The 115,343-nt window shown below is 58.9% G+C and carries 94 protein-coding genes and 1 pseudogene (2 of these 95 only partly in view); 44 read left to right on the forward strand and 51 right to left on the reverse strand.

Annotated features, from left to right (window positions below; translation table 11 throughout):
• Positions 1-877: the 3' portion of a pyridoxal-dependent aspartate 1-decarboxylase PanP gene (gene panP / locus J122_RS01570; RefSeq protein WP_061330837.1), read on the forward strand. It extends 800 nt beyond the left edge of the window; the window shows 877 of its 1,677 coding nt (coding positions 801-1,677); the start codon falls outside the window, past its left edge; it ends in the stop codon at positions 875-877.
• 253 nt (positions 878-1,130) lie between these two features.
• Here the strand turns inward: panP and J122_RS01575 are convergent, their stop codons facing one another.
• Positions 1,131-1,397 carry a hypothetical protein gene (locus tag J122_RS01575; RefSeq protein WP_058091522.1) on the reverse strand — a complete coding sequence of 89 codons (267 nt, stop codon included), beginning with the start codon at positions 1,395-1,397 and terminating at the stop codon, positions 1,131-1,133.
• Between the two features lie 107 nt (positions 1,398-1,504).
• Positions 1,505-3,070, reverse strand: a complete 1,566-nt coding sequence (locus tag J122_RS01580) for an inorganic phosphate transporter (RefSeq protein ID WP_061330838.1) — start codon at positions 3,068-3,070, stop codon at positions 1,505-1,507.
• Positions 3,071-3,269: 199 nt separating this feature from the next.
• Here J122_RS01580 and J122_RS01585 point away from each other — a divergent pair, with 199 nt between their 5' ends.
• From J122_RS01585 to J122_RS01595, 3 genes are all read left to right on the forward strand, one after another.
• Positions 3,270-4,373, forward strand: a complete 1,104-nt coding sequence (locus J122_RS01585) for a GGDEF domain-containing protein (protein ID WP_061330947.1) — start codon at positions 3,270-3,272, stop codon at positions 4,371-4,373.
• Between the two features lie 76 nt (positions 4,374-4,449).
• Entirely contained in the window at positions 4,450-4,896 is a 447-nt protein-coding gene (locus J122_RS01590; RefSeq protein ID WP_061330839.1) for a flavodoxin, read from the forward strand.
• A gap of 108 nt (positions 4,897-5,004) precedes the next feature.
• Positions 5,005-7,551: an EAL domain-containing protein gene (locus J122_RS01595; RefSeq protein WP_061330840.1), complete on the forward strand. Its 2,547-nt coding sequence runs from the start codon at positions 5,005-5,007 to the stop codon at positions 7,549-7,551.
• On the opposite strand, the gene tesB is transcribed toward J122_RS01595, so the two are convergent.
• From tesB to J122_RS01610, 3 genes are all read right to left on the reverse strand, one after another.
• On the reverse strand, positions 7,518-8,378 hold the full coding sequence (gene tesB, locus J122_RS01600) for an acyl-CoA thioesterase II (RefSeq protein ID WP_061330841.1): 861 nt from the start codon (positions 8,376-8,378) through the stop codon (positions 7,518-7,520). The two genes, J122_RS01595 and tesB, sit on opposite strands and share 34 nt — an antisense overlap.
• A gap of 121 nt (positions 8,379-8,499) precedes the next feature.
• The gene (locus J122_RS01605; RefSeq protein ID WP_061330842.1) at positions 8,500-9,657 is read right to left on the reverse strand and encodes an NAD(P)/FAD-dependent oxidoreductase; all 1,158 of its coding nucleotides are present in this window, start codon (positions 9,655-9,657) and stop codon (positions 8,500-8,502) included.
• 16 nt (positions 9,658-9,673) lie between these two features.
• Positions 9,674-9,841 carry a rubredoxin gene (locus J122_RS01610; RefSeq protein ID WP_008173532.1) on the reverse strand — a complete coding sequence of 56 codons (168 nt, stop codon included), beginning with the start codon at positions 9,839-9,841 and terminating at the stop codon, positions 9,674-9,676.
• Between the two features lie 267 nt (positions 9,842-10,108).
• On the opposite strand from J122_RS01610, the gene J122_RS01615 reads away from it, so the two are divergent.
• The 5 genes from J122_RS01615 (at position 10,109) to phoR (ending at position 14,334) form a co-directional block, all read left to right on the forward strand.
• Entirely contained in the window at positions 10,109-10,666 is a 558-nt protein-coding gene (locus J122_RS01615; RefSeq protein WP_061330843.1) for a hypoxanthine-guanine phosphoribosyltransferase, read from the forward strand.
• The gene (locus J122_RS01620) at positions 10,647-11,201 is read left to right on the forward strand and encodes a chorismate--pyruvate lyase family protein (protein WP_061330844.1); all 555 of its coding nucleotides are present in this window, start codon (positions 10,647-10,649) and stop codon (positions 11,199-11,201) included. Before J122_RS01615 ends, J122_RS01620 begins: the two co-directional genes overlap by 20 nt.
• A 78-nt stretch (positions 11,202-11,279) precedes the next feature.
• Positions 11,280-12,164, forward strand: coding sequence for a 4-hydroxybenzoate octaprenyltransferase (gene ubiA, locus J122_RS01625; protein WP_061330845.1), 885 nt, complete (start codon positions 11,280-11,282; stop codon positions 12,162-12,164).
• A 105-nt stretch (positions 12,165-12,269) separates the two neighbouring features.
• A complete protein-coding gene (gene phoB / locus J122_RS01630) occupies positions 12,270-12,962 on the forward strand; it encodes a phosphate regulon transcriptional regulator PhoB (protein WP_058091532.1) in 693 nt (230 codons plus the stop codon).
• A 52-nt stretch (positions 12,963-13,014) separates the two neighbouring features.
• Entirely contained in the window at positions 13,015-14,334 is a 1,320-nt protein-coding gene (gene phoR, locus J122_RS01635; RefSeq protein ID WP_061330846.1) for a phosphate regulon sensor histidine kinase PhoR, read from the forward strand.
• A 28-nt stretch (positions 14,335-14,362) separates the two neighbouring features.
• Here phoR and J122_RS01640 read toward each other — a convergent pair whose 3' ends face one another.
• A complete protein-coding gene (locus tag J122_RS01640; RefSeq protein ID WP_061330847.1) occupies positions 14,363-15,253 on the reverse strand; it encodes a response regulator in 891 nt (296 codons plus the stop codon).
• 313 nt (positions 15,254-15,566) lie between these two features.
• On the opposite strand from J122_RS01640, the gene J122_RS01645 reads away from it, so the two are divergent.
• The 4 genes from J122_RS01645 (at position 15,567) to J122_RS01660 (ending at position 19,442) form a co-directional block, all read left to right on the forward strand.
• A complete protein-coding gene (locus J122_RS01645; protein WP_413772201.1) occupies positions 15,567-16,703 on the forward strand; it encodes a lytic murein transglycosylase in 1,137 nt (378 codons plus the stop codon).
• Between the two features lie 158 nt (positions 16,704-16,861).
• Positions 16,862-17,599, forward strand: coding sequence for a THxN family PEP-CTERM protein (locus tag J122_RS01650; protein WP_061330849.1), 738 nt, complete (start codon positions 16,862-16,864; stop codon positions 17,597-17,599).
• Between the two features lie 113 nt (positions 17,600-17,712).
• The gene (locus J122_RS01655; RefSeq protein WP_061330850.1) at positions 17,713-18,741 is read left to right on the forward strand and encodes a metal-dependent hydrolase; all 1,029 of its coding nucleotides are present in this window, start codon (positions 17,713-17,715) and stop codon (positions 18,739-18,741) included.
• The gene (locus J122_RS01660; RefSeq protein ID WP_061330851.1) at positions 18,741-19,442 is read left to right on the forward strand and encodes a pseudouridine synthase; all 702 of its coding nucleotides are present in this window, start codon (positions 18,741-18,743) and stop codon (positions 19,440-19,442) included. Before J122_RS01655 ends, J122_RS01660 begins: the two co-directional genes overlap by 1 nt.
• Here the strand turns inward: J122_RS01660 and J122_RS01665 are convergent.
• The gene (locus J122_RS01665; protein WP_061330852.1) at positions 19,439-19,927 is read right to left on the reverse strand and encodes an asparaginase domain-containing protein; all 489 of its coding nucleotides are present in this window, start codon (positions 19,925-19,927) and stop codon (positions 19,439-19,441) included. The genes J122_RS01660 and J122_RS01665 overlap by 4 nt on opposite strands.
• A 16-nt stretch (positions 19,928-19,943) precedes the next feature.
• Positions 19,944-20,873 carry a D-alanyl-D-alanine endopeptidase gene (gene pbpG, locus J122_RS01670; RefSeq protein WP_227510039.1) on the reverse strand — a complete coding sequence of 310 codons (930 nt, stop codon included), beginning with the start codon at positions 20,871-20,873 and terminating at the stop codon, positions 19,944-19,946.
• A 226-nt stretch (positions 20,874-21,099) separates the two neighbouring features.
• Here pbpG and J122_RS01675 point away from each other — a divergent pair, with 226 nt between their 5' ends.
• Positions 21,100-23,034 (forward strand): 7TM diverse intracellular signaling domain-containing protein, encoded by a 1,935-nt coding sequence (locus J122_RS01675; RefSeq protein WP_227510040.1) that lies wholly within the window; start codon positions 21,100-21,102, stop codon positions 23,032-23,034.
• Complete coding sequence (locus tag J122_RS23720) at positions 23,007-23,717, forward strand: EAL domain-containing protein (RefSeq protein ID WP_227510041.1); 711 nt, start codon at positions 23,007-23,009, stop codon at positions 23,715-23,717. The genes J122_RS01675 and J122_RS23720 overlap by 28 nt, the downstream gene beginning before the upstream one ends.
• Here J122_RS23720 and J122_RS01680 read toward each other — a convergent pair.
• Positions 23,704-23,994: a type VI secretion system PAAR protein gene (locus tag J122_RS01680; protein ID WP_061330853.1), complete on the reverse strand. Its 291-nt coding sequence runs from the start codon at positions 23,992-23,994 to the stop codon at positions 23,704-23,706. The genes J122_RS23720 and J122_RS01680 overlap by 14 nt on opposite strands.
• 194 nt (positions 23,995-24,188) lie before the next feature.
• Here J122_RS01680 and J122_RS01685 point away from each other — a divergent pair, with 194 nt between their 5' ends.
• Positions 24,189-26,609 carry a xylulose 5-phosphate 3-epimerase gene (locus J122_RS01685; protein ID WP_061330854.1) on the forward strand — a complete coding sequence of 807 codons (2,421 nt, stop codon included), beginning with the start codon at positions 24,189-24,191 and terminating at the stop codon, positions 26,607-26,609.
• A 17-nt stretch (positions 26,610-26,626) separates the two neighbouring features.
• On the opposite strand, the gene J122_RS01690 is transcribed toward J122_RS01685, so the two are convergent.
• The 3 genes from J122_RS01690 to J122_RS01700 all read right to left on the reverse strand — a co-directional run bounded on the left by J122_RS01690 (position 26,627) and on the right by J122_RS01700 (position 32,102).
• Positions 26,627-29,371, reverse strand: coding sequence for a cation-translocating P-type ATPase (locus J122_RS01690; RefSeq protein ID WP_061330855.1), 2,745 nt, complete (start codon positions 29,369-29,371; stop codon positions 26,627-26,629).
• 159 nt (positions 29,372-29,530) lie between these two features.
• Positions 29,531-31,273, reverse strand: coding sequence for an alkaline phosphatase D family protein (locus tag J122_RS01695; protein ID WP_061330856.1), 1,743 nt, complete (start codon positions 31,271-31,273; stop codon positions 29,531-29,533).
• Positions 31,274-31,490: 217 nt separating this feature from the next.
• Complete coding sequence (locus tag J122_RS01700) at positions 31,491-32,102, reverse strand: Yip1 family protein (RefSeq protein WP_061330857.1); 612 nt, start codon at positions 32,100-32,102, stop codon at positions 31,491-31,493.
• Positions 32,103-32,347: 245 nt separating this feature from the next.
• Here J122_RS01700 and J122_RS01705 point away from each other — a divergent pair, with 245 nt between their 5' ends.
• Positions 32,348-33,151, forward strand: a complete 804-nt coding sequence (locus J122_RS01705; protein ID WP_061330858.1) for a dienelactone hydrolase family protein — start codon at positions 32,348-32,350, stop codon at positions 33,149-33,151.
• Positions 33,152-33,242: 91 nt separating this feature from the next.
• On the opposite strand, the gene J122_RS01710 is transcribed toward J122_RS01705, so the two are convergent.
• From J122_RS01710 to cysZ, 5 genes are all read right to left on the reverse strand, one after another.
• Positions 33,243-33,449, reverse strand: coding sequence for a cold-shock protein (locus J122_RS01710; RefSeq protein ID WP_008172950.1), 207 nt, complete (start codon positions 33,447-33,449; stop codon positions 33,243-33,245).
• 261 nt (positions 33,450-33,710) lie between these two features.
• Complete coding sequence (crcB, locus tag J122_RS01715; RefSeq protein WP_061330859.1) at positions 33,711-34,091, reverse strand: fluoride efflux transporter CrcB; 381 nt, start codon at positions 34,089-34,091, stop codon at positions 33,711-33,713.
• A 14-nt stretch (positions 34,092-34,105) separates the two neighbouring features.
• The gene (locus tag J122_RS01720; RefSeq protein WP_197463800.1) at positions 34,106-36,553 is read right to left on the reverse strand and encodes an acyl-CoA dehydrogenase; all 2,448 of its coding nucleotides are present in this window, start codon (positions 36,551-36,553) and stop codon (positions 34,106-34,108) included.
• Positions 36,554-36,690: 137 nt separating this feature from the next.
• Positions 36,691-39,552 (reverse strand): RNA polymerase-associated protein RapA, encoded by a 2,862-nt coding sequence (gene rapA, locus J122_RS01725; RefSeq protein ID WP_061330861.1) that lies wholly within the window; start codon positions 39,550-39,552, stop codon positions 36,691-36,693.
• An 18-nt stretch (positions 39,553-39,570) separates the two neighbouring features.
• Positions 39,571-40,320 (reverse strand): sulfate transporter CysZ, encoded by a 750-nt coding sequence (gene cysZ / locus J122_RS01730; protein ID WP_061330862.1) that lies wholly within the window; start codon positions 40,318-40,320, stop codon positions 39,571-39,573.
• 95 nt (positions 40,321-40,415) lie between these two features.
• Between cysZ and J122_RS01735 the strand changes: the two genes are divergently transcribed.
• Positions 40,416-40,820, forward strand: coding sequence for a VanZ family protein (locus J122_RS01735; protein WP_061330863.1), 405 nt, complete (start codon positions 40,416-40,418; stop codon positions 40,818-40,820).
• A 472-nt stretch (positions 40,821-41,292) separates the two neighbouring features.
• Here the strand turns inward: J122_RS01735 and J122_RS01740 are convergent, their stop codons facing one another.
• Positions 41,293-41,952, reverse strand: coding sequence for a 50S ribosomal protein L11 methyltransferase (locus J122_RS01740; RefSeq protein ID WP_061330864.1), 660 nt, complete (start codon positions 41,950-41,952; stop codon positions 41,293-41,295).
• Positions 41,953-42,058: 106 nt separating this feature from the next.
• Between J122_RS01740 and mnmH the strand changes: the two genes are divergently transcribed.
• The 5 genes from mnmH (at position 42,059) to J122_RS01765 (ending at position 46,636) form a co-directional block, all read left to right on the forward strand.
• Positions 42,059-43,168: a tRNA 2-selenouridine(34) synthase MnmH gene (mnmH, locus tag J122_RS01745; RefSeq protein WP_061330949.1), complete on the forward strand. Its 1,110-nt coding sequence runs from the start codon at positions 42,059-42,061 to the stop codon at positions 43,166-43,168.
• Between the two features lie 136 nt (positions 43,169-43,304).
• On the forward strand, positions 43,305-44,138 hold the full coding sequence (locus J122_RS01750; RefSeq protein WP_061330865.1) for a mechanosensitive ion channel family protein: 834 nt from the start codon (positions 43,305-43,307) through the stop codon (positions 44,136-44,138).
• 160 nt (positions 44,139-44,298) lie between these two features.
• A complete protein-coding gene (locus J122_RS01755) occupies positions 44,299-44,856 on the forward strand; it encodes an aminoacyl-tRNA deacylase (protein WP_061330866.1) in 558 nt (185 codons plus the stop codon).
• Positions 44,857-44,933: 77 nt separating this feature from the next.
• Positions 44,934-46,229 (forward strand): FAD-dependent monooxygenase, encoded by a 1,296-nt coding sequence (locus tag J122_RS01760; RefSeq protein WP_061330867.1) that lies wholly within the window; start codon positions 44,934-44,936, stop codon positions 46,227-46,229.
• Positions 46,230-46,270: 41 nt separating this feature from the next.
• The gene (locus J122_RS01765; protein WP_061330868.1) at positions 46,271-46,636 is read left to right on the forward strand and encodes a histidine triad nucleotide-binding protein; all 366 of its coding nucleotides are present in this window, start codon (positions 46,271-46,273) and stop codon (positions 46,634-46,636) included.
• 376 nt (positions 46,637-47,012) lie between these two features.
• Here the strand turns inward: J122_RS01765 and phoU are convergent, their stop codons facing one another.
• The 5 genes from phoU to J122_RS01790 form a co-directional block, all read right to left on the reverse strand.
• Positions 47,013-47,735, reverse strand: a complete 723-nt coding sequence (gene phoU, locus J122_RS01770) for a phosphate signaling complex protein PhoU (protein WP_061330869.1) — start codon at positions 47,733-47,735, stop codon at positions 47,013-47,015.
• A gap of 30 nt (positions 47,736-47,765) precedes the next feature.
• Positions 47,766-48,653 (reverse strand): phosphate ABC transporter ATP-binding protein PstB, encoded by an 888-nt coding sequence (pstB, locus tag J122_RS01775; RefSeq protein WP_061330870.1) that lies wholly within the window; start codon positions 48,651-48,653, stop codon positions 47,766-47,768.
• 11 nt (positions 48,654-48,664) lie between these two features.
• Positions 48,665-49,942 carry a phosphate ABC transporter permease PstA gene (gene pstA / locus J122_RS01780; protein WP_061330871.1) on the reverse strand — a complete coding sequence of 426 codons (1,278 nt, stop codon included), beginning with the start codon at positions 49,940-49,942 and terminating at the stop codon, positions 48,665-48,667.
• Positions 49,935-51,323, reverse strand: coding sequence for a phosphate ABC transporter permease subunit PstC (gene pstC / locus J122_RS01785; protein ID WP_061330872.1), 1,389 nt, complete (start codon positions 51,321-51,323; stop codon positions 49,935-49,937). The genes pstA and pstC overlap by 8 nt, the downstream gene beginning before the upstream one ends.
• A gap of 144 nt (positions 51,324-51,467) precedes the next feature.
• A complete protein-coding gene (locus J122_RS01790) occupies positions 51,468-52,517 on the reverse strand; it encodes a substrate-binding domain-containing protein (protein ID WP_061330873.1) in 1,050 nt (349 codons plus the stop codon).
• A gap of 191 nt (positions 52,518-52,708) precedes the next feature.
• Here J122_RS01790 and J122_RS01795 point away from each other — a divergent pair, with 191 nt between their 5' ends.
• Positions 52,709-53,113: an acyl-CoA thioesterase gene (locus tag J122_RS01795; RefSeq protein ID WP_061330874.1), complete on the forward strand. Its 405-nt coding sequence runs from the start codon at positions 52,709-52,711 to the stop codon at positions 53,111-53,113.
• A gap of 47 nt (positions 53,114-53,160) precedes the next feature.
• Here the strand turns inward: J122_RS01795 and J122_RS01800 are convergent, their stop codons facing one another.
• From J122_RS01800 to J122_RS01830, 7 genes are all read right to left on the reverse strand, one after another.
• Complete coding sequence (locus J122_RS01800; protein ID WP_082780486.1) at positions 53,161-53,859, reverse strand: hypothetical protein; 699 nt, start codon at positions 53,857-53,859, stop codon at positions 53,161-53,163.
• Positions 53,843-57,244, reverse strand: a complete 3,402-nt coding sequence (gene nifJ / locus J122_RS01805; protein ID WP_082780483.1) for a pyruvate:ferredoxin (flavodoxin) oxidoreductase — start codon at positions 57,242-57,244, stop codon at positions 53,843-53,845. The genes J122_RS01800 and nifJ overlap by 17 nt, the downstream gene beginning before the upstream one ends.
• Positions 57,245-57,326: 82 nt before the next feature.
• Positions 57,327-58,418 carry a DUF3524 domain-containing protein gene (locus J122_RS01810; protein ID WP_061330876.1) on the reverse strand — a complete coding sequence of 364 codons (1,092 nt, stop codon included), beginning with the start codon at positions 58,416-58,418 and terminating at the stop codon, positions 57,327-57,329.
• Between the two features lie 42 nt (positions 58,419-58,460).
• The gene (locus J122_RS01815) at positions 58,461-59,636 is read right to left on the reverse strand and encodes an MFS transporter (RefSeq protein WP_061330950.1); all 1,176 of its coding nucleotides are present in this window, start codon (positions 59,634-59,636) and stop codon (positions 58,461-58,463) included.
• 77 nt (positions 59,637-59,713) lie between these two features.
• The gene (locus J122_RS01820) at positions 59,714-60,511 is read right to left on the reverse strand and encodes an ABC transporter permease (protein WP_061330877.1); all 798 of its coding nucleotides are present in this window, start codon (positions 60,509-60,511) and stop codon (positions 59,714-59,716) included.
• Positions 60,498-61,106 (reverse strand): ATP-binding cassette domain-containing protein, encoded by a 609-nt coding sequence (locus J122_RS01825; RefSeq protein WP_061330878.1) that lies wholly within the window; start codon positions 61,104-61,106, stop codon positions 60,498-60,500. The genes J122_RS01820 and J122_RS01825 overlap by 14 nt, the downstream gene beginning before the upstream one ends.
• Before the next feature lie 7 nt (positions 61,107-61,113).
• A complete protein-coding gene (locus J122_RS01830) occupies positions 61,114-61,785 on the reverse strand; it encodes an SDR family oxidoreductase (protein WP_061330879.1) in 672 nt (223 codons plus the stop codon).
• 115 nt (positions 61,786-61,900) lie between these two features.
• Between J122_RS01830 and J122_RS01835 the strand changes: the two genes are divergently transcribed.
• Positions 61,901-62,527 carry an outer membrane beta-barrel protein gene (locus J122_RS01835; RefSeq protein WP_058091567.1) on the forward strand — a complete coding sequence of 209 codons (627 nt, stop codon included), beginning with the start codon at positions 61,901-61,903 and terminating at the stop codon, positions 62,525-62,527.
• A 7-nt stretch (positions 62,528-62,534) separates the two neighbouring features.
• On the opposite strand, the gene arsJ is transcribed toward J122_RS01835, so the two are convergent.
• From arsJ to J122_RS01850, 3 genes are read right to left on the reverse strand one after another with little or no spacing between them, the layout of a single operon-like run.
• Positions 62,535-63,728: an organoarsenical effux MFS transporter ArsJ gene (gene arsJ, locus J122_RS01840; RefSeq protein ID WP_061330880.1), complete on the reverse strand. Its 1,194-nt coding sequence runs from the start codon at positions 63,726-63,728 to the stop codon at positions 62,535-62,537.
• A gap of 1 nt (position 63,729) precedes the next feature.
• Positions 63,730-64,734 carry an ArsJ-associated glyceraldehyde-3-phosphate dehydrogenase gene (locus J122_RS01845; RefSeq protein WP_061330881.1) on the reverse strand — a complete coding sequence of 335 codons (1,005 nt, stop codon included), beginning with the start codon at positions 64,732-64,734 and terminating at the stop codon, positions 63,730-63,732.
• Positions 64,735-64,779: 45 nt separating this feature from the next.
• Positions 64,780-65,544, reverse strand: a complete 765-nt coding sequence (locus J122_RS01850) for a metalloregulator ArsR/SmtB family transcription factor (RefSeq protein ID WP_061330882.1) — start codon at positions 65,542-65,544, stop codon at positions 64,780-64,782.
• 117 nt (positions 65,545-65,661) lie between these two features.
• Here J122_RS01850 and J122_RS27030 point away from each other — a divergent pair.
• The 3 genes and pseudogenes from J122_RS27030 to J122_RS01860 all read left to right on the forward strand — a co-directional run.
• Positions 65,662-65,754, forward strand: a pseudogene (locus J122_RS27030) (arsenical resistance protein ArsH); the annotation flags it as partial.
• 9 nt (positions 65,755-65,763) lie between these two features.
• A complete protein-coding gene (gene arsB, locus J122_RS01855; protein ID WP_061330883.1) occupies positions 65,764-66,828 on the forward strand; it encodes an ACR3 family arsenite efflux transporter in 1,065 nt (354 codons plus the stop codon).
• 134 nt (positions 66,829-66,962) lie between these two features.
• Positions 66,963-67,760, forward strand: a complete 798-nt coding sequence (locus J122_RS01860; RefSeq protein ID WP_061330884.1) for an undecaprenyl-diphosphate phosphatase — start codon at positions 66,963-66,965, stop codon at positions 67,758-67,760.
• 149 nt (positions 67,761-67,909) lie between these two features.
• On the opposite strand, the gene uvrD is transcribed toward J122_RS01860, so the two are convergent.
• On the reverse strand, positions 67,910-70,075 hold the full coding sequence (uvrD, locus tag J122_RS01865; protein ID WP_061330951.1) for a DNA helicase II: 2,166 nt from the start codon (positions 70,073-70,075) through the stop codon (positions 67,910-67,912).
• A 252-nt stretch (positions 70,076-70,327) separates the two neighbouring features.
• On the opposite strand from uvrD, the gene J122_RS01870 reads away from it, so the two are divergent.
• The 3 genes from J122_RS01870 to J122_RS01880 are packed head-to-tail and all read left to right on the forward strand — an operon-like array spanning position 70,328 to position 73,598.
• On the forward strand, positions 70,328-71,941 hold the full coding sequence (locus tag J122_RS01870) for a methyl-accepting chemotaxis protein (RefSeq protein WP_061330885.1): 1,614 nt from the start codon (positions 70,328-70,330) through the stop codon (positions 71,939-71,941).
• Between the two features lie 28 nt (positions 71,942-71,969).
• Positions 71,970-73,175, forward strand: coding sequence for a hypothetical protein (locus tag J122_RS22610; RefSeq protein WP_061330886.1), 1,206 nt, complete (start codon positions 71,970-71,972; stop codon positions 73,173-73,175).
• A 9-nt stretch (positions 73,176-73,184) separates the two neighbouring features.
• Complete coding sequence (locus J122_RS01880) at positions 73,185-73,598, forward strand: substrate-binding domain-containing protein (RefSeq protein ID WP_061330887.1); 414 nt, start codon at positions 73,185-73,187, stop codon at positions 73,596-73,598.
• 65 nt (positions 73,599-73,663) lie between these two features.
• Here the strand turns inward: J122_RS01880 and J122_RS01885 are convergent, their stop codons facing one another.
• On the reverse strand, positions 73,664-75,112 hold the full coding sequence (locus J122_RS01885; protein ID WP_061330888.1) for an NAD-dependent succinate-semialdehyde dehydrogenase: 1,449 nt from the start codon (positions 75,110-75,112) through the stop codon (positions 73,664-73,666).
• A 195-nt stretch (positions 75,113-75,307) separates the two neighbouring features.
• Here J122_RS01885 and J122_RS01890 point away from each other — a divergent pair, with 195 nt between their 5' ends.
• On the forward strand, positions 75,308-76,321 hold the full coding sequence (locus J122_RS01890; RefSeq protein WP_061330889.1) for a histone deacetylase family protein: 1,014 nt from the start codon (positions 75,308-75,310) through the stop codon (positions 76,319-76,321).
• Between the two features lies 1 nt (position 76,322).
• Here the strand turns inward: J122_RS01890 and thiI are convergent, their stop codons facing one another.
• Positions 76,323-77,777 carry a tRNA uracil 4-sulfurtransferase ThiI gene (gene thiI, locus J122_RS01895; protein ID WP_061330890.1) on the reverse strand — a complete coding sequence of 485 codons (1,455 nt, stop codon included), beginning with the start codon at positions 77,775-77,777 and terminating at the stop codon, positions 76,323-76,325.
• Positions 77,778-77,898: 121 nt separating this feature from the next.
• On the opposite strand from thiI, the gene ppnN reads away from it, so the two are divergent.
• On the forward strand, positions 77,899-79,281 hold the full coding sequence (gene ppnN, locus J122_RS01900) for a nucleotide 5'-monophosphate nucleosidase PpnN (protein ID WP_061330891.1): 1,383 nt from the start codon (positions 77,899-77,901) through the stop codon (positions 79,279-79,281).
• 27 nt (positions 79,282-79,308) lie between these two features.
• Here ppnN and J122_RS01905 read toward each other — a convergent pair whose 3' ends face one another.
• Positions 79,309-79,644, reverse strand: a complete 336-nt coding sequence (locus J122_RS01905) for a c-type cytochrome (RefSeq protein ID WP_061330892.1) — start codon at positions 79,642-79,644, stop codon at positions 79,309-79,311.
• A 236-nt stretch (positions 79,645-79,880) separates the two neighbouring features.
• Here J122_RS01905 and J122_RS01910 point away from each other — a divergent pair, with 236 nt between their 5' ends.
• Complete coding sequence (locus tag J122_RS01910) at positions 79,881-80,984, forward strand: enoyl-CoA hydratase/isomerase family protein (protein ID WP_061330893.1); 1,104 nt, start codon at positions 79,881-79,883, stop codon at positions 80,982-80,984.
• A gap of 10 nt (positions 80,985-80,994) precedes the next feature.
• On the opposite strand, the gene J122_RS01915 is transcribed toward J122_RS01910, so the two are convergent.
• The 3 genes from J122_RS01915 to J122_RS01925 form a co-directional block, all read right to left on the reverse strand.
• The gene (locus J122_RS01915; protein ID WP_061330894.1) at positions 80,995-81,582 is read right to left on the reverse strand and encodes an ankyrin repeat domain-containing protein; all 588 of its coding nucleotides are present in this window, start codon (positions 81,580-81,582) and stop codon (positions 80,995-80,997) included.
• 70 nt (positions 81,583-81,652) lie between these two features.
• The gene (locus J122_RS01920; RefSeq protein ID WP_061330895.1) at positions 81,653-83,797 is read right to left on the reverse strand and encodes a tRNA(Met) cytidine acetyltransferase TmcA; all 2,145 of its coding nucleotides are present in this window, start codon (positions 83,795-83,797) and stop codon (positions 81,653-81,655) included.
• Positions 83,798-84,175 carry a DUF2237 family protein gene (locus J122_RS01925; RefSeq protein ID WP_061330896.1) on the reverse strand — a complete coding sequence of 126 codons (378 nt, stop codon included), beginning with the start codon at positions 84,173-84,175 and terminating at the stop codon, positions 83,798-83,800.
• A 190-nt stretch (positions 84,176-84,365) separates the two neighbouring features.
• On the opposite strand from J122_RS01925, the gene J122_RS01930 reads away from it, so the two are divergent.
• A complete protein-coding gene (locus tag J122_RS01930) occupies positions 84,366-86,690 on the forward strand; it encodes an ATP-dependent helicase (RefSeq protein WP_061330897.1) in 2,325 nt (774 codons plus the stop codon).
• A gap of 164 nt (positions 86,691-86,854) precedes the next feature.
• Positions 86,855-87,997 carry an OmpA family protein gene (locus J122_RS01935; protein ID WP_061330898.1) on the forward strand — a complete coding sequence of 381 codons (1,143 nt, stop codon included), beginning with the start codon at positions 86,855-86,857 and terminating at the stop codon, positions 87,995-87,997.
• 81 nt (positions 87,998-88,078) lie between these two features.
• Here the strand turns inward: J122_RS01935 and J122_RS01940 are convergent, their stop codons facing one another.
• Positions 88,079-89,323: a methyltransferase gene (locus J122_RS01940; protein WP_061330899.1), complete on the reverse strand. Its 1,245-nt coding sequence runs from the start codon at positions 89,321-89,323 to the stop codon at positions 88,079-88,081.
• On the opposite strand from J122_RS01940, the gene J122_RS01945 reads away from it, so the two are divergent.
• Positions 89,322-90,002 carry a tRNA/rRNA methyltransferase gene (locus J122_RS01945; protein WP_058091586.1) on the forward strand — a complete coding sequence of 227 codons (681 nt, stop codon included), beginning with the start codon at positions 89,322-89,324 and terminating at the stop codon, positions 90,000-90,002. The two genes, J122_RS01940 and J122_RS01945, sit on opposite strands and share 2 nt — an antisense overlap.
• A 2-nt stretch (positions 90,003-90,004) precedes the next feature.
• Here the strand turns inward: J122_RS01945 and J122_RS01950 are convergent, their stop codons facing one another.
• Both J122_RS01950 and J122_RS01955 read right to left on the reverse strand, forming a co-directional pair.
• Positions 90,005-91,276 carry a D-amino acid dehydrogenase gene (locus J122_RS01950; protein ID WP_061330900.1) on the reverse strand — a complete coding sequence of 424 codons (1,272 nt, stop codon included), beginning with the start codon at positions 91,274-91,276 and terminating at the stop codon, positions 90,005-90,007.
• A 12-nt stretch (positions 91,277-91,288) separates the two neighbouring features.
• Positions 91,289-92,119: a polyphosphate kinase 2 family protein gene (locus J122_RS01955; protein ID WP_061330901.1), complete on the reverse strand. Its 831-nt coding sequence runs from the start codon at positions 92,117-92,119 to the stop codon at positions 91,289-91,291.
• Between the two features lie 119 nt (positions 92,120-92,238).
• Here J122_RS01955 and J122_RS01960 point away from each other — a divergent pair, with 119 nt between their 5' ends.
• The 3 genes from J122_RS01960 (at position 92,239) to J122_RS01970 (ending at position 95,939) form a co-directional block, all read left to right on the forward strand.
• A complete protein-coding gene (locus J122_RS01960; protein WP_061330902.1) occupies positions 92,239-93,048 on the forward strand; it encodes a TatD family hydrolase in 810 nt (269 codons plus the stop codon).
• Complete coding sequence (locus tag J122_RS01965) at positions 93,045-94,253, forward strand: HD-GYP domain-containing protein (protein ID WP_061330903.1); 1,209 nt, start codon at positions 93,045-93,047, stop codon at positions 94,251-94,253. The genes J122_RS01960 and J122_RS01965 overlap by 4 nt, the downstream gene beginning before the upstream one ends.
• Before the next feature lie 66 nt (positions 94,254-94,319).
• On the forward strand, positions 94,320-95,939 hold the full coding sequence (locus tag J122_RS01970; RefSeq protein ID WP_061330904.1) for a Na/Pi cotransporter family protein: 1,620 nt from the start codon (positions 94,320-94,322) through the stop codon (positions 95,937-95,939).
• Here J122_RS01970 and J122_RS01975 read toward each other — a convergent pair.
• From J122_RS01975 to J122_RS02005, 7 genes are all read right to left on the reverse strand, one after another.
• Positions 95,909-98,188: a diguanylate cyclase domain-containing protein gene (locus J122_RS01975; RefSeq protein ID WP_061330905.1), complete on the reverse strand. Its 2,280-nt coding sequence runs from the start codon at positions 98,186-98,188 to the stop codon at positions 95,909-95,911. The two genes, J122_RS01970 and J122_RS01975, sit on opposite strands and share 31 nt — an antisense overlap.
• Positions 98,185-99,141: an ABC transporter substrate-binding protein gene (locus tag J122_RS01980; protein WP_061330906.1), complete on the reverse strand. Its 957-nt coding sequence runs from the start codon at positions 99,139-99,141 to the stop codon at positions 98,185-98,187. The genes J122_RS01975 and J122_RS01980 overlap by 4 nt, the downstream gene beginning before the upstream one ends.
• A 121-nt stretch (positions 99,142-99,262) precedes the next feature.
• On the reverse strand, positions 99,263-100,171 hold the full coding sequence (locus J122_RS01985) for a lysine exporter LysO family protein (RefSeq protein ID WP_061330907.1): 909 nt from the start codon (positions 100,169-100,171) through the stop codon (positions 99,263-99,265).
• 65 nt (positions 100,172-100,236) lie between these two features.
• The gene (locus tag J122_RS01990) at positions 100,237-100,557 is read right to left on the reverse strand and encodes a DUF2288 domain-containing protein (protein WP_061330908.1); all 321 of its coding nucleotides are present in this window, start codon (positions 100,555-100,557) and stop codon (positions 100,237-100,239) included.
• An 86-nt stretch (positions 100,558-100,643) separates the two neighbouring features.
• On the reverse strand, positions 100,644-101,051 hold the full coding sequence (locus J122_RS01995) for a response regulator (RefSeq protein ID WP_061330909.1): 408 nt from the start codon (positions 101,049-101,051) through the stop codon (positions 100,644-100,646).
• The gene (locus tag J122_RS02000; protein ID WP_061330910.1) at positions 101,035-102,189 is read right to left on the reverse strand and encodes a response regulator; all 1,155 of its coding nucleotides are present in this window, start codon (positions 102,187-102,189) and stop codon (positions 101,035-101,037) included. Before J122_RS02000 ends, J122_RS01995 begins: the two co-directional genes overlap by 17 nt.
• Before the next feature lie 10 nt (positions 102,190-102,199).
• Positions 102,200-103,915 (reverse strand): diguanylate cyclase, encoded by a 1,716-nt coding sequence (locus J122_RS02005; protein ID WP_061330911.1) that lies wholly within the window; start codon positions 103,913-103,915, stop codon positions 102,200-102,202.
• Between the two features lie 94 nt (positions 103,916-104,009).
• Between J122_RS02005 and J122_RS02010 the strand changes: the two genes are divergently transcribed.
• The 3 genes from J122_RS02010 to J122_RS02020 are packed head-to-tail and all read left to right on the forward strand — an operon-like array spanning position 104,010 to position 109,746.
• Positions 104,010-105,785, forward strand: coding sequence for an ATP-binding protein (locus tag J122_RS02010; protein WP_061330912.1), 1,776 nt, complete (start codon positions 104,010-104,012; stop codon positions 105,783-105,785).
• A complete protein-coding gene (locus tag J122_RS02015) occupies positions 105,782-107,830 on the forward strand; it encodes a GAF domain-containing protein (protein WP_061330913.1) in 2,049 nt (682 codons plus the stop codon). Before J122_RS02010 ends, J122_RS02015 begins: the two co-directional genes overlap by 4 nt.
• 50 nt (positions 107,831-107,880) lie before the next feature.
• Complete coding sequence (locus J122_RS02020) at positions 107,881-109,746, forward strand: ATP-binding protein (RefSeq protein WP_227510045.1); 1,866 nt, start codon at positions 107,881-107,883, stop codon at positions 109,744-109,746.
• A gap of 93 nt (positions 109,747-109,839) precedes the next feature.
• Here J122_RS02020 and acnA read toward each other — a convergent pair whose 3' ends face one another.
• The gene (acnA, locus tag J122_RS02025) at positions 109,840-112,599 is read right to left on the reverse strand and encodes an aconitate hydratase AcnA (protein WP_061330914.1); all 2,760 of its coding nucleotides are present in this window, start codon (positions 112,597-112,599) and stop codon (positions 109,840-109,842) included.
• A gap of 229 nt (positions 112,600-112,828) precedes the next feature.
• Between acnA and J122_RS02030 the strand changes: the two genes are divergently transcribed.
• A protein-coding gene (locus tag J122_RS02030) for an MHYT domain-containing protein (RefSeq protein WP_061330915.1) crosses the window boundary here: on the forward strand, positions 112,829-115,343 show its 5' portion. It continues 392 nt past the right edge of the window; the window shows 2,515 of its 2,907 coding nt (coding positions 1-2,515); the start codon lies at positions 112,829-112,831; the stop codon falls past the right edge of the window.

The following is a 115,343-nucleotide window of genomic DNA, read 5'->3' on the forward strand; positions in this document are numbered from 1 at the left end:
GAAAATCAAAGTCATGGCCATCTGCGGCGTGGCCGGCACCACCGAAACCGGCAACGTCGACCCGCTGGACGCCATGGCCGACATCGCCCGGGAATTCGGCGCCCACTTCCACGTCGACGCCGCCTGGGGCGGGCCAACCCTGTTCTCCCGCACCCACAAACACCTGCTGCGCGGCATCGAAAAAGCCGACTCGGTCACCTTCGACGCCCACAAACAGCTCTACGTACCCATGGGCGCCGGCCTGGTGGTCTTCAAAGACCCCAGCCTCGCCAGCGCGGTAGAACACCACGCCCAGTACATCATCCGGAAAGGCTCCCGGGATCTCGGCAGCACCACCCTGGAAGGCTCCCGCCCGGGCATGGCCATGCTGATTCACTCCGGCCTGAAAATCCTCGCAAGAGAAGGCTACGAAATCCTCATCGACCAGGGCATAGACAAAGCCAAAACCTTTGCCAACATGATCGATGAACAACCGGATTTCGAACTGGTCACCCGGCCGGAACTGAACATCCTGACCTACCGCTATTGCCCGGAAGACGTACGTCAGGCACTGGCCATGGCCGACGAACTACAGGCAGAGAAAATGAACACCTGCCTGAACCGAATCACCAAATTCATCCAGAAAACCCAGCGGGAGCGGGGCAAGGCATTCGTCTCCCGAACCCGACTGGAGCCTGCCCGCTACTACCACTTCCCGTGCATCGTCTTCCGAGTGGTCCTCGCCAACCCGTTAACAACACCGGACATTCTGGAAGACATACTGAAAGAACAACGGGAGTTATCGAAGGAAGACGGCATTGCCGATGAGATTGAAATCCTGCATCAGATGGCAGCGGCCGTTTTAACGCAGAATCGCAAAGAGGCAAAGCAAGCATAAAAGAAGCCGAAGGTGGCCCAACTTACTTCAGACCGGGCCGCGGAAGTCCTTTCAAAGTTCTGCGAAACGAATCGATACCACGGAAGGCTGCGGGGCGGGGCTTGTGGGAGCCCTTTCCAAAACCTTGCGGAGCCATGGATGGCGGAGCAGAGCGTACAGGGAAGTATTCACAGCGTGTTTTGGAAAGGGCTCCCACAAGCCCCAACCTACTCCGAAAACGAACTTACTCCGAAGCCCGAAGCCAAAACCAGAATCAGTAAAGCGCCTCTTCGTCATCCAGCACCTCGTGCAGGATCTCCAGAAACATCTTATCTGCCTCACTCCAGTTCTCCGGAATCCGGATGGTGGTGTTGGCACTGATCTCGCGGGCGATCAACTCATCGGAATTCGGCTGCCCCTTGTACTTACGGGCAATATCCATGGATTTAACCGCAATGGTCGGCTCGCTCATCACCTTCTTGATGAACACCCGCAACTCTTCAATCATCTTGGCCTGACGGCTCTCGGAAGATGAACTCATTCCTGACTCCCCGATTATGGATAGCGTTAAAGCAATGCGGCCCGCTCGGGGCCTGATGTCCATAGTATGGCCAATCCGCGGGGCGGTAACCAGCCCCGCATAAACCGTCAGATCATCAAACCACGCAGGGCGAAGAACAGGAACGCCGCCATCAGGGCAGAAGCCGGCACAGTGATGATCCACGCCGCAGCAATCCGGAACAGGTGCGAGCGCTTGACCATTTCTTCCTTGTAGATCTTCTTCAGGCGCTTGCGTTCAGACTTGGACAGCGGCACCTGATCCTTCTTTTTCTTGGCCTGCTTCAGCAGATTCTCCATTTCCTCGACAGAGGCATTGCGGAAATCATCCAGGAACGGCTTCAGTCGCTCCTGCTCCGCCGGATCATGGTGCTCCATAATCTTGTGCAACTGGGTGGCATAGTTGGATTTGAGGTATTCCCGCAGGAAACCAACCCCGAATACGCCACCAATGGCAATATGGGTGGAGCTGACCGGCAGCCCCAACTGGGAAGCAAGGATAACGGTGAGTGCTGCAGACAAGGCAATACAGAACGCACGGGTTTTATCCAGCTCGGTGATTTCGCTGCCGACCGTCTTGATCAGGCGTGGGCCAAACAGCATCAAGCCCACCGCAAGACCCAGAGCACCGACCAACATCACCCAAAGCGGGATGCTGGCCGAGGTGACCACACCGCCACCGGCCTGGATGGCATCATTAATGGCCGCCAGCGGACCAATGGCATTGGCCACGTCGTTGGCGCCGTGGGCAAAGCTCAGGAGTGCTGCTGCGAAAATCAGCGGCCAGGTGAACAGCATATTCACACCATCGGTGCTGTTCTCCATCGTCGCCGCCTTGCGGCCAACCAGGGTTCTCATGGCGAAAAACACCACTGCCGCCAATGCCAGACCAATCAAGGCGGACTGGGTGAAGTCCAGCTTCACCAGCTTGCTCACACCTTTGATCATCAGATAAGTGCCGAAGGCCCACGCCATGATGGCCACCAGCCAGGGCACAAAGGTGCGGGCCGCTGACACCAGGTTCTTCTGGTACAGCACGGTCTTTTTGATCACAAACAGGAACAAGGCCGCCAGGGCGCCACCCAGTACCGGGGAAATCACCCAACTCGCAGCGATCTTGCCCATCACCGACCAGTCGGCAATGGCCCAGCCGCCAGCGGCAATACCGGCCCCGAGAACACCCCCAACAATTGAATGGGTGGTAGATACCGGCGCGCCCATCCAGGTAGCCAGGTTCAACCACAGGGCGCCTGCGAGCAGAGCAGCGGTCATCAGCCAGACAAAGGCGCGCGGATCATCAAGACTGGTGGGATCAATGATGCCACCCTTGATGGTAGAGACCACGTCGCCACCGGCAATGATCGCGCCACCGGCTTCAAACACCGCCGCCAGCAAAACCGCAGCACCAAGCGACAGGGCACCAGAGCCAACGGCCGGGCCCACGTTATTGGCAACATCATTGGCGCCAATGTTGATGGCCATGTAACCGCCAATCACGGCCGCCGCCATCAACAGCATATTATTGGGCAAGCCCTGGCTAAAGGAGCCAACCACAAGCCAGACGATAAGCAGGAACAGAACACTCAGACCGACCCGATACCGTTCCGTGGCGGGGCTGGTGAGCAGGGTATCCAGAAAATTGCTGGAACGGGCCATAAGCAATGTCATCTCTTGTGAGCTGAATGGACATCGGGCAGTCTTGCCACGGGGGGCAAACTATAAAATTTTTGCCATAAAATTGAAACAAAACTGACACGCAAGGCAGGCGTCACATTCCCGTAAAGAGGGACTGCAAATGCTACATAAATTGGCGCATACTTCTTAAATGAGCGCCAAAAAAATGATAAGAACCGCCATGATTCATGAAGCTACAGCTGATCACCTCACTTCCGGAGAACAGGAAGAGCGGCAGATTTCCCGATTGTTAAATGGCCTGTCGGTGATGGCTGCGTTGTTTCTGGCGGGTATTGGCACCAAAGCCTGGTACGCGGAGCACCCGGTTCATGCCTGGGTACTCTGGCTGTTTATTGTTCCCGTCGTGTTCAACATGATCTGGTACGCCTGGAAGCGGGATCGCGCAGTGCAGAAAGCCGGTCTGCTGATCACTGTGGGACTGCTATTTGCCTATCTTCTGGCTTCAGGCGGCGAGGGCAACACCGGACCTTTGTGGTTCTATGTCTTCCCACCACTGCTTTTTTACCTGACAAGTCTGAAAGGCGGGACTGCCATCCTGCTGTTCTGCTATCTGTTGGCGGTCATTGTTTTCCAGTTTCCCGGTTTGCCGCTGGTGACCGCGGAATACTCCACCGATTTCAAGATCCGGTTTTTCGCCACTCTCACATTCGAATCCATTTTCTGCTTTGTCCTGGAGGCGGGGCGCCTGAGGGCCAGGGGCAGACTCCTGGCGCTGGCCAAAACCCATGAACGTGCAGCCCGTACCGACGAGCTGACCGGACTGGCCAACCGTCGGGAAATGCAGAACCGGCTGGATACCGAGTTCTCCCGTTTCAAACGCGCTGGCCACCATTTCTCTGTAGTGCTGATTGACCTGGACCTGTTCAAGCGCATCAACGACGACCATGGCCACAACGCTGGCGACTCGGTGCTCCGTCAGTTCGCCGACCTTACCCATACTGTGGTGCGGCAATCCGACCTGGCGGCCCGCTGGGGCGGGGAAGAATTTCTCCTGCTGCTGCCAGACACCAGCCTGCTGCAGGCCCTGGCCCTGGCCGAGCGGCTTCGAGCGGAGGTGGCCAGTACACAGTTCCAGTATCAGGGCGAGACCCTGCCGGTCACCATCAGTGCCGGAGTCTGTTCCATTTCCAAGGCGGGTTCAGTAACTGAGCTACTAAAACAGGCTGATATCCAGTTGTACAACGCCAAAGATGCGGGCAGGAACCGTATCGCCCCCCGGGTACGAAGCCAGAGCACCACGGAGCCAACAGAAACCCGGGCTTGAGCCTGCGGGACACCATCGTTATGATCAGCCCCGGTTGGCCATGGGGCCGAAGTTACGATAACGCAGAGGTAGCGACATGGCAGCAATTCGAGTTCTGGTGGGCAGTGTCTATGGTGGTGCCCTGCTGACCGCCCGCAAGATTCGCGAGGAACTGGAAGCCGACGGGCACCAGGTGGTCGTGCTGGAAAACCCTCAGGTTGATGACATCACCGATAATGACGACGCCCTCCTGGTTTGCACCTCCACCACCGGGCAGGGCGAGATACCGGCCAACCTGCTGCCTTTTTACCTTGGCCTCCGGGAACAACTGCCTCAGCAGCCCGGCCGGCCTTTCGGCGTGATTGTGCTGGGTGACAGCTCATACGGAGACACTTTCTGCGGTGCCGGCAATTTGATCGAAGAAGCGTTTTACGAAACCGGTGCCCGCAAGGTAGGCGATTCCCTGAGAGTTGACGCTCTGGAAACCATGGAACCGGAAACCGAAGCCGTGCCCTGGGCAAAAAACTGGGTTAACGGGATTTGACCAATCTTTACACAAGTTACCAAATCTACGGCCTGTGATGCTTGAGCCGCCTTCAGCGACAGGCCATACTCGTCAGGATAATGACAATAACGGTAACCTGTGACTCTGATGAACCCGGCTAAGCTACTGGCCCTGCTGTTTCTGGTGATAACTCTGCCGCTTCAGGCGCAGCCGGCAAGCGTCTCCTATATCCCGGAGATGGAGTATCTGCGCCTGACGCCGGGCGTTCAGCTCACGCCCCAACAAGCAATGGCCTCAGTCGAGTGGCAGGTATTGCCGGAGAAAACTCCCAATTTCGGCTACATTCGAGACCATATCTGGCTTCGCTTTCCGGTCAGCAACCCGGAACTCATCACCCTTCTGGAAATCAGCTACCCGCAACTGGATCATGTCGACTTTTACCTGATCCGGGATAGCAACATTGTTCACCATGAAAGCACGGGCGACCAGAAACCCTTCCGGGAGCGACCGGTTCAACACCCTCACTTCCTGTTTCCGTTTCAGCTTCAGCCTGACGCCAATTACCAGATCCTGCTGAGGGTAGAGACCCAGGGCGCCATGCAGATTCCCCTGAAGCTCTGGAACAGCCGCAGCTACTTTGAAAAGGCCTCTGTCGAAAGCCAGCTGCACGCCGGTTACTATGGCATTCTGATCACCGTTATCTGCTTTAACCTGTTTGTGTTTCTGGCATTACGGGAGCCGGTCTATCTGCTCTATGTTCTGTCCACCTTCGGTTACCTGATCCTGGTTGGAAGCCTTAACGGCGTTACTTATCAACTGCTCTGGCCAGACGTCCCAGAGATACAGAACCGCGCCATGTTATTGACCGTGCCCTTTGCCATGGTCTTCACTCTGCTGTTCTCACGCTCGTTCCTGAGACTCAAGCGATCCAGTCCGGTGCTGGACCGGCTGATTCTGTTTACCATTGCGCTCAATGTACTGGTGGCAGCGCTCACCTTTTTCACCGACTACAGCACCGGCAGCCGCCTGACCGTCGCGCTTGCCATTCCCAGCTGCCTGCTCCTGACGGTAGTGGGACCGCTCCAATGGGTTCGCGGCAATCCCCAGGCGGTCTACTACACCCTGGCCTGGGGGGCACTTACGCTGGGCAGTGCCATTACTGCGGCCAACAAGTATGGCCTTATCCCCAACAACTTCATCACCGCTTACGGCATGCAGATAGGCTCTGCTCTGGAGGCCATTCTATTGAGCCTGGCACTGGCCGTGCGTATTTACCGGGAACGCCAGGACAAAGTACTGGCCCAGGAAGCCGAGTTGCGGGCACTGGAGGCCCGGAGATCGGCAGAGCTGCGGCTGATGGACCAGGCCCTGCACCACCCACTGACCGGCCTGCCCAATCGCAGCAGCTTTGAAATGAAACTGAGTGAGCTCACCCACTCGAATGACCGCAAACGCTATGGTGTGGTGATTATTCATCTTAACAACCTGAACTCAGTGACCAAGACCCTGGGCCACCGCAACAGCGATCGCATCCTGGAACTGGCCTCCAAACACTACAATGCGGTGATTCGGGATGTTCCCGGTGCCATTGCCCTTGAGCAGAGCGACCTCCGCAACTTTTATGTAGCCAGCCTGGATCCACAAACCTTTGCCTTTCTGGTTGATGCCAGCGAAGCGGAAGCTGCCACCAGGGCTGTGCTTCGCAGCATTGAGGAAGTCCGTTACCCGGTGGATTTCCTGGGTATGCAGGTACCATTGGCGCCGCAACTCGGGGTCGCGATCTATCCCGAACACGGTACAGACGCCAACACCCTGATCCGTCGCGCCGTGATTGCCGAAGGCTCTGACCGTGCCCGGGACCGGGGGATTGCCTACTATAAGCCGTCCCGGGATTCCTACAGTGCAGAACGACTGACTCTGGTATCTGAGCTCCGACACGCCATCGACAACAACACGCTGGCGCTGTATCTACAACCCAAGTTGTCGCTCAAGTCCGGCCAGATCGTCGGATATGAAGCCCTGATCCGCTGGCCAGACCGCGAACAACCGGTCGCACCGGACGAGCTCATTGCCCTGGCGGAGCAAAGCGGACTGATCAAACCCCTGACCCGCTGGGTACTGCAGGAAGCCCTACACATGCGCAGCCGGTTGCTGGAGCTGGGCTTCGACGCAGGCATAGCGGTTAATATCTCGCCCAACAACCTCCGGGAGCCGGATTTCGCGGTATTCGTTCAGCGCCTGATGCAGAGCTTTCATGCCCATATGGGTGCCATTACCTTTGAGGTAACGGAAACCTCGATGATGCAAGACCCTGTGAACTCTCTGAAAGCACTCAATGCCCTGAACGCGGCGGGCATCCCCCTGTCCATCGACGACTTCGGCTCCGGGTACTCTTCACTGTCGTACATCAAACAGCTGCCGGCCAGTGAGATCAAAATCGACCGGTCACTGATTACCGAACTGTCGCATCGGGAGGAAGACCGGGTGATCGTGCGGACCACCATCGATATGTGTCACAGCCTGGGCTACACGGTGGTTGCGGAGGGGGTTGAGGATGACGAAACGCTGCGCCTGCTGGAAGACATGGGCTGCGACCTGATTCAGGGGTACATTCTGACCAGGCCGCTGCCCTTTGACGGGATGATTGACTGGATGTCTGGTCAGCCCAGGCGCTCGCGAATCAGCGCTTCCTGAGTCGTTGACGCCACCAGCACGCCGTCCCGGGTAAAGAAGTTGCCCCGATTAAACCCCCGCGCACCGGACGCGCTGGGGCTGTCCTTGTCATACAGCAGCCAGTCGTCCATGCGAAAATCCCGGTGGAACCAGATAGCGTGGTCCAGGCTGGCCACCTGCATCCCCTTGCTCATAAACGTTCGGCCATGGGGGTTCAGCGACGTACCGAGAAAGGTGAAATCGGAGGCGTAGGTCAACAGGCACCGGTGCAACACGGGATCGTCCGGAAGGGGCCCAGCCGCCCGGAACCAGTTCTGCCGATGGGGCGGGCGTTTCTCTGGCTTGAACGGATTCATTGGATTGACCGGGCGGATTTCAATCGGACGATCCTTGGTCATCACATCCCGCAGTTTTTCCGGTAACTTTTCTGCGATCATCTTGCCCCAGTCCTGCTCGGAACGCAGTGACTCAGGTTCTGGTGCCTCAGGCATCTCCAACTGGTGATCCAGCCCCGGTTCGGTCACCTGGAACGACATGGAGCCGGTCAGAATTTCCTTGCCATCCTGGCGGGCAATCACACGACGCACCGAGAAGGTGCCGCCATCACGCACCCTCTGCACCTCATAATCAATCGGCATGCTGTGGTTGCCCGGGCGCAGAAAATAGGCATGCAACGAATGGCACAGCCGGTCCTCGACGGTGCGACTGGCTGCCATCAGGGCCTGCCCCAGCACCTGACCACCAAACACATGGGGGAATCCCAGGTCTTCGCTTTCACCCTGAAAATGATCATCACCGATGGGGGACAAGTCCAACAGCTCCACCAGCTTACGGGTTACCTCTAGCATGCCTGCTCCTGTGTTTTGTTAGCTCACGAACGGGTTTTCTACCCCAGACAGCAAAATTTCGCAACGACAACAACAAGGCAAGGAAGAATATCGGGGCCGGATGGCCCCGATGGCAGGCTGGTCAATCCTGGTGAAGAGGCGGCACTTCCCGCGCCAGCGCCTGTTTTTCAACGGCAAACCGTCCGGTCACCGCAAAACCGAGTGTTTCACCGGCAGGCGACTTGAACAACGCTTTCACGTCTGATGCTTCCTGTTCAATCTGCCAGTTCCCTTCGGCGCCGATCGGTGGCGGGCACACGGCTGTCGGGCAGCAAGGTGTCTTGACCATGATTGGCATGGTGCCATAGCGGACCTCGGTGCGTTCGCCCGTAAGGGTTTTCGCCAGAGCACGGGCGCAGGCCATCAACGGCAGTACATACAGCAGCACCTGGCCGTCCACTTCAGCGCAGTCGCCCAGGGCATAGACATCCTCTGCCGAGGTTTCCAGCGCACGGTTCACCTGTATGCCCCGCCCGGTGTCCAGCCCCGCGGCTTTCGCCAGCTCGGTTCGCGGCCGCAAACCAACCGCTGAAATCACCAGGTCGGCCTGCAGTGTTTCACCGTTACCCAGCGTCAGCCGGACGCCGTCTCCGTCCTCATCAACCCGCTCGACAACGGTTCCCAGGTGGAAACGAACCCCAAGCTCCGTCAGCTCATGGCGAACAGCCTCAGCGGCGGGCTCCGGCAACAGACTGGGCATCACCGTGGCGTCCGGTGCAATCACGTCGACCTCATAACCACCATTGCGAAGATCGTTGGCAAACTCACAACCAATCAGCCCGGCCCCCATGATCGCTACCCGCTTACCGCCTTCCAGCGCTTTGCGGAATGCCCGGTAGTCCAGCAGGTCGTTAATGGAGTACACACGGTCCAGGCCATTACCAGCCAGACCAAGGCGGATCACGTCAGCCCCCCAGGCCAGCACCAGCTTGCTGTAACCTAGCCGTTCATCACCCAGGATCAACTCGTGCTTGCCGGTGTCTATACCGGTCACCGTGGTGTAGGTGCGTACTTCCACCCCAAGCTGCTCAGCCATGGCTTCGGTGTCGGCCTGGGCCAGCCCCTGGGCGTCTTTATCTTTGGTAAACCCGGTAGACAGCATCGGCTTGGAATAGCTGACGCCATCATCGGCGGTGACCATAACGATCGGGGTGTCTTTGTCCAGCTTGCGGAATTCGCGTACCAGCGAGTAGCCCGACAACCCGGTGCCTACAATCACAATCGGTGCCTGGTTGGTCATTCATCTGCTCCGTTTATCAGCCGATTTCGATCATCTCGAAGTCTTCTTTGCCAACGCCGCAATCCGGGCAAACCCAATCCTCGGGCACGTCTTCCCATTTTGTACCCGGCTCGATTCCATCTTCCGGCCAACCCTCGGCCTCATCGTAGATCAGGCCACAAACCACACACTGCCACTTCTTCATGCTATCTCTCCCATCAATGTTGGCGGAATATTATTGTCTGACAATGCAACAATCAAGCATCACTTTAAAGATTTGTCCGGACAGGCCAGACAACCGCAAAGGGCCATAATACTCGTACCATTGCCGATGACCAATGCCAGCACGGACGCTCATCCCGGTATATTTGTGCCAATAGCAGTAACTACAGATAGCTACCGGGCGCCACCCCCTCCCTTCAATGGCCCCACTTCGGTATAATCGCCGGTTTTACGACAGGATCCGACCGTTATGACCGATACCGTCGCCGACATGAACCAGGTCATGGCCGAAGCCGACTGCCTGGTGAATGAGCAGCAGGTGAGTGCCGCCATCGACACAATGGCCACTGCCATTACCGAGCGCCTTAAAGACAGCAACCCACTGCTGTTCTGTGTGATGAACGGCGGTCTTATACTGACCGGGCAACTGCTGCCCAGGCTTCTGTTCCCGGTCCAGGCGGAGTACCTGCACGCAACCCGCTACCGCCAGGAAACCACTGGCGGCATCCTGGAATGGAAGCTCCAGCCTGAGGCCGACATGAAAGGCCGCACGGTATTGATTGTCGACGATATCCTCGACGAGGGTACGACCCTCTGCGCCATTGCGGATTACTGCCTGGCTCATGGTGCCCAAGAAGTCCTGACCGCAGTTCTGGTCGACAAGGAGCACGATCGCAAGGCCCGCCCTGGCCTGAAAGCAGACTTCACCGGCCTGTATGTCGAAGACCGATTCCTGTTCGGTTATGGCATGGACTACAAGGGATACTGGCGCAACGCGCCCGGAATCTATGCCGTCAAAGGACTCTGACCACCGCAACGGGCCGATCATTCCCCCCACGCGCTGGTACCGTTCTCTTGCTGCCGCCGGGCTTCACAATCCGGCGGTGCACGGCCCGGCCCGGCACTGGCTCCAGGTGGAGGGCTCGTTTACCCGGGCGCTCCAACAACAGTGCCGTTACCGCTTTCACGTGGAAGTCTGCAACGAGGGCTTCGCCGTGCCAACACTTGAGGAAGCACGGCGCCTCGGCCTCGCGCCCCGGCAGCGGGCCTGGATCAGGGAAGTACGCCTGTGCGGCGATAGCCAACCCTGGGTTCTTGCCCGCACCGTCATTCCCCTGGCCTGCCTCGAAGGCAAGGGCCGACGCCTTCGCAACCTTGGCAACAAGCCTCTTGGTGCCTATCTCTTCAGCCGTCCTGAATGGCTGCGCGGCCCATTGGAAACCGGACTATGCCAGAACACCGATGACCAGCAACCACAATTGGCCCGGCGCTCCCTGTTTCACCGAGGCAACGAGGCCCTGATGGTGGGCGAGTACCTGCTGCCAACACTCTACCAACGGTAAACGCGGGTTTAACCGGCGCCGCCAGGCTGGCTATAATCAGCCACTGCCCACGCACCCGACCGATGGAAGATCCTTGCCATGCTGCAGAACGCCCTGCCAGAACACGTCCAGAGCCGTCTGGCCGACTACGCGAAGCTGCTGCGAATCGACCGACCTATTGGCAGCCTGCTGTTACTCTGGCCCACCTGGTGGGCTCTCTGGCTTGCCGCGGGCGGAATGCCGTCCCTGGCCAACATTGTGATCTTCACCCTGGGCGTGTTCTTCATGCGGGCGGCAGGCTGTGCCATTAACGACTTCGCTGACCGGGACTGGGACCGCCATGTCAAACGCACCAAAGACCGCCCCCTGACCACTGGCCGCATCCGGGCCTGGGAAGCCGTCGCCCTGTTTGCCGGCCTGTGCCTGGTGTCGTTCCTGATGGTCGTGCTGTTCACCAACTCGCTGACCCTGTACCTGTCATTCGGCGGTGCCCTGCTGGCCTTCATTTATCCGTTCATGAAGCGCTATACCCACCTGCCCCAGCTGTTCCTGGGCGCCGCTTTCTCCTGGGCCATCCCCATGGCCTGGGCCGCCGAGGCCAATGAACTGAGCCAGCTCACCTGGCTGCTGTTCACCGCCAACGTGCTCTGGACCGTCGCCTACGACACTCTCTACGCCATGGTTGACCGGGATGATGACGTCAAGGTAGGCATCAAATCGACCGCCATCCTGTTTGGAGAGGCCGACCGGGCCATTATCGGTAGCTTGCAGGCGATGGTGATTATCATCCTGATCATGGTGGGCAACCAGGCCGAACTTGGCAGCTTCTATTATCTGGGAGTGGTCGCCATGGCCAGCCTGTTTGTCTACCAACAATACCTGGCACGGGAGCGCTCCCGGGACGGCTGCTTCAAGGCCTTTCTCAACAATAACTGGGCGGGCTTTGCAGTGTTCGCCGGCCTGGCGCTGGATTTGATGATCTGACCATCCAACCATGTCATATACTTGTAACAAAGACGCGTTGTAATGACTCAGCAACATTACTGGGGAGCAATTATTGCTCCCAGGGTCTGACACAGGTTAATGCTCATGACTGGAAAAACTGTCCTGATCGTCGATGACGAAGCACCTATCCGCGAGATGATCGCGGTCGCGCTCGAAATGGCTGATTATGACTACCTGGAGGCAGCGGATGCCCGAGAAGCGCATGCCCTGATCGTTGATAAACAGCCCGACCTGATTCTTCTGGATTGGATGCTGCCTGGCACCAGCGGGGTTGAACTGGCCCGAAGGCTGAAAAAAGAAGAGGCCACGGCGGATATTCCGATCATCATGCTGACCGCCAAGGTTGAGGAAGACAACAAGATCCAGGGCCTTGAAGTGGGTGCCGACGATTACATCACCAAGCCCTTCAGCCCCAGGGAACTGGTGGCACGTCTGAAGGCCGTGCTCCGCCGGGCAACGCCGGCCGGCGTTGACAGCCCCATTGAAGTGGAAGGCCTGACCCTGGACCCGGTCGGCCACCGGGTCACTTCCCCTGAGGGCGCACTGACCATGGGACCCACCGAATACCGGCTGTTGCAGTTTTTCATGACTCACCAGGAACGGGTGTATACCCGCTCCCAGTTGCTGGACCAGGTCTGGGGCGGCAATGTGTATGTTGAAGAACGCACCGTTGACGTGCACATACGGCGCTTGCGCAAGGCGCTCGGCGACAAGTACGATCACCTGATTCAGACGGTACGGGGCACCGGATACCGCTTCTCAACACGAGCCGCCTGATCCATACCGGCCGTCACGCATCAGCGCCGGACACACAACAAGGCAGACTTTGATGCAACACAACTGGTCAAGATATCTGCGGCTGATCATCGCCGGCCTTGCTGGCACCACCCTGGTGGGCTGGTATTTCGGCTACCCATTGTATGGCCTGCTTGCGGGACTGATGGCCTACCTCTGGTGGACGCTGGGCCAGGCACGCCACCTCTACCAATGGCTGGCCAACCCCAGCGCCACCGGCGAGCCACCCAAAAGTATCGGCCTGTGGGGTGACATCTTTGACAACCTGCACAAACTTCACCAGGGCCACCTGCTAACCCAGGACCGGCTGCGTGCCCGGATCAACCGAGTGCAGGAATCCACCAACGCCATGCGCGACGGGGTCATCATGACCGACGCCCGGGGCGCCATGGAGTGGTGGAACGGCTCAGCGGAATACCTGCTCGGTTTCAGGCGCAGCACCGACCAGGGGCAATACATCCACAACCTGATTCGCACACCGGCCTTCAAAGCCTACTTCGACGCCCGGGATTACCGGGAGCCGCTGGAAATTCACTCGCCTGCCCGGCCCCACATCCACCTGCAGATACAGATCAGCCTGTTCGGCGATGACGACCGGCTGATCGTCGCCAAGGACGTCACCCGGCTTTATCAACTGGAACAGATGCGCAGGGATTTTGTCGGCAACGTTTCCCATGAAATGCGCACCCCCCTGACCGTCATCAGCGGTTATCTGGAAACCCTGGTTGATCACGGTGACGAACTGCCCCCGAAGTGGCGACGGGCCATCAACACCATGGCGGCGCAGTCCTCACGCATGGAAGCCCTGATAACCGACTTGATCCTGCTGTCAAAGATTGAAACCGGAGAACACACCGGCGACGATGCCCTGACCGATGTCGAACATCTAATCAATCAAATCTGCCACGATGCCAGGGCGCTCAGTGGCGACAGAAATCACAAAATTCTGGTAGAGGTCACCGACCACCGGCTGTTACGGGGCGATGAGAGTCAGCTCAGAAGTGCCTTTTCAAACCTGATTTTCAATGCCGTGAAATACACCCCGGCCAACGGCAGCATCGAAGTCTCCTGGAGTACCAACCGGGACGGCGCGCACCTGCGGGTAAAGGACACAGGTATCGGCATTGACCCGGTTCATATTCCCCGACTGACCGAGCGCTTTTACCGGGCAGACCCGAGCCGACACAAAGATACTGGCGGTACTGGCCTGGGGCTGGCCATCGTCAAGCATGTACTGATCAATCACGACGGCAATCTCGAGATTCGCAGTAAGGTTGGCGAAGGCAGCGAATTTATTTGTCATTTCCCCCGGGAACGACTGGTGGAGCGGGTTCCGGAAACCAACGACAGCTGATTCGCCAGACACCAGGATGCGCGAGCGACTACCTGCCGGCGCGGAACCGCGCCACAAACCGTGACAGATCTTCCAGTTTTTTCGGGTCCTCATCGACAAACCGGATGGTGACGCTGACAAAGTCGGTATCCTGGCGTTTATCGACTGCCTGCAACTGGTGCACATAGCCATTCAGCCGAGCCATCTGCCCGTCGCCAATATCAATATCCACCACCGCCTGATCCAGAATGCCGGGAAACTCCTGGTCCCGCTTGGCAATCACCCGAACTTCCGTCAAGTTGACGTCTTTCACCACAGATTTCAGCGTGCTGTCGGAAAACCTGACCGAGGCCAGGCTCATGGGCCCGCGAGCAGCCGGTCTGGACGAGGCTTCTCGCCGCCCCCCCGCCAACAGCGGGTTGTCCTGTTCCGCGGCAGCAGCGGCCGGGTCTTTTCGAGGCTCCGGAGCATCCCGTTTCTGGGTTAGCAGCGCCGCGGATTCCTTGAAGGCATCCGCCGGCCCCTCCATGGATTTGCCGCCTCTCTCCATGGCGTCTTTCAGGCGCCGCCCCATAACCTTGATAATCTTCTTGCTCAACCCTTCGGGACTGAACGGCTTGCCCAGGTACTCGGACACCCCTTCCTTGACCGCCTCAATCACATGGTCCTTATCGCCCCGGCTGGTAATCATGATGAATGGCACTTTCTCGTACTGAGGCTGCTGGCGCATCCACTGCAGCAGTTCCAGCCCGGACATCTCGGGCATTTCCCAGTCACACAGAACCAGATCAAAATTGCTCCGGGACATCAGCGACTGGGCCCGGCGACCATTCTGGGCGTCGGTAGTCTCGATCACCGGGAATCGCTGGCGTACGGTGCGCTTTACCAGATCCCTTACAAAACTGGCGTCGTCCACCACCAGCGCTTTCAGTGTTGCCATAAAACCATCCACTCCGGGCTTGCGTGCATCCGTAAACTATAGAACATCACGGGCTCAGCGTGACCCACCCGCAACAAAAAGACGACAAACACGACAGATGCCATCAGGCATTAAAGAATTGTCACACACCTGGCCCTCAGGCAGTGTTTTCCCGGCTGGAAAACAGGCTAACATGGCGACATCGATCGCTTACCTTCGTCCCGAGAGGTTTACTGTGGCTCATCTGATTACACGGCCGAACATCCGCCGTACCCTGGCTGCCCTGTCACTGTCGGCCCTGGCCTTTGGCGCTCAGGGCCAGAGCATACCGGTCATGACCGACGAGCAATTTGCCGAGTGCAAACAATCCCTCGAGGCCAGGGCTGTCGGTGCCGGCGTCAGCGAGGCTACCGCCCGGGACGTTCTGGCCAACGTTAACTATATTGAGCGGGTGATTGAGCTCGACCGTCGGCAACCGGAGTTCACCACCACGTTTGCCGATTACTTCAACCGCCGCGTGAATGAGTCCCGTATTACCAAAGGCCGGGAGTTACTCGAAACGCATCGGGATCTGCTCGACCGGGTTACCCGGGAAACCGGAGTTCCGGCGCCCTACCTGCTGGCGTTCTGGGGTCTTGAGACCAACTATGGCAGCTACTTCGGCAAGATGCCGGTGCCCAGCTCGCTGGCAACCCTGGCCTGCGACCAGCGTCGCAGCACATTTTTCACCGAGCAGTTCGTTGCGGCCCTGAAGATCATTGACGAAGGGGCCATTCCCGCGGAGCAGATGGAAGGCTCATGGGCCGGCGCCATGGGCCACGTCCAGTTCATGCCCACCGTGTTCCTGCAACATGCGGTCGATGCCGATGGCGACGGCCGCCGGGACCTTTGGAACAGCCTGCCGGATGCCATGATGTCTGCGGGTAAGTTCCTCCAATCCATGGGCTGGGACGGCGAGTATCGCTGGGGCCGGGAGGTCCTTCTGCCAGCCAACTTTGACTTCAGCCTGTCCGATGGCCGCCGTTTACCATTGGCCGAATGGCGTGGTATGGGCATCACAGATGCCTTTGGCAACGCCCTGGCAAACGAACCGATTGAAGCGGCACTGGTGGTGCCCAGCGGCCATCGGGGCCCGGCGTTCCTGGTTTACAGCAACTTCCGGGTCATCATGGGCTGGAACCGTTCGGAGTTCTATGCCGTGTCCGTTGGCCACCTGGCCGATCGAATTGCTGGCGCCGGCGGGCTTCAGAATCCACCGCCGGAAGATCAGCCCACCCTGTCCCGTGACCAGATCATCCAGCTTCAGGAGAACCTCAACACCAAGGGTTTTGCCAGCGGCAACCCTGATGGCATCCTCGGCTCAAACACCCGTAAGGCCATTCGCGAGTTCCAGAAATCCCAGGGCCTGATTGCCGACGGCATGCCGTCGGAACTCCTGCTAGAGAAACTGAACGTGATCAATGAAAGCTGACGCCCATTGCGTCGGCTTTTTTTACACGTCCTCCATTGGCCAGACTACTAATCCCCTATTAACAGGCAGTTATACACCTGGCACAGATCTGGCTACATGTTCCAGCGATTCCCGGAGCCGACGGGAGAAACTGACTAGCTGGTAACAAGGTGAAGATCATGAACACATTGATGAAAGGACTCGTTGCAACTGCAGCCATGGGCTTTGCGGCGACAGCAGCAGCATTCCCGGTTGACCTGGAAAGCGTATCCGGTGCCTGGGGAAGCCCCACTGGCGGCAGCAATATCCAGGGCGTGGGAACTGATAATTTGCGCTGGGGAGAAGGTCTGGTTACCTGTTCCGGCAAACTTTGGTGGAAAGAATGTTCACAAGGGCCGCAAAGCGGGTATGGGTTTGAGGGTGCCAGCAACCTGCCTGAAACCATTACTTCCAGCGACCCGTTTGTTCTTGGCAGCTTCACCCACTTCAACAACCGGATTACCGGCGACAGCATCACTGCCGTAGATCTGGACGTTTATGCAACCTTCTCGACAACCCCGGACAACGGCACTGTCACTGGCCCCTATACTTTCCAGTTTTCCCATAACGAGACGCCAAATGTCTATTGTGGCCCACTGTCCTTTATCTTCGGTTGTTCAACCAAAGACGTTGATGACATTGTGCGCCTGGACAACATGATTGAAAGTTCAGAGTTCCAGTTCGGCTCCAGTATCTACTCGCTGACCCTGCTGGGCTTTGAGGGTGGCGTTGATGAGATTTATACCGCGGAAGGCAAGGCTACCTCGGTTAACCTGCTGGCAAAACTGAACGTTCGCTCCGTGCCAGAGCCCGGCACTCTGGCCCTACTAGGCCTTGGCCTGGCTGGTCTTGGTCTGGCCCGTCGCCGTAAAGTCTGATTCTCCCACACCGGCGGCCCGCCCGCCGGTGTCTTTCCTCCCAACCAGTGATCTGATTCCGGAATCAGCGCATAATATCTGGCATATCCCTCACGATATTGTCCCGGAGATTCATGGATTCCATTACCCAAGCCGCTCTCGGCGCTTCCATTGCCGGTGCGGTTGCCGGCAAAACACTCGGTCGCTCTGTTCTGCTCACCGGCGCACTGCTGGGCACCCTGCCTGACCTCGACGTGGTCATCGATTACGGCAGTGCCGTGGCCAATTTCACCCAACACCGGGGCTTCAGCCATTCCCTGTTTATCCTGATCCCGCTGTCGTTTCTGATTGCCTGGGGCTTGTGGCGCTGGAAACCCCAGCTTTCCTATCAACGGTGGCTGGCCCTGGTGGGCTTGATCCTCGTCACCCACCCCCTGCTGGATGCCTTTACCACCTATGGCACCCAACTGTTCTGGCCCCTGGGGGACCCGGTAGCCCTCCACAGCATTTTTATTATCGATCCGTTGTACACCCTGCCCCTACTGGCAGGCTGCCTGGCCCTCCTGATTCGCCCCCCGGCAACAAACGCCGTTACCGCGGGCCTGGTGCTGTCGACCCTGTACCTCGGCTGGACCCTGGTTGCCCAGCAGTGGATCACCGACAGGGTTCAGCCAGCGTTGGCGGAGGTTGGTATGAAGGACGCGTCCTTGCTGGTTCAGCCGATGCCATTCAACACGATTTTATGGCGGGTAACCGCCATCACGGACAAACACAGGATCGAAATAGTCACCGGGTTTCTTGATGGCAGCGATGAACTGACCCTGGAGCACTTCCCCCGCCGGCCCGAACTGGCGCAATCGGTTGCCTCCTTGCCGGAAGCCCGCCGTCTTGAATGGTTTACCCGAGGCTTTCTGGACTACCGGCTAGCCGGCAACCAGATCACCGCCACAGACATTCGCCTGGGCATTCCCGGCGCTCACCCGTTTACCTTCATTCTGGCAGAAACCTCCGAATCCGGCGTAACCCCCATCCCCAGCGGCCGGATGCCGCGACCTTCGGTTAACCGAGACGCCCTGCCACTGCTCTGGTCAAGACTGACAGGGCGAACGCCGGTGCTCTGCCTGGCAACCTTGTCTACGCCTCCGCAAGGGCACAGCTGCTGATGCGACTGGATCAGTTTGTCAGTAACAGCAGCGGGCTTTCCCGCAAGGACAGCAAGCGAGCGATTTCGGCCGGGCGGGTCCGGGTGGATGGGAAAATGACCAAGAGTGCCAACAGCCGGGTGCCGGAGCACGCAAAGGTGACATTGGACAACCAGGCGCTGACTCTTCCCGACGGCCTGTACCTGATGATGAACAAACCGGCTGGCGTTATCAGTGCCACCAACGACAGCAGTCAGCCTACCGCCATTGACCTTCTGCCCCCTGAGCTGGCGAGACAGGTTCATATCGCTGGCCGGCTCGACAAAGACACCACCGGACTGCTGCTACTGACCAGCGACGGCCAGTGGTCTCATCAGGTAACGTCACCACGCCGGGCTTGCCCGAAAACCTACCGGGTCACCCTGGCCGAACCGCTGGACGAACATGCCTGCCAGGCACTCGAGCAAGGCATCGAACTGAAAGGCGAGCAAAAACCGACGCTACCCGCCCAGGTGCTGCAAAACTCGGCAACCGAGATCGAACTGACCATCCGGGAAGGCAAGTACCATCAGGTAAAGCGCATGCTGGCCGCGGTGGGCAACCACGTTGTGTCACTGCACCGACAGAGCATTGGCGATATCATTCTCGACCCGGCCCTGGCACCCGGACACTACCGCTCATTGACCGCGCAGGAAATACAGTCTGTGGTCGAGCCCGATTAGTCAGCGGCGATACGTTCGAATTTCTGGGCCTCGAGGTTTTTGCGCACCGCACCTGCCTCAAAAACTTCACCGTTCATGGCGATATAGACCCCCGATGGCAGGAGCTGCGCCGCCGCCCAGGCAAAACCGACGTTAAAGATGGCGTCGGTACGGCGCATGCGGGCGGGCTGCATGGCACCGGTCAGCACAATGGTGCGATCAGCCAACGGCTTCAGAACCTGGGCGGTTTGGGCCATGGTATCGGTACCATGGGTAATCAGGATTCTGGAGCAGTCCGAGGTACGAACAGCCTCCAGAATGGTCGCCCGGTCATCGTCAGTGAGTTCCAGGCTGTCCTTGCGCATCAGCTCGCGGATGATGTAGCCATCGTGGATATTGGACTCCCGGAGCAACTCCGGGAGCAGGCTCTCACCAATTTCAAACTTGCTGTTGGCATCAAAGTACACCTTATCGATGGTGCCGCCGGTCGTCAGTATCTGGATCATCGTCACCTGAACCCTGTTATTGGTTGATACGCGCTGTCTGGCTTCCCTCGGTCGCCGCCCAGGCCGCGTTTCTCTCCTGCTCGTAGCGCTTGGCGGCAGCCGCCACAGACCCGGGATCGCCACTCGCCAGCCAACGTTTGATTCGGCCGGCATCACCCATCGGCGATCGGGTGCCCAACGAATCCAGCAGCACCGTAATCACCGGCTTGCTGTCCATTTCGGACACCATGATCAGGCAACGGCCAGCCTCCGTCAGGTAGCCCGTCTTGCTCAGCCCTACTCCCCAGCTTTGACGATGCACCAAGGCATTGGTGTTACCAAACGACAGGCTGTACCTGGGACCCCTGAATTCAGCACGATAATAGCCAGTGGTCGAGTATTCGCCAATCAGCGGATGCGCCAGTGCCGCATTGGCAAGCCGTACCAGATCAGAGGCGCTGGAGACATTCTCGACAGACAGCCCGGTAGGATCAACAAACCGCGTGTTATCCATACCCAGTTCGGCAGCCTTGGCGTTCATCGCCGCGACAAAGCCATCGAAACCATCGGGATAGGATCGCGCCAGGGTGTAGGCGGCAAAATTCTCCGACGACATCAGGGCAATTCTCAGCACGTCACTCCGCTTCAATCGAGAGCCCACGCGAATACGGGTCCAGGCGTTTGCCGCTGCGGGCACGTGGCGCTCTTCGAAGGTCAGCCATTCATTCATGTCCTGGCCGGATTCCACAACCACCAGGGCGGTCATCAGCTTGGTGATTGACGCAATCGGAACCGGCCGATCGGCATTCTTGCCAAACAGCAGCGCGTCTTCTCCGGCAACCGCGGCGGCGGCATTGACCGATGCCAGTGCCGGCATTCCCTGACTCCCCGCCAGTACCGGGTTTGCCGACAACAACGTGACCGCCAGCAGCACCGGCATGATGAATAACCGCTTGATGAAAATCATACTGCGTTGCACTCCCGAACCTTATCCTGTCGCCTCGCCGAAACGCCTACTATACCAGCGCCAACCATCTGTTGCGCAGGTCTCATTTTAATCATGCGTTTTAAACAGCAAATGCAAAATACGATCAAATACATTAAAATTTGTTGAAATTCATATTGTTACAACGCGTTAACGGTTGTAATTTTAGGTAATCTTCAGCCGACCACGTTGCCAGGATGTTCACCGAATGGATTCCGAACCCGCAAACCAGACCAGCCGCCCCCCGCTGACCAGGCTGCCTTTTTTGCAATCACTGAATCGCTGGCTCCCCTTCCTCATCCTGTTTCTGGCCGCCGGCTACGGCCTAACCACTGCGCTCCTCAGTGCGCCTTCCGCCGCCCCCGACCAGGCCCTGACGGCAACCATAGGCAGCGCTTCTCCAGTCAGGTTGCACCCGCAGTCCCACTACCTGCTCGCCCCACTGGCCGAGGTACTTGAGCAGCAACGCTGGCATTCCGGGAACTGGGAACCACTGTCAAAGGACCGTGCCGGCATCGGCTATCCGAGAATGCCCGCCACTTTCCGGATGACACTGACAACCGAGGGACAGGAACCGGTCGACAGCCAACTGGTGGTACCGGCCCCCTATCTGGATCACCTCCAGCCGGCTCTGATTCATCCGGACGGTACCATCGAGACGCTCCCGGTGATGGGTGACCAATACCCGTTTGATAACCGCTATGTGGCACTGCCCCAGTGGATCTGGCCCGTCACTCTTCAGCCCGGCGAAACCGTGTTGCTGATGGAGGTGAGGAACAGCGGCCCGGTGATGTTGCCGCTGTCTGTTGCAGGAGGCAATGAGGTCGTCAGCGAAGGTACCTTCAGCACCGCGTGGAAATCGTTTGTTACCGGATTGCTGGTGTTCGCCCTTTTGCTCAACCTGAGCATCGTCGCCAAGCTGAAACGCCCCGGGCTTGCCTGGCTCAGTGTGCTGATGATCGGCGTCATTTACAGCCAGCTGGTTATGGATGGCCTCGGGCTATGGTTATTCTGGCCGGGCATGCCAGAGCTCAACTCACTGCTCTCGGTCAGCCTGTCGCTGTGCCTGATCGCGCTGTGCGAATTCACCCCCCATTTCATGGCCATCCACCGCACGGGCCGCAGAATTCTCCGGGGCTTCAGCATGGCTGCCGGGCTGCATTTGCTGGCCGCCCCGTTACCACTGCCATTACTCGGACAAGACGTTTTTCTGATCATCAGCGCCGCCGGTGGCGCCTTCATCCTGGCCCTGGTCCTCAGCCAGCTTCGCAAACACGTTTACGCCCGCTATTACGCACTGTCGGTGCTTGCCATTGTCCTGGGTGCCGTCATTAGTTCCCTGAGGACCATCGGCTGGTTCCCGGTCACACCGCTGACCGACTCCGCCTTCTTTCTGGGGGCAGCCGCCGGATCGCTGATACTGACCAGCGGTGTTGGCCGTCTGCTGCTGGAAGAGCGTAAGCGTCGCCTGAGCTCAGACATTCGGGTGCAGGAGGAACAGAAACTGCGAGCCCGCATCGAGCGGGATTATGACCGGGTACTGAAAACCCATCGGGTTACCGGCAAACCGAACCGGCCGATGCTGGAAGAAGCCCTGGGCAACATCGACTGTCAGCAAACCCCCTACACGTTGTGCCTGATCCGCCTGGCGCGGTTCAACGAACTGGAGCAGGCCCTGGGCTACCGGACAGCCGAAGACCTGCTCAAACAATACCTGCGTCTATTGAACCGCTACCTCAAACGCACTCTCGGTGATCGGCTGATCATGATCAATGGCTACGGCATTGCCACACTCGACACCGTCAACCACGCCTTCGCCATGGATCGCGGCAGTGATCCGGCACAGGATCGCGAATTACTGGAAACCATCAGTCACTGGCTGTCAGAGAACTTCCGTGAGGGGCGGTTTTCGTTCTCCTGGGCGGCATCGATGGGGGTCGCCTATGCGCCTGAGCATGGTACCGATGCCGCCAGTGTGCTCTCCTCCGCCGGTTTTGCATCACTGGATGAAACCCGCCCGATGGCGATCTACGACCCGGCCATTGCCGACTGGCAGTACCAACAGCAAATCCTGATGCTGGATGTTGAAGATGCCCTGCCCTGCGCTGCGGCGACATGTGGCTGGAATACCAGCCCAAGGTGAGCATTCGGGATGGCAAGGTGCGCTCAACCGAGGCGCTGATTCGCTGGCAACATCCGGAATTTGGCCGGATTCCCCCGGATCACTGGATTCCCCTGGCCGAACAGGTGGGTATCATTCATTCCGTGACCTTGTGGGTACTGGACCAGGCCTGCCAGGATTTTACAGCCTTGCGACAGCGTTACGGAGATAGCATCGGTGTTGCGGTTAACATCTCTGCCAAAGACGTTGCCCATCCATTGTTCCATGAGGAAGCCGGCGCCATCACCCGCCGGTACGGGGTCAGCCCCGACCAAGTCATTCTTGAGATTACCGAAACCGCCGCCATGGCCGACCCGGAAGTGGCCCGGCGCGCCATCCGCACCCTGAGCAGCATGGGGTTCCGCATTGCCCTTGACGACTTCGGTTCCGGGCACTCATCCCTGGGCAACCTGGCCAGCTTCCCGCTGGATGAACTGAAGATTGACCGCAGTTTCCTGCAAGACGTACTGCTTTACCCGGTCCGCCAGAAAATTCTGAGAGCAGCCCTGGAGTTAGGCGAGGCGCTGGACCTTGATGTGGTTGTTGAAGGGGTAGAGGATGAAGCCATCGCCCTGTGGCTTCAGCAGTTCCCCGGCCTGCACGGCCAGGGCTACTACTGGGCACGCCCCGAAAGGGTCAGAGCAGCGCTGGTCAGCCCCCGATAATCACAGAGCCGCTGCCGATCGTCACCCCGCCGCAGGATACGGCGCTACCAGTGATGGCAGCCGGCTTGCCATTGATCATTACCGAAGATGACCCTTCTGCAATCACTCTGGGGTGGCTGGAGTGCTTGGGCTTGGAATGGGGTGCCAGGGGGTCGCCCAGACGGGCAACCGGCTTGCCATCCACGAGTACATCGGGAGAACCGGCGAGAACCGGGGTGGGCGGGAAACCCTGATGGTCTGAACCAAGATCTCCCAACAGCACGATAGCTTTGCTCATTGTCTGATTCCTTTCAGGACAAGTTTGGAAGAAACATCCTATAACGTTTCTACCGATAACCCAACCCATCGCTCGTGGCTTTGTGACGCTTCCGAAAAGATGCAATTACGACTGACCTGAATCAAGGGCTCCCCGGGCCGGGCGTTTTACACTTCTTTCACACTCTCAAGCTCGAAAGCCATGGAGGCCGCACCATGCCATCGCCCAACGTACAAGCTCCATCGCCGGCTGCTGCAGACAACAGTGCAGCCTACCAACGCTGGCAGCAGGGCTATGGTGTTATCCGCCACTCGGAAGACACCGAAGCCAGGGTTCAGGCCCTGGCCCGAAAACTGGTGGCGGATGGCCTGCAGCCCGATACCGATACCGTCTACCAGAAACTGGCGTACCTCGACCGGCTAACCAGCGCAGGGCTCTGGCTGGTGGTGCACATGACCTACTGCAACCGGGTGGACATTTCCGGGGCGCCCCTGGCTGCCCAGGATTTCAAGGCATCACCTGAAGGCCATACTGGTGGCGCCCTCAATATGGTGCCTGCCTACGCCGCTTATCTGGCCTTGAACAACCTGACCGGGCAAACCCGGAGCTGGCTGATGGGCCAGGGCCATTGCGTTGCCGCCGTCGACGCCCTCAACGTGTTGACGGGCAACCTGCATCCGGAACAGCGGGCGCGCTACCTGGCACCTGAAGGTTTGTCGCGGCTTGCCGCTGACTTCTACAGCTACCGCCAGAAGCCCGACGGTGCCATGGCCTCCCCCCTCGGCAGCCACGTCAATCCGCATACCGCCGGGGGCATCCTGGAGGGCGGCTACCTGGGCTTTGCCGAACTGCAGTACGCCCACATGCCGCTACCGGGCGAATCGCTGGTGGCCTTCCTCTCGGACGGTGCCGCCGAGGAACAGAGAGGCAGCGACTGGATTCCGCGCTGGTGGCGGGCAGACGATTGCGGGCAGGTTCTGCCGATCATGATTGCCAATGGCCGAAGAATTGAACAGCGCACCGAGCTGGGCACCAGGGAAGGGCTGGAACGCTTCGCCGAGCTGCTTGAGGCACATGGATTTGAGCCGGTACGTTTCGATGGCAAAGACCCGGCGGCGTTTGTCTGCACCCTGCTTGATATGGAACGGACACTGGCGGCCCACGGCGACGCCGCCAGCCGGGGTGAAGCCAGCTACCCTGTCCGTATCCCCTACGGTATCGCCGAAACCACAAAGGGTTTCGGGTTCTACGGTGCCGGCCAGAATTCCGCCCACAACCTGCCCCTGCCGGGCAACCCACGGCTGGACACCCGGGCCCGGGACCTGTTCAACGAGCACATCCAGCCCCTGTGGGTACCTCCGGAAGAACTTGAATGGGCCGTCGCTGCGCTTAGTGAGCACCGTCAGCAACAGCGCCCCCTTGAGCGGGATCACCCCCTGGCACTGCGCAACCCACGTGAACCCCAGGTTCCGGTATTGCCTTACAGTCAGGACAAGTCATCACCGATGACGGCAGTGGACGCCTTCTTCCGGGCACTGACCAAGAGCAATCCGGATCTTCGGCCCAGAGTAGGCAATCCGGATGAACTGGCAAGCAATCGGCTGACGGGTGTTCTCAAGGACCTCAGGCATCGGGTAAACGATCCGGAAAGCGATGACGAATCCATTCACGGCCATATCATCACTGCCCTCAACGAGGAAGCGGTGGTCTCTGCCTGCCTGGGGAACAAGGCAGGCCTGAATCTGGTCGCCAGTTACGAGGCCTTCTGCGTAAAAATGCTCGGTGCGGTGCGGCAGGAGCTGATCTTTGCCAGGCACCAGAAAGAGGTGGGCAGGCCCGCCCGCTGGCTTGGCTTCCCGATCATAGCCACCTCCCACACCTGGGAAAACGGCAAGAACGAGCAGTCCCATCAGGACACCACGTTCTGCGAGGCCATGCTGGGTGAAATGAGCGATGTATCCCGGGTGCTTTTCCCTGCTGACTACAACAGCGCCCTGGCGGTTCTGCCGTCGGTATTCACCGAACGCGGAAGAATCAGCTGCATGGTTATCCCGAAGCGCGACCGGCCCTGTGTGTTCAATGCTAACGAGGCTGAACGCCTGGCCAGGCACGGCGCCCTGGTAGTCGACGAAGACACCTCCGCCGGTGAGGAGCCCCTGCTGCTGATTGCCAATGGTGCCTATCAACTATCAGAGGCCATTCGCGCCTGCGAACGTTTGCGGGAAACCGGAACGCCGTTCCGTCTGGTCTACTTGCAGGAACCGGGCCGGTTCCGCCAGCCCCGGGATCCCCTCGAAGCGGCAGCCTGCCTGACCGAGTTCGAGCGGGAACGACTGTTCCCGCACCGGATGCAGCGGCGAGTGGCGCTAACCCACATGCGCCCGGAAGTATTCCGGGGACACCTGCACACTCTGTTCCCCCAGCCCGCCCATTCACGGGTATTGGGATACATCAACCGCGGCGGCACCCTGAACGAAGCCGGCATGCTGTTCGCCAACCAGTGTTCCTGGGGCCACACCCTGGCGGCCTTTGCCGACGTCATGGACAAACCACCGGGCGAGTGGCTGTCGAGTGCAGAACTGGCAGCCGTGGAGGGTCGCGGAGATCCTTCAGTGATCACCCGCGGCCTGCCTTGAGTGCCACGGCCACGGTGTCAGCCAGGTGCCGTGGCCGTGGCCAACAACCGCTGGCGAATAGCGGTTTCGATTTCCAGCAACACCAGTACCGTCACACCGGCCGCGCAGGCAAAGCCGAGCAATTCCAGCGAAAGCGCACTGGTACCGAAAGTTGCCTGGAACCAGGGCGTGTAGGTGAACAACAGTTGAAGGCCGATCACCGCAGCCACCGCCAACAATACAACCGGGGTGCCCAGCACTCCCCGTAGAGTGATGGAAGGCGTATCCAGGTAACGTACAGCAAACAGATAAAACACTTCCATCGCCACCAAGGTATTTACCGCCAGGGTGCTGGCCACCGCCATATCGTTGAAGCGATGCATAGCCCAGAACCAGGCCCCGAATATCCCCGCCAGGAACAGGAACGACACAAACACAACCCGCCAGACCACGAAGCCCTGTAACAGTGACTCTTCCTTGGGGCGCGGCGGCTGTTTCATGACGCCGGGTTCCGGGGGCTCAAACGCCAGTGTCATCGCCAATACCACTGAGCTGACCATATTGACCCACAGAATCTGCAAGGCTGAAATCGGCAAGGCAAGTCCCAGTAAAAGAGCCGTGATCAGGCTGATGGATTCCCCCCCGTTGACTGGCAACAGAAAGGCAATGGCTTTACGCAGATTGGTATAGACCGTCCGCCCCTCCCTAACGGCCGCTGCGATACTGGCAAAGTTATCGTCCAGCAGCACCACGGATGACGCTTCTCTGGCGGCTTCAGAGCCTTTCACACCCATGGCGATACCAACGTCGGCCCGTTTCAGGGCCGGCGCATCGTTCACGCCGTCACCGGTCATGGCGACCACACCGTGCAGTGCCTGCAACGCCTGGACCAAACGCAGTTTGTGTTCAGGGCTGGTACGGGCAAACACATCCACCTCACCGGCCAACTCTCGCAACTGGTCATCATTCAGTTCGTCCAGTTCCTTGCCGGTGAGCACTCGCTCGCTGTTTCGTAAACCCAGTTTTCGGGCGATCGCTCCTGCGGTCAGGGCATGGTCACCGGTAATCATCTTCACCCTGATGCCCGCATTATGGCACTCTTCAATGGCCTGAATGGCCTCTTGCCGGGGTGGGTCTAACAACCCGACAACACCCAGAAGCTCCCCCCCCTGCTCAAGGTCTTCAACCACCAGTTGGCGCCCCGCTTCAGCCATTGGCTTTCGGGCAATCGCCAGAACCCTTAGCCCTTCCGACGCCATCTCGGTGACCGTGTCATCCCAGCGTTGTCTGTCGAGTGCCACCACACCACCGTCCCCGGCCACTTCACTGGTACACATCTCCAGTATCCGCTCCGGCGCCCCTTTCAGGTAGGCAACCTCATGGCCATGATGATCATGGTGAAGGGTCGCCATGAACCGGATGCGGGTATCAAACGGTATCTCATCGATTCTGGGCCAGTCTCCGGAACTGGATTCGGTATCGAATTCGGCCTTGCGGGCAAAGACCTTGAGGGCGGCTTCCATCGGGTCGCCATGGATAACGGGGCGGCCATCCTTTTCACCCAGGCTGGCGTCATTGCACAGGGCGGTTGCCCTGGCCATTTCTGCCAGCAATCCGGAACTCTCTACTGGTTGTTGATCCCGGCAGATCATGCCATCGAAGCTGTAGCCTTCACCGGTAACATCGAATCTCTGACCACCGGCAACAACCGCCGTCACCATCATTTCGTTGCGGGTCAGGGTGCCTGTTTTGTCGGAGCAGATCACCGACACCGCACCAAGGGTTTCTATCACGGGCATACGCCGAACCACCGCTTGGCGTTTTGCCATTTGCCGAACACCGATAGCCAGGGTGATGGTCAGAATGGCCGGGAGCCCTTCCGGAATTGCGGCAACCGTCAGGCCCACAACCGCCATGAACAACTCCCGGAACGCTAGACCGCTGAATGCCAGGCCACCAAGGAAAATACCAATGCCGGCCAGTATTACAATAATGGAAAGCACCCGGGCAAAGCGATCCATCTGCTCAAGCAGCGGTGTTTTCAGTGACGCGGTGGTTGCCAGCAAGCCAGAGATTCGACCGATCTCGGTATTCGCTCCAGTACGAACCACCACACCGCGACCGGTGCCAGTAGCCACCATGGTGCCGGAAAACACCATGCTGACCTGATCACCCAAGGCTGCATCTGACGCTACCGGTTCTACGGCTTTGTCTACCGCCTCGGATTCCCCCGTCAGTATGGCTTCCTCAACCTTCAGGTTGTGGCACTTCTCCAGCCGGATATCGGCAGGCACCCGGTCGCCGGGCTCCAGCAGTACGGTATCGCCCGGAACCAGCCCGGCGGCATCCACCTGATGCTGCCCATCCTCCCGCACCACCCGCGCCTTGGGTGCCAGCATGTGACGAATGGCAGACAACGCCTGCTCGGCCTTGCCTTCCTGAATAAACCCCACCAGCGCCTGGATCACCACCACCGCCAGAATAACCCCGGAGTCCACCCAATGGCCAAGCGCAGCGGTAATGACCACAGCGGTCAGAAGCACGTAAATAAGGAAATTATTGAGCTGTCGAGCCAGACGCCGCAAAGGCCCGGCACTCCGGGTCTCTGGCAGCTGATTCGGACCATAGCTTGCAAGCCGGGCATCAACGTCGGCCTGCGATAACGGGCTCGATGCTTTCAGGTGCTGACGAGCGTCGGCAACGGATGCGGCATGCCAAACAGGGCCGGCGGCCTCCGAAGGGGCGGCGCTTGGTCCGGAAGAAAACGATGGAGGGTTGGACATGTAGGCTCCCTGCTGATGAACGACCGTCTACTACAAACCAGTACGAACAAACTGCCAATGCGCCAGATCAAGGTACCGACAGAAAATCCGACCGCATCGGCGGCCTCATCACATTAGCCTGCGACCGGGCCCGGGGCAATCACCGGGCCCGGTCCGGCATCATGAAGACAGGAGTTGCAGACTGCGCTGCCCTTCGCCGGGCAAAACCTGCCTGGACGCAGATGGTTGCTGGTCGGCTCCATAATCGCGACTTTTGACGGTATCAACAAAGTACCAGTCAGCGCGCGCATGCTCTGGGGTGAACGTCACCAGCATATACCCCCTCTGGCTGATGTCGAGGTAGTCCAGATCATCAACCAGCAGCCCAATGCCCTGCTCAGCTTGCGGAATCATCTCTGCCGGCAGCCCCAGATACCCCTCCAGCCCGGGCGAGGTCACCGAGGCCGTGGCAAACTCCACGCCAATCTGTCGCCCTTCAATATCCCGGAGGTTGTTGGCCCACGCGTTGTGGGTATCACCGGCCAGCACCACCAGGTTCCTGTCCAGCTGCCGGGCGGTGGCGAGAACCACTTCCCGTTCGTGCTGGTAGCCGTCCCAGGCATCCAGGTTATAGGGTGCTGCCAGTTCAAGCCGCGCCAGCTCCTGTTCGGTAAGTGTGGGATCATCCTGCAGCGCCCGGGCTTTCAGCGTTGCCAGGTCGGCCAGTGATGCAGGCAGGTTTTCCAGATTCTGTGTCGCAATGGCCATCAGCAGCTCGGCGGGCAGGTTCATGCGCCCCATCAGCACCTGCTGGCCAAGCACCTGCCAGGTACCCGTCCCCTGCGCAAGTGCCGACTGCAACCACAAACGCTGTTCGGCGCCCAGAAGGGTGCGGTTCGAATCCCCTACTGCCGCCCGGAAAGCATCTACATCCAGGCCACCCTCCCCGAGGTAGTTCATGTAATCCAGCTGCTGGTCACGGCCAATAATGCGTGTATCCAGCATATGCAGATCAACCAGGTCACCGAACCGGAAACTCCGATAGATGGTTTCGTTACTGCCCTGAATCACCGGGCGGATCGGCATCCACTCAAAGAAGGCCCGCAAGGCCGCCATTTTGCGTTCCCCGAAATCACCTTCGCCGAGCTCCGGATTGTGATTCTCTGCACCCTCGCGCCAGGTGTCGTTGGTGACCTCATGGTCATCCCATACCACGATGAACGGCATAACGCGGTGCAGTTCCTGAAGGTCATCGTCCTTACGATAAATGCCGTAGCGTTGGCGGTAATCCTGCAGAGTAATCAACTCCCGATTATTGGCCTCCGGGAAGGTGCGCCCCAAGGCCTCGGCATCAGCTGCTGCGTAGCTGTCGGCCTCACTGCTGTATTCGTAGATGTAGTCTCCCAAATGAACAAGGGCATCCAGATCCTGTCGGGTGGCAATCTCCCGATACACATTGAAATAGCCCGCCGGATAGTTGGAGCACGAGACAACAGCCAGCTTCACTTGATCAATGCTGCCCTCGGGGAGGGTTCGGGTAGTACCAACAGGCGATGTGCTGTTGGCGGAGCGGAAACGGTAGAAGTAGCGCTGGCCATCGGATAGGCCCCGGGCATCCACCTTCACCGTGTAATCATGCTCTGCGCTGGCCTCGGCAGTGCCGGAGTGTACGATCTCATCAAACTCGGCATCCCGGGCAATTTCCCAGCCCACGTCTACCGAGGTACCCCGATCCGGCACCGCACGCGTCCAGAGTATGACGCTATCCTGCAACGGGTCGCCACTGGCGACACCATGGGTAAATTCAACACTGCGCTTATCGCTGCTGTCGAACACACAACCCGCCAATCCGGTTGAGACAGCTACTGCCCCCATCCCCAAGGCCGAGGCTTTCAGAAAATCCCTGCGTGTTAACCGTGCCATTCTGTTCCCCTTATTATTCATTCTGAGCTTGTCCTGTTGTTGGCAGCCGCACGACTTGCGACCGCAGATCAAACGCTAGACTGCTCAGATGAAAACCGCGTTGCCGGATTGCGACATCCCTGTGGCAAATGCCGACAACTGGGGAAAGGCAGGCACCAGGTCACAAAAAAAGGGAGCCGAGGCTCCCCTTTGATAGCTGATGATTGGCAGGTTGTGGCTACCCGCTGACAAACACCGGGCCGACACCGAAGTTCCAGAGAATGACTGAGCCGACACGAGTAGAAACGAGAATCACCAGGGCAACGGTCAGCAGGGCCCCGCCGTACATGACCGCACGCTCTTTCTCGATCCCCATCACGATGGGCAGGCCGTCATACATCAGCCAGGCACCGTAACAGGCTGCGGCCAGAAACACGGCCGCGTTGAACCATGGCACCGGGTACAACAACGCAAAGCCAGCCAGGAACAGCGGAGTGCAGGAATAAGCCGCAAGGGCAATACCGTTAGAAGGTATGTGTTCCTCTTTGGCACCGTAGGTTTTTGCCATCCAGTTAATGGCGTAGCCCAGGGCAAAGACGCCCACCAGCATGGCAATGTATGTCAGGACGCTCAGCTGCAACGCACTGATTTCCGTTAGCTTGATCAATCGCTCGTTGCCGACGGACCAGCCAAAATGCGCGGTTGAGATGTAAGCACAGATCGGCGCGATGGCTGCCAGAATAACCACATAGGCAACATACAGCCGGGTTGGATGTTCGTGTTCTTTCTTTATGGATGCCCACTCTTGGTCCGGGTGGGTAAACAGACCAAACGCGTGTGACAGGAGCATAGACCACCCCCTCGTTATTGATGTTATTGGTATGGGTGGATACGGTGCCTGAACGAGTTCAGACTTATCACCGTTCCTGTTCTTAACTATAGTCAAGAACGGTCAGGTTGAAAGCAGCACCTGATGCCATTTTGTTCGCGAATCCGGTGCTCTCAGATCATTTGGTTCTGTAAAGCAGTATTCATCGGGTGTGTCTGAACACTCGTATGACAAGGAATCCGAAATCACACAAGGAGATGACCCACATGTCTGGAATCAGAAAAACAACACACCTCACTGCGCTCGCCCTGGCTATTGCCAGCGCCAGTGCCAACGCGGAACTTCGCACCGAAACGGTCACCTATGAAGTGGATGGCCAAACCTTTAGCGGCTACATGGCCTGGGATGATGAGGACGAGGGCAAACGGCCCGGCGTTCTGGTGGTTCACGAATGGTGGGGCCATAATGCCTTCGCCCGTGAGCAGGCAGAAAAACTGGCCGCGGCAGGCTACACCGCCTTTGCCCTGGACATGTACGGTGACGGCAAGCTGGCTGAACACCCGGATACCGCCCAGGAGTTCATGCAGGAAGCCACCAAAAACATGGATCAGGTGAAAGCCCGTTTCATGAAGGCCAAAGAGCTGCTGCAGAACCACGAAAGCGTGGATGCCGGCCGTATTGCCGCCCAGGGTTACTGTTTCGGCGGAGCCGTAGTATTGAACATGGCTCGGCTTGGCGTTGATCTGGCGGGGGTGGTCAGCTACCACGGGGCACTGGCCAGCCCGATTCAGGCAGAGGCCGGCAAGGTAAAAGCCAAAGTGCAGGTTTACACCGGTGGCGCTGACCCGATGGTGCCTTCAGAGCAGGTGGCAGGATTGGTTCGGGAGATGCAGAACGCTGAAGTGGACCTGACGCTGGTGAGTTTCCCCGGGGTTACCCACTCTTTCACCAACCCTGGCGCAGACAAGGTTGCCGAACAGTTCGGGATGCCCATCGCTTACGATGAAACGGCCGCTGCCCGGTCCTGGAACGGCACCATGCAATTCTACAGTGAGATTTTCGCTCGCTGAACCAGTCGGGCCGGGTTAACGGCCCGAAATGCCAACAAAAAAAGGCAGCCGAGGCTGCCTTTTTCTTGGTTATTGCTGAATCCCGTGGGGATTACAGAGCAACAACGTTCTCCGCCTGAGGACCTTTCTGGCCCTGAGTTACGGTGAACTCGACCTGCTGGCCTTCGGCCAGGGTCTTGAAACCAGAGCCCTGAATGGCGCTGTAGTGAACAAATACGTCCGGGCCGCCTTCACGAGTGATAAAGCCAAAGCCTTTTGCTTCGTTGAAGAACTTAACAGTACCGGTAGTAGTAGACATACTTAAACTTCCTGAAATCAATCATATTATCTGCTGCCACACACCTTCATGGTATTGGTCAGCGTTTGACGGAAAAACTGAACTCGCGGAATCAAAAACAGGACGGTCACTACTAACTGCGGAGGTACGTCTTATTCATGAACTGCTTGGCTAATCTTTCCTACACGAACCACTCTACTCTGGAATTCCCGGCTTGCCAAGGGGCTTTTCAATAATTTATGTAGGTAGTCATACCCAGTTCCGGTGGCGCCCACGTACCGTTCAGCCCTTGATCAGACTGAAGGTATAAAAGCCCAGGGCAGTCATAAGAATAGACCCCACCACATGGGCGATAATGCCGGTGAGTGCCATGGCCCACTTGCCTTCCTGCAGTGCACCGAACATTTCCAGCGAGAAGGTCGAGAAGGTGGTCAGCGCACCACACAACCCGGTGATGGCAAACAAACGCCATTCCGGCGCCAGGGCGTTACTCTGGGTAAAAAAGCCAATCAACAAGCCAACCAGCCAGCCGCCACTGAGATTGGCCACCAGAGTGCCCCAGGGTACCGCGTGGTAACTGGCATTCAGCCATAAGCCGAGCGCCCAACGCAGGTTGGCGCCGATCACGGCGCCAACGCTGACTGCAACCACTGAGAGCCACATCTCATCCTGCTCCGTCAGGCCGGGTTGTGGTCAATCAGGGTGTCCTTGTTACGGGCAAACTCATCAAACGGGAAATCGTCCACGGTGAGCATCTCCAGCACCACCTGCTCATACTGGCGCATGAAATCTGCTTCTTCCTTGGTGTAGATGCCCGCTTCCAGAGCCGCTTCAAAGCGCTCTTCCGGGTGCAATGCCGTCATCGGCAGTTCACCCTTGGCATAGGCCTTGGTGGCTTTGCGGTACAGCTGCTCGGCCTTGTCGTAATCCTTGAGCAGACCGTTGTAGCGGGCTACCGGATTTTCCACGGTGCCTTCGCCGTCGGTGGTCCAGGCACCCGCCATCAGCTTGTTGCGGATGGGCGTATCGGTAGAGATCGCCCGCGCCAGCTTGCGTGCCAGATCATCATGAGGCGCATCCCAACGACATCCCAGCGGCAAGGTTACCGCCCGCAGGGCCAGGGCCACCGGACGATTCGGCAGGTTCTGCAGGAACTCATCCAGGGCCTGTTCAGTACGGTGTAGCAAAAATGCCAGGCTGTACTGCATCAGTTCTTTCTCGCCTTCCACTGGCTGGGTCTCATGCCAGTTTTTCAGCACCATGGATGCCAGGTAGAGATTAGACAGCATGTCGCCGAGACGGGCGGAGATCAACTCACGCATTTTCAGCTCACCACCCAGGGTGGTCATGGCGGCATCGGCACACAGCCCGAAGGCGGAGCTGAACCGTGCCAGGGCCTGAGCATACTTGCGCGAAGCGCTGTCAAACGGCACATCGGCCTTGCCGACGCCCAGGGCCTGGGTGAACGCACGGGCGGCGTTACCAAAGATCAGGCCGGCATGGCCAAAGAACGCCTCATCGAACGCCTTGATGTCGTCATTATCCTTGGCTGCCAGCTCTTTCAGAACGTACGGATGGCAACGGATCGCACCCTGCCCGAAGATCATCAGGCTGCGGGTCATAATGTTGGCACCCTCAACGGTGATTGATACCGCCGCACCGCTGAAACCAATCCCCAGATAGTTACGGGGGCCGAGGGTAACCGTTTTACCACCGTGAACATCCATGGCGTCGGTCAGGATTTCACGCTGGAACTCGGTCAGGTGGTACTTGAGGATCGCCGACGGCACCGCCGGTTTTTCGCCCCGGTCGATCATGTTGGCGGTATGGTTCACCGCCGACTGGGCAATGTAGGTTTTCGCAGCGATACGGGCCAGGGGCGCCTGCACACCTTCCATATCCGCCACCGGCGTATTGAACTGACGGCGAATGCGGGTGAAACCGCCAGCCGTGCCCACGGAGTACGCGGCCGCACCAGCCGCACCAGACGGCAGGGTGATACAGCGGCCGACAGACAGACACTCAACCAGCATACGCCAGCCCTGGCCGGCCATTTCCTGGCCACCGATGATGTAATCCAGCGGGATAAACACGTCTTTGCCCTTGATCGGTCCGTTCATGAACGGAGTACCAATGGGGCAGTGGCGACGACCGATTTCCATGCCGTCGGTGTCCCGGGGAATCAGCGCACAGGTAATGCCATAGTCTTTGGTGTCACCCAGCAGACCGTCCGGGTCAAACATTCGGAACGCCAGACCCACCACGGTGGCCACCGGCGCCAGGGTAATCCAGCGTTTCTCGAAGTTCAGGCGGATGCCCAGCACTTCCTTGCCATCCACTTTCTGTTTGCAGACGATGCCGGTATCCGGCAGCGACGTTGCATCCGAGCCTGCCCGCGGGCCGGTGAGGCCAAAGCAAGGCACCTCACGGCCATCGGCAAGGCGTGGCAAATAGTAGTTTTTCTGTTCTTCGGTGCCGTATTTGACCAGCAACTCGCCGGGGCCGAGGGAATTGGGAACACCTACGGTCACCATCAGCATTTCGTTGGCCGCCAGCTTCTGCAGCACGGCGGTTTGGGCTTTCGCCGAAAACTCCAGGCCACCGTATTCCTTCGGAATGATCATGCCGAAGAACTTCTCTTTCTTGAGGAAGTCCCACAACTCTTTCGGCAGGTCAGCCCGTTCCACCGCCAGATCCCAGGCGTTGCACATGGAAATCGCCTGGGTACATTGATTATCAACGAATGCCTGTTCTTCGTCGCTCAACCCGGTATGACGGTTGATCAGCAGGTTGTGCCAGTCCGGGCGGCCGGTAAACAGCTCGCCGTCCCAGCCGACGGTGCCGGCTTCCAGCGCCACCTTTTCTGTTTCCGAGACCTTGGGCGCCACCTTCTTGAACATGGCGAACACCCGCGGAGTAAGCCAGTTGATCCGGAACTGCGGCAGCCCCGCCATCGCGGTAATGGCCGCACCGACAAATAACACCAGCGCGAGCCAGCCAGAGCCCGAGAAAAGGGCGATCACACCCACCACCGCCATAACACCAATAGCAGGCTTTGCACCGGATTCGCGGCGCAATACAAACAGCAGGCCGCCCAGTGCGATCAGAAACAGTATCAACGTCATCACAGGTTCTCTCTGTCTTCCGTGGATTGGAGTCTTTGGACAATAACCAAAGCCTTATAACACTTCGTTACGTTCAACTTACTCTATCAGATGCCATGTTGCCAGATAACGCCCGCAACTCAGCCAGTTAGTCCACTTCAGGAGGTTACAATCACCCGAATACCTTCCAGCGCAAGACTGGCGTGGCCCACCGCTTCCCGGGCAGCATCCAGCTGGCCGCGCAGATAATCGATTTCCTCACTGCGAATGGCCGGGTTTACCCGCTGCAAGGCTTCCAGCCGGCGCACCTCGGGAACAAAGCCCGCCTCAACCTGCGCCAGCGCTTGCGCCTGCAGCTGCGCCAGATGCGGCTCTGCCAGTCGCTCAACGTGGTCCACCATGGTTTCCACCTCGGCCCGGATCTTTGGCACGATGGCCTGTGCCGTGCGCCGGCGAATGTTGGAACACAGCTCATTCAGGCGATCATGAGGTAACGCGTTGGACAGGTCCCGTCCATTCACATCCACCACCACGCGCAGCGGCGAAACCGGCAGATAGCGGGTCAACTGTAAGGACTCCGGCGCCGGACAGTGTACGGCAAACAGGGCCTCCAGCAGCAGGGTACCGGGTGGCAGTGCCTTCACGGACAGATTGGCCAGCGCCGCTTTGCCCAGGCCCGAGCTGGTGACAGAATCCATCACGCCGGTCACCATCGGGTGCTCCCAGCTCATGAACGCCATATCTTCCCGCTGCAGGGCCTGCTCACGCTCCCAGGTGACGGTCAGGCCGTCCTCCGGCAGCTCGGCAACATGGCCAGCCTGGTATTGTTCGCCAGGCTTGAGCACATCGGCATGCTCGCTGTGATCTTCTATATCCACACCCAGAATATCGAACGCCTGCACCATGTAATCACGGACCTGGGCCGAGCTTTCCTCCTGCTCGATACTGGCAATCAAGGCTTCGGCTTCATCCCGGCGGCAGGAGTTGAGCTCAATCAGGGCATCCCGGCCGTTGTGCAGCAGGGTTTTCAGCCGCGCAGTTTCCTCGGCACTGCTTACCAGCATGGGTTCAAGGGCGGCGTCATCGCCGTCCAGGGCCTTCTGCCACTCGTCACCCACCTGGTCGTGAACCGCCACACCGACGGCACAACTCTCGGCAAAGGCGTTCAGCCCTTCCTGGAACCAGCGGTACTGTACTTCCTGGCTGGTGCCCTGCAGGTAGGGTATGTGAATCCGGATGGCCTCGGTCTGGCCGATGCGGTCCAGCCGGCCAATCCGCTGTTCCAGCAGGTCCGCGTTGGCGGGCAAATCAAACAGCACCAGGTGGTGGGCAAACTGGAAGTTACGGCCCTCACTGCCGATTTCCGAACAGATCAGCGCCTGGGCGCCCTGCTCGCTGTCGGCAAAATAGGCGGCAGCACGATCCCGTTCCAGCAGGCTCAGGTGCTCATGGAAGGCGGCACTGCGAATGCCGGCCCGCAGCTGCAGGTAATGCTCAAGCGCCATGGCCGTATCAGCCCGGGCGCAGATCACCACCACTTTGGCCGGGCGCAAGCTGGCCAGTTTTTTCTCCAGCCAGGCTACCCGGGGATCTTCCGCCAGCCATTGCTCTTCCGGCACGTTTTGCTCCGGGGCCAGGCCCACATCGCCGTACCGGCAATCGTCATACAGAGCGGGACACGGCAGGGGGTCGGGCAGTGGCTGGCGCTCCGGGAAGCCCTGAATCGCTGCCCGGGTGTTGCGGAACAGCACGCGGCCAGTGCCATGGCGATCCAGCAACGCGTCAATCACCGCCTGGTGAGCGCCATCCCGGGCCAGAAGCTCCTCCAGCTCATCACCCAGCCAGCCGGCAAGGGCCGCTTTATCTTCCGGGTCAATATGGTCCGGGGTTTCAAGCAACCGGCGCACCACTTTGTTAATGACCTCATACTGCTGTTCTTCCTCCCGGAACGCGTCCAGGGAGTGGAACCGTGCCGGGTCCAGCAAGCGCAAACGGGCGAAATGACTGGCCACACCCACCTGCTCCGGTGTGGCCGTCAGCAGCAGCAGGCCTTTGCTGGCCTCAGACAGGCTTTCAACCACCTGATATTCCGGGCTGGCCTGCTCCGGCGACCAGGCCAGGTGGTGGGCTTCGTCTACCACCATCAGGTCCCAACCCGCCGCCAGGGCATGGTCACGGGCCTGTTCGCTCTGCACCAGAAAATCGAGACTGCACAACACCAGCTGGTCCGCCTCGAACGGGTTGACGCTGTCGTCGTCACCGAAGATGTGGTTTACCAGGGCGTCTACATCGTCTTCCTGGGCTTTGATGTCGTCGTAGCGGCTCTGGTCCACTATCGAGAAGCGCAGATTGAAGCGGCGCAGCATCTCCACCAGCCACTGGTGAATCAGTGAATCCGGCACCACAATCATTGCCCTTCGGGCCCGGCCGGTGTGCAGCTGATAGTGCAGAATCAGGCCAGCCTCAATGGTTTTGCCCAAACCCACCTCATCGGCCAGTAACACTCTGGGGGCATGGCGGCGCGCCACTTCGTGGGCAATGTATAGCTGGTGCGGCAAATGCTGGGTACGGGCGCCAATCAACCCCTGGGCCGGCGAAGCTCTGAGCCGATCGAGATGCTGGAGCGTGGAGACCCGTAACCGGAAGGCACCGTTACGGTCAAACTGACCGGCGAACAGGCGCTGGTGCGGTGCCGAAAAATTGACCGAACCGGCCAGCTTTACCTCGGAGATCTGCTGAAGATTCTCGCCGTCATCGGCGTGGTACATCAGAACACCGTGGAGATCCTCAACGGCGCGAACAATGTAACGCTCGCCGTCGTAGGTCTCTATCTCCTCACCCAGCTGATAGACAATGCGCGACAAAGGCGCATTATCGATGGCATAGGTGCGCTCTTCATCGGCCGCCGGAAACCCCAGGGTGACTCTGCGCCCCGAGATGTCGGTAACGATACCCAAACCCAAAGCGGTATCGCTGTGGCTGACCCAACGCTGACCGATGACAAATTCCGATGTTTCCAAGAAACCTCCGCAAGCAAGTTACTGTTGATTCGATGTATTTTCACGCACCCAATAGGCGGTTGCTCCGCACACCGCAGCCGGCACCACCACCAGATTAAGCACCGGCACCATGGCCGCCAGGGCCACCGGCAAGCCGAAACCCAGCGCGGATAACCGCTGAGCTGCAAGATCCCGGCGCAGCCGGGCAAAACTGACTTTATGGTTATCTGCCGGATAGTCGACGTACTGCAACGCCATCATCCAGCTGTTGAACAGGAACCAGAGCACGGCCGCCACCAGGTTGACGACCGGAATCAGCCCGATGATGAACAGGCCCAGAGCACGGGGCAGGTAATAGGCGATCTTCTGGACCTCGCGCCAGAGAATACGCGGGGTATCCTTCAGCAGGGCTGCCCAGCCTTCGTCCGGATTGACTTCCTGGCCGGTCAGATGCTTTTCGGTAAGTTCGGCCAGATAACCGTAGAACGGCGAGCCGATAAGATTGGCAACAATCACAAAACCGTAGGCCAGCATCAGCAGAATCACCACGCCGTAAAGTAACCAGAACAGCCAGTCCAGTGCCTGCAACCAGGCCCAATCCGGCAGCCAGGCCATGGCCCCGGCGATCAAGACCGAAAACAGCTCCGCCATGAAATAGAACATCAAACCAAACAGGAGGATGTTGATCACAAGGGGAATGATGACAAACAGGCGCAGGCCCGGCAGGCGGATCAGCCTGAAACCTTCACCCAGATAACCCAGTCCTCTGAAAAAGTTACCCTTGAGCATCGCTGATGATCCTCCGCTGCCATGACAAAAACGGGGCGCAAAGCATATCATGTCAGGATCGTTCCCACAGCCTGCAACCACACCCGGATGACTTGATGCTCCCATTTCAGCAAACCGTCTCTACCCTTCTGCGCATGCGCCGGCTCTGGCAGGCAGTCTTGCTGATCTCGGTGGCCGCCATCCTGTACCTGGCCACAACCAGCTCCAGCTACCCCATCCCTGCAGCCGCCAACGACAAGGTCAACCACATTATTGCGTTTATCGAATTGACCATTGTCACCCGGCTGGCCTGGCCTCGCCTGAGTGCATTCTGGTACGCCCCTGCCCTGCTGGGCTTCGGCCTGGCGCTCGAAGCGGTCCAGGCCAACCTCCCCTATCGGGATTTTTCCATGGCCGATGTTCTGGCGGATGCCCTGGGCATCGCGATCGGCATGCTGCCCTGGCCGGGCATCCGCAATGCCGGTGAAGTGGATTTGAGAAATTCGCCCGACTCTGCGTGAGACATTTCCTACAAGCATGTAAGAACATGTAGCCGCGTAGCGTGCGCAGACGCGAGCGCTCACCCATGAATTCATCCTATATTTATGATTTTTAACAAAAAACATTGATGGCCGCAGTTTCGTGTTCAACGAATCGTGCACAGTTCACACGTCTGTAAAGGTGGGATTGGTATGATGTTCAACGTCAAGGATGACAGGGAAAAGGACGACGCACCGGACGCACCCCTGCATGGATTGTGGGGAGAGGCAAGGACACAGGGACGCCTCGCTTAAGGGATAACGAATTGGATGGCTGGCTCGGACGCCGGCACCAGGGAACGGACGCAAGGACTGGCAACAAGGCAGTTGCCCACCGCGCACGGAGGCGCCAACCTGTTCCGAATCTGAACTGCTCAGGATGGCGGTTCAGTACCTGCGAAGGGCAGCCCGAGGGTTGCCCTTTATTTTTTCTGTCACGCCCCACTGCTTGCTGCTACAGCCTGCCCCGCGCAAGATAAATGCGCACCTTGTTGAACTCCTCGAATTCATTCAGATCCGGCCAGGTTCTAGCCTCAATCACTGCCTGCTTGTCATAGGCCGGATTGGCCAGATTCCTGATTCTGGAGTCTGCCAGCAACACCTGTTCAGCGGAAGCGCGAAAGGCCTCCAGCAGCGGCCGGTTTTCCGGGTCGTAAAGCACATCAGCCGCGGTGATCAGGTCCAAGTGCCCGGGCCGCTGCGCCCAGTCCGCACACAGCTCCACCTGCACGCCGTTCAACTCAGCGTTGGCAGCTGCAGCATCCAGCGCTGCCGGATCAATATCGCAGGCAATGGCTCTGGCCGCACCCGCCCGTGCAGCAGCCACCGCTACCACGCCGGAGCCGGAGCCAAAATCCAGCACGGTTTTGCCTGCCACCAGCGTCGGGTGGTCCAGAATCCACTGGGCCAACACCTGGCCACTGGCCCAGCAAAACGACCAATAGGCCGGCTCCGCCACCACGGCCTGGGCCTCGTCATGACTTAGTGGCCCCTCAAGCACAGACGGGTCAAACAGGTAGAGCGGTATCTCCGGGCAGCCGGCCGGCGCCGATTGGGCCACCCGGCCGCGACTAAGGGTTTTGCGCAGGTGCAGATTGAGTGTTTCCGGATTCATCACTGGTCCTTTCAGGCCGTTTCCGAGGCGGCATTGTACCCTTTGGCCGGGATATCAACAGTCCGGTATACTGCCGCCTCACTCTGAGTAACAGCGATTCATGGAAATGGCCAGCAGACCCGACACCGATGACTACCTCAACCTGTTCCTGAACGACATCCCGTTAATGGATGTGCGGGCACCGGTGGAGTTTGCCAAAGGCAGTTTTCCCTGTGCTGAAAATGCACCGCTGATGAACGATGAAGAACGGCACCGGGTGGGTATCTGCTACAAGGAGAAAGGTCAGGACGAAGCCATCAAACTGGGCCATCAACTGGTCTCAGGCGACATCAAGGCGCAGCGTATAGAAGCCTGGAACCGCTTCATCGCCAGACACCCCGAGGGATACCTTTTCTGCTTTCGTGGCGGGCTACGCTCACGGCTTACCCAGCAATGGATCAAAGACTCAGGCATTGACTACCCCCTGGTGAAGGGTGGCTACAAGGCGCTTCGGCGTTTCCTGATCGACAGCCTGGACCAACTGATTGCCAACGGTGATTACCGGATTCTCAGCGGCCGCACCGGCACCGGCAAAACCCGCGTCCTGCTTGACCTGCCCAATCCGGTCGACCTTGAAGGACTGGCTAACCACAGAGGCTCCAGTTTTGGCCGACAGGTTACGCCGCAACCTTCCCAGATAGACTTCGAGAACCGTGTGGCGGTTGCCATGCTGAAGGCGCATCACCTGACCGGCGGTTTGATCTACCTGGAAGATGAAAGCCGACTGATCGGCCGCTGCGCCCTGCCTGAGTCCCTGCGGGCACGAATGGCGGAATCGCCGTTGATGATTCTGGAACAACCCATGGAAGAGCGGGTTGCGATCATTCGCGCCGACTACGTAGAGGCCATGCTGCAGGACTACATTTCAAGAGACGGTGAAGAGGCCGGTTGGCTCAACTTCCGGGATTACCTGCTCAGCGCCCTGGACCGGATACGCAGGCGCCTGGGAGGTGAACGCTACCAGCAGCTCCGAGACCTGATGACCCAGGCCCTCGACCAGCAACAGGCGACCGGCACCCTGGACCGCCACCATGCCTGGATCGAAACCCTGCTCAACGACTACTACGACCCGATGTACGACTACCAGCTCAGCCAGAAACAGGGGCGGATTCTTGTACGCGGCAATCCGGAAACCATTCGCGACTACGCCAGAAACCACCACAAGCTCCTGAAATAAAGCGATTACAACATCTCCGCGCAATGCAGGTTTAATCCATTTGTGCTCTATACTGCGTAGAGTCAGATTCCCTTGCGGCAATCGATTGTCCAGGCAGTTACACCTCAAAAAACACTAACGAACAAGGAGCTCCCCTATGGAAGACCTCTTCAGTGCCGACGGGCAGGCCAGCCAATGGATGGACCAGGCAGTTGCCCTGACCATGGCTTATGCCCCGAAGGTCTTGCTGGCCATCGTAACCCTGATTGTGGGTTTGTGGCTGATCAACCGCTTTGTCGACGTACTTGACAAGAAACTGGGGCAGAAAGACCCCACTCTGAACAAATTCCTGTGCGGCCTCATCAGCGCGCTTCTGAAGGTCATGCTGTTGATCTCGGTCGCGTCCATGATTGGCATTGCAACCACCTCATTCATCGCGGTTATCGGTGCCGCCGGTCTGGCCGTTGGCCTGGCCCTGCAAGGCAGCCTGGCCAACTTTGCTGGTGGCGTACTGATTCTGATTTTCAAACCATTCAAAGTTGGCGATGTCATCGAGGCTCAGGGGTTCCTGGGTAGCGTGGTGGAAATCCAGATCCTGTATACCGTGGTAAACACATTCGATAATCGCCGTATTGTCATCCCCAATGGCAGCCTCTCGAACGCCAGTCTCGTCAATATGAGTGCCTACGAAACCCGTCGTTGCGACATGACTTTCGGCATCGGGTACAACGACGATATCGATAAGGCCAAAGCTATCTGCAAGCGCCTGATCGAGGAGGACGAGCGCGCCCTGAAAGACCCGGAACCTCTGATTGTGGTTGGCGGCCTGGGAGACAGCTCCGTTGATCTGACAGTAAGGGCCTGGACAAAATCTGCAGACCTGTGGCCGTTCTACTGGGATATGCAGGAAAAGGTCAAGAAGGCGTTTGATGCCGAGGGCGTATCCATCCCGTTCCCACAGCGCGATGTTCACATGTACAAAGCCGATTGAGCGGAACCGTTACACACAAACACAGATGGATACTCGCAAACAGCTCAACCTGGGCTAAGCTGACGGTAAGAAGGGGCGCCCGCCCCTCTTGCCATCGGGGCCAGGCCCGGGACGGCGGATGGCTCCACAACACCGACCATGCTGTCAGGAGGTTGTGACTATGCCGGTGAAGCAGTTAACAGAGTTCCTGGAAGAGGCAGGTGTGGAATACATGTGCCTCTCCCATCCCCCTGCCTTCACGGCCCAGCAGCTGGCCCACCACGTCAAGATCGCCGGCGACCGGGTTGTAAAAACCGTCATCATCGAACTCGATGGCAAAATGGCCATGCTGGTGATGCCTGCTACCTGGCGGGTGCGCTGGGATCGACTTTCCCGGGTGCTGGACACCGATTTCGTGGATCTTGCCGACGAACAGGAATTCCAGGACCGGTTTCCCGAGTGCGAGGTGGGCGCCATGCCACCGTTCGGCAACCTGTTCGGCATGACGGTCTATTGCGCCGAAGTGCTGACGGAGCAGCCGGAACTGGCCTTCGCCGCCGGCACCCACACCGAATCCATTCACATGAAAACCGCAGACTTCCTGCAACTGGTCCACCCCATGGTGATCAACCAGGGCTTCACCCGGCCAGGCGCCCAGAAACCGGCTTGGCTGACGAAAGGCCGTCAACGGCCGGAAGCCACTGAGGAAAAGACCGTCTCCAGACTCGCGGGGTACTGAAACCCGGCGGATTGATCCCGGTCGCTTGTCTGGCCCGTGGCATCGCGTAAACTGATGCCATCAGACAGGAACCGGATATGAACCAAGCATTTGACATCATCATCGTTGGCGCCGGCATGGTCGGCGCCGCCCTTGCCAATGGCCTTGGCCAGCAGGGCATCAAGGTCGGCCTGATTGACAAGGCCGAGCCCTCGGACTTTGACGCGGATGCCAGCCCCGATATCCGGGTATCAGCGCTCAGTGCCGGCAGCGAGCGCTATCTGCAAAGCCTGGGCGCCTGGCCCCGCATTCAGACCATGCGCGCCACGCCCTATCGCCGCCTGGCCGTGTGGGACGAGACCCCGCACCCGCTCAGCCGCCTGCTGCCCGGCTCGTTGACCGAAGTGGAATTCAACGCAACCGATCTCGGCGCAGGCCATCTGGGCCATATCGTCGAAAACAGCATCACCCAGAACGCCCTGTGGCAAACCTTACAGGACGAACCCGACGTCACGCTGATTACCGGCCAGGGGCTCAAGGCACTGACACAGAATGCCGAGCGTGCAACGATAACCCTGGACGATGGTACAGAACTGAGCGCCCAACTGATTGTCGGGGCGGACGGCGCCATGTCCAGAGTGCGGGAACTGGCCGGCATTGGCGTGACCCGCGACCAGTACGAACAACAAGCCATGGTGATTTCGGTCCGCTACCTGGGCCAGCCCGAGGACATTACCTGGCAGGGCTTTTACCCCAGCGGCCCCAGAGCCTTCCTGCCGTTACACAGTGCAGGTAAGCAACACCCCGGCGAAACCTGGGGATCACTGGTGTGGTACGACAGCCCGGCAAGGCTGGCCGAACTCAAAGCCATGGACAACAGCACCCTGATGACGGAAATCCGCAAGGCCTTCCCGGCGCGCCTGCCGCCGCTGAACCACATCGATGCCAAAGCCAGTTTCCCCATCGCCCGCCAGCACGCCAAGCACTATGTCCAGAACCGCGTGGTGCTGGCCGGCGACTCCGCCCACACCATCAACCCCCTGGCCGGCCAGGGGGTGAACCTGGGCTTTCAGGACGCCCAATGCCTGCAGGGCCTGCTGAAAGAAGCCCGACGCAGCAGCGATGACCTGGCCAGCCAGCACTGGCTGGCGCTATACGAACAGCAACGCCGGCCCGCTAACCGCCGCATGATGCTGGCCATGGACCTGTTCTACCATCTGTTCAGCAACGCCATCCCGCCGGTACACCTGGCCCGCAACCTGGGGCTTGGCGCTGCCCGCGCTTTGCCCTTCGCCCGCAACGGTGTAGCCCGCTACGCCATGGGCCTGGATGAAGAGCTGCCGGCCGTGGTCAGGCAGATCACTTCCCGGATTCCGGGTCTGAATCAGCTTTAACACCGAACAACAATCCCAAAGACAATCGAAAAGGAGCCACCATGTCAGAGACGATTTTCACCAAGATCATCAACCGGGAAATCCCCGCCGACATTCTCTACGAGGATGACCTTGCCCTGGCGTTCAGCGACATCAACCCTCAGGCGCCGGTGCATTTCCTGGTTATTCCGAAGAAGGCCATCGCCACGATCAACGACATTACCGAGGATGATCGGGAACTGGTGGGGCATCTGTATGTGGTGGCAGCGAAGATTGCCAAAGAGAAGGGATTTGCCGACGATGGCTATCGGGTTGTCATGAACTGCGGCGAAAATTCGGGGCAGACAGTGTTCCATATCCACCTGCACGTTCTTGCCGGCAAACCACTTGGCTGGCCGCCTTATACTGACAAAATGAAGCAGGCCTAGGTTTTTTTTACCTGTGCTCTCCGGAGCGATACTTTGGAGCAGGCAGCCGAGCCGGTAGTGCTGTTCGGGAGACGCTCAAGGCATCCATGCGCGCTTAGCTTTGGCCATCCATGGCCAAAGATACTCCCGAACAGCACTACCGGCCCGGCTGCATCCGGCCTGGTGCCAAGCCTTCCAGAGCATTGAGTCTGGGTTTGGGGAAACCAATGCCTTGGTCCGGCTGGCTGGTGTGCGGGTTGGCTTTACGGGACTATCTTTCGCCAGGGATGGCGAAAGCTAAGCGCCCACGGACGGCTTGAGCGTGTCCCGTAAAGCCAACCCGCATGCCAGCCCTCCACCAAAGCCCGCCCCCGCATGGGAACGGGATTGTGCAGATTTACCGGCCAACCACCTTCTCAGCCTCTTCCACGGGCGTATGGCGAACATCCTCGCCTTTGACCATGAAAATGACGTTCTCGGCAATGTTACAGGCGTGATCACCCACCCGCTCCAACGCACGAAGCACCCACATCACCGACATACACCGTGAAATATTGCGGGTATCTTCCATCATAAAGGTCAACAGCGTACGGGCAGCAGCCTGATACTCCTCATCCACCCGCTTGTCTTCCTTCATCACCCGCAACGCCTGCTCCGAGTCCAATCGGGCAAACGCATCCAGCGCATCGTGCAGCATGCTCAACACATGGGTGGCAATGTGGCGGATCTCGACATAGCCACGGGGCGCCTGGCCTTCTTCGGACAGTTTAATCGCCATCTTGGCGATCTTCTTGGCCTCATCGCCAACCCGCTCCAGGTCCGCCACCATTTTGATCACCGCAATCACCAACCGCAAATCCCGAGCCGTGGGCTGGCGACGGGCGATGATCAACGTTGCCTCCTCGTCCAGGTCCACTTCCATTTTGTCGACCCTCTTGTCACCGGCACGCACGTCTTCGGCCTGGTGGCCGTCGCCGTCTACCAGCGCCTGAACCGCACGCTCAACCTGGCTTTCCACCAGACCACCCATGTTAAGAAACTGGGTTTTCAGCTCGGTCAGTTCGTTGTTGAACTTGTGGGAAATGTGATCCCCGTATACATCGTCCTTTTTATTCGGCATATCTGATATCTCCAGTGTTCCCCGGTGCCCTTAACCAAAGCGGCCAGTAATGTAGGATTCCGTCAGCTCGTGCTCCGGCGAGGTGAATACCTTGTCAGTCTCGTTCACCTCCACCAGATGCCCCAGGTGGAAATACGCGGTGCGGTTGGAGACTCGTGCCGCTTGCTGCATGGAGTGGGTCACGATCACGATGGTGTAACTCTCCGACATCTCGGCAATCAGTTCTTCCACTTTCGCGGTGGCGATCGGGTCCAGGGCCGAGCATGGCTCGTCCATCAGGATCACTTCCGGACTAACAGCAATGGCACGGGCGATGCACAGGCGCTGCTGCTGGCCGCCGGACATACCGGTGGCCGTAGCATCCAGGCGATCTTTCACCTCATCCCAAAGACCGGCTTTGCGCAGGCTGTTTTCAACAATCTCATCAAGATCGGATTTACGGTTGGCAAGGCCATGAATTCGTGGGCCGTAGGCCACGTTGTCGTAGATCGACTTGGGGAACGGGTTCGGCTTCTGGAACACCATGCCCACCCGGGCTCTCAGCTCAACGACGTCCCGCTTCGGGTCGTAGATATCATGCTCGTCGATCATCAACTGACCTTTGACCCGGCAGATATCAATGCTGTCGTTCATCCGGTTCAGGCACCGCAGAAAGGTCGATTTGCCGCAGCCGGAAGGCCCGATAAAGGCAATGACTTCGTTGCGGCCAATGTCCAGGCTGACGTTCTTTATGGCCCGATCCTGACCATAGAACACTTCGACATTACGCAGCTTGAACTTGGGATCATCAGACAGAGGAACCCCAACGGTCGTGCCTTCTTCAATGACGGTTTCCGCTGGCCGCTCGTCTTTTACCGGGATAACAGTGTCTGCCGGCATGTCCGCCTCACTCGTGATTGTCGGATTCATGGTATTCATTAGTACTCTCCTTACCACCGGCGCTCAAGACGTTTGCGCAGCCAAATGGCTAGTGCATTCATACTGATCATGAAGGTCAGCAGGATCATAATGCCCGCTGACGCCAATTCGATAAAACCCTGTTCCGCGCTGCTTGCCCACAGATAGATCTGTACCGGCAGTACCGTGGCGGAGCTGAAGAAGCCGTCCGGAATCTCCACAATAAATGCGACCATCCCGATCAGCAGCAACGGGGCAGTCTCACCCAGCGCCTGCGCCATACCGATGATGGAACCGGTCATCATGCCCGGCATCGCCAGGGGTACCACATGGTGAAGCACCACCTGCATCTTGGAAGCCCCGATGCCCTCAGCTGCCTCGCGAATGGAGGGCGGCACACTCTTGATGGCGGCACGGCTGGAGATGATGATGGTAGGCAACGTCATCAGCGCCAGTACCAGACCACCCACCACCGGCACCGAACGGGGCATGCCAAACAACCCGATGAACACCGCCAGACCCAGCAGACCGAAGATGATCGACGGCACCGCCGCCAGGTTGTTGATGTTCACCTCGATGAAATCGGTCAGCTTGTTCTGGGGCGCGAACTCTTCCAGATAGACCGCTGCGGCCACCCCGACAGGGAAGGCAATCAGCAGGGTCACCACCATGGTCAGTAATGAACCGATGATAGCGCCCAGAATACCGGCGTTAGACGGCTCCCGGGAATCGCCAGACTGGAAGAATACGTCGTTGAACGCCGTCTGGATAACGCCACGCTCCACCAGATAGTCCACCCATTCAATCTGGCGCTCAGACAGTCGAACGCTGTAATTATCGTTGTCGGCATGCTTTACATACACCGATACACGATCGTGGGCCAGGAAGGTCAGGGTCTGAGTGGTGCCCAACAGTTCCGGCTGGCTACGGAGCAGGTCGCGGATCTGATTGGCGCCATAACTTCCCACCAGCCGGCTGAGCTCGCGCTGGGCAGCACGATCCTCAACACCCGGAATCAGATCACCGAGGGCGGTGATGATCGGTGCATTGAAATCGGCCATGGAGCGCTGGTCTGCATCGGTAGGATCGTCCAGATACATGGCCTCACCATCCAGATGCACATCCAGCGTAATGGTGGTTTTGATAAACCCGGTGTAGCCCTTGCCAATGATATCGGCAAACAGGATCACCAGGGCCGACAGGGCGATGGCAATGGCCAACATACCGTAGGCGCGGAACCGCCGTTCCTTGCGATACCGGCGTTTCAGGGACTGGCGGACAATCTCCGCCTGGGAGCGTTGATCAGTCATACTGTTCCCTATATTTACGCACAATCTTGAGAGCAATCACGTTCAGAATCAGTGTCACCACGAACAGCATCATGCCCAGGGCAAAGGCTGCCAGGGTCTTGGCGCTGTCGAATTCCTGGTCGCCGGTCAGCAGGGTGACGATCTGTACGGTGACGGTGGTGACAGAATCCAGCGGGTTGGCCGTGAGGTTGGCTGCCAGGCCTGCGGCCATCACCACAATCATGGTTTCACCAATGGCGCGGGAAGCGGCCAGCAGAATACCGCCCATAATGCCGGGCAGCGCTGCCGGAAAGATCACCTGCTTCATGGTTTCAGATTGGGTGGCACCGAGAGCCAGAGAGCCGTCACGCAGAGTCTGGGGCACCGCGTTGATCACATCGTCAGACAACGAGGACACGAACGGGATAATCATCACACCCATCACCAGGCCAGCCGCCAGGGCGCTCTGGGACGAAGCATTGAGGCCAACGGTCTCGGCCAGGTCCCGGATAAACGGTGCCACGGTCAAGGCGGCGAAGAACCCGTAAACCACCGTCGGAATACCCGCCAGCATTTCCATCAGCGGCTTGATCACGGAGCGGGCTTTCTTGCCCGCGTACTCGGAAAGGAAGACCGCCGAGAGCAAACCAACCGGCACGGCCACGATCAATGCAATCGCAGAAATCAGCAGCGTACCGGTAAACAGCGGAATCATGCCAAAGGAGCCGTCTGCGCCAATCTGGTCAGCGCGCAGCGCGGTCTGCGGGCTCCAGTTTGCACCCAGGAAGAACTCCCAGAAAGGCACCTTGCCAAAGAACCGGATGGTCTCGAAGATCACCGAAAAAATGATGCCCACCGTAGTCATTACTGCGACGGCGGCGCACACAAAGAAGATTCTCCGCAGAGTGGTTTCGACACTCTCACGGGCGTTAATATGAGGCGCTACCCGGAACCAGGCAACAACCGCACCCAGCACCGCAATCAACAGCACCAGTATCGTTTTGAAATTCTTACTCTGGTCACGCAACGTCTCCAGTAACGACGCAGCACCTGCAATATGCTCCGGCACGAACTCCGGGTTGAGCTTGCCCGCCGCGACATTGCCAATCTGGGAAACTACCAGGCTGGCCTGCCCGGCCGACTGGGGCATGGCCTCCGGAGGCAGGGACCCGATCACAATATTTTGGATAACCTTGCCTTCAAAGCCCGCCCACAAAGCGAGCGTAATCAACGCGGGAATTCCGCACCACAATGCCGCCCGTGCAGCATAGTAAAACGGCAGTGATTTGAGATTGCGTATACCACCGAGAGGCTCCGCCACGGCGCGCGATCGCATATAGGCGAGGCTGTACGCCACCACTGCGAGCACCAGAACGATAGGCAACAAATTGGCCGATTGCATAACTGTCTCTTTCCTGAAAGGGTTTCACGCTGACCTATTGTGCCAGCAAACCCGAAGGATCTTTACTGAATACAACAAAGGAACGCAGCCTGCCGGCTGCGTTCCTCTCATTTTCGATCATCCCTGACCTTTCGCTGCAGAATCTTACAGCTCGTTTCCAGTCATGGACTTCAGAGCCTTGGCATCCTTGGCCGCCTGCATACGAACGTTGCGCGGGTTCGGGATCAGGCCTACGTCTACCAGGTAGCCGTTGTCACCCCAGGCGCCTTCGCTGGTGAATTCGTTGACGTATTCCTGGATGCCAGGAACCACACCCACGTGGGCTTTCTTCACGTAGAAGAACATGGAACGGGCAACCGGGTAGCTGTCGTCACCGATGGTTTCCTGAGTCGGCTCAACGCCACCGATGGTGCTGGCCTGGATCTGACCACGGTTTTCGTCCAGGAAGCTGTAGCCGAAGATACCGAAGGTGCCGGTGTCGCGGGCCAGACGCTGAACGATCAGGTTGTCGTTTTCGCCAGCTTCAATGAAGGCACCGTCTTCACGGATGTTGTGGCAGATGGCGCGCATATCGCCCTTGCTCTTGGACTTGATCCAATCGTAAGTCTTGCAGCCACCTTCCATAGCGATTTCGACGAAGGCGTCACGGGTACCGGAAGTCGGAGGCGGACCCATTACGCTGATGGCCATATCCGGCAGGCTGGAATCGATATCGCTCCACTTCTTATAGGGGTTCGGTACCAGATTCTCGCCACCCTGCGGGTTGGGAACGTCTTTCGCCAGGGCCAGGAACAGCTGGCGCAGGGAGATATCCATCTTCTCAGCCTGTGAAGAGTTAGCAAGCACAATGCCGTCTGAACCGATACGAACTTCGGTAATGTCCTTCACACCGTTGTTCTGGCAGTCCTGGAACTCACTGGTCTTCATGCGACGTGAAGCATTGGTGATGTCCGGGTGCTGGGTGCCAACACCGGCGCAGAACAGCTTCAGACCACCGCCGGAACCGGTAGATTCCAGTTTCGGGGTCGGGAAGTCGGTGTTACGACCAAAACGCTCGGCAACCACAGTGGCGAACGGGTAAACCGTGGAAGAACCCACGATGTTTACGGTATCACGGGCCATGGCCGGGGTAGATACCGCCGCAATGCTGCCAGCCAGGGCAACAGAGGCAAGAGCTGCTTTCAGTTTCATCACGTTGAGTCTCCAATATCGGTGGACGTTGTGTATGGATCTGCTTTACCGATGAGTGCATCCTAAGGAGTGTCTGTGACAACTTTGTTACAGCATTTGAAATATAGACGTCATTGTTCAAATTTTCTTGCAGCACGCCGCCAGCCCGTTACCATGCAGGGAAAACAACTCATAAGTATCTACAGGCGACTCCCATGACTGCATACGATGACGACAAACCCAAACCCCGCGGGGAACTCACCCTGCAGGTGGTACCCCTGCCCTCAGACACCAACCCCAACGGCGATGTGTTCGCCGGCTGGCTGGTCAAGCAGATGGACATCGCCGCCGCCACCATGGCCGGGCGTATTTCACAGGGCCGCAATGCCACCGTGGCCATGGACCGGATGGAATTTCTCTCACCCTTGCGGGTGGGCTCCCAGGTGGGCTGTTACTGCGAGCTGGTGGATATCGGCCGCAGTTCCATGAAAATCAATGTAGAGGTGTGGACCCTCGACCGCACCTCGAAGAACCCGCGCAAGGTGACTGAAGGCCTGTTCGTGTACGTAGCCATAGATGAGCATGGCCGCATCCGGGAAGTACCGGACCAGAGCCACTGATGTTCCGCTGATGGCTCAGGGCCGGTATGCATCCCGGCCCTGGCTCCCTATCGGGACGACTGCCATCCGTGCAGCAGCCGGGCATAGTTCAATCGCTCCCAGGTGCCGGCATCCGGCACATTATCCAGTGACAAGGCGCCACGGGCCTCCTGCAGGGATTGATAGCCTATGCTGGCGAGGCGCGTGGTGAGTTCACCCCCCAGCCGCTCGAAGGCGGCAGGGCCGTGTTGCAGAACCGTCGAAACCAGCTGTACCACCGTGGCACCAGAGAGGATCGCTTTGGCGGCATCGTCGCCCGTGTGAACGCCCCCAGACGCTGCCATGTCCATGCCGGTGCGGTTATACAGCCTGGCCATGGCGTGCAGGCGCAAAGGCAGCTCGGCACTGGTAGACAACACCACCTCCCGGCTCAATGCCAGCTGCTCCAGATCAATATCCGGCTGATAGAACCGGTTGAACAGCACCAGGCCCCTGGCCCCTGCCGCTTCAGCGCCGGCCTGCTCAAGTTCCGTGGCATGCTGGGTCCAGCCACCGGGGGAAACGCCGTTGAGGGAGGCAATCACCGGCACGCCCAGCTCCACTTTCAGCTGCTGCAATCGTTGCAGGTAACTGCCGGAGCCCATCTCGAAGATCTCGGATTCCGGAAAAAACGAGCGAGCCTCAGCATCCATGTTGATACGGGAATCGATAAACCGGTGCGCGGCCATCTGCTCGGCCACCAGCTGCTCCTCAAACAGCGAATGCATCACCACTGCACCGGCGCCGGCCTGCACGCAGGCCTTGCTCTATTCGGCGAGGATCAAACCGGTACAACGGCCAGGCCCAGCTGTCCACCGCTCGCTTTTGCTGCGCAGGGGAGTGCACCAGGTCGTAGCCGTGGGCAATGCAGGGGCTGTGGGCGATAACCAGCGCGGGGCCGTCAAAACTCTCGGCCTCCTGCAATGCCTTGGTGGCCTGGTTGCTGTGGGACTGCAAGGCCACCTGGGCCACATATACATGACCATAACTCATGGCCAGCAGCCCCAGATCTTTCTTGCGGGTTTCCTTGCCCGCCGCTGCAAACTTGGCCACAGCCCCCATGGGCGTGGCCTTGGATTGCTGGCCACCGGTGTTGGAATAGACTTCCGTATCGAGCACCAGCAGTTTGATGTTCTGGCCCGAAGCCAGGGCATGGTCCAGCCCGCCGTAGCCGATATCGTAGGCCCAGCCGTCGCCACCAATCACCCAGACGCTCTTGGGACAAAGTTCATCCGCCAGGTTATCCAGTTCCTGCGCTTCGGAGCCTTGTTGGCCTTCGAGCCAGTCACGCAGTTGGCCTATGGCTTCGCGCCGGGCCGCCACGGCGCTCTCGTCGAGAGTGACACAGGGGCTGGTCAAGGCCTGGTAGAGTTCAACCGGGAGCTGCGCTTTGATATCTTCCAGCAATTGCCGGGCCCGGCCAGCCAGTTTGCCCAGGCCCATACGCATACCCAGGCCCAGCTCTGCGGCATCCTCGAACAACGAGTTGTTCCAGGCAGGCCCCCGGCCATCGGCATTGACCGTGTAGGGCGTGGTGGGCAGGTTGCCGCCATAGATGGAGGAGCAGCCGGTGGCGTTGGCGATCATCAGCCGGTCACCCAGCAACTGGGTGAGCAACCGGATGTAGGGAGTTTCACCGCAGCCGGCACAGGCCCCCGAATATTCGAACAGGGGGATCAGTAACGGCAGAGATTTGAAATCCCGGGGGATTCGGTCACGGGGAACATCGGGCAAGCTACGCAGGAACGCCAGATTAGTGGCCTCATCCTCCAAATGTTCCTCAACGGGGCGCATGTTGATGGCCTTGCGCTTGGGCTGGGTGCGATCTTTTGCTGGGCACACTTCCACACACAAGCCACAGCCAGTGCAGTCCTCCGGGGCTACCTGAACCCGGTAGTCCAGCCCTTCCAGTTCGGGGGTATGGGTTTCCGGCACCGCAAAGAAGCTTTCCGGAGCATTTTTAGCGCTGTCCGGCTCGAATACCTTGCTGATAATGGCGGTGTGGGGGCAGATCATGGTGCAGAAATTACACTGCACGCACAGGTCTGATTCCCAGATCGGAATCTCCTGGGCAATGGCGCGCTTCTCGTACTGGCTGGTACCGGTGGGCCAGGTGCCATCCAACGGGAAGGCGCTGACCGGCAGTTTATCGCCCTGGCCATCCATCAGCAGCCGGGTAACTTTCTGTACAAAGTCCGGGGCATGCTCCGGCACTCTCGGGGGCCGGCTACGGGTGGCGGTTACTGAACCGGGCACCGGCACTTCGTGGAGATTATCCAGGGCGGAATCCACCGCCTCCACATTGCGCCGCACCACCTCCGGCCCGCGCCTGCCCCAGGTCTGGCGAATGGATTCCTTGATATGGGCAATGGCCTCTTCACGGGGCAGGATATCGGCCAGGGCAAAGAAGCACACCTGCATCACCGTGTTGATTCGCCGGTCCAGCCCAGCCTGTTCGGCGACGCTGGCGGCATCGATCACAAACAATCTGGCACTGCGCTCTACCAGCACCCGCTGGGCTTCCACCGACAATTGGTCCCAGGCCCGCTCCGCTGGCCATGGCACATTCAAGAGCACCGTCGCCCCGGGCGCAGCGTGTTCGAGCACGTCAAACTTCTCCAGAAACTGCGGCGCGTGCACGGCGACAAACTGGGCCTGACGAATCTGGTAACTGGAACGAATGGGATGCGGCCCGAAGCGCAGATGGGAGACGGTGGTAGCACCGGATTTCTTGGAATCGTAAACAAAGTGCCCCTGGGCACACAAATCGGTGCCCTCCCCCAGAATCTTGATGCTGGCCTTGTTGCTGCTGACCGTGCCATCGGCACCAAGACCAAAGAACAACGCCCGCCAGGTGTCCGGCGATTCGATATCCAGCTCGCTGTCCACGTCGAGGGACAAGTGGGTAACATCATCCCGCACCCCGACGGTAAAGCGGGTTTTCGGCGCCGGCTCCTGCATTTGCTCAAACACCGCACAGACCATGGCCGGGGTAAACTCCCGGGACGACAAGCCATAACGCCCGCCGATCACCCGGGGCAGATTCGGACGCTCACCCCGGCTGAACGCCTCGATCAGCGCTCCGCTGATTTCCAGCAGCAAGGGTTCACCCTGGGCGCCGGGTTCCTTGGTGCGGTCCAGCACGGCCAGATGTTGCACGGTATCCGGCAGCGCCTTCAGGAAGCGATCGGTGGCAAATGGCCGAAACAGGCGCACTTTGAGCACACCCACTTTTTCGCCTTTGGCCATCAGCCATTCCACGGTTTCATGGGCGCACTCTGCCCCGGAACCCATCAGGATCACCACCCGCTCGGCTTGCGGATGCCCCACGTAATCGAACAGCTTGTACCGCCGGCCGGTAATGTCGGCAAAGCGGGACATCACCGCTTCCAGATGGTCCGGGAAGGCTTGATAAAACGGGTTGGCCGCTTCCCGGGACTGGAAAAAAGCGTCGGGATTCTGGGAGGTGCCCCGCAGCACCGGGTGGTCTGGCGTCATCCGGCGGTTACGATGAGCTTCGATGCCCTGATAAGGCATCAATGCTTTCAGTTCATCGTCGCTGAGCGGAACAATCTTGGCGATTTCATGGGAGGTACGAAAGCCGTCGAAAAAGTGCAGCACCGGCACCCGGCTTTCCAGCGTGACTGCGTGACCAATCGCGGCCATGTCCTGGGCTTCCTGTACTGAGCCGGAGGCCAGCAGGGCGAAGCCGGTACCCCGCGCACTCATGACATCGGAGTGGTCACAGAAGATCGACAAGGCGTGGGTGGCCAGGCTGCGGGCGGCCACGTGCATGCAAAACGGCGTCAGCTCGCCAGCAATCTTGTACAGGTTGGGCAGCATCAGCAGCAGCCCCTGGGATGCCGTAAAAGTAGTCACAAGCGAACCAGCCTGTAAGGCACCGTGCATGGCGCCGGCCGCGCCAGCTTCGGACTGCATCTCCACCACTCCCGGTACCTGGCCCCAAACGTTTGGTTTGCCCAGGGCCGCCCAGTCGTCGGCATGCTCCCCCATGACCGAGGCCGGAGTAATCGGATAGATGGCGATGGTTTCACTCAACCGATAGGCCACTGAGGCAACGGCTTCGTTGCCGTCGAGGGTGCGGAACGCCATGGATACCATCCTTGTTGAAACGGCGGGATAATATCCAGTCTAGGCAGGGCCTGTGAGGCCCGCAAGTTGGCGCCAGACCAACCTAACGGCCAGCAATCAGGTCATCCAGCAGGGCCCGGTAACGCCCCGCCAACCGAGACGCCCGCCAGGCATCAGGGGAAGTAGAAGCGGGTTTATCCACCATGATCTGTTCCAGGCAGTCAGCCGCAGCCCTGGCTTCCGCTTCCGGGCTCGATTCGTCACTCCGGTAACGGCAAGGCTCGGGCACATACTCCCGGTACGCCAACCGGTCCGGCACCAGGGCCACACAGCCCGACGCCATGGCCTCCAGCACCGCCAGACCCTGGAAGTCGTGCAAGGCTGTGGACAAAACAATGTCTGCCTCGCGCAGCAACCGGTCGTACCCATCACGACTTTCCACATAGCCCCAGTGTTTGATGTGACCGGCAAATTGCTGGTGGATCTGGTCGAATGCCTCCGGGTAACGGCGGAAGCCCTCCCCCACCACACTCAAATGAAAGGGCATGGACCGGCCCTCCAGCGCCTGCAAAAACGCCAGCAAGCGATCCGGCCCTTTATCGTATTCCCAGCGATGGTTCCAGAGCAGGTGTGGGCACCGCCAGTTCAAGGCGCGCCCCTGGTCGACAAACAAACGGTTTTCAATCGGCACCGGCAGCACCCGGGATTTCTCTGTTAAAGCCTGCACCACCCCCGGCGGCACCGCATCGGGCATTTTGTTCAGTAAGGCGTCAACGCCCCTCAAGAAGCTGTCACGGTTCCAGGCGCTGTTGAACGCTACCGCGTCCGCAGCCAGCGCGCTGTATAGATTCACCATCTGCGGCTCCAGCCGACCCTGCTGCTGTTCGCTCACCGGAAAGGCAAACTGGTTTTCATGCATGTAGAGCAGGCACGGAGTGGTTGCCAGCTGGGGATGCAGACCCCGCAGGGTGGCCAGATCCACCATGGACGTGGCGACTATCAGGTCCCAGGGTTGTGACAGGCATGGCTCGGCCAGCCAGCTTACCGGGTTACCGCGAATGCGCCACTGGAAGAACCGGGGAGGAAGCGTCAGGGTCTGCCAGTGATAGTCGGGACACATCGCCACCAGCTGGTTCCGCCAGCGCTGGTGGCTGGCGGCGTCGTAGGCGGACAACAGAAGAATTCGCGGGGTCATGGCGATCCGTAACAGATGGGGCGGCTGAATCGGGCTATTGTATCAGGCTGGCGCCTTGCCTCGGCCCAGCGATAGCAATCCGAATACCGGCCCCGGCAGCAACAGCAGCGCCACCCACACCCCCCAGGGGCTCCAGAGCCCGCTGGTGATCCAGATAGCGGGCAGCGTCAGACCAAACCCGACGGCATTCATCACCGCCAGTGAGGAACCGACCGTTTCTTTCGGTGCGGTAGCCGCCGCCAGAGCCGAGAACTGGGGCGAATCCGCCACCACGGCAATGCCCCAGATCATCAGTAAAGCGATCAGCAGTATTGGCGACAGGCCGTGCAACCAGGGGTACAGCAGGCACAGCGCCCCGGAGACCATCAGCGCCCGCCGCGCCACCCACTCACTACCCCGGGTCCGAATAAGCCGGCCACCGCCAATGCAACCGGCCGCGCCGATACCGATCACCACGAACGATAGCCAGGGCACCAGCGCCTCACCCTGCCCCAGTCGGTTTAGTTCCCGGGCAATCAGTAACGGCACCAGGGTCCAGAACGCATAGAGCTCCCACATGTGGCCAAAGTAACCGCCGGCCACCGCCCGGAACCGGGGAATTCGCAGGGCTGCCAGGCCCTGAGTGATGGGCAGCCCGCCATTGGCTTTGGGCAGGTGCGGGCCATCACCGAGCAGGAACACCAGCAATCCACCCGCCAGCGCCAGAACCGACGCCGCCAGCAACGGCCACTCCCACGGCAGGCCCAGGGTTGCACCCCGCATTAAATGAGGCAGCGCAGTCCCCAGCGTGAGCATGCCCACCAACCACGCCAAAGCGGCGCCTGCGTGCTTGGGCGTCCAGGCAATGACCAACTTCATGCCCAGAGGGTAGATACCAGCCAGGCACAGGCCAGTGGCGAACCGCAACAGGCTATCCACCGGAAACACCCCCGCAACCAGGACAAAACCGGCATTGGCCAGGGCGCCCAGGACGCTGGAGACCAGAAAAATCCGACTGGCGCCAAAACGGTCGGCCAGCCCGGTAACCGCCAGGGTCAGCGTACCGACAATAAATCCGGCCTGAACCGACAGGGTAAGCCGCCCCAGATCCGATTCCGCCAGCCCCAGCTCACCAGCCAGGGATAACCAGACCCCATTGATACTGAACCAGAGGGACGTGCCAAACAGTTGTGCCAATACAATCACTGGCAGGGGATAACGTTGCAGTAGTCCGATCATCTTGTTGTCTTTATTGCGGGTGAAGCCCAAGCCTAGCCCCAAAACCGCTCGAGTACCCATGCTACTTTGGTGCCCGGTCAGGGTTCTATCAAACGATCCAGCCGCAGCCGCTCCCGCTCATCGAACAGCCGGCGACCACCCCAGCCCACCGCCATGACGGCTCCAAAACCGGTGCCGGCGGTAATGATCAGCATCACCAGAATCTGGTATTTCACCGCCACCGCCGGTGGGCTGCCCGCCAGAATCTGACCGGTCATCATGCCCGGCAGGCTGACAATCCCGGCAGCAGCCATGGCGTTGATGGACGGCATCATGCCACTGCGCATGGCGTCCCGGCGGATATCCTCCAACGCCTGCTGCCAGGTCTGGCCCAACATTAGCCGGTTCTCGATCACTGCCCGCTGGCGCCACACCGAGTCATTCAGGCGATCCAGGGCCAGGCTGACACCGGTCATGGTGTTGCCCAGCATCATTCCCAGCAACGGAATGGCGTACTGGGGCGCATACCAGGGGTCGGGGCCTATCACCACCGTCAGCGCAAGCACCGTCACAGTAAAAGAGGACACAAACATGGCCCCGGTACCGATGCCAAACGCCCACCAGCCACGCAGGCGCCGGCCCTGGCGCGCCACCACCTCCCGGCCAGCCACCAACAGCATGATCAGCGCCAGCAGGGCAATCCAGTAGAACGCCGAAGAGGCAAAGAGCGCTTCCAGTACCAGCCCAATCAGGGCCAGCTGGATAACCGTGCGGACAGTGGCAATCAACAGACTGCGGGACACACCCAGCCGGGCCATATGACTGGTTAATGCCAACGCCAGGATGAGCAGCGCCGCCAGCCCCAGCTTCCACCAGGCCAGATCAATCACTTCCATGTTCGGGCTCCAGTGCCGTTCCGCGAATCCCATAGTGGGCATCCGCCACGCGGCGAATCTGGGCCGGGTCGTGGGCTACCCATAAAGTTGCAATCTGCTGGCGCTGAATCTCGTCCAGCAGCCAGTTTTCAATGTTGAGGGTGCTGTCGCCATCAAGATTCGCCGTCGGCTCATCCAGCAACAGCGCCTGTGGCTTAAGGGCCAATGCCCGCCACAATGCCAGCCGCTGCCGTTCACCGGATGACAGCCGGCTGACCGACCAGGCCATCACGTCCGCAGGGAACCCCAAAGCGGCAGGCAGCCGTTCGCCAGCCCCTTCGGGAAAGTGGGCACTCACCTCGTCAAACCACCACTGACTGTCCGCCGGCACCATCACCACCTGGCGTCGCCACTGATGGGCCGGCACCGCGCCCTGGCTGGTGCCATTCAGGGAAATCTCTCCACCGTGGGATTCCAGGTCTGCCGCTGCCCGCAATAACCGGCTTTTACCACTGCCGGATGGCCCGGACACACAGACTACCCGGCCAGCGGGTACCGCCAGTGACACCCCGGTAAGGGCACCAACGCTGACCTGATCCAGCAACAGGCCCGTCAAAACCGGCTCACCAGGGCAGTTCCTCACCGTTGCTGTGCCAGAACGAACCGGAGTTCTCCAGGTTCAGGTTGGCAATGCGCTCGGCCAGCCCTTTGGCGGACTCTTCCGGAGTGATCAAACCACCAAAATTCACCATTCGGGTCTTCACATAACCGGGATGCAACTGAGCCACCGCAATGCCCCGTGGTTTCAGGTCTACTGCCAGTGATTTGCCAAAAGCGTTGAGGGCCGCCTTGGAGGCGCGATAGCCGTAGCGGCCGCCGGAGTCGTTGTCGGCAATGGAACCCATGCGGCTGGTGATGTTGGCGATCTTGCCGCCTTCACGGATTTGCGGCACCAGGGCTTCGGTGACCCGCAGGGGTGCGTAGGCGTTGATTTCCATCTGAGTGCGGATGGAATCGAAATCGATACTGCCCAGCTGTTCATCCTGCAACAGCCCGGCGTTGTTGATCAGCAGGCTGATGGACTTGCCCGCAAGGCCGGTTTTGAGTGCGTCAATACCGGCATCGGTGGTGACATCCACCCCGTCAATCACCTGGTTCGCAACCGCGGCCAGCTCGTCCGAGGACTGCCGGCATACGCCGATCACCTCACAGCCCTCCCGCGCGTAATGCCGGGCCAGTTCCAGGCCAATGCCACGGTTGGCACCGGTAATCACAACCACTTGGGGTTCAGACATAACACCTCCCTTTTACACGGTTTGTTCAGCCCTATTGGCAGGGTCTGCCGAATCTGTAATGGTTACACCATTGCACACCATCTTGCCAGTAACCCACCGCAGAGTATCGGCGCCCATGAACATTCGAACCCTCACCGCTGTCACACTCACCCTGGCGCTGGCCTCATCACCGGCGGCGGCAGACATCGGTTTGTCACCCTTTGCCGGTTACCGCATGGGTGGCTCGGTAGATATCGAGACGGCCGGCGCCAGCACCGATGACCAGATCCGCTTTCGCGATTCCGTGAGCCATGGGCTGGTGGTCAACTTCGACCTGCCGGAAGCCGGCAAACAGGGGGAGCTCTATTTTGGCCGGCAAAGCACCTCGGCCAGGCTGGACAACGGGTTGTTCGCACCGGGCACCCGCTCCATCGACCTGACCATCTACCAGTTGCAGTTTGGCGGGCTCTACTTTCCGGGCGGTAAAACCTATGGCGGGTTTGTCTCCGGCGTGCTGGGCGTTACCCGGCTGGAACCGGACGATTCCAGTTACGACACCCACCACCGAGCCGCCCTGTCGCTCGGCGGCGGCTACCAGTTTTTCCTGAGTGAACAATTGCGCCTGCGACTGGACCTGCGGGGTGTCTACACCGCCCTGGATTCGGGCGGCTCGGTGTTCTGCTCCGGGGGATGTGAGCTCAAGTTCCGCAGCAGCGGATACCTGCAGGTAGAAGCCAGTGCTGGCCTGGTGGTGCGTTTTTAATACCCACTCAGGCCATCACCTGCCGCCGCTCAGGCAGCAGCATTGACAACAGAGCCGCCATGGCCACCAGCCCCGCCGAAATCCACAAACAGGCCTCCAGCCCATACACCTGATACACCCAACCGGACAGGATAGTACCCAACAACCGGCCGGCAGCGTTGGACATGTAATAGAACCCCACATCCAGCGACACGCCGTCGCCCCGGGCATAGCTGACAATCAGGTAGCTGTGCAGGGAGGAATTGATGGCAAACAGCACGCCGAACAGCAACAGCCCCCCGACAATGACCACCTGTGGCGACCAGCCCGCCATCAGGCCACCGGCAATGGCTGCCGGGATAAGCGCCAGGAACGCCGCCCAGAGTACCGCCGGTTTCTTGCCTTCCATGTTGCCGGTAATCCTGGGGGCTATGGTCTGGATAAAGCCATAGCCGATGATCCAGCTGGCCATAAAGCCGCCCACTTTCCAGTGGTCCCAGCCAAATACCGTGTGCAGGTAAACCGGCAACGCCACCACAAACCACACATCCCGGGCGCCGAACAGGAACATTCGTGCGGCAGACAGCACGTTAATCGCCCGGCTCTTGGACAGAATATCGGTGAACTTGGGCTTGGCCTTGCTCTTGCCCAGCTCCTGTTTAAGCAGGAACAGGCTGGCCAGCCATACCAGCCCCAGAGCCACCGCCATGATCACCACGGCACCTGTAAAGCCGGCCGCCATTAGCAGCACGCCACCCAGGAAGAAACCTACCCCTTTAAGGGTGTTCTTGGAGCCGGTGAGAATGGCCACCCACTTGTACAGGGTGCCCTGTTGCTCATCCGGCACCAGCAACTTGATGCCACTCTTGGCGGACATTTTGTTCAGGTCTTTGGCAATGCCGGACAACGCCTGTGCCGCCATCACCCAGGGCACGGTCAGCATGGCCGCCGGCACCGCCAGCATGGCCAGGGCCACAATCTGCAGGAACAGCCCGATGTTCATGGTGCGGTTCAGGCCCATACGGGCCCCCAGATAACCGCCCACCAGGTTGGTTACCACCCCGAAGAACTCGTAGAAGATGAACAGCAGGGCAATTTCCAGGGGTGAGTAACCCAGCTGGTGGAAATGCAGTACCACCAGCATCCGCAGGGCTCCATCCGTGAGAGTGAAGGCCCAGTAGTTGCCGGTGATAACCAGGTACTGGCGAATGGCGGCATTCATATCAAGCCAGGCCCACCTTGCGCGCCAGCTCGGCGGTACGGTTGGCATAACCCCACTCGTTGTCGTACCAGGCATAGATCTTTACCTGGGTGCCGTTGATAACCAACGTGGACAGCGCATCAACGATGGATGAACGGGGATCGGTTTTGTAATCGATGGACACCAATGGACGCTCTTCATAGCCCAGGATGTCTTTCAGCTCGCCCTCGGCGGCTTCTTTCAGCAGCCTGTTAACCGTCTCCACGTCTGTGGGCTTTTCCACTTCGAAAACACAGTCGGTCAGTGATGCGTTGGTGAGCGGAATCCGCACCGCGTGGCCGTCCAGCCGGCCCTTGAGCTCCGGAAAGATCTCGATAATCGCGGTGGCGGAACCGGTACTGGTGGGAATCAGTGAACTGCCACAGGCCCGGGCCCGGCGCAGATCCTTGTGGGGCGCATCGATGATGGTCTGGGTGTTGGTCAGGCTGTGAATGGTGGTGATGGAACCGTGCTTGATGCCCAGTTTCTCATGGATCACTTTGACCACCGGGGCCAGGCAGTTGGTGGTGCAGGAGGCCGCGGTGATAATCCGATCGGTGGCCGGGTCGAAGATGTGTTCGTTCACCCCCATCACAATGTTCTTGGCGCCTGCTTCCTTTACTGGTGCGGTGACCACCACCCGCTTCACCCCCTGGTCCAGGTAAGCCTGCAAAACCTCGACTTTCTTGTTCACGCCGCTGGCTTCAATCACCAGATCACATCCAGACCAGTCGGTGTCCGAAATGGCTCGGTTTCGGGTAACGCGCAGGCGCTGTCCTTCAATCACCATGTCGTCGCCATCGGCACTGGCTTCATGGCTCCAGCGGCCGTGGACACTGTCGAAATTCAGCAGGTGCGCGAGGCTTGCCGCGTCTGCTCCCGGGTCATTGATGGCAACGAACTCCAGTTCCGGCCAGCCCCAGGCAGCCCGCAGCGCCAGCCGGCCAATGCGTCCAAATCCGTTAATACCTACTTTGATCTTGCTCATGGTGATCTCCTTGCGACCTTCGCAATCCGTATACTCGTTAAGTGATCAGGGGCACTGCACAACCGGGCGATCCGCCATGGCCTGCAATTGCGCCAGGGGGCGTTCGATCAACGCCCCGTTACTCAGAGCGGTCTCATCCAGAACCCGCGCCACCCAGGCCGGTAGCCGGGGGTTAAGGTAATAATAGACCCATTGGCCACGCCGCTCGGTTTCCAGAAGCCCGGCATCCCGCAGGCTCGCCAGGTGGCGGCTGACTTTTGGTTGCGACACCTCGAAGGCTTCGGTCAGCTCACATACGCACAGTTTTTCCTGATCCTTGATCAGTAACAGCGCGGCCAGGCGCAGGTCGTCGGCCATGGCCTTGAAGATCGCAACCGGGCTGTAGTCAGCGGGTTTCAGGCCGGTTTCTTTCTGGTGCACCAGGGTAAAAAGGCCAAGGCGCTCCTTCAGTTCTTTCAACGTCAGGGCAAAGGTGGCGTGGCGATTGGTCTCTGCCGGGTCCGCAAAGTCCCAGGCAATCTGCTGGGCACCCTGGCAGGCGGCGGTGCATTCCCGGGCGGCTTTTTCACACAGGGTGATCACGTAGTCCCAGTACTGGCCCTTCAGCTCAGCCAGCTGTTTGCTAAACAGCCCTTCGGTGGCAATACCGGCCTCGGACAATACCTGCAGCGCCAGCGGATGCGGCTCTGTGGGCTGGGTGCCGGCGCTGGCCACTTCAAACTGGTCTCCGGCCATGTGCCGCAGCAAGGCCTCTGCCATGATGGAACGGGCACTGTTTGCGGTACAGATAAACAGAACTCGGCGCTTCATATCCACATCCCCAAATATACGTTTTTACGAATATCTAATTTTATGCATAATAGTGTGACAAGATGATGTCGTAAAGGACGAAACCGGAATCATGAAACCCCAGTCAGCCCAGTACGGCAGGACCGCAGCGACTATCTGACCGATCGTTATTCCGAGCGCAGGGAAAGTGCAGAACAATTGTCCAAGCGCGTGAACCAACGTTCCATTTAAGGAAGTGCAATGAGCAGTAACGAACTGGCCGCGGAAGCCTCATCCAGCGACATGGGTGTTTTCGAGCGCTACCTGTCTGTCTGGGTAGCCCTGGCGATTGTTGTCGGCGTAGCCCTAGGCCAACTGGCGCCCTCCGTGCCGGAAACCCTGTCCCGGTTTGAATACGCACAGGTATCCATCCCCATCGCTATCCTGATCTGGGCAATGATCTTCCCAATGATGGCCCAGATTGATTTCAGCGCCATTGTCGGGGTGCGCAAAGAGCCCAAGGGGCTGGCCATCACCACTACGGTAAACTGGCTGATCAAGCCGTTCACCATGTTTGCCATCGCCTGGTTCTTCCTGATGGTGGTGTTCGAGCCGTTCATTGCCCCGGAACTGGCCAGTGAATACCTGGCCGGCGCCATCCTGCTGGGCGCCGCACCCTGCACTGCCATGGTGTTTGTCTGGAGTTATCTGACCAAAGGTGATGCCGCCTACACCCTGGTGCAAGTGTCCCTGAACGACATCATCATGCTGTTTGCCTTTGCGCCGATTGTGGTGTTCCTGCTGGGTATTTCTGACATCCAGGTGCCCTGGGATACGGTCATTCTCTCAGTCGTGTTGTACATCGTGATTCCGCTCACCGCCGGTTACCTGACCCGCCGAACCCTGATCGCACGCCACGGCCAGCGCTGGTACGACGAGGTGTTCATGAAACGCCTTGGCCCGGTGACACCGGCAGCGCTGATCGTCACGCTGGTATTACTGTTCGCGTTCCAGGGCGAAGTCATCCTGGAAAACCCGCTGCACATTGCCCTGATTGCCGTGCCGCTGATCATCCAGACCGTGCTGATCTTCTTTATCGCCTACGGCTGGGCAAAATTCTGGAAGGTGCGCCACTGTATTGCTGCTCCCGGCGCCATGATCGGTGCCAGCAACTTCTTTGAACTGGCGGTGGCCGCCGCCATAGCGCTGTTCGGCTTGCAGTCCGGTGCCGCGCTGGCGACCGTGGTGGGCGTGCTGGTGGAAGTGCCCTTGATGCTGATGCTGGTACGCATTGCCAATAAGACCCGTAGCCACTTCCCTGCCTGAGAAAACGGAAACTTACCCGCGAGGACGCCTGTCCTGCGGGTAATCCCAACTGCCTGTTCAGCCCCGCCCGCGCCTGATACTATCGCCCGCTGGCAAACCGGGAGGGGCCTCTCCCAGCAGACGGACAGGACATCATGGATTTCTTTCAAGCACTATTCCTCGGCCTTCTCCAGGGCTTGACCGAGTTTCTTCCCATCTCCAGCTCCGGCCACCTGATCCTTGTACCCGCCTTTTTTGACTGGGCCGACCAGGGCGTTGGCTTCGACTTGTCCGTCCACGTGGGCACGCTTCTGGCCGTGGTTATCTACTTTCGCCGGGACGTGTTCAGCATCACCCGGGACGGCCTGCTTTCCCTGAGCCAGCGCCGGATGATTGGCCAGGGCAACCTGGCGTGGTTTCTGGTAATCGGCACCATCCCCGCAGGCCTGGCTGGCCTGGCCCTGCTGGACATGATCGACAACGAATTGCGGGCGGTGGAGGTGATGTTCTTCACCACGCTGATTTTCGGCTTGCTGTTGGGCTGGGCTGACTGGCGTCCCAACAAGGGGCGCACGATGGACTCCCTGACCTGGAAAGACGCCGTTCTGGTCGGCTGTGCCCAGGCCCTGGCCCTGATTCCCGGCACTTCCCGTTCCGGCGCCACCATCACTGCTGGCCTGTTCCTGGGCCTGTCCCGGGAGACGGCGTCCCGGTTCTCGTTTTTGCTCGCGATTCCAATTATCACGCTGGCATCTGCGGTTAAATTGCTGGATGTGGCTTCATCGGATGTGATTGTCGACTGGAGCGGTTTTCTGGTGGGTGGTGTTACGTCGTTCATCACCGCCATTACCGCCATCCACTTCTTCCTGAAGTGGTTGAACAAGGTAGGCATGTGGCCCTATGTTCTCTACCGCATCGCATTGGCGGGTGTGATTTACGCGGTTCTGATGTAATGGCGGCCAACACATTGCTGGGGCGCAGGGTTGGGTAGGCCTTTCCAAAACTGTGCGGAGCCATGGATGGCGGAGCCCAAGCGTCACATGGATGTGCCGAAGGAGCGTGTTTTGGAAAGGCCTACCCAACCCTGTGCGACACTCCTGAACTAGCAGGCTTCCAACGGAGCATAAGCCAACACCAGCCACTTGGCCCCCTCATCAAAGTTCACCTGCACGCGAGTATGGTGCCCGGTCCCCTCGGAGTTCATCACGATGCCCTCACCAAACTTCGGATGACGAACGCGCTGGCCGAGGCTGAAACCGGACTGCTGGGCCGAATCCTGGCTGAACATGCTCTCATTCGGACGACCGACCATCGCCGGGCGCGTCACCGTATTGCGCAACCGCACTTCCTGCAGGCAATCCGCCGGAATCTCCCGCACAAACCGCGACAACGCATGGAACTTCTCCTGCCCGTACAAACGGCGGGATTCCGCGTAAGTAAGCACCAGCTTTTTCATCGCCCGGGTAATGCCCACATAGGCCAGCCGACGCTCCTCTTCCATGCGCCCCGGCTCTTCCAGCGACATGCTGTGAGGGAACAAACCTTCCTCCACACCCGCCAGGAACACCAGCGGGAATTCCAGGCCCTTGGCCGAGTGCAGAGTCATCAACTGCACGCTGTCTTCATGGGCATCGGCCTGGGCTTCACCGGCATCCAGTGCTGCCTGGGCGATGAACTCCGCCAGCGGGTCGACACCGTCTTCCACTTCAAAATCCGACAGCGCGTTCACCAGTTCTTCCAGGTTCTCTACCCTCGCCTGGCCCTTCTCACCTTTTTCGCTGGCGTGGTAGTCCTTCAGGCCACTGGCTTCGATGGCCTGTTTCATCAGGCCCTGCAATGACGCCTCACCGACCATTTCAGACAAGCCGTTGATGATGTCCATAAACGACTGCAACCCGGTTTTCGCCCGGCCTTTGACCTGGCCCGCCGCCAACAGTCGCTCGGCCGATTCCCACAGTGAAATGCCTTGCTCGGTGGCGTACTCCCGCAATTCCGCCAGGCTCTTGGCACCGATGCCCCGGGTGGGAATGTTCACCACCCGCTCAAAGGCGGCGTCGTCCCGGTGGTACTGCACCAGACGCAAGTACGCCAGGGCGTTGCGGATTTCCTGGCGGTCGTAGAAGCGCAGGCCGCCATAGACCCGGTAGGGAATGCCCTGTCGCATCAGCGCCTCTTCCAGCACACGGGATTGGGCGTTGGAGCGATACAGGATCGCGGATTCGCTACGCAGATTGCCGTCGTTAACCCAGGCATTGATGGAATCGGCAATGTAGTTGGCTTCATCCTGCTCGTTGAACGCCGCGTACAGGCTGATCGGCTCGCCATCCGGGCCGTCGGTCCACAATTCCTTGCCCAAACGGCCCTGGTTGTTGGCGATCACCGAGTTGGCGGCCTTCAGGATCATCTGGGTGGAGCGGTAGTTTTGCTCCAGCCGCACCAGGCGGGCGTTGGGGAAGTCCCGCTGGTACTGCTGGATGTTCTCGATCTTGGCGCCACGCCAGCCGTAGATGGACTGGTCATCATCACCCACCACGGTCAGCGGAACGCGATTGCTGGCCAACACCTGCAACCAGGCATATTGAATGGTGTTGGTGTCCTGGAACTCGTCCACCAGAATGTGCTGGAAACGCTGCTGGTAATGCTTCAGCAATTCCGGCCGGTGCAACCAGAGTTCGTGGGAGCGCAGCAGCAGCTCGCCAAAATCCACCAGGCCGCCCTGCTGGCAGAGCTTTTCATACTGGCGGTAGATCTTGAGCATGGTGCTGGTGAAATGATCGCCCGGGTTTTCCTGGATGTGATCCGCGCGCAGGCCTTCGTCTTTCTGGCTGTTGATGAACCACTGGGCCTGCTTGGGCGGCCACTGGCTTTCATCAATCTGGAACTCCCGCATCACTCGCTTGATCATGCGCAGCTGGTCGTCGCTGTCCAGCACCTGAAAATTCTCCGGCAGGCCGGCGTCTTTCCAGTGGGAACGCAGCAAACGGTGAGCAATGCCGTGAAAGGTACCGAACCACAATCCCCGAGACGGAATATTCATCATCTCTTCGATGCGGTAGCGCATCTCTTTGGCGGCCTTGTTGGTAAAAGTCACCGCCAGAATGCCGGTGGGCGGCACCCGGTCTACCGTCATCAGCCAGGCAATCCGGTGTACCAGCACCCGCGTCTTGCCACTGCCCGCGCCGGCCAGTACCAGCAGGTGATCGTTCTGGGCGGTAACGGCCTCGCGCTGGGCGTCGTTCAGAGGGTCGATAATGTGGGAGACATCCATGGAGATCGGCTTCATCACTGGTTAAATTTACAGGCATTGTATCAGGCCTGAACGTATTCGTCCTTTGTCCTGCCGGCTACCTACAAATAGGTATATCACCAAATAATTCAATGACTAGGGATTAAGACAGCGGACCTGCCGCCGATACACGCCTTAACACACTGACACAGTAATTCTGTGTCAGACGTTCAAAAAACGACCTAGAATGCCGCCCGACTAAAGTCGTATGGCTGACGCACAGGGACCGACAACATGCTCTCATCACTCAAAATATCTCACAAACTGGCACTGCTGGTTGTGGTTGCGATTACCGCGTTTGTCGTCAGCCAAGCGTTTTCTATCCTTACCGAGCGGAGCAATTCCCAACGGCTAGCGGAGGTTCGTGACCAGCTCTATCCGTCCCTTGAACTGTCTACCATTAATCGGGGTCTGCTGCAGCTTATTGAGAACCAGATCAACAGCGCCGTAACCACTGGCGATGACCAGCAACTGGAAGCCACAGCAGCGCAGAAAAATGACATTACCTCCAACCTGCAAAAGATTGCGGACCTGAATCCCGGCTTGAGCCAGCAAGCGAACCAGCTCGGTAGAGACCTGGACACTTACTACTCCAACGCCAACCGCATCGCTATGGCCATTATCGACGGTACTGCGGATTTCGGCCGCATTGGCCAGGAAGCCTCTGCCAACGCCAACCGTCTGGAAAAGCTGCGCAGTGATCTGGATGCTATGCGCAACGCCATGGAAACCAGACTGGTGGATGCGATAGACAACACCACAGCGGCATCCACTGAGGCCAGCACGGTTTCGCTGTTAATTCTTGTGGTTGCTCTGATTGCGCTGGTTGCGCTTAGCCTCGTGATCGGCAGGTCCATTTCAAGCAGTCTGGACCAAATTATCAACTCGCTTCGCAACATGGCGTCTGGCGAGGGCGACCTTACTTCCCGAATTCAGTATGAAGGCAAAGATGAACTGCGCGCATTGGTGAACCAGTTCAATAAGTTTGTTGAAAAGCTGCACAACTCGTTTGCCACCATCCAGAACGATATTGGCGACTTGAACAATGTTGCATCCCACCTCGCCGGCACCAGCCGGACCAACCTGGGGCGCATCAGCCAGCAGGCCCAGGCCATCTCCTCAACCCGAAACTCCGTTGAAGAACTGGTCAAGAGCGTTGAAGAAGTGGCGGGCTTTGCCTCGTCCGCGTCTGACCAGACTCAAGACGCTGCAAAATTTGCCACTGCCGGTCAGCAGAAGGTCAACAGCAACATCAGCACCATCCGGGAGTTGATGGCAGAGATCGAAAAGACTGCAGGCCTGGTAAACCAGTTTGACGAATTCTCCGTGAAGGTAGGGGGGCTGCTGGAAACGATTCAAACCGTGGCTGAGCAGACCAACCTGCTGGCACTGAATGCCGCCATCGAAGCTGCCCGTGCCGGTGAGCACGGCCGCGGTTTTGCCGTGGTAGCCGATGAAGTTCGGGGGCTGGCCGTGCGTACCCACAAAGCAACCGAAGAAATCCAGCAGGTGATTTCCGAGCTGTCCAAATTGTCAGGCAATGCCGTTACCTCCATGAAAGGCAGCGTGGAAATGGCCCGGGAGGGCGTCGATGCCACCACTGAGTCCGGCGAGGTCCTGAGCAAGATCCTTGAAAACGTTCAGCAGATCAGCGAGCTGAACGAACAAATCGCTGCTGCCACCTATGAGCAGAGCACCACCTTCAGCGAAGTCACCGGCCACATGGGCGATATGCATCGCAATGCCGAGGCGGTGATGGAAAGCACCGATGAGCTGGACAACGTCAGCCGCAAGATCCAGGACGTCAGTAATGGATTGCAGAGCGTTGCCGGCCAGTTCCGAGTTTAATACCCAACCAAAGACTAGGATGTACCTGATGAAGAGACTGTTCTCCGTCGCGCCCCTGGCGTTGGCAATTGCCGCCACGCCAGTCATGGCACAAGATACCGAGCAAACCCTGGAGCGCATGCAGCAACAGCTGAACGCCATGCAGCAGCAGCTGAACTCGGCCCGCAACACCGGCGTCCGGTTTAACGGCTTTTTCAGCACCGGCTACGCGCGTGCCAGCAACGACGCAGGCTACGCCGGCATCACCGAAGAATCCGAAGTCAAAGACCTGAGCCTGTTCGCCCTGCAGGGTACCTTTGACGTTACCCAGAAAAGCCAGATTGTGATGCAGCTGGTTGGGCGCGGCGCCGATGATTGGGAGCCAGAAGTCGAGTGGGCCTACCTGAGCCACCGTCCCACCAACAACCTGCAGCTGCGCGCCGGCAAGATGCGCATTCCATTCTTCATGTACTCGGATTCCCTGGAAGTCGGCTACGCCCAGCCCTGGGCCCGTCCGCCCCAGAGCGTGTACGGCCCGATTGCTGTCACCAGCTATGTGGGGGCCGATGCCAGCTACAACTGGAACTTCGATAACTCCTCACTGAATGCCAACTTCTTCACCGGCTTTACCGACGAAGACGGTAACTCGGGTGATGTGCAACTGCGCAACATAGCCGGTCTGAACCTGAGCTGGACCGACTATGTGTGGACCATCCGGGGCGTTGCAGCAACGGCTGAAGCCGATATTGATGCGACACGACTGGGCGCGCTGGCGGCACAGAGCGGCATTACATTACCGGCTGGGATCACCCAACTCGCCGACGGCGATCGAGGGAACTTCTATGGTCTGGGCGCGAGCTATGACAACGGCAGCTGGCTGATCATCGGTGAAGTCACGCGGGTAGAAGTCGATGGCAAGTTCGCCGATACCGACTCCGCTTACTTGTCTGTTGGTCACCGTTTCGGCAGCTGGACGCCGTATGTTGCAACAGGCTGGACAGAGAGCAAGGACGATAACGAGCGCACGGGTGCCTTTATTCCTGGCGTGGTGCCGGAGTCGATCCTCAACTACCAGCGCAATGAATACAGCGTTGGTACTCGCTGGGACATCACCCCGGGCGTAGCCATCAAAGCAGACATCACCCACGTTCGTGGGCTCGATAAGGGCTTTGGCAATCTGAACACCGCCTACATGCTGGAAAGCAACGCCAGCAGCACCAACGTCTACACCCTGAAAATCGACTCAGCGTTTTAAGGAGGCCCCATGAAGAAGCTTAGCCTGTTGTTAGCGGCCTGCTTGATGGCCAGCCCCCTCGCCTTGGCAGATGTGGTGATTATTGGTCACCCGAGTGGCCCGGACAGCATCAGTTCCAATCAAGTTCGTGATCTGTACCTGAACCGCAGTCAGGCGCTACCGGATGGCCAAAGTGCCAACCCCTTCGAGCTGCCGGAAGGCGACGCTACCCGCGCCGAGTTCCACAGCAAGGTCACCGGCCGTAACGATGCCCAGCTGAAAGCCTTCTGGTCTCAGCAGGTGTTCACCGGCCGTGGCCAACCGCCGGAAGAAGCGGGCAATGCCTCCGCCATGAAAGCCCAGGTCGCTTCCACGCCCGGTGCCATTGGTTACATCGACTCCGCCGATGTGGATGACAGCGTCAAGGTGATCCTGACGCCCTGAGCTCCGGCTCTGAAATGCAAAAAGGCGAGCCGAGGCTCGCCTTTTTGCCGTTTTGAGGTTGATGATCAGAAACCTCTGGGCACCGTCTGCGCTTCCACAAACTCAAACAGGCCTTCCAGACCACCTTCACGGCCAATACCGGAGGCTTTCATGCCACCAAAAGGCGCTTCCGGCGTGGGGCCGGTTCCAGTGTTCCAGCCAACGTGGCCAAAGCGCAGGCCAGCGGCGACTCGCTGGGCACGCTCGGCATCGGCGGTGAACACGTAGGACGCCAGGCCGAACTCGGTGTCATTACCGGCATCAATGACTTCTTCCTCAGTGCGGAACAGAGCCATGGGCACCAGCGGGCCGAAGGTTTCTTCCTGGTAACAACACATATCCCGATTGACGCCCATGACCACGGTGGGCGGGAAAAACAGACCCTTGCCCAACTCCGCCGGCTGCTTGCCGGCCACCAGCTTGCCGCCTTTCTCCAGGGCATCTTCAAGGTGGCGTTTGACCTTGTCGAAACCGGCCTGGTTAACCAGCGGGCCAATGTCGACCCCGTCTTTCATGCCATCGCCAACGGTCATCTTGTTAACCCGCTCAGCCAGCTTCTGGCCAAAAGCTTCCGCGACCTTTTCATGCACGAAAATCCGGTTGGCGCACACGCAGGTCTGGCCGCCACCACGGAATTTGTTGGCGATCAGGTTGTCAGCAGCGGCGTCCAGGTCGGCGTCGTCAAAGACGATAAACGGTGCATTACCGCCCAGCTCCAGCGCCAGTTTTTTCACCTGCTCCGCCGTATCGAGAATCAACCGGCGGCCCACTTCGGTGGAACCGGTAAAGCTGAGCATCGGCACATCTTTGTGCTCGCACAGCACCTTGCCGATCATGCTGGCCTTGCCCATGACCAGATTGACCATGCCATCCGGCAACCCGAGCTTGTCCATCACGCTGAAGAAGGCCACCATCGTCAGCGGCGTTTCACTGGCCGGCTTGATCACAGACGGGCAGCCGGCCGCCAGGGCAGCCGAGAGCTTTTTGGCAATCATGCCAATGGGAAAATTCCAGGGCACGATCAGCCCGGTCACACCAACAGGCCGGTAATGAACGGTCCAGGTGCAATCCTTGGGCTTCTCAGGGATGGTATGGGCATCCAGGGCGTTGACGTGTTTGGCGCAGTAATCGAAGAAACCCGCAGCGTAGTCCACCTCGCCCTGGGCTTCCTTCAACGGCTTACCGTGCTCCATGCACAGGATTCGGCCAATTTCCTCGCGATGTTCTTTCAAACCATCGCGAATGTCTTCCAGCCACTTGCGCCGGGTCTCGATGGGCCAGGGGTTGGTGAGCCGGAGCGCAGACTTGCCTGCCTCAACGGCATCCAGCACATCCTGCTCTGACATGGACGGCACTTTGGCAACCACTTCGCCGGTGGCTGGATTGAACACATCAAAGGTGTTGCCGCCGGCACTGTCGGTCCAGCGCCCACCGATGTAGCCTGTCAGGTTTTTCAGCAGTGGTGACTCGATCATTTCGGCTCCTCTTCAATAACCTGGGTGCGCCCGGGTGCGACGGGGCGCGGGTGTATTGGAACGTCTTTCATAGTGGATGCTGATCGCCGGCCTGTAAAGGCAGCGTGTAAAAAACGCGGCCGGCGATTCGTTGACCCCTCAGTGTCACTGCCTATACTCGGAAGAGTATTTCCAGACTCCCGAGGAGGCGGTTCAATGAAGGCATTTTTTCATCCGGCGCAGGATCTGCATATTCCCAAAACGTATTTCACCCGTGGCCAGATGCGTCAGCCTCAGGAGGTTCCCGACCGCACCAGCCAGATGCTGGAAGGCTTGAAGGCGATGGGGATTCCGGTTCTTCAGCCGGCCGATCAGGGCGCGGCGCCGATATCAAAGGTGCACGACCTGGGCTACCTTCGTTTCCTGGAGTCTGCCCATCGTCGATGGATGGAAAACGAGGACTGGGGCGATGAGGTGATGTCCAATATCTTCGTGCGCTCGCCCAATGCCATGCGCGGCATACTGGCTGAGGCGGCCTGTTATCTGGCGGATGGCAGTTGCCCGATTGGCGAAAACACCTGGAAAGCGGCCTACTGGTCGGCCCAGACCGCCCTGGGCGCGGCGGATGCCCTGATTGCAGGTGAACGCACCTCCTATGCGGTGTGTCGCCCACCAGGCCACCATGCCCGCAAAGACGCGGCAGGGGGCTTCTGTTATCTGAACAATGCGGCCATTGCCGCCGAGCATATGAAAAGCCGGTTTCCGCGCACTGTCATCCTGGATACCGATATGCACCACGGCCAGGGCATACAGGAGATTTTCTACGACCGCAGCGACGTGCTGTACATCTCCATTCACGGCGACCCCACCAACTTCTATCCGGTGGTCAGTGGTTTTGAGGATGAACGGGGCGAGGGCGAAGGTTACGGCTACAACATCAATATGCCGATGCCCCATGGCGCCAGCGAGGACGACTTCTTTGCCAAGGTTGAGGAGGCCCTGGCCGCAATCCGGCTGTACCAGCCGGATGCACTGATCCTGACCCTGGGCTTTGATATCTACAAAAACGACCCGCAGGCCAAGGTCTCGGTAACATCCGAGGGCTTCTGCAGATTAAGCACCCACATCCGCCAGCTGGGCCTGCCGACGCTGGTGGTGCAGGAAGGCGGGTATGACCTGGACACCCTCAGCGAGAATGTCCAGCAGTTTTTCAAGGGGTTGGCGGGCTGACTCAGGCCGCAGGCGTGTAAACCTTCACATTGCCATGCCCTTCCGCCTTCAGGTGACCGGCGTGCATCCGGCTCATGGTGCCCCGGTCGCAGTACAGCAGGTACTGGCGGTTGGCCGGCAGATCAGACATCTGCTGGTTGAGTTCGTAGAACGGAATTTTCAGGATTTCATTGTTGGTCAGTGTCAGCGGTGAACGTTCTTCCTCCGACGGGTGCCGCACATCGATGATCACGTCTTCCACCGCAGGGGTCTGCACCAACTCCACTTCTTCCGGTGTGGTGATGGTATCCAGCAACTGGCTCACCATGGTGCCCTGCTGATTGGCAATGGCCTGCGCCAGCACCTCCGGGTTCATGTTGGCTTCTTCTTCCTCAACCCGGTGCAGCTTGGCGCGGGTAACCGGCTTGCTGGAAATAACCCCGCAGTACTCCGGCATGGTCCGGGCGAAGGGCTCGGTGCCAATTTCTTTGGCAATGCGGATGATTTCTTGCTTGTCCATGGCAATCAGCGGGCGCAACACCACTTCGTCACTGGCCCGGTCAACCACGTTCAGGTTGGTCAGGGTCTGGCTGGACACCTGGGCGACGGCATCGCCCATCACCAGGCCGGTAGCCGTATAATCCCGGGCAATTTCCGCCGCGGCTTTGAGCATCTGGCGCTTAAGTACCACACCCCAATGCCGGTGATTCACTGACTGCATGATCTCGGCCACCACACCTTCAAAGGGTACCGAAATAAACTTCACGCCATGGGAGGCCCCATACCGCTGCCAAAGGTAATGCACCACCTGGCGCACACCCACCTCATGGGCGGTGCCGCCCAGATTGAAGAACAGGAAGTGGCTGCGGATACCTCGGCGCATCATCAGGTAGGCAGCAACAGAGGAGTCATAACCGCCAGACACCAAGGTCATCACCGTTTCCACGGTACCCAGAGGATAGCCCCCAAGGCCCTCATGGCGGCGATGGGCGATATGGAACTGTTCCTCATTGAGCTCAATCCGCACTTCCAGGTCCGGATTCTTCAGGTCAACTCCCCGGGCGTTCGAAGCCTGGAGCAATGCGGCACCCACTGAGCGTTCAAGATCAATGGACCGGAACGAATGACTGCCATGGCGCCGGGCCCGCACGGCGAAGGTTTTGCCCGCAAGGCGGTCTGCGTAGGCCTGCACCGCCTTTTCGCCGACGTCGTCCATGTCGACAAAGGGAAAGACGCCGATTTCCTGGATGGTCGAAATACCCGGTATACGGGTCAGCTCATCGATCACCGGGCCCTCCAGGCTGCGGTCATCGGGAACCTCCACATCCACCCGGTCCCAACTGCCGTCCACCCGAATCTCAGGTTCCAGCCGGGACAGCAACTTACGAATATTCTGCCGCAACTGGCGCATTTGCTGCTGGCGAACGGGTTTACTCTTGATGGCCACTTCCGGGGCGGGACGAATAAGCAGTTTCATAAAAAAGTCTTTGATCGGAATAACGTCGGGTAGCGTAATAAGCAGAAAGGCCTTAGTGTACCCTTTTGCCAGAGTGGCTCAAAATCCGTCATTGCCGAAACCATCAGGAGCTCCATCAACGATGACCGAATCCACCATGAATGCCCTGGTTTCCCCGGAGGGCAGCCTCGAAATCCTCTCCAACCACGAGGTCAACCGGCTCAAGGACAAGAGCGAGGGTGGTTTGTACCGTCTGTTCCGCCAGTGCGCCCTGGCCGTGCTCAACACCGGCGTTGAAACCGACGACTGTAAGGAATTGATGGAGGCCCATGCCGATTTCGATGTTCGCCTGGTGCCCCAGCCCCGCGGCCTGAAGCTGGAATTGATCAACGCGCCCGGCCACGCCTTCGTGGATGGCGAAATGCTGCGGGCAATCCGTGAGCACCTGTTTTCAGTGTTGCGGGACATCGTATATAGCCATTCCATTCCCAACACCGTCGCGGGTTTCCGCCGGGACAACCCGGAAGACATCACCAACCTGGTGTTCCATATCCTACGCAACGCCCGGGTGCTGGAGGCCGGTCGCCAGCCAGATCTGGTAGTGTGCTGGGGTGGCCACTCCATCAGCCACGATGAGTACCAGTACAGCAAAGACGTAGGCCATCAACTCGGCCTGCGCGGGCTCAGCATCTGCACCGGCTGCGGGCCGGGAGCCATGAAGGGGCCGATGAAGGGGGCCACCATCGGCCACGCCAAGCAACGGGTGAAGAACGGCCGCTACATCGGCATTACCGAACCAGGCATTATCGGTGCCGAAGCTCCAAACCCGATTGTGAATGAGCTGGTGATCATGCCAGACATTGAAAAACGCCTGGAGGCCTTTGTCCGCTGCGGCCACGGCGTGATCGTGTTCCCGGGTGGCGTAGGTACTGCGGAAGAAATTCTGTACCTGCTGGGCATCCTGCTACACCCGGACAACGCCGACCTGCCCTTCCCGGTCGTCTTCACCGGGCGCAAGGAGAATGCCGAATACTTCGAGATGATCGATAAGTTCATCCGCAATGCCCTGGGCGACGAGGCGGCCAACAAATACGAGATCATCATTGATGACCCGGCCCGGGTGGCACAAACCATGAAGCAGGGCATGAAAGACGTGGAAACCTTCCGGCGCGCCATGCAGGATGCCTATTATTTCAACTGGATGCTGAAGATCGACCCGGTGTTTCAGTTACCGTTTGAACCGAATCACGACAACATGCGGGCACTGGAGCTGCACCGAGACCAGCCGGTGCATCTGCTGGCAGCGAATCTGCGCAAGGCCTTCAGCGGCATTGTGGCGGGGAACGTCAAAGAGAGTGGTATCCGGCAGATCCAGGAGAAGGGTCCGTTTGAGATCGCCGGTGATCCGACGCTAATCCGGCCCCTGGAGGCCATGCTGGAGCAGTTTGTGGAGCAGAACCGGATGAAACTGCCCGGCACGTCGGCCTATCGGCCCTGCTACCGGATTGTCAGTGGTGCGGCCTGAGCCGCACCACTTTCAGAGCAGAAAGTCTTACTTGCCGCCGTCAGCCGGCAGGCTGGCGTAGTAGGCTGCCAGGTTGGCGATGTCTTCATCGCTCAGGCCAGTAGCCTGACCCTGCATCACCGGAGCCTGACCACCCTGGCGCTGGCCGTTCTTGTAAGCCTTCATGGAAGCAACCAAATACTGTTCTTTCTGACCGGCCAAGTTCGGGTACATCGGGATCTGGGAGATACCGTTTTGCCCGTGGCAGGCGGCGCAGACTGCAGCTTTGGCTTTGCCAGCAGCGGCATCGCCCGCAACAGCCGCAAACGGAGCGGCTGCGCCCAGCGCAAACAGACCAGCAACTGCGAAGTGCTTCAGATTCATTGTGTTCACCCTCTCATCGTTTTAACGTTCACTCACCGGCGATGATGCCGGACAGTAATTCAGGTTTCACTTATAGCACAGGCGGCCCCTGCCTCAAATGTGATAGATCTGTGATAGATCAAGGACATTCGTGCGACCATGGTCCTCTTTTACTCTCGGACCGGGTAAAGGACAGTACGAACAAACCGCTAACTGCGACCTGTAACGGAACAATGTGATTGCCGGAGAGACACTTCATGCCTGTAGAGGTTCAGGAACTCCCTTGCCGGGAAGGCCATATTGGCCTGCTGACACTGAATTCACCCGATACCCTGAATGCACTGACCGAAGAGATGATCATTCAGGCTCAGGAGGCCCTGGATGCCTGGGCCGAGGACGATCGGATCTGCCTGGTGGTACTACGGGGGGCTGGTGACCGCGCATTCTGCGCCGGCGGTAACATCCGTACTCTCTACGATGCCCTGAAAGGCCAAGGCGACGCCGAGGCCCCGGCCCGCTTCTTTACCAGTGAATACCGCCTGGATTACAGTGTTCACCGCTTCCCTAAGCCTGTGATTGGCCTGGCACACGGCATTGTCATGGGGGGTGGGCTGGGCCTGTTATCGGCCTGCCGCTACCGCCTGGTAACCCCGGATGTCACCCTGGCCATGCCCGAGATCAGCATCGGTCTGTTTCCGGATGTCGGTGCCAGCTGGTTCCTTAACCGCCTGCCAGGGCGCCTGGGCCTGTTCATGGGCCTGACCGGAGCGCGGCTCAACGTCAGCGACGCACTTCGGGTGGGCCTGGCCGACCTGGTTATCGAGCCTGAGCAGGCTAGCGCCCTGCTCTCTCGGCTACAGGACGAACGCTGGACCGGTGAAGCGGCGGCAGACGACAACCGTCTGTTCCGCCTGCTCAGTCAGATTGAAGCGCTGGACTATCGCAGTCTGGCGGCCGGCCACCTGGAGCAGCACGAACAGACCATTGCGCGCCTGAGTGCTGGCGATGAGCTGCCAGCCGTGGTGGACCAACTGCTGTCTGCCCGCAATGAAGACCCCTGGTGGCAAGCCTGTCAGCAAACCCTCCGGCAGGGTTCACCGGTCACTGCCTGGCTGGTTTGGCACCAACTGCAAAAAGGTCAGCAGATGTCGCTGAAGGACATCTTCCGAATGGAGCTGGCAATGGCACAGGAGTGCACGCGCCGCCCCGATCTGGTGGAAGGCATTCGCGCGCTGCTGGTCGATAAAGACCGGTCGCCGGTGTGGTCCTACCCGTCGGTAGCGGATGTGCCTGAGGACGTTATCGAGCGGCACTTTCAGCCGGTGTGGGATGATACCGACGACCCGATGGGCCTGGACTAACCCGGCCCGGCTACCGCGCAGCGCCCGCCTGGACCAGCAACATTTCCAGGTCCTGGTTGTTACTGGCCCGGGCCAGGTCCAGGGCGGTGCGACCATCGGCGCTCCGGAAGTGAACATCGGCCCCAGCCGCCAGCAGCATTTCGGCGGTCAGCAAGTCGCCGCTTTCCACCACTTTCATCAACAGGGATTGCCCGTCCTGGCTGACATTCACATTGGCTCCGGCCGCCAGCAAGGCCCTGACCACCGCCAGGTGGCCGTTTTCCGCCGCGTGAATAACGGCAGTATAACCACGGGCATCCCGGGCATTCACATCTGCACCCGCCGCCAGAAGCAGGCGCACAATCCGGCGATTACCGTTAGTTGAGGCCACCATCAGCGGGCTTTCCCCGGCATCAGCCTGAACATTCGGACTGACTCCCTGCGACAGCAGGTTGAGCACTGCCCGGTCTTCATCGGCCTTGACCGCTGCCATTAGCTGGCCCGGATCTCCGGGATTGTCGGCTGCACCTTTTCCGGCGCCCGTTGACGCGCAGCCAGACAGCAACGCTAATGTGACGGTGACGAATAGAAGAACAACCTTGCCTGCTTCCCTGGCCATAATGAGCAATCTCTTGTGTGATTTTTGCAGCTATTCTGAGCAGCCGATGGCAAGAATTAAATCGAACCGTTCACAACTCGGGCCCGTTTTGCAGAAGTTGACAGGCCAACCCCCGGAGACGCTGCTCACCATCCCGCTGACCGCTGCACAGTAACGCAGCCTGCAGTGCTGCCCACGACCAACCCTGAAGCACCGCCCGGCACCACAACGGAAAGTCCGGTTGCTGGCAAAGCCAGGCCATCACTCCCGGGGCGGCGCTTACCGCTTGCAGCATCGGCAAGCTCAGCTCGAACCCGCGATAACCATGGGCAAAACTGTTCAGGTCACGCCGGTCGTTGTTATCCGGGCCGGTGTCTGGCGGCAAGTCTGCGCCCAGGGTGCCCATCAGCACCGGCTCAAGCTGCGACCAGTGGCGAGGAACCAACACTTGCCAGTGGCGGGCAAACCGGGTTCTCAGTTGCGTTTCCAGACTGGCTCCGGCATCGGACAGGCCGCGCATCATCTGCACCGGAAACTCGCCGGTGCTCGCTTCCTGGCGCAAACCCAGACGAACCACCCGAAAATCACAAGCCTGCCAGAATCTGACCAACGGGTCGTTGCCACCAAAGCTGGTACCGATCGCGTCCAGGCCCTGCCCGCGGCAAGCCGCGGCGGCAGCATCCACCAGTTGGCGACCTATCCCCAGATGGCGGGCCTGTTCCACAACTGCAATGCGGACCACTCTCAGGGTTTTCAGGCTGGCCGCTTCCGGAAAGCCACCATGGCTGGCCAGGGATTGTGCCAGCAGGTGGCCCCGCAACCGGCGACGGCCCTGCGCTACCTGCTCGGCCAACCCTGCTTCAATGCCACCTTCCACAGTACCCCAAAGCACACCCACCGTTTGTCCCCGATACACTGCGCGCCAGGATTGCGCGCCGGGGTCATCCAGCCATTGCCGCAAGTCTGCCGGCGTTGTCCGGTAGTGAGCATCGACCAGCAGACCGAAAGCCTGTGACAGCTCCTGCTCGCTGGCGTCAGCCGGTACCCAGGGCTGAATATCAACGTCAGCGACCTCCGGCACGGGTTCTACCGCACCCTCGGCGGCCAACAGAAACAGCCTGAACACCAGCTGTTCCAAAGGATCATCACCAGCCCAGCGTACCGGCTGGTGTAACGGGATTCCCCGCCAGTGGGGCGTTTCCCGGTCGAGAATCTCGCGAAACCGGATAGCAAAACCACGCCCTGTGCCTTCATAGCCATGAACCGTGGTGGCAAAAGCCACCCTCGGCCAGCCCAATAGTATGTCGCGTAACCAGTGCGCCGGCAGGCCGGCCGCTTCGTCCACCAGAACCACTTCGGCGGCCGGGCGGGCGGCAAGCAGCTCTGGCACTGGCATGTAGCTCAGGCGGTGGCCTGTACGGCTCACAAGTTCCGATTCCGATTGCTCAGCCAGTTCTTCGCCAAGTTCGAGCACTGCGTGCCTGAACAGGGTATCCACGTTATCCCGGGAAGGTGCCGTCACCAGCACCTGCTCGCGACCGGCCAGGAGCAGACGGGCCGCAGCGATGCCCATGGCGGCAGACTTGCCACGGCCCCGGTCGGCGGTAATCACCAGGGGTCGTCGGCGGCGGCCCTGGCCGAACCGCACCAGGTGTTGCAGCAGTTGTTGCTGTTCATCGGTGGTTTGCGGGGTGAAACCGGCAGTATGTGCCGGCAATTCCGGCCAGTTAGCCAAGCCTGAGTCGTCTGCCTGTACCCGGACGATGGAGGCATCGCCACCGATCACCATCGCCAGCCTGGCGGCAAATGGATGCTCTTCGGCTTGATCAAGGCCGGTGCGGACATAATCCGGATCGCCGTAGTGACGCCACCGATCCAGGGGCGGCACCAGCCAGAACAGTAACCCTCCGGCCTGCAGCGTGCCTGCCAGTGCCGCAAAGGCATCTGGCGGATTGCCTTGCCAGCCGTCCCAAACCAGCAGGCTGGTTTCCCGGCCCAGCCATTGCTGGTAATGGTTGGCCTGAAGGTGTGGCAGGCCCACGGCTTCGGCGTGTTCGGCCCGGCCAACCCACAAGCTGTGGCTGGTATTCATCCGGGACAGTTGCCGGTGCATCCAGGTGCAGGTGTTTTCCTGCGAGCCCTCTACCAGAATCAGGCGGCGGTGGCCGATGGTCCTGAGCCTGGCTTGCAGGCTTTGCCAGTCTGCGGTCGGATGCTCCCGGCTTGTGTCAGTCATTCAGCTGAGATCCGCGGCATGGGCTTTTAGGTCAGCCAGTTCGCAAGCTTCAAGGGCTCTTTGGTGGGTGGCGCGCAGTTTGACCCGCGGGGCACTGTTGGCTTCGAAGGCTTGTTGCCAGCGGCCGGCGCAGAGGCACCAGCTGTCGCCGGGTTTGAGGCCGGGGAAGCCGAATTCGGGTCTGGGGGTGGAGAGGTCGTTGCCTTGGGCTTTGGAGTAGTCGAGGAAGTCGGCGGTGACGATGGCGCAGACGGTGTGGTTGCCCAGGTCATCGGGGCCGGTGTTGCAGCAGCCGTCGCGATAGAAGCCGGTTTTCGGGTTGTTGCCGCAGGTTTCCAGTTTTTCACCCAGTACGTTCAGTGCTTCAGAGTTCTGCATTTCCTATGCCTTCCAGTTTCGGAGTTGACAGGGTTCGGGTAGCCTTTCCAAAACACGCTCCTTACGGCACATCCATGTGACGCTTGGGCTCCGCCATCCATGGCTCCGCACAGTTTTGGAAAGGCTACCCGAACCCTGTTTTCAACCACAGGTGGTGTAGTCAAAAGCGCAAAAGATCGACTCGTCAATTATGCGGGAGCGCTATTCCCGCTACCAGTTGGCCAGTACAATAGCCCGCATGCCTACCAAACCCCAAATCCCGGATACCTCTCACCTGCCCGAGTTTCTCACCGATGAGCAGCGGGCGATTATTACGGCCGGCTATGAGCATGCGGTGATCACTGCCGTGGCGGGCAGTGGCAAGACGTCGACGCTGGCCTGGCGGATTCGGTTTCTGCTGGAGCAAGGGCATGATCCGGACCGGATGCTGGTGTTGATGTTCAATCGCAGTGCCCGGGTGGATTTTGAGCGGAAGCTGCAGGAGGTGTGTGATCGGTCCGAGCTGGCGTTGCCGGAGATTCGGACGTATCACGCCATGGGGCTGCGGCTGTACAAGCGGTTTGTCCGGGAGGGGTATCTGCCCGGGTTTTCGGAGAAGATTCTGACCGAGCAGGAGATCGCGTTTCAGGCGTGGTTGTTGACCCGGCGGCTGGCGCCGGAGGATTTGGCGGATGAGATTCGGCGCAACAAGAAGGAGTTTGTGGAGACGGCCACCGGGTTCATTGATCGGGTGAAGACCGGGTTGTCGCCGGCCGAGGTGGTGTTCGAGGAGTTGGGGTATTCCGATAAGCACCGGTATCTGATCGATGTGTTCCACGGTTTCGAGCAGTGGCGTAAAGGCCAGGGGCGGATCAGTTATGCGGATATGTTGTATGAGCCGGTGATGGCGATTCATCAGAACCCGCCGTTGCAGCGCTTGGTCGGCAACAAGATGGATCTGATCCTGGTGGATGAGTACCAGGATACCAATGAAATTCAGCACCTGTTGTTACGCTACGTGGCCGGTGACCGGGCGCGGGTGACGGTGGTGGGAGATCCGGACCAGACCATTTACGAGTTTCGCGGGGCCAAGCCGGAGTTTATTTTGCGCCGGTTCAGCGATGAGTTTGAGAGCCCGCTGGAGCAGACCCTGAGTTTCACCTTTCGTTATGGCCACCGGGTAGCGTTGCTGGCCAATCATCTGATCTGTCACAACACCGGGCGTAAGGATGTGATGTGTCATTCGCATCCGTCCACACCGGCGACCACCGTGGACCTGCATCGGCCGGAGAACGACGGTGATCAGGTGCTGCGTATTCTGCAGCAGCAAGCGCCGGAGCAGAACAGCCAGACGGCGATTCTGTTCCGGGTGTGGAGCCAGAGTGTGCCGATTGAGCTGAAGTTGCTGGCCCGGCAGATACCTTATCGGATTGACGCAGGCAAGGGAGCACTGTTCAGTCGCGAGGTGCAGGCCATCACCGCCCTGCTGATGGTGGTGACCGGCCGGCTGAAGTTGCTGCCGGATTCCGACCGGCTGGATCTGGCACGGCTGCTGCTCCGGTTTCCCCATGTGGGCCTGAAGGAGCCGGAGCTGGAGAACCTCGCGCAGTTCCTGGCAGCGTTTGACGGGGCCTGGCATGAGCGGCTGCTGGCGATGGATTTTGACGCCCTGGCCCCGATGGCAGGCCGCAAACTGCGCAAGCTGGGGGAGGTGCTGGCGCAGCTTGAGCGATACAAGGGGCCGGTGGCCGGGCTGATCAGTGTGTATGCGGAGCACATGGAGCTCTACGAGGGCATTCGCAGCCTGGCGCTGACCCACGACAGTGCCGAGGAGCGCATTGATACGGTACAGGGCTTCCGGGATTACCTGAAAGGACTGGATCTGACGGCTGAGGACGCACTGGATCATCTCAAGGCATTGAAACAGCAAGCTGGAGAGAAGCAAGATCACGGGGTGCTGCTGTCCACCATCCATCGCACCAAGGGGCTTGAGTGGCCAGTGGTGATTATTCCTGGCCTGCAGGAGAAATACCTGCCCTACAGCCCAAGGCCCCAGGACGATGCCAGGGCACTGTTGGAAAGCGAACGGCGCCTGCTCTACGTGGCCATGACACGAACCCGACAGGCCCTGCATCTGATCACCCGGCCAGCCAGTCAACAACCCCACCTTGAGGGCGACCAGGGTCCCAGCCGGTTTGTGGCCGAGTTGTGCTTTGAGCTGTCCAGGGAACTGGGTGCCGCACTGGAGGGGAACTATCCAACAGGAGCAGGGTCACTGAGCCTGAGCGTCCCGCTGACACCGGTCAGCCTGCGTTATGCAGACCGGGAGGGGGTTGTCATTGAGGGCCAGACTGCGCCTCAGGCTGATACCACGGAACCGGTTTGGCACCATGCGCGTGTTGTCCACGCCATCTTTGGCGCTGGCGACGTGACGTCAGAGGATGAAAGCTCGTTTGAAGTGCGTTTTGCCAATGGCGATACGCTGAACTTCAGCAAGAAGAGCGCTCATCTGTATTTCACGGCGACATCAGATTAAAACGACGCTGTCAGTGAACTGCGTACAATTCCCGACGTACCAACTACTGTCATTTTTTTGTTTTTTTTGGCTTACTGGCCTAAATTCCGAGTAATACAGGTGTTTTTCGGAGTTTTCATTCCTGAGAGAACTGCAGGAAATAACAACTAAACAGGAGGTTCTGCATGAAGATCATGCGCCCGGTCGCTCTGGCCGCCCTTACAGCATCCCTTGCCACTCCCGCTCTGGCCGACCGCCAGGAAACCATTTACCTGAACCCGTTCGCCGGCTTCCAACTGTTTGATGACAAACGGGATCTGAGCGAAACCGGCACCTTTGGTGTCGGTGTTGAGTACCGCTTCCTGCCGCGCTGGTCTGTTGAAGCTGTGTATTCCCGGGCTAACGCCGATCGCAAATACGTGCCGGGAGAATCTGACTTTCAGGAACTGAGAATTGACGGCACCTACTATTTCGCGGGGCCGGATGCGGCCTGGAACCCGTATGTATCACTGGGTGCCGGCCATGCAGAATTTGGTGTGGGTGATACCATTTCTTACACCACTGCAGGCACCGATCACGAAGAAACCCGGGTCAATGTTGGCGTGGGCTTCCGCTACAACGTCAGCAACGGCATTTCCATCCGTGGTGATCTCCGCGAGTTCCACGGTATTGACGAAAGCACCTTTGACACCATGGCCTCACTTGGCCTGAGCTGGGCCTTCACCCGCACTGTTGCTTCCTCGAAGCCCGCTCCTGCCCCTGAACCCGCGCCAGCACCGGCTCCTGCAGATTCAGACGGTGATGGTGTGCCCGATAACCGCGATCAGTGCCCGAACACGCCAGCCGGTGTTCAGGTAGACAGCCGGGGCTGCCCGGTGGACAGCGACGGTGACGGCGTGCCGGATTACCGCGACGAATGCCCGAATACCGCTGCCGGTGCCACCGTTGACGAGCGCGGCTGCGAAGGTGTGACTGAAACCGTGGAAACCATTGAGCTGCGGGTTCAGTTCCCCACGAACAGCTCCGTGATTGATGCCACGTTCGATAACGAAATCCGTCGCGTGGCGGACTTCATGGCCGAGTACCCGGAAACCACCGTGGAAATCGCGGGTCACTCCGACAGCATTGGTGACGCCGAGTACAACCGCTTCCTGTCCCAGCGTCGTGCCGAGGCCGTTGCTAACCGGCTGACCACTGTTCTGGGCGTTGACCCGGATCGCGTAAGCGCCATGGGTTATGGCGAAGCCGAGCCGATTGCCAGCAACGACACGGCCGCTGGCCGTGCCCAGAACCGCCGTGTTGAAGCACGCATTCAGGTTAGTCGCTAAGACCAACACATAAGGTAATGAGCAAACAAGGCGCCCTCTGGCGCCTTGTTTGTTTCCGGGCCAACGCTCCTCAGAAAAACATCAGTCCGATACCCTGACCGCATCCAGCAACAGGTTGCGCGGAGTCAGTGAGCGCTCACAGAAGGCCCCCAGCCGCACCCGATAGCCCTGCTCCTCAAGAAACACCGCATAATCGAACACCAGCCAGAGCTCCAGCGGCCGCCGGAACAGGTGCCGCAGCAGTTCGTGCCGGCGTACCTTCTGGAACCGGCGCCCCCCTTCCGCCAGCCAGTGCTGCCAGTCCAGATTTTCCGGCAGCTCCAGGCGCTTTTTATCGGCCGCCCAGGCACAGAAGGTTCTGAAATCACCCGCATTCAAACGCCCGGGATGGGATGGTACTGGAAGGTAGCTATCAACGCTGCGAAGGTGCCGCTGAAGAGCATCAAAGCCCAGGCGCCAGATACTGATTTGCCAGGTTTGCTCGCGCACCCTGGCCGGCGCCGTAACAGTCTCCTGAACGGCCAGTCGCAGGCCATTCCGGTCAATAGTGACCGCACCGGTGTATTGCGATGCCTGATCAGACATCAACCGGTAGTTTTCATGATCCGTCAGATGATAACAGCAGGGTGAAAAGCTCAGGCGCGACGTCTGTTCCGCGCTGCCTCGGCGAATCAGTTGGCGGTGCAGGTCTCCGCAGGCATGCAAGGCAACACCATGAACCTTGCCGGGCCAGGTCAGGGTTTCAGCCATGACATCCTGATGGCGCAGGGTGACAGGATCCTGGTAATGCTGCGCGAGGCGATTGCCATCCGCCACCAGTTCCGGATTCCATTCAAACCCCAGCACCGAAGGCGCCCCTTGCCCAACCAGAGTGCGGGCCAGATGGCCCTTGCCGCAACACCAGTCCAGTACCGGCCCAGTCAGTGGCCGCACCGATGCTGAAAAGGCGCCCGCTTGCTCGCGCTTGCGCCCCGGCATATCCACCGCAGCCACTTCGGCCAGCGCCGCCGCCCGGCTTTCTTCGGTGGTGGCAAGGGCCGGCACCGCTATCAGGTCAGGGTAACCGGCGAGGTCCGGGACGAAACGGGCGACGTTCTGCGAGAGCTCCGCCAGATTCTCTTCCAGATACTCACAGGCATGGTCATCCAGCGCTTCCAGCCAGCCCGCCAGTTCCGGATAATCCCGGATCCACGCCGGCGCGGGCTCCATGAAAGGAATCGGACGCCAGAGGGGTTGATGCCGGGCAAGCCAGTCGTTCACGGCCTGCCAGCGGTTGTAAAAAGTCACGGGCGACTGGTGTACACTCGCCGCCGGAGGTAACGTCATGAAACTGGCCTTTGTACTGGTTGAACCAAAAGTTCCGGAGAACGTCGGCGCGGCTGCCCGGGCCCTGTGTACCATGGGTTTTTCCGAGCTGTGGCTGGTCAATTCCGACCTGCATACCCGGCCGGAAGCCCACTGGCTGGCGCATGGCAGTGATCACATTCTCGACAATGCGCGCATTTTCCCTGATCTGGCCGCGGTAAGAAACTCCGCGGATCTGCTGATGGGCACCTCGGCCAAGCCCCGGCATAACCGGCAGGACTGGCACGAGCCCGCCGCACTTCGCACGGTGATCTCTAACAAGGGGGACACAGCAGCCACGGCTGCCCTGGTATTCGGGCGGGAAGACCGGGGCCTGGCCAACGAGGAGCTGGCCCTGTGCGATCTGCTGACCGGCTTCCCGATGGCGGTGACGTATCCCTCCCTGAACCTGGCCCAGGCGGTGATGCTTTACGCCTGGGAGCTGTCCGGGCTGCAAAAAACCAGTGAACAGTCGGAAACTGCGGCCAGCACATCAGGACTGGCGGCACTGCGCTCGCGGCTGGAGGGCCTGTTGCCAGAACTGGACGCTCCGGCGGACGAAAAGCTGTCCCAGTGGGTGTTCGAAAAACTGCCGCTGCTGTCTGACCGGGATATCGGCTTCGTTCACACCCTGTGCGGCAATATCGAGCGCAAACTCTGACGCTATTCCGAAAAGCGTCCGGGCCGGAAGGGGTCCAGTACCACTGCCGGCTCTTCACCATCGATTACCTGCGCAATCACGTCTGCACTGCCGGCAGACAGGGTCCAGCCGAACGTGCCGTGGCCGGTATTCAGGAACAGGTTGTCCCTGGGGCCTTTGCCGATGATGGCTGGGCCATCCGGCGTCATCGGGCGGAACCCGGTCCACGTCTCTGCCGCCGCCAGGTCCGCACACCCCGGAAAACGGGATTCAACGGACCGTTTGATGGTATCAATCCTCGCTTGCGGAATGTCCCGGTTGAAGTCCGCCAGCTCGACAAATCCGGTTGCACGCAACCGGTCACCCAGGCGGGTAGACACCACCTTGAAGTTGTCATCGTGAATCGTACTGACCGGCCCCTTGGCCGCATCACGCAGGGGTACGGTGATGCTGTAACCCTTGATCGGATAGATTGGCAAACGCAGCCCCAGTGGTTGTACCAGTTGCGGTGACCAGCAACCAGCGCAGACTACAAAGGCGTCTGCCTCCAGAGTTTCCAGCCGGCCGTCCGCGTTGGTCAGTTGCACCGCGTTTACCCGAGTTTCGTCGGCAACCAGCCGCTCCACTTTCACGTCGTATCGAAAGTTTGCGCCCAGTTGCTCACACACCCTTGCCAGTGAGCGGGAAAACAGATGGCAGTCGCCCGTGCCATCCGTGTCGTAGCTGATGGCACCGTACAGGGGGCCATCACCGGTCATGCCCGGTTCCGTTTCCCTGACCTGTACAGGCGTCAATAGCCGGGAGGCAATACCCATGTCATTCAGCAGTTCGTGAATAGCCCGATAGTCATCCATGGCCTCCGGCTTGCTGGCCAGGTGCAGCAGCCCCCGATGCTGGCCGTCGAAGGCCAGATCGTGTTCCTGCTCAAGGGCCAGGAAGCGCTCCCGACTGTGCATGCCCAGGCGCAACATGGCCCGTTTGTTCAATCCGAACAGACCCGGCGACCAGGCATAACGAAGTGTGGCGAACATGAACCGCATGGCATCCAGTGACGGCGGCACTTTCAGTTTCAATGGGCCGGATTTCTGCAGAATCCAGGGCAAGGCCTTGAACACCATCGAGGGGTCTGCCCAGGGATAGACCACACCATAGGATCGCTGGGCCGCGTTGCCTTTGCTGGTCTCGTTACCGGCCAGCGGATGGCGCTCCAGCACCGTTACCTGGTGGCCACGGCGCAGCAGCTCACGAGCCGTGGTAACGCCGACCACACCACCGCCTACAACCACGATATGCATAACTCGCCTCCGTTACTCCACGCCATTCTCAGCCAGCAGGGTCCGATACTCTTCCAGTACATCCGGATGCTCCTCCGGATAATCCGGTGCCAGCTGCTTCAAAACTTCGGCCACCAGGGCTGCGACAACGGCCCTGGCCTCGGATTTGCGATCTCCGGGCACAATAAACCAGGGAGCCTCATTGGAATGGGTGGCTGCCAGCGCTTCCTCCGCATACGCCTGGTATTTGTCTCGCAGTTTCCAGCCCTCGATATCGGAGCGGTCAAACTTCCACCGTTTACGAGGCTTGTCCAGGCGCTTTAGCAACCTTCGCTTGTGTTCGTCTTCGGACAGGTTCAGCCAGACCTTCACCACAAAGGTACCCTCACTGACCAGGTGCTGCTCGAAATCCCGAATCGCCCGGTACCGGGCTTGCCAGTCGTAGGTTTCCTCAGCCCGCACAGGCCAAACCCGTTCCGCAATCACCGCTTCGTGGTGGCTTCGGTTGAAGGCGACCATCTGCCCGTAGGCCGGCAACAAAGGGGTGACACGCCAAAGGAAATCATGGGCGGATTCTGTTGCTGTGGGCCGGCTGAACGACCAGGCATGAAAGCCAGCGGGATCGGCATAGGTAGCAAGTGTACGAATCAGGCTGTCTTTGCCACTGGTATCCGGGCCGTGTATCACCAGCAACAGGGCTTTCCGACCATTGGCCCAAAGCCGGCGCTGGTACTCGCCGATATCTTCCAGGCTCGCCTCCAGTGCCGGCAGTTTTTCATCGTCATCCAGCAGACTGGGGTATCGACCCAGCGCCGGTTTTTTCGGGTCCAGAAACCATGTTCGTGCGAACGCCGTATACTCCATCAAGGAAACTCCCTATCAGCACGATGCAATGCAACAATCACCCAAGGTGATAAACTGACGTGATTCAATTCTCAGAATAGCAGCCAAGCGACGGCTGTGATGGAGCATAGACCCCAGGCATGAGTAAGAAACGTCGTGAGATTCCCGTATTTGATCACCCGATCATCGAGACCCACTGCCATCTGGATTACCTCAAGGATCGGCCGCTGGCCGAGACCCTGGAACAGAGCCGCAAGGTGAACATCGAAAGGGTGATCACCATTGCCGTGTCGCCGGACAACCTGGCTGCTGTGCGTGAACTAAGCCAGCTTGAGCCCTGGGTGTACGGCACCCAGGGCATTCACCCCCACGAAGCGGAAAGCTATTCCGATGAAGTGGAGGCGGAAATCCGCGAACACGCCCGGGACGACAAAATCGTCGCCATTGGCGAGATCGGTCTGGATTACTACTACGACAATGCCGACCGGGGCGTGCAACGGGAGGTATTCCGTCGCCAGCTGCAGATTGCCTGCGACAACGATCGCCCCGTTGTGATTCACAGCCGCGACGCAGACGACGACACCATTGCCATCCTGCAGGAGTTTGAGCAGACCCTGACCCGCCGGGGCGTGATTCACAGCTTTACCTCCGGCCCCGGGCTGGCCCGTTATGCGCTGGATCAGGGCTGGTGCCTGGGCTTTAACGGCATCACCAGCTTCAACAAGGCGGAAAACGTTCGGGATATCGTACGCATGGCCCCGATCGAGCAGATTCTGCTGGAAACCGACGCACCCTTCCTGACGCCGGTACCCTACCGTGGCCGGGAAAATGCCCCGTTCTATCTGCCGTTTGTTGCCGAGAAAATCGCCGAGGTGAAGGATCTCCCCCTCGACCAGGTCTTAACCCAGACCTACCAGAACAGCCTGAGGACGTTCTTCCCACAACCATGATCAAACGCATTCCCATCGCTGCGTTGAAGGTCGGCATGTACATTTCCGACCTGAATAACGACTGGATTCCCCATAACACCCAACGCAAGAAAGGGGTGATCAAGCGGGAAGAGACCATCGAGAAAATCCGCAGGATGGGGGTCCAATACGTCTATATCGACGTTGAGAAAGGGCTGGACTCCCAGGACGCTGAGACCGCCCAGGAAGTGGACCGGCGCAATGAACAGGCCCTGCAGAAGGCAGGTGAACAGCGCCCGGGCATCCAGCACAAGGTTGCCCTGACTGAAGAGATTGTCATCGCCCAGCGGATTCACAGCCAGGCCCAAGGCCTGGTAGGCAGTTTCATGAACAACGTCAAAATGGGTGCCGCCATTGATATCGCGCCCATTCACCAACTGGCCGACGAACTGCAAAACTCCGTTCTGAGAAACGCCAACGCCCTGAGTTGCCTTGGCCGCATCCGCGAGAAAGACAACTACCTGTTGGAACACTCCGTTAACCTCAGTGTGCTGATGTCGCTGTTCGGCAACTACCGTAACCTGCCGGCAGACGTACTGCATCAAACCGTGGTGGGCGCCCTGCTCCACGATCTGGGCAAGATCCTCACCCCCGATGACATCCTGCATAAACCCGGCCGCCTGACGGCGGAAGAATTTGAGGTGATGAAACTGCACGCCCGGCACTCCAGGGACATTCTTGCCAGCACCGAAGGCATCGGCGAAATCGCCGTGATTACCGCTGCTCAGCACCATGAGAAACTGGATGGCAGTGGTTACCCGGAGGGTCTCAAGGGCGAAGAAATCACCGAATACGGGCGTATGGTAGCGATCACCGATGTTTACGACGCCATCACTTCCGACCGGGTGTATCACAAGGGTATGACGCCGTCCCAGGGGCTGAAAAAACTGCTCGAATGGAGTGGTGACCATCTGGACCCGGAACTGGTGAAACAGTTTATCCGCTGCATCGGCCTGTACCCGGTGGGCTCGCTGGTGCTGCTTGAGAGTGGACGGCTGGGGGTGGTGGTGGAAACCAACGATCAGGATCAGCGCCTGCCCGTGGTAAGGGTGATGTACCACACCCGGTTTCGACTACCGATTACAGTGGAAACCATCGATCTATCCCGCGCCGGCAATCAGGACCGGATTGTCCGGGCGGTGGACCCGGAAGACTACAAACTGGATGTGCGCAAATTCCTGGCCTGAGGCATCGCGCCGGCCAACCTCTGCTACACTCGCCACTAATCCGCAAACCACAACGACAACCGAACCATGATCTCATCCGTGTTCCAGATTCTCGGTGGCTTGGCGCTGTTCATGCTGGCCATGGAAATGATGACCACCGGCCTGAAGAACGCCGCTGGCCACCAGTTACGACACCTGTTAGGTACCTGGACCAGGACACCCCTGCGGGGCCTGATGGCCGGCTTCGCCATCACCGGTATTGTGCAGCATTCCGGGGCGGTTACCGTTGCCACCATTGGCTTTGTCAACGCGGGCCTGCTGACCCTGGCTCAGTCTCTCGGGGTCATTTTCGGTTCCAACATAGGCACCACCATGACCGCCTGGCTGGTCAGCCTGGTGGGGTTCGGGTTCAAGATCGAAGCCCTGGCGCTGCCGCTGCTGGCCGCCGGTGTCGGCTTCAAGATGATCAGCCGCAATCAGCGGAACCAGTTCCTGGGGGAGGCGCTGGCGGGCTTTGCGCTGTTTTTCCTCGGCCTGTCGATTCTCAAGACCGCACTGGAATCCCTGGCCGGAGGCTTTACCGACGGCGGTATTATCAGCCCGGATTACGGCCTGTTTACGTTTCTGGTCATCGGGTTTCTGGCCACGGTTCTGACGCAATCCTCCAGCGCCGCCCTGGCCATTGTTCTGACCGCTGCAGCCGGTGGATTGATCAGTCTGGACAATGCGGCAGCAGCGGTGATCGGCGCCAACCTGGGCTCCACTTCTACGGCTGCCCTGTCGGCCCTCAAAGCCACCGCCAATGCCCGCCGGCTGGCGATTGGCCATATCCTGTTCAACGTGTTTACCGGCGCCATCGCCCTGATAATCCTGCCGGTGATGCTGTGGACCGTGGCGATGCTGACCGACTGGCTGAACCTGGAAGCCAACCCCGCTGTGTCTCTGGCGCTGTTCCACACCCTGTTCAATGTGCTGGGGGCGGCCATTATGCTGCCGTTTACCAAACCCTTTGCCCGGTTTCTGGGCCGGATGTTCCGGAGCAAGGAGGAAGATAACGCCGTGCCCCGTTATCTGGACGATACCCTGATCACCACGCCAGAACTGGCGATCGGGGCGGTGGACCAGGAAATGAAACGACTGATCGGCCATAGCCGGGGCCTGCTGAGGGTGTGTCTTGATCGGGAGAGCCTGACCGAAGCCGATATCCGGCCGAAAGCCGATGCCATCCGCAACCTGAACCAGGCGATCACTGACTATATCGGCCGGTTGAGGGCGGAAAAAATGCACCCGTCGGTGGTGGATGCCCTGACCATCAGCATCCGCACCTGCCGCTACCTGGCCGAAGCCACTGATCTGACCACCCGGCTATTGCAGCTGCGGCAGCTAAGCCACCGGACAGAGTTTGCCGAGCAAGCTGAGACACTGGAGCACTATCTGGATACCATCCGGGAGCTGGTCGCATCAGAAGGCCCGGCTGAGGCGTTGCTTGCCGAGGCAGAGGGCACTTACCACCGGTTGAAAAACGCGATGTTGCAGATGATGGTACGGCGGGATTTCAGCACCGCCCTGGGGGACCAGGCTCTGGATACCCTGAGTTCTGTACGGCGGCTCAATGACCAGTGGAGCAAGGCCCTGAAATGGCAACCGGCCACCCATTTGCTCAATGGCGCCCAGCATCAGCTGCCGGAGTCGGAAAACCTGCAGTAGCGGTTTTTGCCCTCCCGTTTGGCGCGATACATGGCCTGGTCTGCCTGGCGTAACAGCTGGTCGCCATCCAGCTCCGCGTTTTTCGGGTACAGGGTATAACCCAGGCTGGCAGACACCTCAACACTGTGGTCAGCTACCCACACCGGGTCGCCAATCTTGGTTAATAAGCGCGCCAACAACGCCTCCAGGGTTTGCTGGTCGGCGACGTTCACCACGATGGCGGCAAATTCATCACCTCCCAGCCGGGCCAGGGTGTCTTCCTCGCGCAGGGTTGAACGCATGCGGCGGGCAACTTCCACCAACAAACCATCCCCTGCGTGGTGCCCGAAGGCATCGTTGATGGGTTTGAAATGATCCAGATCGATGTAAATCACCGCCAACTGATAGTTCTGCCGGCGGGCCTGGGCCATGGATTGCTGCAGACGGTCCGAGAACAGCACCCGATTCGGCAAGCCGGTCAGTGAATCATAGTGCGCCATGGTGCGCAGCTGTTTCTCGGTTTCCTTAAGCTGGGTGACATCACTGAACACCCCGACGAAATGACTGAGCTGCCCCTGCTCATCGAACACGCTGCTCAGGGTGAGGCTGAGCACGATGGCGTGACCATCCCGATGCCGGCTGGAGAATTCGCCGGTCCAGACGCCGTGCTTACGCGCCGCAATCAGGATGGCACTGCCTTCGTCCATGGGCATGGGTGGCAGGCTGCCCACCGCCACCTTGTGGTCCCGCCCGGTAATCAGTGAGTAGGCTTCATTGATGTCCATGACAACACCGTGGGCATCGGTGATAAAAATAGCTTCACGGGCATTCTCAAACACTCGCAGGGCCAGTCGCTGGCGCTCCTCTGCATACTTACGGCGGGTAATGTCGTACCAGGAACAGAGAATGGAAGGGCTCTCCTGATCGTGCTCATAGACCGGCGCCAGGGTCATATCCACCCAGACATCGGAACCGTCCGAATGCACGAACAGCCACTCGGACTGTGCCACTTCTCCGGTCGTTACCCGCCTGATCAGTGCATCCGCTTTTTGCAGGGAAGGTGTACCGTCCGGCTGCGCATGGGGCGAGAAAGTGGGCAAGCCCTTACCTAAAAGCGATGCCTCGGAGGTGTAACCCACCAGATCCACGGCGGCACGGTTGCAATTGATCAGTTCCCCGTTACGGATCATCAGCATCGGCTGGGGCCAGCTGCCAATGAGCTCACGCTGGCGCCGTTCCTCGGTAGCCAGTTGGCGCTTCTTGCGGCTTAGCCAGAGGCTGGTGACCACGAGCATTACAAAGAGTACCGCAACCGTCAGCACCCAGATCCGATACTGGTTCAGCACATCCACCCAGGTGACTCGCGGCACCTGGTCATAGGGCGCCACTTTCAGGGTTCGGGCCACATCCTCAACTGACTCGTAGTCGGCTGGAGGCGAGAATCCCGCCAGGCCTGCCGCCCGTGCGGCAGGATGACCAGGTTCCAGAGCAAACAGCGCAGACGCCACCCTACGCACAATCCGACTATCCACATGAGGTAGAGAGACCAGCGGCCACTCAGGATATAGCCGGGTAGACACCGAAAACGGAAAGCCGGTCAGTGTCTGCACATGAATCATTTTCAGCTTGTTTGCCAACGCCGGATTTTCCCGGATGAGTTCTTCGTATATACCGGTTCGGACAAACCCGACATCGGTATCGCCGGTCAATACCGCTCGAATGACTCGGTCGTGATTACCCAGATGCACCATCCGGTTGTGGCGGAGAATGTCCACACCCGCATCCCTCAGCTCCAGCGCCGCTGCCTGAAAGCCACCGAGGTAATGAATACCCGGGGTAGCTATGCTTTTGCCTCTGAGGTCTGCCAGGCGATCGATGTCACTGCGTTCGGCGCGGGTAAGGATAAGGCCACCAATACTGCCAGTGGAACGGCCTTGCCACTCCCGTTGCAGGGTGGCCAGCACCCCGGTCAGGCTGCGCTCGCTGCGAATCATCAGGAAGTGGCTGGGGTTGGTCAAAAAGAAATCCACCCGATTCGAGGCCAGCGCCCGGTTCATGTCATCCTGGTTGAATACCCACAGCCGTACCTCCAATCCGGTTTCCTGGCTCAAATACTCTGCCAGCAGGCTATAACGTTCCTGGATCACCGGTTCTGGCCGGTAAGACAGAATCCCCAGAGTGACCGCCCCCTTGGCCACGGCTAACGGTGCCCAGAGCCCGGCCAGCAGGCCTAGCACCAGAATAAGCGTGCGGGAACACCGCCGGTTCATGACAAACTCCGGGGCAGGAATGACGGGTCGCAAAGGCGTTCGTAAACAGGATGGCTGGCCATCAACCCCTCGCGGACCAGAATGCCGGACAGTCGTTTCGCGACCACCTCAATCCGGCCATGATGCGCCAGGTATCGTTGGTTGGCTGCAAGCTCCGGAAGCATCACCGTGGCCAGGGACCGGCGCACCGAATCCGGCGTTATTCCCTGACGGGTGGCCACTCGATACACTGCATCATGCATGCTGCGCACCAGGTGATGCTGGCCCCGGAAGTAGCCGTACACCAGATCACGCACCGCACCGGGTTTTCGGCGGGCGGCTGCCTCAGTAACTATCAGGGTATCAAAGATGGTATCGGGCACCTGACTGCTGTCGAATAACCGGGTACCTCCGGCCTGCTCCAGCACCGAGGCGGTCGGCTCGTAGCATACCGACGCTTCAATATCGCCATTTTGCCAGGCGGACAAATGGCGATTCACCGGCAGATCAACCAACGAAACCTGATCGGTGCTCAAGCCGGCCCGCTCCAGAATAGAGAACAGCATAATCCCCGAGACGCCACCCAGTTCGACGGCGATGGGCCGGCCCCGGAGCCCGGCAAGACTGGTGATGGAGGGTTTGACCATCAGGACATCGGCACCAACAGACACGTTGGTAACCGTTACCACACGCAGGGGTACGCCCTCCGCATAGACCCGTAACGCCTCATCCAGGGTCAAGGCAGCGGCATCCAGCTCGCCGGCCAGCAGGCCCGCCATGGAGTCGCTGGCTGCCGAATGTTTGACCAGCCGAACGGAATCCGGCAGCCAGCCAAACTCCTCCGCCAGGTACAGGGGTTCGTAACCAATCCAGGGATGAATGCCAGTACGCAACGGTGCGGATTTTGAACAACCGGCCAGCCCCAGAGCCGAAAGGGCGGCAACGGACAGTTGCAGGAATTGGCGGCGGTTCATTCAGGCTCCGGAGCGGCATCGATTATTCGGATACTAATACGTAGCCACTATAGCGGTAAATCTGACCAAAGCATTGCACCGGGTCAATTTCAGATTCTGAATGTCATCAGATTCTTGCCGCTCAACCCAAAGCCAGAAAGATCCCCATTAACACCGGCGACAGAAACGACAGTAAAAAGCCGGAGGCAATCGCCACCGGTACACAGGCAAGGCCGCCGCTGCTTCGAATAACGGGAAGGGTGAAATCCATGGCGGTTGCACCACCGTAGCCGATGGCCATGGCCGGGCGCGCACCAATAACCAGCGGAATGATGGCAAGGGCGATGATTTCCCGCAGCACATCGTTCAGGAAGGCCACGCCACCCCAGGCGGGCCCCAGGGCATCGCCGATCACGATGCCAGACAACGAATACCAGCCAAACCCGGAGGCCAGAGCCAGGGACTGGTGCCACGGCACACCCAGCCACGGAATCAGCAAAAGGCCCGCCAGCAGGGAACTCAACGCCAGCGCCAGCGCAATGCCCAGGCCCTGTCGGTTCATCAGCAATTTGCGGAGCGACAACCCGGCGTTACGCAACTGCAGCCCGATAAAGAACAGCAACAGCATAAGCGCCCAGGTAGCCACATCGTCAACCAGCGGCAGTTGCGGTAACAGGAAGTAGCCGGCCAGGGCCCCAGCGACAACCGCCAGTAACGGTTTCAAACCGGCGAGGAACAACCGGCGGTAACTCGGCTTCTCCTGCCCCGCCTCTTCTCCCGTGGACATAGGCTGCCAGCGGTGGAACAACCATAGGCCCACCATGTTGGCCACCAGCAGCACCATGACCAACCCCGCCACCTGAGCAGCCATGGTGCCTAACTGGTCCAGCAGGCCATCCATTTGACCAAGACCAAGACCCAGCAGAGCCAGAATGAAATAGACCAGGGCTTCCACGGTATAGTGTATTACCGTCATCAGACGGCGGTTAGAGAGCGCTATGGCAAAGCCCAGGAACAAAGGCGCCAGAACAAGCAACGCACCGGTCAGCATAAACCCCTCACGGGCAGGTTAGACAATATAGGAAACCGGCTTCGTGAGCCGGCAACAGGACTGGGTCAATGCAGGCCCTGGCCAGAACGGTCCTGAACCAGCACCCAGGGGGCAATCACCACGGCCCAGAGTTCGGCATTGCGATCGTACCAGGCGCGGGCGAGATCGGGCGCGACCTCCCCTACCTGGCCGCCCGACATCCAGTGCTCGAACTGCGCCTTGTTGTCGGCGGTCAGTTCGGCCGCCACGTTCAACAGATCCAGCTCCGGTGCTACCCGCACCACCTGGCCGCGGGCGTAATAGGTTTGCAGCTCGTGCCAGTGAATGCGGGAGGTTTCCAGGTTCAGCCGTGCTTTGATTTCGTCAGGGGATTCAGAAGAAGACATAACACCTCAACTAAGCAGCTACTCATTCAGGCGCGCCAGCCTAACGCAAATTGGCCAATCACGCACTCGTCACGGCCTGCGCTTAATCATGCCCCTTGCGTATTTTCTTTCACTATTCGATGAATATCATCCGCGAGCGTCATCGGGTCAAAGGGTTTGGGAATAACACCGATGGCCCCCAATGCCAGGTATTCTTCAATTTCAGCGCTCTGAATACGGGCAGTCATGAAAATCACCGGTGTGGATCGTGTCGCGTCCAAAGCCCTTAATCTGCGCATGGTCTCAGGACCATCCATTTCGGGCATCATCACGTCCAGAAGAATCAGATCCGGCTCGAACTCAGGAGCCACTTCCAAGGCTTGTTGGCCAGAACTGCAAAGTGCTGCGTTAAATCCACCCACATCCTGCAATGCGAGCTCTGCAATGGCCCGTACATCCGGATCGTCTTCCACATACAGAACTTTATTCAGCGATGCCTCAGGAACGGACGCCATACTGCGACTCCTCGGTGGATGGTTTCAGTTCCAGACCAATACGCCGCAAAAGTCGCTGACAGTCATCACTGTCTGACTGCCCCCCTGCAATCAATGCGGCGGCCCGCATCACCAGGCGATCTTCACGGGTACTGTCTTTGGGCAAAAAATGCACCGCGCCAATCATATCTCTCAGACTCAGCGGCAGCTTCCAGTGTACTTTCAGGCGATTGCCGTAATCCTGAGCCCACTGGCCAATGCACTGCTCTACCTCTGAACCGTTCAGCGAGCCTCCTTCTGCCGTGAACTGATTCAGCACTTTCAGAACTGCCATCTCTCCCAAGCGGCTCAGGAGCCCCGCCTGTTGAAATGAAGAGGGCGACTTCCCCAGCCTCATCGCAAGTTTTTGAGCCTCACGCGACACCTGCAATGCCATGTCGTGGAAAGCTCTGGCCTGAGCCTGCAGGTCCGGATTGTCTATCTTACCGGCCACATCCAGTGCCAGCGCCAGGGCTTGATTCAACGCCATGGCCACGCCCATATTGCTGATGGCATCCCGGAGGGATTCAACCGGCTTGCCCGTGCGCCGAAATGAACTGCTATTAGCCACGTCCAGCAGGCGGGCCGTCAGCGCCGCTTCCTCACGCCAGCGCTCCGCCAGCTGAGCCGGTGACAATTCTTGCTGCCTGCCGATCAGCTCCAGTACATCCGCAGGATCGATGTCCGTCGGCAATTGAACCACCGAATTCAAGGATGCCTTCAAATACTCATCTGCGGAGCCGTGACCAGGCTCGACGGCAGGGACCAGCTTGGTCAGACGTTCGTGCAACAGCTGTACATCCAGGGGCTTGGTAATGTATCCGCTGATACCATGGTGGGCTGCCCTGAGTACCGATTCCCGATCAGAACGCCCGGAAACCATCACAATAGGTACGTCACGATCACCAGCGCGCACTCGCTTGACCAGATCGAGCCCGGAACCGTCTGGCAGCTGCCAGTCAATAAGATACAACTGGTAACGGCCATCACTGTCTAACAGTTGTTGGGCCTCGCTCAAAGATCGCGCAAGACTAACGTTAGCCCCTTGATGAATGCCCGCCACGACCGTTTCAAGCAGCTCACCCACCAGCTCGTCGTCTTCCAATATCAATGCGTTCAACCGGCACCTCTCAAACTTTTATACCGCGTAGAGACGGATGGTAGAGACTTACACCATTACGCCCACCCCGTTTTCGTTGGTAAAGTGCCTGATCAGCGGCCTCGATGGCTTGATCGGAAACAGGAAAATCGTTAATTAACGCGACGCCGGCACTCAGGGTAACCTGAAAACTGTCATCCCCTGCCCAGAACACGAGTTCGGCAAAACTCTTACCAATGGCTTCGATGAGTTTCACCGCCACCGCCGGCTCACAATCGGGCAGAATCAACAGAAACTCTTCCCCACCATAACGCCCGATTACATCAGACTCGCGCAGCCGGTTGCGCAGTAAATTGGCCAGGGTACGAATAACAATATCGCCCTGACCATGCCCCCAGGTATCGTTTACCCGCTTGAAGTGGTCCAGATCCAGCATGACCACACACGAAGTGTGACCGGCGCGGCGACAGCGGGCCAGCTCTCGGTCGACTTCCTGTTTGATCAGCGAATGTTTGAGCAACCCGGTGAGGCTGTCACGGTTCATCAGGTCCGATAACTGGCGGGCGCGGTAACAACGAATCCGCACCGACCGAACAAGGTAATCATCGGTGACCGGCTTCACCAGAAACTCATCGGCGCCTTTAGACAGCGCATCCAGCTGGTTTTCAGGATTGTCTTCCGATGACAGATACACAATTGGCAAACCCAACCAGCGCGGCTCGTAACGTATCAGCCTGGCAAGCGTAACGCCTGAGTAATCCCGTAACTGAACATCCATCAGAACAAGGTCTGGCTCAAACGCCGACAGTTCCGACATCAAGTCTGCAGGGTCAGAAACCCGGCGGGCAATGATGCCAGCCTGCTTGAGCACCAGGCAATAGTGCTCTCCCAGCTCCTGATCATCGTCAACGATCAACACCCGGCCCTGGGGGCGGGACCCGCGCTCCAGCGCCAGGGATTCGATCCGTTCTGCCAGTTCCAGCATGTCCAGCGGCTCACAGAAATAAGCAGTTGCCCCCTGTTCTGCGACCCGATACAAAGTCTCGAACGAGTCCTCGTGGCCAACACATACCACCGGGAATCTGCGATGCTCGGCTTTCGGTAGGTATTGCTCACGAAAGTCCATGACGTCGCCAAGCTCTGAATCCACACACAGCAGGATCGAAGCGTTGTTGAGCTCTGTAAGGCGGGCAGCAACGTCGCTCGGGCGATCAATAGAGCCCGATTCACAGAAAAAACCGTAGACGGCTAACGATTTAACCAGGTCAGCCAGATAATCAATGCTATGCCCGAGGGCCATGACATTGACCTGCATGCCATGGGCCCCGTCGTATGAATCCGCTGCGGCTGGAGCCCCTGCCTGAGCACCCGCGGCAGAGGTCATTTCAGGAGCCTTTTCCAGTAGCCTGGCAAGATGTCGAAGTTCATCGGCAAGTTCTACAGAAACCGACACCACGTCATGCGCACTTGCACCGCTGTCGGCCGCCGACTCACGGCACGACTTCATCTGCTTTTCTATCGCCCTGGCCGCCTGTCCGAGTTCCGGAAAACCGAATGTCCCCGAAGAACCCGCCATCCGGTGCAACAACTGATAACACTTGTCCAGCTCAGACTGCGGCAGCTGTTGCTGATCAATCAAGCTCGCAAATCCTGACAGCGTTTCGATGTCGCCCCGGGCGCGCTCAAAAAACCGTTCCTGCAGAAGCCTAAGGCGCTTCTGTAACTGATCAACGGCTGTATTGGTCAAAAGGCATTCCTCACTATTTTATTCACAACATCTAATGCACTATTCTCATCAAAGCATGTTTTATCTTTAACAGCCATTCGTATAAGGGCCTTTCTTGCGAACTTTAAGCCTCAACGCTCGCATTGTGCTGATTGCGAGCTCAAGCATCGTTATCAGCGTAGCTCTGATTCTGTTTATTGCCTACGACAGACTGCTTCATGATTTTGAGCAGGTACTTAAAGAGCGCCAGGCGCTGCAGACATCGGCGGCCGCCAGTCGGGTAAACGAGGAACTGACCATACGCCTGAATGCATTGGGAGCGTTTGCCAGCGTGCTGACTGACGGCAACAATCTTTTACCCCTACCGCAACTCGAAATGTTGCTGGGCCGCCAACCCGCCCTGGAAAGTCTGTTTGGCGGCGATCTGCTGATATTTGATGACCGGGGCGTCGCCATCGCCGAGAACCTGTTTGTTCCCAATCGGCTCGGAACTTCCTACGCTGATCGCCCCCATTTCAAACGGGCCATGCAATCCCGCACGCCGATTGTCAGCCGACCAATCATTGGACGCGCAACCGGCTTACCCCTGTTGTCGTTTCTCGCCCCGGTTAAAAGTGATGATGGCGTCTTACTTGGACTGGCCGGTGGCACCATCAACCTGGCAGAGTCAGGAATTCTTCCTGAAGAGATTAAGACTGATAATGGCACTATGCTCATGGTGCTGGACACCGGAAACTTCGTCCAGGTGGATGCCCTGAAAAAGGGTCAACCGGCACCTTTCCTTCCAGATCCGGGTGAGGATCCATTGATCGACGCTGCCTTGTCCGGCATCTCCTTCGGTGTGGTCACAGATTTTTCCGGGCAACGCTGGGTATACAGCTCCCAACATCTAGCGCGGCTTGGCTGGATATTTCTCAGTGCAGCACCTTATGAGCAAGCTATTCAACCTGCCCGAGCATCGTTTCGCGGGTTTTTATGGATCAGTTTAATCACCACACTTCCGCTGCTGCTTATGACCTACGTTGTGGCCAAAGCTGCGACGCGCCAACTGGGCAGCATGTCCCAAAAGATCAAAAGGATGACAACAGACAGCTCTTCTACTCAAAGGTTGACGACCAAGGGGCCCGCAGAAACCCGAAATCTGGCGAAAGCGTTCAACACCCTGATGGAAGAGCGAGAAGCGCTGGACCTTCTGAAAAACCAGTTTGTGTCGAACGTCAGTCATGAACTGCGCACGCCGCTGACATCTATCAATGGCGCTCTTAAGCTACTGCAATCCAACTCCGCCGGCGAGTTGCCGCCGAAAGCCTCAGCCATGGTTGAGCTGGCTTTGCGCAACGGCCAGCAGCTGCAATCACTGATTACCGACCTTCTGGACTTTGAAAAAGCCGTGGCCGGCAAACTCAGCGTCCAGATCCGTGACATCGACCTTACTGAAGCCATTGAGGCTGCGTGTACCGGGAACCAGCCGATGGCCAGGCATTACTCCGTGAGAATTGTTGCCGAAAGCGATAACAGCCTCAGCGTGTTTGCGGATCCGGCCCGGCTGCGCCAGGTCCTTGATAATTTTATCAGCAACGCCGTAAAACACTCGCCAAGCGGTGGCGTAGTTACTGTTAAAGCCAGCTCCACAACCTCCGGGGTTGTGCGCATCACGGTTTCAGACCAGGGAGACGGGGTTCCCGAGCATTTCTTACCTCAACTGTTCCAACGATTTGTCCAGGCAGAAGCGGGCTCTAACCGGGCCAAAGCCGGCACCGGATTAGGGCTTGCCATATGCCGGGAACTTGCCCATTTGATGTCCGGTGAGGTGGGCTACGATTACTCAAATGGCGCCCACTTCTGGCTGGAGCTTCCTGAAGCCGATCACCAGCGCGAGAAACATTTATGAGAACGCCGGACCGGCCCCAAAATGAAACCTTACGGCTGTCGGCCCTGGAAGCAGCTCAGCTGCTGGATACACCGCCGGAAGAACGATTCGACCGAATTACCAGGCTCGCAGCCAAAACCTTTGATGTACCTATATGCCTGGTCTCCCTGATTGACAGGGAGCGCCAGTGGTTCAAATCCTGCTATGGCCTCGGCGTTCGCGAGACGGCCCGTGACATTTCCTTCTGTGGCCATGCAATTCTCGGCGCCGATACCTTCGTGGTTGAGAATGCATTGCAGGACGAGCGATTTGCAGACAACCCCCTGGTCACTGGCGAGCCGAGCATCCGTTTCTATGCCGGTGCACCGCTGAGTGACCGGAATGGTTTTCGTTTAGGCACCTTGTGCCTGATCGACAGGAAGCCGAGAACCTTTTCCAGCGACGATCAAAAGACCCTGCGCGATTTTGCTGATCTGGTCGAACGGGAATTTCAGTATCAGGAGCTTGGCACCTACTACGCAGAGAGAACCCAGGCACTGAATATCCTGAATGACATTTCTCTGGATTCCCGTGGTAGCGTCTCTGAGCGTATCGAGCGCGCTTTGGCGATTGCCAGTCAGTTTCTCAAGTTGGAAACCGCCATTGTCAGCAATATCACCGGCGGTGTGTATACGATCCTTTGGCACTATGAGCGGCATCCGACGTCTCTGGAGAACGGCATCACATTCCCACTGGAACAGACCTACTGCTCACTCCTGGCGGCCCAGGGCAGGGTTCTTGCCATTGACCACATGGCGCGATCCCGTTTCTGTGATCATCCCTGTTATCAGCAATTCAAACTGGAGAGTTACCTGGCGGCGCCGGTATGGATTGACGACGAGCTGTTCGGCACGCTGAATTTTTCTTCACCACTACCCCGACGCCCTGGATTTACGGAGACTGAAAAAACATTCGTCAACCTTCTTGGTCGCTGGATTACCGATATCATTCAGCGGCAAAAGCACATAGAAGTACTGGACAAACTGGTGGCTAACGCGCCGGGCATGCTGTATCAGTTCCGTCGATGGCCCGACGGCCATAGCAGCTTCCCCTATACCAGCAATGGCATTCGAGCCATTTATCAGATCACCGCAGAACAGGCTGCCATAGATGCCTCGCCTGCCTTCGAACGTATTCACCCGGATGATCTGGCGGTTGTCGCCGATTCCATAAAGATATCGGCCGATAACTTGACCCCGTGGATACAGAAGTATCGTGTTCGCTGGCAAGACGATAGCTGGCACTGGGTAGAAGGCACTGCGCGGCCCGAGCAACTGCCCGATGGCAGTGTGCTATGGCACGGATACATTGTAGATATTGATGAGCGCCACAAAATCGAGGAAATGAAGAGCCAGTTCATTTCCACGGTCAGTCACGAGCTTCGCACACCGCTGACTTCAATCGCCGGTTCTCTGGGCCATTTGCCCGAGAAATCTCAACAGATGGTGTCCATCGCCCTCAGAAATACAGAGCAACTCAAACACCTGATCAATGATTTGCTCGACATTGAAAAACTGGTGTCTGGTCGCATGCCCATGCACCCAACCAATCAGCCTGTCGCCCCTGTTATCGAGGAATCAATCGAGCGCCTGGCGCCTTACCTGGAACACCGGCGAATACAGGTTGTCCACCAACAGGATCATCCGGGTGTAACCGCCTGGTTCGATCCGCAACGCCTTAGCCAGGCACTGAGCAACCTGCTCTCCAATGCCGCCAAGTTTTCAGAGCAAGGTGCCAGCGTAAGGGTCTCCACCAAACTATTCCCCGATCACGTCAGGATTTCGGTCACAGACCACGGTATCGGCATTCCCGACAGCTTCCGCGCGCGCATTTTCCAGAAATTTGCCCAGGCCGACAGTTCAAGCACAAGGGGCAAGCAGGGGACGGGGCTGGGGCTGGCGATTACCCGAGAGATCATGGCTCAGATGGGTGGCAGCGTTGATTTCGAGTCGACAGAAGGAAAAGGCGCAACCTTCTGGCTTGAACTGCCGCTGGCGCAGCCGTCGAAGCCTGAGGCGTCCGAGTGAAAAGGGGCAACGATCAGATGTTTCGATCGCTCATACGGATTGCCCGCTGCATGGTTCTGATACTCATGGTGTCGGTTGCCATCACCGTGGACAGGGTCAGCACGGAACGCATCAGAACCGAGGTTCGGCAGGAATGGCAGGCAAAGATCGATGACCTGGCGCTGGATCTGCAAGGCAGGATTCTGCAGAACATAACAACGGTGTGGGGCTTGGCAGCAAGTGTCTCGGTGGAACCAGAACTGGGCGAGGCTCGTTTTCAGGAACTGGCCGCCGTTATTTTTCGGCTGGCCACTGAATTAAGAAACATCGGCCTGGCGCCTGATTTTGTCATTAACAACATATACCCCCTGGAGGGCAATGAAGCCGCCATTGGCCTGGACTTGAGGACGCAAAGCCTCCCGGCCGAACAGGTTCTCATGCTTATGGAAACGGAACGCGCGGTGTTCAGTGGCCCCATTAATCTGGTGCAAGGAGGCCAGGGACTGGCAGCCCGAATTCCGATTTTTAGCTCCGATTCCGGTGAGTTCTGGGGCGTGGTGTCCGTCATCCTGGACCTTCAAAGCCTCTATGAAGCGGTCAACCTGGGCATCATCATGCAGGAGGCACAGCTAGTGCTATCGACGTCCTCTGACCCATCCAACTCAGAAAGCATCTTTTTCGGTACCCAGGAGGCTAGCTGGAAATGGCCAGTTTATAATGCGCTGGACATGCACGGCACCAGCTGGCATTTATTCGCACAACCCAAGGCCGGATGGCCAGATCAGCCACCGCAGCCCTTGCTGTTGCGCGGGATACTCGCATTACTGGTGTTACTGGTGACCGCTGCAACCTTCTGGCTGACCCGTCTGCTGCTCAAAGATCGGCAAATGCAACAATGGTTTTCGGGCCTGTTCGAACTTGCCCCGGTCGGCATTGCACTGTTCGATGCGTCAAGCAATCAGCTATTGCGAGCCAACCCAAGCCTGAAAAGTATCCTTGGTGAACATCCTCGTTCACTGGCTTTTTTCAACAAAACGTTCGATGAATATGGGAACCTCAGCACCGATGATTGTGAGGGTCTGACAGAGACGCTGGCCAGATCAGAGAGACTTAACGGCCGACAGGGCTATGTTAAAGACAACACTGGTGCGCTCAAGCCGATCATGCTGCATGGTCTGAACCTCATCACCACAGACGGAAAACCGGTTGTCTGGCTGATTGTTGAGGATATGTCAGAGCAGAACAAAGCAGAACGGCTCAAGAACCAGTTCATTTCCACGGTAAGCCATGAGCTGCGCACGCCACTGACATCCATCTCCGGGGCCCTTGGATTATTGGCCAACCAGGCTGCAGGAACGCTTCCTGACAGCGCCCTTCGGCTGACCCGGATTGCCCACAGAAACAGCGAACAGCTCACTCACCTGGTTAATGATCTTCTCGATATTGAAAAGCTCATTGCCGGCAAAATGACACTCGAGATGAAAGCCCTTCAAGTCTCTGACCTGGTGCGTGAGTGTGTCGAGAATATCGGAAACTATGCTTCGGATCATCAAGTGACCGTGGAGATCCGACAGCTTGCCGATGTTAAAGTGACCGCCGATAAACGACGATTGATGCAGGCCCTGAACAATCTGCTTTCCAACGCCATCAAGTTTTCACCAGAGCATTCTGACGTGCTTGTCTATACCGAAACAGAAAACCACAAGGTACGAATCAAGGTACAGGACTTTGGCAAAGGGATTCCGCCAGAATTCGAGCCATCAGTGTTTGAAAAATTCGCACAGGCCGAAACCGATGGCCGGTGCTCAAAAGCTGGAACCGGACTCGGCCTGGCCATTACCCGTGAGTTGATGCTCAAAATGCATGGTTCAGTTGGCTTCACCTCCCGCCCTGGGCAGGGTGCCACATTCTGGCTGGAGTTAACCGAAGCAGAGTAGACAAAGACGAAATCAATGGAATACGAAGGGCTTCGGAAAATGTTAAAGGAGGCTGGAAACAGAGCCCCAGCCTCCTGTTTGGCCCGCAAAACCTCAGGCGTTCTTCAACATCTCCCGAACCACATAGTGCAGGATGCCACCATGCTGGAAGTAGACCGCCTCGTTGGCGGTATCGATGCGTGATTTCAGCTCACAGGTTTCGGTAGAGCCATCCTTGTATTTCACCATCATGGTCAGGGTCTGGCCCGGTTTGATCTCGCCAGACAGTCCTTCAATGCTGATGGTTTCCTCCCCGGTGAGTTTCAGGCTCTTGCGATCGGTACCCTCCGGGAATTGCAGCGGCATCACGCCCATGCCAATCAGGTTAGAGCGATGGATACGCTCATAAGATTCTGCTACCACGGCTTTTACGCCCAGCAACCGGGTGCCCTTGGCGGCCCAGTCCCGACTGGAGCCAGTGCCGTATTCCTTGCCGGCAATCACCACCAACGGCGTGCCCTGCTCCTGGTACTTCATGGCGGCATCGTAGATGGCCATCTGCTCGCCGGTGGGCACAAACTTGGTGAAACCGCCTTCCACACCATCGAGCATCTCGTTTCGGATGCGCACGTTGGCGAAGGTGCCGCGCATCATCACCTCATGGTTACCCCGGCGGGAGCCGTAGGAATTGAAATCTTTCGGTTCCACCCCGTGTTCCTGCAGGTATTTACCGGCAGGCGTATCGGCCTTGAAGGAACCGGCCGGGGAGATATGGTCGGTGGTGACCGAATCACCCAAGAGAGCCAGGATGTTGGCATCCTTGATGTTGTCGATGGCCTCGGGCTGCTCACCCATGCCTTCGAAAAACGGCGGATGCTGGATATAGGTGGACTTGTCGCTCCACTCATACACCTTGCTCTCGGGCACCTTGATGGACTTCCAGATGTCGTCGCCTTCGAACACCTCGCCGTATTCCTTGCGGAACATGTCGGTTTTCACCTTTTCGACGGCCTCGGCGATTTCCGCCTGGCTGGGCCAGAGGTCGTTCAGGTACACCGGGTTGCCGTCTTTGTCGGCACCCAGCGGGTCGTTGGTCAGATCCAGCCGCACATTCCCTGCCAGCGCATAGGCTACGACTAAGGGCGGCGAGGCCAGCCAGTTGGTTTTCACCAGCGGATGCACCCGACCCTCAAAGTTGCGGTTGCCGGACAGCACCGAAGCGACCGTGAGATCCCCCTCGTTGATGGCTTTCTCAACGGCATCCGGCAGCGGGCCTGAGTTGCCGATACAGGTGGTGCAGCCGTAGCCCACCAGGTTGAAGCCCAGTTCATTCAGGTCGTCCTGCAGGCCCGCCACTTTCAGGTAATCGGTGACCACCTTGGAGCCCGGCGCCAGCGAGGTTTTCACCCAGGGTTTGGTTTTAAGGCCCTTCTCCACCGCCTTCTTGGCAATAAGGCCTGCTGCCATCATTACGCTGGGATTGGAGGTGTTGGTACAAGAGGTAATCGCCGCGATCACCACGGCGCCGGGGTCCAGTCGTGTTTTCTCGCCATTCATGTCCAGCGGCTGACTGGCCGGGTGTTCGTAGCTGTTATCGACACCGACGGCGGTTTGGCCGCCTTCTGACTCGAGCTTGGTCTCCTGAATTTTCGCCGGGCCTTCAGCGGTTTCCATCAACAGCTCAAAGGAGGCCTTCATGTTCTTCAGGGCCACCCGGTCCTGAGGCCGTTTCGGGCCGGCCAGGCTGGCTTCCACCTCACCCATGTCCAGTTCCAGGGTATCGGTGTAGATCGGCTCATGGCCCGGCTCCCGCCACAGGCCCTGGGCCTTCGCGTAGGCTTCCACCAGATCTAACAACTCTTCATCGCGGCCGGTCAGGCGCATATAGGTAATGGTCTGATCATCTACCGGGAAAAAGCCGCAGGTAGCGCCGTATTCAGGGGCCATGTTGGCGATGGTGGCCCGGTCGGCCACTGGCATGTCTTTCAGACCGTCGCCATAGAATTCCACAAACTTGCCCACTACACCTTTCTTGCGCAGCATCTCTACCACCGTCAGCACCAGGTCGGTGGCGGTGATGCCTTCCCGCAGCTTACCAGTGATCTTGAAGCCTACCACCTCGGGAATCAGCATAGAGACCGGCTGGCCCAGCATGGCGGCTTCCGCTTCGATACCACCGACACCCCAGCCAAGAATGCCCAGGCCGTTGATCATGGTGGTGTGGGAGTCGGTACCCACCAGGGTATCCGGGTAGGCAATGGTTTTGCCATCCACGTCCTTCTGCCAAACGGTCTTACCCAGATACTCCAGGTTGACCTGATGACAGATGCCGGTGCCGGGCGGCACCACCCGAAAGTTGTCAAAGGCCTGCTGGCCCCAGCGCAGGAACTCGTAGCGCTCCTGGTTGCGCTCCATCTCGATCGCCACGTTGTCTTTGAAAGCAGACGGATTGCCGTATTTGTCGACCATTACCGAGTGGTCAATTACCAGGTCCACCGGGGATAACGGGTTAATCAGGGCCGGGTCTTTACCGGCCTGTTTTACCGCCTCGCGCATGGCCGCCAGGTCCACCACACCGGGTACGCCGGTGAAATCCTGCATCAATACCCGGGCCGGCCGGAACTGAACCTCAGTGTCGGAGCGTCGGTCTTTGAGCCACTGCACCATCGCATCAATGTGGGAGCGGTCCACCGTGACGTCGTCTTCGTTGCGCAGCAGGTTCTCCATCAGCACTTTCAGGGAGAACGGCAAGCGGTTGAGGTCGCCCAGGGTGTCGGCGGCCTTGGGCAGACTGTAGTAGTGATAGGTCTTGCCACCCGCTTTCAGGGTGGAGAGGGTATTCAGGCTGTCTTTGCTCAGTGAGGTATTCGACATGCGGGGCCTCCTCTTGGTTTGATCTACACTAACTATTGCATCGAATGAACATAGTTCAACTCAACACCGATGAATGTTCGCTATTCCCCCGGTGAATAGCCCTGAAAGGCGTTGAAGAAGTGAGAAGCACGCCGTCCAAAAACTGTACAAAAAACGACACAAAAAGACCGTACATGACCCGGATACGCACTGTTAACGTACTCTTTCCGATTTCCGACAGGTAATCCTTTTGCTGGCGCTTGATCATTTTTTCGTTCTGAACCCGACCACAGAGAAACTGGTCACCGGCCAATACGATGCCAGACTGGTTGTTCTATCGCTGTTAATTGCCGTTGGCGCATCCTACATGGCGCTGACTCTGGCCGCAGCGGCAAGGCGAAGCAGCAGCGTGTTCGTTCATCGCATGCATCTTTTCAGCGGTTCGGCTTCTCTCGGCTTTGGCATCTGGTCAATGCACTTTATTGGCATGCTGGCGTTTGAAGTGCCGACCCATGTGCACTATCACCCGTGGATCACTGCGTTGTCCTCCGCTCCCAGCCTGCTTGCCTCATGGGTTGCGCTCAGCCTGTTATCGAAGCAGGAGATCACCGCCCCAAGATTGCTCAGCGGCGGCGTGGTGGTAGGCGCCGGCATCGGTGCCATGCATTATCTGGGTATGGCCGCGATGGAAATCGGTCCTGCCCTGCGCTATGACCCGCTCTTGTTCGCTCTGTCCATTGTCGTTGCGGTGCTGCTGGGTACGCTCGCGTTATGGATCAGTTTCGGTTTACGCCAAAGAACCCGGATGCGCGGTTTCAGTCGCCGACTGCTCGCAGGCACCGTCATGGGACTGGCCATCGCCGGCATGCATTACACGGCCATGGAGGCTGCCCGATTTATCGGACAGCCCGACCCGGATTTTCTTCCCGGCAGCAACCAGCATACCGCTCTCGCTCTTGCCATTGCGTTCATTACTGTTGGGCTCAGCCTGATGGCTGCCGGTATAAATGCCATAGTCCGCTACCGGGCACTGATGAGGCGTAGTCTCGAAACCGCGAGTGAACTACAAGCCATCGTCGATGCGGCCGTCGACGGCATTGTCAAAATCTCCGACCGAGGCATCATTTTATCGTTCAACGAATCCGCTGAGCGGATCTTCGGTTACAGTGCAGACGAAGTGGTAGGCAAGAATGTGCGCATGTTGATGCCCAACCCCCATCAGGATGCCCACGACAGCTATCTCAAAAACTATCTGCACACCGGCGAACGACAAATCATCGGTTCTGGCCGGGAAGTCTGGGCGCTCCACAAGGATGGTCACCGGATACCCGTGCGCCTGGCCATTGGCGAAGCCCGGCTTGGCGGCATCAGCACCTTCGTTGGCTTTATCAGTGACATTACCGAACGGCACCGGATGGAGACAGACCTTCGGCGGACCAAGGAAGACGCAGAGCAGGCCGCCGCCGCCAAAAGCGCCTTCCTGGCCAACATGAGCCACGAGATTCGCACCCCGATGAACGCTATCATCGGTTTCACCGATCTGGTGTTGGATACCCCGCTGAATCAGTCCCAGGCCAGGCATCTGGGCGTGGTAAAAACCTCAGCCCGGTCACTGCTCAACCTGCTCAATGATATTTTGGATACTGCCAAACTGGACGGCGGCCACACCGAGCTGGAACACCGGGATTTCAGCCTGCGGGCGCTGTGCGAACAAATCATCGCAGCCCAGTCGCTGAATGCCGGGCGTAAAGGGCTATTCCTGAAGCTGGACTATCAGGCACAGGAACACTTCAAGGGCGACCCGCTCAGAATCCAGCAGGTACTGCTTAATCTGGTCAGCAATGCCGTCAAATTCACCCATACCGGTGGCGTTACCCTGATGGTTCAGCAGCAGGAAGCAGAAAAAGTGACCATCCTGATCGAAGATACCGGCATCGGCATCGCCGCCGACAGGATCGACACGATTTTCGAGCCTTTCACCCAGGCCGACGCCAGCATGACCCGGCGATTCGGTGGTACCGGCCTTGGCACCACCATCGCCCGGCAACTGGCAGAGCTGATGGGCGGCCAGATCGCTGTGACCAGCGCGCTCGGCCAGGGCTCGACCTTTCGGGTGAGCCTGCCACTGCAACCGGGGCAACCCGTGGCGGAGGAACACCATTCTGATCATGAAACCAGCCTGCCACCGCTTCGTATTCTGGTGGCCGACGACGTCCCCCAGAACCTGGAGCTGCTTTCAACCCTCCTGGCACAACGCAAACACACGGTATCCACGGTCAGCAATGGTCGCGAAGCCCTTGAGCGATCCTGCCGCCAGGCCTTTGATCTGATCCTGATGGATGTCCAGATGCCTGAGATGAACGGGCACGAGGCCACCCGGGCAATCCGGCAGCGTGAGGCGGCCGAGAACCGCCATTACACCCCGGTGATTGCATTGACTGCCAGCGTTCTGGAGGACGACCGCAGGCAGGCTCTCGAATCCGGCATGGACGGCTTTGCCATCAAGCCGATTGATATATCGGAACTGACCCGGGAAATTGCGCGAGTATTGGGTATTCAGGCCGGCCCCGCAGTTGACCGGCGAGCGATCCACGAACTGACCGTGGTTGATGATAACGTGGTCGCCCAGCTCTGGCCCGATGCAATCGCCCACCAACGGGCGGTCGCCCGCTTTCTGAGCGCAGAGGATAACCAGCCTGATACACTCCGCCAACAACCCCATGCGACCGACACCGCCAGCCTGGCCCACCGCCTGCGTGGTGTGG

The sequence above is a fragment of the Marinobacter excellens LAMA 842 genome (genome assembly GCF_001574445.1).
In the GTDB taxonomy this organism is placed as follows: domain Bacteria; phylum Pseudomonadota; class Gammaproteobacteria; order Pseudomonadales; family Oleiphilaceae; genus Marinobacter; species Marinobacter shengliensis.

Bases quoted from the DNA above. Each gene is read 5' to 3' on its own strand.
- J122_RS01590 (WP_061330839.1), top strand. From the start codon at position 4,450: ATGGCAGCAATTCGAGTTCTGGTGGGCAGTGTCTATGGTGGTGCCCTG.
- J122_RS01710 (WP_008172950.1), bottom strand. From the start codon at position 33,449: ATGTCTACTACTACCGGTACTGTTAAGTTCTTCAACGAAGCAAAAGGC.
- J122_RS23720 (WP_227510041.1), top strand. From the start codon at position 23,007: ATGTGGCTGGAATACCAGCCCAAGGTGAGCATTCGGGATGGCAAGGTG.
- mnmH (WP_061330949.1), top strand. From the start codon at position 42,059: ATGGCCAGCAGACCCGACACCGATGACTACCTCAACCTGTTCCTGAAC.
- J122_RS01615 (WP_061330843.1), top strand. From the start codon at position 10,109: ATGACCGATACCGTCGCCGACATGAACCAGGTCATGGCCGAAGCCGAC.
- nifJ (WP_082780483.1), bottom strand. From the start codon at position 57,244: ATGGCGTTCCGCACCCTCGACGGCAACGAAGCCGTTGCCTCAGTGGCC.
- J122_RS01760 (WP_061330867.1), top strand. From the start codon at position 44,934: ATGAACCAAGCATTTGACATCATCATCGTTGGCGCCGGCATGGTCGGC.
- J122_RS01605 (WP_061330842.1), bottom strand. From the start codon at position 9,657: ATGACCAACCAGGCACCGATTGTGATTGTAGGCACCGGGTTGTCGGGC.
- arsJ (WP_061330880.1), bottom strand. From the start codon at position 63,728: ATGAATGCCGCCATTCGCCAGTACCTGGTTATCACCGGCAACTACTGG.
- thiI (WP_061330890.1), bottom strand. From the start codon at position 77,777: ATGAAACTGCTTATTCGTCCCGCCCCGGAAGTGGCCATCAAGAGTAAA.
- J122_RS01685 (WP_061330854.1), top strand. From the start codon at position 24,189: ATGCCATCGCCCAACGTACAAGCTCCATCGCCGGCTGCTGCAGACAAC.
- J122_RS01925 (WP_061330896.1), bottom strand. From the start codon at position 84,175: ATGCAGAACTCTGAAGCACTGAACGTACTGGGTGAAAAACTGGAAACC.
- J122_RS01675 (WP_227510040.1), top strand. From the start codon at position 21,100: ATGGATTCCGAACCCGCAAACCAGACCAGCCGCCCCCCGCTGACCAGG.
- J122_RS01755 (WP_061330866.1), top strand. From the start codon at position 44,299: ATGCCGGTGAAGCAGTTAACAGAGTTCCTGGAAGAGGCAGGTGTGGAA.
- ubiA (WP_061330845.1), top strand. From the start codon at position 11,280: ATGCTGCAGAACGCCCTGCCAGAACACGTCCAGAGCCGTCTGGCCGAC.
- J122_RS01935 (WP_061330898.1), top strand. From the start codon at position 86,855: ATGAAGATCATGCGCCCGGTCGCTCTGGCCGCCCTTACAGCATCCCTT.
- J122_RS01945 (WP_058091586.1), top strand. From the start codon at position 89,322: ATGAAACTGGCCTTTGTACTGGTTGAACCAAAAGTTCCGGAGAACGTC.
- J122_RS01650 (WP_061330849.1), top strand. From the start codon at position 16,862: ATGAACACATTGATGAAAGGACTCGTTGCAACTGCAGCCATGGGCTTT.
- J122_RS01860 (WP_061330884.1), top strand. From the start codon at position 66,963: ATGGATTTCTTTCAAGCACTATTCCTCGGCCTTCTCCAGGGCTTGACC.
- phoR (WP_061330846.1), top strand. From the start codon at position 13,015: ATGCAACACAACTGGTCAAGATATCTGCGGCTGATCATCGCCGGCCTT.
- ppnN (WP_061330891.1), top strand. From the start codon at position 77,899: ATGACCGAATCCACCATGAATGCCCTGGTTTCCCCGGAGGGCAGCCTC.
- J122_RS01645 (WP_413772201.1), top strand. From the start codon at position 15,567: ATGACCGACGAGCAATTTGCCGAGTGCAAACAATCCCTCGAGGCCAGG.
- J122_RS01965 (WP_061330903.1), top strand. From the start codon at position 93,045: ATGATCAAACGCATTCCCATCGCTGCGTTGAAGGTCGGCATGTACATT.
- J122_RS01620 (WP_061330844.1), top strand. From the start codon at position 10,647: ATGCCGTCAAAGGACTCTGACCACCGCAACGGGCCGATCATTCCCCCC.
- phoU (WP_061330869.1), bottom strand. From the start codon at position 47,735: ATGCCGAATAAAAAGGACGATGTATACGGGGATCACATTTCCCACAAG.
- J122_RS01980 (WP_061330906.1), bottom strand. From the start codon at position 99,141: ATGAACCGCCGCCAATTCCTGCAACTGTCCGTTGCCGCCCTTTCGGCT.
- crcB (WP_061330859.1), bottom strand. From the start codon at position 34,091: ATGTGGCTCTCAGTGGTTGCAGTCAGCGTTGGCGCCGTGATCGGCGCC.
- J122_RS01920 (WP_061330895.1), bottom strand. From the start codon at position 83,797: ATGACTGACACAAGCCGGGAGCATCCGACCGCAGACTGGCAAAGCCTG.
- acnA (WP_061330914.1), bottom strand. From the start codon at position 112,599: ATGTCGAATACCTCACTGAGCAAAGACAGCCTGAATACCCTCTCCACC.
- pbpG (WP_227510039.1), bottom strand. From the start codon at position 20,873: ATGATTTTCATCAAGCGGTTATTCATCATGCCGGTGCTGCTGGCGGTC.
- J122_RS01955 (WP_061330901.1), bottom strand. From the start codon at position 92,119: ATGGAGTATACGGCGTTCGCACGAACATGGTTTCTGGACCCGAAAAAA.
- J122_RS01705 (WP_061330858.1), top strand. From the start codon at position 32,348: ATGTCTGGAATCAGAAAAACAACACACCTCACTGCGCTCGCCCTGGCT.
- J122_RS01735 (WP_061330863.1), top strand. From the start codon at position 40,416: ATGCTCCCATTTCAGCAAACCGTCTCTACCCTTCTGCGCATGCGCCGG.
- pstA (WP_061330871.1), bottom strand. From the start codon at position 49,942: ATGACTGATCAACGCTCCCAGGCGGAGATTGTCCGCCAGTCCCTGAAA.
- J122_RS01970 (WP_061330904.1), top strand. From the start codon at position 94,320: ATGATCTCATCCGTGTTCCAGATTCTCGGTGGCTTGGCGCTGTTCATG.
- J122_RS01800 (WP_082780486.1), bottom strand. From the start codon at position 53,859: ATGCATTCGCTGTTTGAGGAGCAGCTGGTGGCCGAGCAGATGGCCGCG.
- J122_RS01845 (WP_061330881.1), bottom strand. From the start codon at position 64,734: ATGAGCAAGATCAAAGTAGGTATTAACGGATTTGGACGCATTGGCCGG.
- J122_RS01905 (WP_061330892.1), bottom strand. From the start codon at position 79,644: ATGAATCTGAAGCACTTCGCAGTTGCTGGTCTGTTTGCGCTGGGCGCA.
- J122_RS02015 (WP_061330913.1), top strand. From the start codon at position 105,782: ATGAGAACGCCGGACCGGCCCCAAAATGAAACCTTACGGCTGTCGGCC.
- J122_RS01815 (WP_061330950.1), bottom strand. From the start codon at position 59,636: ATGATCGGACTACTGCAACGTTATCCCCTGCCAGTGATTGTATTGGCA.
- J122_RS01880 (WP_061330887.1), top strand. From the start codon at position 73,185: ATGAAGAAGCTTAGCCTGTTGTTAGCGGCCTGCTTGATGGCCAGCCCC.
- J122_RS01690 (WP_061330855.1), bottom strand. From the start codon at position 29,371: ATGTCCAACCCTCCATCGTTTTCTTCCGGACCAAGCGCCGCCCCTTCG.
- J122_RS01950 (WP_061330900.1), bottom strand. From the start codon at position 91,276: ATGCATATCGTGGTTGTAGGCGGTGGTGTGGTCGGCGTTACCACGGCT.
- J122_RS01580 (WP_061330838.1), bottom strand. From the start codon at position 3,070: ATGGCCCGTTCCAGCAATTTTCTGGATACCCTGCTCACCAGCCCCGCC.
- J122_RS01595 (WP_061330840.1), top strand. From the start codon at position 5,005: ATGAACCCGGCTAAGCTACTGGCCCTGCTGTTTCTGGTGATAACTCTG.
- J122_RS01680 (WP_061330853.1), bottom strand. From the start codon at position 23,994: ATGAGCAAAGCTATCGTGCTGTTGGGAGATCTTGGTTCAGACCATCAG.
- J122_RS01700 (WP_061330857.1), bottom strand. From the start codon at position 32,102: ATGCTCCTGTCACACGCGTTTGGTCTGTTTACCCACCCGGACCAAGAG.
- J122_RS01610 (WP_008173532.1), bottom strand. From the start codon at position 9,841: ATGAAGAAGTGGCAGTGTGTGGTTTGTGGCCTGATCTACGATGAGGCC.
- J122_RS01695 (WP_061330856.1), bottom strand. From the start codon at position 31,273: ATGGCACGGTTAACACGCAGGGATTTTCTGAAAGCCTCGGCCTTGGGG.
- arsB (WP_061330883.1), top strand. From the start codon at position 65,764: ATGAGCAGTAACGAACTGGCCGCGGAAGCCTCATCCAGCGACATGGGT.
- J122_RS01960 (WP_061330902.1), top strand. From the start codon at position 92,239: ATGAGTAAGAAACGTCGTGAGATTCCCGTATTTGATCACCCGATCATC.
- J122_RS01765 (WP_061330868.1), top strand. From the start codon at position 46,271: ATGTCAGAGACGATTTTCACCAAGATCATCAACCGGGAAATCCCCGCC.
- uvrD (WP_061330951.1), bottom strand. From the start codon at position 70,075: ATGGATGTCTCCCACATTATCGACCCTCTGAACGACGCCCAGCGCGAG.
- J122_RS01585 (WP_061330947.1), top strand. From the start codon at position 3,270: ATGATTCATGAAGCTACAGCTGATCACCTCACTTCCGGAGAACAGGAA.
- J122_RS01890 (WP_061330889.1), top strand. From the start codon at position 75,308: ATGAAGGCATTTTTTCATCCGGCGCAGGATCTGCATATTCCCAAAACG.
- J122_RS01640 (WP_061330847.1), bottom strand. From the start codon at position 15,253: ATGGCAACACTGAAAGCGCTGGTGGTGGACGACGCCAGTTTTGTAAGG.
- J122_RS01660 (WP_061330851.1), top strand. From the start codon at position 18,741: ATGCGACTGGATCAGTTTGTCAGTAACAGCAGCGGGCTTTCCCGCAAG.
- J122_RS22610 (WP_061330886.1), top strand. From the start codon at position 71,970: ATGAAGAGACTGTTCTCCGTCGCGCCCCTGGCGTTGGCAATTGCCGCC.
- J122_RS01870 (WP_061330885.1), top strand. From the start codon at position 70,328: ATGCTCTCATCACTCAAAATATCTCACAAACTGGCACTGCTGGTTGTG.
- J122_RS01910 (WP_061330893.1), top strand. From the start codon at position 79,881: ATGCCTGTAGAGGTTCAGGAACTCCCTTGCCGGGAAGGCCATATTGGC.
- J122_RS01930 (WP_061330897.1), top strand. From the start codon at position 84,366: ATGCGGGAGCGCTATTCCCGCTACCAGTTGGCCAGTACAATAGCCCGC.
- J122_RS01835 (WP_058091567.1), top strand. From the start codon at position 61,901: ATGAACATTCGAACCCTCACCGCTGTCACACTCACCCTGGCGCTGGCC.
- J122_RS01655 (WP_061330850.1), top strand. From the start codon at position 17,713: ATGGATTCCATTACCCAAGCCGCTCTCGGCGCTTCCATTGCCGGTGCG.
- J122_RS01575 (WP_058091522.1), bottom strand. From the start codon at position 1,397: ATGAGTTCATCTTCCGAGAGCCGTCAGGCCAAGATGATTGAAGAGTTG.
- J122_RS01975 (WP_061330905.1), bottom strand. From the start codon at position 98,188: ATGAACCGGCGGTGTTCCCGCACGCTTATTCTGGTGCTAGGCCTGCTG.
- phoB (WP_058091532.1), top strand. From the start codon at position 12,270: ATGACTGGAAAAACTGTCCTGATCGTCGATGACGAAGCACCTATCCGC.
- pstC (WP_061330872.1), bottom strand. From the start codon at position 51,323: ATGCAATCGGCCAATTTGTTGCCTATCGTTCTGGTGCTCGCAGTGGTG.
- pstB (WP_061330870.1), bottom strand. From the start codon at position 48,653: ATGAATACCATGAATCCGACAATCACGAGTGAGGCGGACATGCCGGCA.
- J122_RS01665 (WP_061330852.1), bottom strand. From the start codon at position 19,927: ATGATCCAGATACTGACGACCGGCGGCACCATCGATAAGGTGTACTTT.
- J122_RS01795 (WP_061330874.1), top strand. From the start codon at position 52,709: ATGACTGCATACGATGACGACAAACCCAAACCCCGCGGGGAACTCACC.
- J122_RS01720 (WP_197463800.1), bottom strand. From the start codon at position 36,553: ATGACGTTGATACTGTTTCTGATCGCACTGGGCGGCCTGCTGTTTGTA.
- J122_RS02020 (WP_227510045.1), top strand. From the start codon at position 107,881: ATGGTTCTGATACTCATGGTGTCGGTTGCCATCACCGTGGACAGGGTC.
- J122_RS01830 (WP_061330879.1), bottom strand. From the start codon at position 61,785: ATGTCTGAACCCCAAGTGGTTGTGATTACCGGTGCCAACCGTGGCATT.
- J122_RS01990 (WP_061330908.1), bottom strand. From the start codon at position 100,557: ATGTCTTCTTCTGAATCCCCTGACGAAATCAAAGCACGGCTGAACCTG.
- J122_RS01885 (WP_061330888.1), bottom strand. From the start codon at position 75,112: ATGATCGAGTCACCACTGCTGAAAAACCTGACAGGCTACATCGGTGGG.
- J122_RS01850 (WP_061330882.1), bottom strand. From the start codon at position 65,544: ATGAAGCGCCGAGTTCTGTTTATCTGTACCGCAAACAGTGCCCGTTCC.
- J122_RS01995 (WP_061330909.1), bottom strand. From the start codon at position 101,051: ATGGCGTCCGTTCCTGAGGCATCGCTGAATAAAGTTCTGTATGTGGAA.
- J122_RS01940 (WP_061330899.1), bottom strand. From the start codon at position 89,323: ATGACGTTACCTCCGGCGGCGAGTGTACACCAGTCGCCCGTGACTTTT.
- cysZ (WP_061330862.1), bottom strand. From the start codon at position 40,320: ATGCTCAAGGGTAACTTTTTCAGAGGACTGGGTTATCTGGGTGAAGGT.
- J122_RS01740 (WP_061330864.1), bottom strand. From the start codon at position 41,952: ATGAATCCGGAAACACTCAATCTGCACCTGCGCAAAACCCTTAGTCGC.
- J122_RS01820 (WP_061330877.1), bottom strand. From the start codon at position 60,511: ATGGAAGTGATTGATCTGGCCTGGTGGAAGCTGGGGCTGGCGGCGCTG.
- J122_RS01985 (WP_061330907.1), bottom strand. From the start codon at position 100,171: ATGCTGACCGGTGCGTTGCTTGTTCTGGCGCCTTTGTTCCTGGGCTTT.
- J122_RS01915 (WP_061330894.1), bottom strand. From the start codon at position 81,582: ATGGCCAGGGAAGCAGGCAAGGTTGTTCTTCTATTCGTCACCGTCACA.
- tesB (WP_061330841.1), bottom strand. From the start codon at position 8,378: ATGCTAGAGGTAACCCGTAAGCTGGTGGAGCTGTTGGACTTGTCCCCC.
- J122_RS01750 (WP_061330865.1), top strand. From the start codon at position 43,305: ATGGAAGACCTCTTCAGTGCCGACGGGCAGGCCAGCCAATGGATGGAC.
- J122_RS01810 (WP_061330876.1), bottom strand. From the start codon at position 58,418: ATGACCCCGCGAATTCTTCTGTTGTCCGCCTACGACGCCGCCAGCCAC.